Raw genomic sequence first — 111,684 nt, forward strand, 5'->3', positions numbered from 1 at the left:
GCCGCGGGCCGCCCTGCCCCACGTACTCCGCGATGTCGCCGTACGTCGCGACGCTGCCCTCCGGGATCGACTCCACGGCCTGCAGCACGGCCTCGACGTACTCCTCCCTGTCCACGCGCCCCAATCTAGGCGAGCGGGGCGAGCGCCTTCGCGAGCGGCTCCAGAACCGACGGCGGCGCGTCCAGCGGAAGGTTCATGACGACCAGGTCGACACCGGCCTCGCCGTACGCCGCGGCCTCGGCGACCGCCTTGTCGAGCGGGCTGTCGGGGTCGATCCGGACGTTCACCGAGCAGGTGATCTCGCCGACGTCGCGGCCGGCCTCCTCGCAGCGCTGCACCAGGACGTCCTTGAGCGCCTTCCACTCCTGCGGGTTCGGGACGATGACGTTCCACTGCTGGGCCCACTTGGCGACCGCGCGGAGCGTGCGGTTCGGGCCCTTGCCGCCGATGGTGATCGGCGGGTGCGGCGTCTGCACGGCCTTCGGGTTGCAGTACGCGTCGGTGAGCTTGACGTACTTGCCGTCGAAGTTCGCGACCTCTTCGGTGAGCAGCGCGATGATCGCCTGCGTGCCCTCGTCGAACCGGTCGAAGCGCTCCTTCAGCGGGTACAGGTCGATGCCGTACGCCGCGGTCTCCATCTCGTTCCACCCCGCGCCGATGCCGAGCTCGAGCCGTCCGTTGCTGATGATGTCGGTGGTCGCGGCCATGTTCGCGAGCACGGCCGGGTGCCGGTAGATCATCCCGGTCACCTGGCAGCCGAGCCGGATCCGCGACGTCGCCTGCGCGAGCGCGGCCAGCGTCGTCCAGGCCTCCAGGTTCGGCCCCTGCATGTCACCGGTCAGCGGGTAGAAGTGGTCCCAGTGCCAGGCGGACTCGAAGATCTCGAACTGGTCCGCCGCGACCCACACGTCCCGCATCTGCTGCCAGGTGGTGTGCTCCGGCCTGGTCTTGATCGCGAACCGCATTCCGCGCCTCCCTCAGGGGTAGCCGTTTCCCGGGCGAGACTACTCTGCTTTCGCCTCAGTCGAGACCGAGTCTGGCGCGGACCTCGGGGCGGCGCAGCGGAGGGACGGTCTGCGGCGGGGTGCGGCGGGCCGGCATCTCCTCGAGGAGCTGCTCGGTGATGCGGGCGACCTCGGTGGCCGCGCGCTCGATCGGGCCGCGAGTGGTCGCGCTCAGCGAGCCGACGCCCGTCACCTTGCGCACATATTGCAGCGCGGCCGCGTAGATCTCTTCGGAGGTCGCCGACGGCTCCAGTCCCCGGAGCACGGTGATGTTTCTGCACATGCTCCCGACAGTACGTGCCGCCGGGGACAACTACGAGGTATTGACAACCCTAATGGCATTAGGTTTTCCTCATGGCATGAGCACTACCGCGCCGGACCGCCGGACCCGCCGTCGTCAGCAGACGATCGAGGAGATCCTCGACGTCGCGATCGAACTGATGGCGTCCGAGGGCGTCGCGGCGCTCAGCCTGTCCGCGGTGGCCCGGCGGCTCGGCATGCAGCCGCCGTCGCTGTACCAGTACTTCCCGTCGAAGATGGCGATCTACGACGCGCTCTTCCAGCGCGGCAGCGAGCTGCAGCGGGACGCGTACCGGGCGGCGCTCACGACTGCCGCGACCGGGGATCCGCTGGAGCTCAACCTGATCGCGGCGACCGCGTTCAGCCGGTGGTGCCTGGAGAACCCCGTCTACACCCAGCTCATGTTCTGGCGGACGGTGCCCGGCTTCGAGCCGAGCGCGGAGGCGTACGCGCCGGCGCAGGAGACGCTGCGAGATCTCCGCGACCACCTGCAGGCGACGGCCGACGCGGGCTACCTGCACCCGGACGCCGCCGGCGACGAAGGCGTCGCGCTGTTCACGTCACTCACCGCCGGGCTGCTGTCCCAGCAGCTGGCGAACGAGCCGGACGCCTCGTTCGAGGACGGGCGGTTCATCCGGATGCTGCCGACCGTGCTCGAGATGTTCCATCAACGCTACGCACCAATCAGGGGGAGCAAATGACCGCAGTACTCGCGGAACAGATCGGGCGGGCCGACCGCGCGCGGTGCCGGGTCCACCGCGACGCCGAGCTCCACGCGTGGCACGAGCTGCTCGCGTCGATCGAGGGGGACGAGTGGCAGCGCCGTACGGTCTGCGACGAGTGGGACGTCGCCGACATCGCCGGTCACCTGATCGGCCAGGCCGAGGACGTGAACAAGGCGTTCTCGTTCCCGCGCCGGTACCGGAAGGCGAAGCGGGTCTATCCCGACGTGCTGCGGATCGACGCACACATGATGGTGCAGGCCGACGAGCACCGCGGTACGCCGCCCGCCGGGCTGCGCACCGAGTTCGACCAGGTGTGGGCGAGGGCGACCCGGAAGATCTCCAAGAACCCCGAGCTGATCCGCCGGGTGTCGATGACGATCGACGGGTTCCACGTCGTGAAGTTCAGCCTCGGGTACATCCAGGACATCCTGCTGGCGCGCGACCTGTGGATGCACCGCGACGACGTCTGCCAGGCGCTGGGCCGCCCGTTCGACGCCGGGCCGTACGCCGGGGAACTGGTCGCGCAGGTGATGTGCGACCTGATGGACGGACCGTGGTGGGAGGACCGGCCGGCCGTCGAGGTCGAGCTGACCGGGCAGGGCGGCGGGACCTACCGACTCGGGAGAGGTGCGCCGGTGGGGCGGGCCACAGTGGACGCGGTCGGGTACATGCGGACCGTCTCCGGACGCGACGACGCCCCGGCGGTCACGGGTGATCCCGTGGCCACCGAGGCGGTCGAGTCCTGCCGGATGCCCTTCTAGTACGACGGCTGGCTCGGGTCGATCTGGTCGACCCAGGCGACGACCCCGCCGCCGACGTGGACGGCGTCGGAGAAGCCCGCGCCCTTGGCGATCGCGAGCACCTCCGCGGAGCGGACGCCGGACTTGCAGTGGAAGACCAACTGCCTGTCCTGCGGCAGCTTCTCCAGCGCCACGCCGGTCTGGAAGTCCGCCTTCGGGATCAGCACCGAGCCCGGGATCTTGTTGATCTCGTACTCGTTCGGCTCCCGCACGTCGATCAGGACGAAGTCCTTCTCGCCGTTGTCCTTGAGCTTGATCCACTCGCTGAGCTGCTTGACCGAGATCGTCGATCCGGCGGCCGCGTCGGCCGCCTCCTCGGTGATCGCACCGCAGAAGCTCTCGTAGTCGATCAGCTCGGTGACGGTCGGGTGCTCGCCGCAGATCGCGCAGTTCGGGTCCTTGCGGACCTTGAGGGTGCGCCAGTTCAGGTCGAGCGCCTCGTAGATGTTCAGCCGGCCGAGCGACGGGTCGCCGATCCCGGTGAGCAGCTTGATCGCCTCGGTGACCTGCGCGGCGCCGACCGACGCGCAGAGCACGCCGAGCACGCCGCCCTCGGCGCAGGACGGGACCATGCCGGGCGGCGGGGGCTCCGGGTAGAGGCACCGGTAGCACGGGCCGTTGTCGGCCCAGAACACGCTGACCTGGCCGTCGAAGCGGAAGATCGAGCCCCACACGTACGGCTTGTGCAGCAGCACCGCGGCGTCGTTCACCAGGTACCGGGTGGCGAAGTTGTCGGTGCCGTCGACGATCAGGTCGTACGGCTCGAAGATCTCGAACACGTTGTCGTTGTCCAGCCGGGTCTCGTGCAGGACGACGTTCGTGTACGGGTTGACCTCGAGGATGGACTCCTTGGCGGACTGCGCCTTGGACTTGCCCACGTCGGACTGGCCGTGGATGACCTGACGCTGCAGGTTGGACTCGTCGACGGTGTCGAACTCGACGATGCCGAGCGTGCCGACACCGGCGGCGGCCAGGTACAGCAGCGCCGGGCTGCCGAGACCGCCGGCGCCGATCACCAGCACCTTGGCGTTCTTCAGCCGCTTCTGCCCGGCCATCCCGACCTCGGGGATGATCAGGTGCCGCGAATACCGCCGCACCTCGTCAATCGTCAGCTCGTCGGCCGGTTCGACCAGCGGTGGCAGTGACACGTGTCGGCTCCTCAGGAAGACGTCGGACGGGATCTCCGGTTTTCAACCATCTGTCCCGCCTCCATGTTCCCGCACTATCCCAACCGCCCCTGACAGAGTCCACATCCCGGTACTGGCGTCTCAGTCGTTGTCGGTGATCGTGGCGGTCAGGGTCGCCGGGATCTTGAGGACGGCGCCGTCGACCTGCTGGATCACCGCGGTGAAGGTTTCGGGCGGTTCCTTGAGCTTGTCGTCGAGGATCCTGACCTGGAGGTCTCCGGTGGTCTTGCCGGGCTCGACGTACGCGTCGATCGTCCGGTCCGCGGGGCCGGTGCCGTCGTCGTTGACGCCGGTGTAGTCCTTGCGGATGACCGCCGTGCCGTCCTTCAGGACACCGGAGAAGCTGACGTACTTGTCGCTCGGCGCGGACAGCTTCACTCCGAAGCTCACCACGCCGGCCTTCTCGGGCGTCTTCAGGTTGGTCAGGGTCAGTGTCGGCGTCGGGTCGTCGTCCATGACCAGACCGTGACCGAAAGACTCGTCCAGCAGCGCGTCGTGCGGTGCCGACAGCACCAGATTGAACGGCAGGTCGTAGCTGTCTCTGGTGTTCGCTTTGATCGGCACAGTCACCTTTTGGCGCACCTGGCCGGGCTTGAAGACCAAGTGCTGCGCCAGGTCCCCGACCGATTCGCCGAGCTCGCCGTTGGTCTCGACGTACACGCTGACCGGCCGGATGCTCGGCCGCGACAGGCGGACCCAGAAGCCCACCGTGTGCGTGCCCTTGTCCCCTTCCTTCACGGTGACGCTTGAGGCGGACAGCTTCGGCAGCAGCACTGCCGGCGCCGAGAAGCCGAGTCCGGGCGACGAGAAGCCCAGGTCGCTCACGTACGCCGACCCGCTGGCGACCCTGTCCGTCCGCAGCTCCACAGCGCGTACGTCGCGCGGGTCCACGCCCTTCAGCGACGGCACGGGGATACGGACCGTCCGCAACAGGTTCTTCGGCAGGCCGACCTCGTTGTTGCCCGGCATCCGCACCAGCGCGTCACTGACCGCGGACACCGGTACCACGGCCGCCCGTCCGTGCCCGTCGACCACACGGACGCTCAGGTCGGTCTTGGGCGCACCGGACGGATCAGGCGCGGCACGGAACGTCAGGGCCGCAAACCGCCGTACGTCGCGGTGCCCAGCCGGTACGTCGACGCGCAGCACGCCGTTCGTACCTGTCCACTTCAGCTTGGTGACCGCGGTGGTCGGTGTCTTCGCGGCGAACCACGCTGTGTCCCAGTGCGGCGCGTTGCCCCAGTCCTCGGTGTCCATGCAGGTCGGAGTACTCGCTCGCAGGTTCTTAGCGGTCACACCGGCGCACACGGCCGCCGACAGCTTGCCGCTGACCGCTCCTGCCGGCAGTGGCTTGTCGAAGTGGTTCAGGTCCCGCCGCGACCTCAGCGGCGCCTGCGACACCACTCGCACGACGGCCTTCCCGGCAGACGCCGCCCGCGAGTCAGAGCCGTCGAACTGCGGCAGGAACTGCATCTCGCGCCCCAGCTGCAGACGGAAGAACCCCGCGACGTACGCCGTGCCGACGGCCTGCTGCTGCTTCGCGGTCAACCGGCCGGCGTACTTGGCTCCGCACGGCGACGCCTTCTCGTCACCGAACCAGTCGTCGTTCGACGGAGCGACCGACTGGCCAGGAGTCCACTCGGTGTTGAAGAAGTTGTGGTTGGCGCCCAGCACCGTCACGGTGGAGCGCGGTGCGGTGTCGCCGCCGACCGAGTACCGGGTGTCGTCGTAGAACTTCTGGCCCTGCAGGTCGGACACGTCGCCGTCGCAGTACGGCAGTACGACGCTCATCGCGACGCCCGGCACCGTGGCGCGCGCGAAGTCCGTGGGAGCCAACGGAAGGACCGCGCGGATCCCGTACTGACCACCGCGGTCCGCGTTCAGCACAGCAGCCCGTGCCACGCCCTCACCGCCGCGCGAGTGCCCCATCAAGCCAACGTTCTGGAGGTCGATCTTGCCGGCGAAGCGGGTACCGAACGGGCCGCCACCGACCGTGGACCACTTCCGCCACAGTGCGAGGTGGTCCAGGATCAGCTCGGCCCGCGCCTGCGCGCCCGCGTCGTACGCGTCGCTGTCCCAGCCGTTGATCGCGTTGGCGCTGATCGACACCACCTGGTACCCGTTGCTGGCCAGCGCGGTCGCCGGGCCGCCGTACCCCCGGAAGCTGGGGACGGGCTTCATCCCTGATGGACACGGCCACGGCTTCTCGTCGTCGGACGGGTGGGTGGGCTCGCCGTAACAGACCTCGTGCCGGCCATGCAGGAAGACCACCAGCGGCCGCGGTCCAGCCGCACCACGTGGTGAGTACACCTTCCCGCGCAGCTCCGCCCGGTGCTTGAGGCCCGGCAGATAGACGGCCTCGTCACCCAGGTCGTACTCCGCGGTGTCGACCTTGTACTTGCCGGGCGTGCCCGGGTCCGAAGGCAACAGCGGGCCGCGGCGCGCCTTCAGCCAGTCGGCATCGGTCGATCCGGCCGGGTTGACGGCCCGGCGCTTGCCGGACTCCTTCCCCAGGTCCCCGGACCAGACCAGGCGTACGTCGCGCGCCTTCAGTACGGCCGGGTCCGTGCTGACCAGGGTCAGCGTTCTGCGGTCCGGCGACTGCTTGGCGACACCGAGCGGTTTGCCGTCGACCTCCAGCAGCGGAAGGGACGCACGCATCGGCACAGGCTCGTCGAGACGAAGGGTCAGCTGGAATCCGTTGGCGAGCGGCCGCACGTCCCAGTGGTTGCTTTGAGCAACTACTGGCGGTGCGGCGGTCGCGGTCAGCGGCCCCACACCGAGCAGTACGGCGATTCCCAACGACAGATTTCGGGCGGTTCTGCCATTCACGCGCCCAAGTTGACCCGACCCGCCGCTCAGTCGTGTCTCAGCCGGGCGTCGGATTCGACTCGATCAGCCGATCAACTGACGGAACGCCCGCGCCACCTGGTCCGGATGTTCCATCTGCGCGACATGCCCGGACCGCGGCAGGTACAGCGTGCGGGCGTCCGGGAAGGTGCGCTGGGCCTTGGTCCGGATCCGCGCGTCGACCAGACGGTCCTTGCCGCCGTAGATCAGCAGCACCGGGCACTGCACAGCCGCGGCGTCCGCCCAGAGCGACCGCCGCGGTGGGGCCAGCGAGGACCGCAGGATGCTGCGCGCACCGTCGACTGTGGCCTGCTGGGCCCAAGGGTCGGTGTCGCGACGGCGCAGCTCCTCCTCGTACGCCGCCCGCACCTCTGGGTCCAGCCCTCGTGGATCACCGAACACCATCGCGAGCGACGCCTGGAAGCGCCGGTCGAACGGCATCCGCCTCGTCCGCTCCAGGACGGCCGGACCGAGCCGGGGAGTTGCCAGCGCCGTGAACCACAGGGCACTGGCCGACACTCGCGGATGCGGCAGGGCCGGCGACACAAGCGTCAGCGATGCGACCAGGTCCGGCCGTTGCGCCGCCAGGGCCACCGAGGCGGCCCCGCCCATCGAGTTCCCGAAGACATGCGCCGGGCCCGCGTACTCCCGCTCCAGGAGCTGGACGAGCAGGTCGGCCTGCTCGGAGATCCCGGTCACGCCGGACAGCGGCGTACGCCCATGACCGGGGAGATCGGGCGCGATGCCGCGGACCGAGTCGTTGAGAAGCAGGCCGAGGGCTGTCCAGTTCAGCGACGACCCGCCGAGGCCGTGCACGAACAGGGCCGGCGGCAGGTCCGTCGCCGCACCGGGCAGGTCCCTGACCGCCAGATCCACGCCGGAGACCGGGACCCGCCGCACCGGCCAGTCCCGGACCGCCAGCGGCGACCCATCTCCGGTTACTGGTCCGTAACTATCCACGGCACCCATGTTAGGCCGCTCCGCTGATGGAGACTGGGACGTATGGCGGGTGCGCAGCAGCAGCTGACGACCGAGGTGGACGGGCAGACGATGAAGCTCACCAACCTCGGCAAGGTCCTGTATCCACGGACCGGGTTCACCAAGGCCGAGGTGATCGACTACTACCACCAGGTGGCGACGCTGCTCCTCCCCCACCTGTCCGACCGGCCGCTGACCCGCAAGCGCTGGCCGGACGGCACCGAGGCGGCGTACTTCTTCGAGAAGAACGCTCCCCGCGGTACGCCGGCCTGGGTGCGGACCGAGACGCTGCCGACGCCCGGCAGCTCCACCGGACGCGACGAGATGAGCTTCGTGGTGTGCGACGACGTACAGACCGTGGTGTGGCTGGCCAATCTGGCCGCACTGGAGCTGCACGTGCCGCAGTGGCGGATCGGGCTGTCCGACCAGGGCAAGGACCCGCGGGCGGACCTGATCGTGTTCGACCTCGACCCCGGGCCGGGAGCGACGATCGTCGAGTGCTGCGACGTGGCTCTGGGGCTGCGGGAACTGCTCGGCCACTTCGGTCTGGAAGGCTGGCCGAAGACGTCCGGGAACAAGGGCATGCACCTGTACGTGCCGATCGAGCCCGCGCCGTCCAAGCAGACCAGTGCCTTCGCCAAGCAGCTCGCCGAGCAACTGGCGGAGGCGCTGCCGGAGAACGTCACCGCCAACATGACCAAGGCGCTACGGCCCAACAAGGTGTTCATCGACTGGAGTCAGAACGCCAGCGCCAAGACCACGCTGGCGCCGTACTCGCTGCGCGGCTCCGACGAGCCGCGGGTATCGACACCGATCGACTGGGACGAGGTGGCGTCCGCGACCTCCCCCGAGGACCTCCGGTTCCTGCCGCACGACGTACTCGCCCGGATCGAGGAGTACGGCGACGTACTCGAAGGGCTGTACGACGACCCCAAGCCGCTACCGGCCTAGATGAGAGGAGCGCGAGCCAGATGACCAGTGGACCCGATTACGAGGGCCCGGGCGACGACAACCTGCCGACCGAGGCCTCCGAGGCGGACGTGCTCGAGCAGCGCCTGGCCTCGACCGTGGTGGACGACCGGTCCGAGGAGTCCGGGCTCCCGAGCGAGGCGGACCCGGCGGACGTGGAGGAGCAGCGCCGCGAGGTGGGCGACGCCGACGAGGACGACTACCGCTGACCGCCGTACCTGCCGCGGACCGCAGTACCACGATGGAACGGTCCGTGGCGGGTTGGTCGGCGGGGAAGCTACTGACGGGAAGGACTGCTGGGTAGGATTCGTGGAACGACCCGGTGCCGGACGAAGCCGGCCGCCGGAGAGCACCACCGAAGGAGCCGACCGTGTCGACGACACCGGAGACCGCACCCAAGCGGGGCAGCCGCCTGCCCCGGCTGGCTCGCCGCGCCCAACTGCTCGAGGCGGCCCAGGAGGTCTTCGTCGCGAACGGGTACCACGCCGCCGCGATGGACGACATCGCCGACCGCGCGGGCGTGTCCAAGCCGGTGCTGTACCAGCACTTTCCCGGGAAGCTCGAGCTGTACCTGGCGCTGCTGGACACCTCCTGCGACGCGATCGTGGCGTCGGTGCAGGACGCGCTGAAGTCGACCGAGGACAACAAGCTCCGGGTCGCGGCCACGATGCACGCGTTCTACGACTACGTGGCGAACGCGCAGGGCGCCTTCCGGCTGGTGTTCGAGTCGGACCTGACCAACGAGCCGGCCGTCCGCGAGCGCGTCGACCGGGTCACGCACGCCTGCGCCGAGGCGGTTTCCGAGGTGATCAGCGCCGACGCCGGCCTCAGCCGTGAGCAGTCGATGGTGCTGGCCGTCAGCCTGGTCGGCATGGCCCAGGTCAGCGCCCGCTACTGGCTCGGCGCCGGCGACCCGTCGTTCCCGCAGCAGCAGGCCGCCGACCTGGTCGCCTCCCTCGCGTGGCGGGGTATCCGGGGCTTCCCGCGCACCGACGGCTGACGGTTCTGCTCTCGGCGGACGGGTGCGGGCCCGGCAGAACGACCGGATAGGCTCGAACTGTCATCGGCGAAGGTCGCCGGTCGAACGTGCCCGGAGGGTTTCGTGGAGGTCAAGATCGGCGTGCAGCACGCCAATCGGGAATTGGTTCTGGAGAGCGAGCAGACTCCGGAAGAGGTCCAGGCACTGGTCGCCGCGGCGCTCACCGGCAAGTCCGGTCTGCTCGAGCTGACCGACGAGAAGGGCCGCCGGGTGCTGATCCCGGCCGACCGGCTCGCCTACGTCGAGATCGGCGAGGTGTCGACCCGCAAGGTCGGGTTCGGCGCGATCTGATCGCGTTCCGGACACAGTCGCGCGTGTCCCGGTTGCGGAAAGCCACCGAGAGGGCACGATGACGGTGAGACCTGCGCTCAGGTGGTCTGGTTTGTCACGGGGCACCGGACCGGCGCAGGTTCACCATCCCTCACTAGGAGGACACCGTGTACTGGGTCTGGATGATCATCGTCAGTCTCATCGCGGGCATCATCTTCGGGCCGCTGGCCCGGCTGGTGCTCCCCGGCAAGCAGAACATCAGCCTCGGCTGGACCATCCTGGGCGGCGGCATCGGCGCCTTCCTCGGTGGCCTGATCGCGTACTTCCTCGGCGTCAAGGACACCTCCGGCCCGGACTGGATCCAGTACCTGATCCAGATCATCTGCGCCGCGATCGTCATCGCGATCATCTCCGCGCGTAACAGCAAGACCACAGCCGCCTGATCCAGGCACAACCAAACGGCCGCCACCCCGTACGCGGGGAAGGCGGCCGTTGCCATTTGCCTGGTAAACCAGCCAAGTGCCGGGTTCTTCACCCTGATTCAGGGTGCAGAACCCGGAATTTGGTGGGTCAACCAGGCAAATTGGGACTCAGGCCTGCAGGCCCAGGGCGGTCATGCGGGCGGTGTGGGCCTCGGTGAGCCGGGTGAACATCCGGCCGATCGCGGCCAGGTCCAGGCCCGGACGGTCCACGCTGCCGGCCAGCAGGGCGGCCAGCGAGTCCCGGTCGGCGGCGATGCGCTGCGCCTGACTGAGCGCCTCCCCCACCAGGCGGCGGCCCCACAGCGCCAGCCGCCCGCCGAGCTTCGGGTCCTCGTCGATCGCGGCCCGCACCCGGTCCACCACGAACTCGGCCTGACCGGAGTCGGCGAACACCTCCAGCACCAGCGCCCGCGTCTCCGCGTCCACGAACGACGCGATCTCCCGGTAGAAGTCGTTGGCCAGCCCGTCCCCGACGTACGCCTTGACCAGGCCCTCGAGCCAGTCGGACGGCGCGGTGTGGTCGTGGAACGCGTCCAGCGGCGTGACGAACGGCCGCATCGCGTCCATCGGGTCCACGCCGAGCTGGACGAGCCGGTCCCGGAGCCGCTGGAAATGCCCGAACTCGGTGGTCGCCAGCGCCGCCAGCTCCGCCTTGTCGTCCAGGGTCGGGGCCAGTTTGGCGTCCTCGGCCATCCGCTCGAACGCGGTCAGCTCGCCGTACGCGAGCACTCCCAGCAGGTCCACCGCCGCGGCCCGGTAGGCGGGGTCGTCAAAGGCCGTCTGCTCCATGCCCGGCACCCTATCGGGCCGCGCACGGGAGTGGCGCATGCCACACGAAGCGGCGTTGACAGCCGCTGCGGTTACACTGGTGGGCGATTCGCCGGTGACGCGCCCATACGGGCAAGCTGGTGCGAGGTGCTTGCACAGTGTCCCCGCGCCTCACGATCGGGGCTAGAAGGCCCCAGGCGCCCGGCCACTGAGCATCTGTCCGCACCAAGCATGTGAGAGGCGATCAGCCTGACCACCTTCCGAGAGCTCGGGGTGCTGCCCGAGATCTGTGACGCGCTCGAGCGCGTCGACATCGTCGAACCCTTCCCGATCCAGGAGATGACCCTGCCGGTGGCCCTGATGGGCACCGATCTGATCGGGCAGGCCCGTACCGGCACCGGCAAGACGCTCGGCTTCGGGATCCCGTTGCTGCAGCGCACGATCGCGCCGCACGAAGCCGACTACGCCGAGCTCGTCGCGCCCGGCAAGCCGCAGGCGCTCGTCGTCACCCCGACCCGGGAACTGACCATCCAGGTCGCCAAGGACCTCCAGACCGCCTCCACCGTCCGCACCGTGCGGATCCTGACCATCTACGGCGGCGTCGCCTACGAACCGCAGCTCGACGCGCTGAAGACCGGCGTCGACGTCGTCGTCGGTACGCCGGGACGCCTGCTGGACCTGGCGAACCGGGGCGTTCTCGACCTCGGCCACATCAAGGTCCTGGTCCTGGACGAGGCCGACGAGATGCTCGACCTCGGCTTCCTGCCCGACGTCGAGCGGATCCTGCGCAAGACGCCCGAGCTGCGCCAGACCATGTTGTTCTCGGCAACCATGCCGTCGGCCGTGATCGGCCTCGCCCGCACCCACATGCGGCACCCGCTGAACATCCGGGCCGAGTCGCACGAGGACACCCAGATGGTGCCGACCACGGCACAGTTCGTCTACCGGGCGCACGATCTGGACAAGCCCGAGGTGGTGGCCCGGATCCTGCAGGCCGAGGACCGCGGCCGGGTGATGATCTTCTGCCGGACCAAGCGCGAGGCGTCCCGGCTGACCGACGACCTGCAGGACCGCGGGTTCAAGGCGGCCGCGATCCACGGCGACCTGAACCAGCAGGCCCGCGAGCGGGCGCTGACCCGGTTCCGCGGCGACAAGATCGACGTCCTGGTCTGCACCGACGTCGCCGCCCGCGGTATCGACGTCGAGGGCGTCACGCACGTCATCAACAACACCTGCCCGGAGGACGAGAAGACCTACATCCACCGGATCGGGCGGACCGGGCGCGCGGGGGCCAGCGGCATCGCCGTGACCTTCGTGGACTGGCCGGACGTGACCCGGTGGAAGGTGATCAACAAGGCGCTCGACCTGCCGTACGACGAGCCCCAGGAGATCTACTCGACGTCGCCGGAGCTGTACCACGACCTCGGGATCCCGTCGGAGGCGAAGGGCCGGATCCGTCCGGTGCGCGCGCCGGAAGCCCGTGAAGCGCGGGAGGACAGGCCGCGCGGTCGCCGCGACGAAGGCCGTTCCGACGGCGAGCGGCCGGGCCGCAAGCGGAACCGGACCCGCAAGCGCACGCGGGCCGGCCAGCCGCTCGAGGAGCGCGCCGACGTCACCACGAAGACCGACGTACCGGTGTCGACCGAGACGGTCGCCGAGGAGGCGCCCGCCCGGAAGGCGCGCAAACGCACCCGCACCCGGAAGACCGCAGAGCCCGCCACGGCCGAGGCGGTCGTAGCCGAGGTCGAGGTCGCCGAGGCGAAGGCAGACGAGCCGGCAGCAGACGAGAAGCCGGCCAGGCGCACGCGCACCCGCAAGACCGCACAGACGCCGGAACCGGCCGCCGACGCACAGGCCGAAGTAGTCGCAGACGACAAGCCCGCCAAACGCACCCGCACCCGCAAGACCGCACAGACGCCCGAGCCGGCAGCCGAGGCACAGGCCGAGGTCGTCGCAGACGACAAGCCCGCCAAGCGCACGCGGACCCGGAAGGCGGCTGCGGCTGAGCCGGCTGCTGCGGAAGCGGCGGCGGACGAGAAGCCGGTGAAGAGGGCGCGGACGCGGAAGGCGGCCGAAGCGCCAGAGGCCGCTACCGAGGTGGCGGTGGCTGCGGAGGAGAAGCCGGTCAAGCGCACTCGCACCCGCAAGACCGCGCAGGCGCCGGCGGCCGAGCAGGCCGACGCCGGTTCGCAGGCCGAGCAGCCGGCGGGCGCCGGCGAGAAGCCGGTGAAGCGGGCGCGGACGCGTAAGACGGCTGACGCGCCGGAGGCCGCTGCCGAGGTGGCTGCGGCTGCGGAGGACAAGCCGGCCAAGCGCACTCGCACCCGCAAGACCGCACAGGCGCCGGCGGCCGAGGCGAAGGCAGAGCAGCCGGCGGGCACCGGCGAGAAGCCGGTGAAGCGGGCGCGGAAGGCGGCGACGACGCCGATCTTCAGTGCGCCGGAGTGACCGTTTCCTAATGGTGATCTGACGCTGCAACACCCAGCCCCGCGTGGGCCGTCCTGGGATCGGAAGACACACCCAAAGGACGGTAATCACGAGAGAGGGGCTGGGTGATGAGGCGGATCAGGGCGGTGACGGCCGTGATGGCTGTCGTGGGGGTCGTGGTGCTGGCCGGTTGTAGTGCCAGTGGCAACGACAGCAACTCGGCGGGCGACTCCGCGGCCGCGCCGAGGCAGAGCTCCGGCGAGGCGGCGGGCAACGCGAAACCGCAGGCGCCGGCCGCCGGCAAGTCCGACTCGTCGGAAGGCGGCGGCAAGGACGAGCCGACGATCACGCGGGCGATCATCAAGAGCGGCTCATTGGCCGTCGAAGGTGAAGATGTCTCCGCCCTGCGGCAGAAGGCGGTCGCCGCGATCAGCGGCCTCGGCGGTCAGGTGGCCGCCGAGGACACCATGAGCGACCCCGACGGCCGCATCAACCGGTCGAACCTGGTCCTGAAGGTGCCGACCAAGTCGTTCGAGACCGCGATCCAGCGGCTGTCCGACCTCGGGAAGCGCCTGCAGATCCACCAGGAGTCGACCGACGTCACCGAGCAGGTCGTCGACGTCGCCAGCCGGATCGAATCGCAACGCGCCAGCCTGGACCGGACCCGCGCGCTGATGACGAAGGCGAACACGATCGGCGAGATCGTCTCGGTCGAGAGTGAGCTGACCCGCCGCGAGTCGGACCTGGAGTCGCTGCTGGCCAAACAGAAGAACCTCGCCCTGCAGACCGACCTCGCGACGCTCACCCTGACGCTGACCGAGAAGGGCAAGCCGCCGGTGCAGACCGTCCAGGAGCCGGACAAAGGTTTCGTGGCGGGCCTGAAGGGCGGCTGGCACGCGTTCACCGCGGTGTTCTCCGCGATCGCGACCGCCGTCGGCGCGCTACTCCCGTTCCTGGTGCTGCTCGCGATCGTCCTCGTACCGCTGTGGCTCTTCCGGAACAAGCTGCGCCGCCAGCCGGCCCCGCTGCCCCCGCCGGCGCCGAACAGCGGTCAGTGAAGCAGTGCGCCGGCCAACGCCCGGTAGGCCTTCGCGCCGGGCGAGGCCGGCGCCGTACTGAGCACGGTGTCGCCGATCGCCGGCGCCTCCGCGAACCGGATCGACTTGGGGATCGCCGGCTGCAGCACGTCCAGCGAGTACGTGTCCGCGATCGTCTCGAGGACCGTCCGGGCATGCCTTGTACGGCCGTCGTACAGCGTCGGGAGCACACCGAGCACCCGCAGACCCGGGTTCGTCAGCCGCTGGACGTCGTTCACGGTGTCGAGTAGTTGCCCAACGCCACGATGCGCCAACGTCTCGCACTGCAAGGGGATCAGCACGTCGGACGCCGCGGACAGGCCGTTCACGGTGAGCAGCCCGAGGGTCGGCGGGCAGTCGACGATGATCCAGTCGTACGACGTACGCAGCGGGCGCAGCGCGGTCCGCAGGACCTGCTCCGGACCGCTCTCCCGGGCCAGTTGGACGTCCGCGGTGGCGAGCGCGATCGTGGCGGGCAGCAGGTCCGGGGCGTCGTCGGACTCGATCAGTACGTCGCGTGCGCGCACGCCGCCGAGCAGCACGTGGTGGATCGACTGGTCCAGGTCCTCGGGATCGATGCCGACCGAGAACGTCAGGCAGGCCTGGGGGTCGAGATCGACCAGCAGCACCCGTTGGCCGAGCTCGGCCAGGGCCGCGCCGAGGGTGGCGACCGTGGTCGTCTTGGCCACGCCGCCCTTCTGATTGGCGACCGCGAGAGTGCGAGGCACCCGGCCATTGTGCCGTACGGCGGACCGCCGGCCCACACCGACCGAGCTGTTGACTTCAAGGGCACTTGAGCTCCGAGCATGCTGGACATGACCGGAACGAGCATCTGCCCCGATCCCCCGACCCCCGACTGCGACGACCGGCCGGCGGTACCGGTCCGGGCCGGGCGGCGGGAGTGGCTGGGACTGGCCGTCCTGGCGCTGCCCACCGTGCTGATCGGCCTGGACGGAACGGCGCTGCACCTCGCGGCGCCGGCGCTGAGTGCCGACCTCGCCCCCAGCTCGTCGCAGCTGCTGTGGATCGTCGACGTGTACGGCTTCGTGGTGGCCGGGCTGCTCGTGACGATGGGGACGGTCGGCGACCGGATCGGGCGCCGCCGCCTGCTGATGATCGGTGCTGCGGGCTTCCTGGTCGCCTCGCTGCTGGCGGCGTTCGCGACCAGCGCGGAGCTGCTGATCACGGCACGGGCGCTGCTCGGCCTCGCCGGGGCGACCCTGATGCCGTCGACGTTGTCGCTGCTCAGCAACATGTTCCGCGATCCCGGCCAGCGCCGGCTGGCGATCGCGATCTGGATGACGAACTTCATGGTCGGCGGCATGGCCGGTCCGCTGATCGGCGGCGTGCTCCTCGACCGTTTCTGGTGGGGCTCGGTGTTCCTGATCGGCATCCCGCCGCTGGTGCTGCTGCTCGTCGTCGGGCCGCTGCTGCTCCCCGAGTACCGTAACGAGCGCGCGGGCCGGATCGACCTGCTCAGCGTCGTTCTGTCGGTCGCGGCGATCATCTCGGTGGTCTACGCCGTCAAGGAGACCGCGAAGGGCGGCCTGCACCCGGGCACTCTGGCTGTCGCGGTGGTCGGTGTGGGACTCGGCTGGTGGTTCGTCCGCCGCCAGCTCGGACTGTCCGAGCCGCTCCTCGATCTGCACTTGTTCCGCCGGTCCGCGTTCAGCGCCTCGCTCGGTGCGCAGACCTTCGGGTTGTACGTGCTGGCCGCGATGCAGTTCCTCGCCGTGCAGTACTTCCAGCTCGTGCTCGGGATGAGCCCGTTCGAGGCCGGTCTCTGGATGCTGCCCACGACGGTCGCGGGCATCGCAGGCACGCTCGCCGGGCCGTATGTGATCCGCGTGCTCCGGCCCGGCACCGCCATGACTGTCGGCTTCCTCGTCGCGGCGCCCGGGCTCGCACTGATGGCTGCCGCGACCGGGCGCTGGCCGGTCGTCATCGGGCTGAGTCTCGCCGGTCTGGGCATCCAGCTGGTGCTGGCGCTCACGTACGACGTCGTGATCAGCAGCGCGCCGCCGGAGCGGGCCGGTGTGGCGTCCGGGATGGGCGAGACCGGCACTGAGCTCGGGATCGCGCTCGGCATCGCCATCGCCGGCAGCATCGTCACAGCGGTCTACCGCGCCGGGGTGTCGGTGCCGGCCGGTGCACCGGACTCCGTACGCGACACTCTGGGCAGTGCGGTGGTCGAGGCTGAGCAGCTGCCCGCACCGCTCGCCCAGCAGCTGCTCACGACGGCGCGGGACGCGTACACCAACGGCGTACAGCTGGCGGCTGTGATGAGTGTCGTGATGGTTCTGATCCTTGCCGCGACCACGGCCAAGCTGGTTCGGACCAGGTGAGCGGTTAGTCTCTTTACTTGTGAGTACGCCGCGTACGCTGACGCTGCCCGACGGGGTGCACCCCGAGACACTCGAGACCGACCGTGGCTCGTTCGCCACGCTGACCGCCGTACCCGACATCGGTACGCCGCTCGGCACGGTCTTGCTGGTGCCGGGCTGGACCGGCAGCAAAGAGGACTTCACACCGCTCGTCGACCACCTGTGCCGGTACGGGTGGCGGGCGGTGGCCGTCGACCAGCGTGGTCAGTACGAGACCCCGGGTCCGGCCGACGCGTCGGCGTACTCGCTGGCGGAGCTGGGCGCGGACGTGGTGGCGATGAGCAAGGCGCTCGGCGGGTACAGCCAGCTGGTCGGGCACTCGTTCGGCGGGCTGGTCGCGCGTGAGGCCGTGCTGACCGACCCGTCGGTGTTCTCGACGCTCAGCCTGCTCTGCTCGGGACCGGCCGCGTTCACCGACGAGGCGACGCTGCAGAGCCTGCAGATGCTCGCGTTCGGGCTCGCGAACCTGCCGATCGAGCAGGTGTACGACCTCAAGCTCGAGCACGACCGCAAGGCACCCGGGTACGTCGTACCGGCCGACGACATCGTCGCGTTCCTGCGGAAGCGGTTCACCGGCAACGTACCGACCAGCCTGGCCGAGATCACCCGGCGGCTGACCGACGCCGAGGACAAGACCGATCAGCTCGCCAAGTCCGGCGTCCGCACGCAGGTGCTGCACGGCGAGACCGACGACGGCTGGCCGATCCCGGTCCAGGAGGCGATGGCCGAGCGCCTCGGTGTGCACGCTGAGGTCATCCCCGGCGCCGGCCACTCACCGGCCATCGACCAGCCGGCCGCGACCGCCCGCCTCCTGGTGGACTTCTTCCACGACTACCCGGACCTGACCGCTACCACTACCTGACCGGCCGGACCGCCGGCTGGACGTCGAGCAGGTCGAGACCGACCGGTGTCAGAGCGGCTCTCACCTGCTCGGTGTAGACGAGCAGTTGAACCGGCGCGGCTCCGCCGGTCATCCCGTCGGCGCCTCCGCTCATGTACACGCCGAGGTTCTGCTTGCTGAGGATGCCGTTCAGCGTCTCCCGGACCCGGTCGCTGTCGGCGTTGCTCATCAGGACCGGGGCCACGCACAGGTTGCCGCTGTACACCTTCTCGAACGCCGTACGGAACGCGGCGAGATCACCGTGCGCGACACCGACCATCATCACCACGGGGGCGTTGCGGGACGTGCCGTTCGGGTAGTAGGTGACCGGGCCGTAGGCCTGGGCGGCATGCGCGGCGAGGAACGTCTTCACCGCGGTCGACCAGATGTTGCTCGGCTTCGACGGCCAGCCGCCGGCCGGGGCCGCGCACGGCAGCTTCGGCAGACCGGCGTCGGCTGTGCGGATCGGCTCGGCCTGCTGCTGGACGTCGATCGAGCCGTCGCGCCAGATACCGGTGACGGACGCCTGGCCGGTCCGGACGCCCTTGATCGTGGTCACGCCCGGGATCCGGTCGACCTCCAGGCCGTTGAGCTCGACCGCGAAGTCGGCCGGGCAGCTCGGCGCCGGCTCTTTCCCCGGCAGGTAGCCGATCGCGGTCTTCGCCAGCGGCGCGCAGAAGACCGGGGCCTTGCCCGGTACGGCGATGATCTCGCCGCTCACCTGCACCTTGTCACCCGGCTTCACCAGCCACTTGTCGTTGCCCTGAGCAAACGCCTGCGGGGCGCCGGTTGCCGTCGCGGCGGGAGGTGCCGGGGTCTTCGGGTCCGGCAGTACGGAGAGGACGCCGGCCGCCACGACCGCGACACTGGCCGCCGCGAGCGCGGGCACCCAGCGCCGGTTCTTCCGGCCGCCGCTCAGCATGTACTCGAGATCGGGCTCCGGCGGCGCGTCCTGGTCAGCCCGCCAGCGAGCGCCGGCCCGGGTCAGCAGGTCGTCGACTTCATCGGTCTGGTTCATTCGGTCACCTCCAGTAGGGTGCGGAGCCGGTTGCGCGCGTCGGACAGCGTGGACTTCACGGTGCCTTCGGAGCAGCCCATGACGGCCGCGGTCTCGGCAACGGACAGGTCGGCGAAGTAGTAGCAGTCGACCGCGAGCCGCTGCCGCTCCGACAGCGACATGATCGCGTGGTCGACGTCCATCCGCGCATCGAGATCCGGCCGTGAAGCCACCGGCCCAGCGTCCTCGATCACGGTCAGCGAGGCTCCGGTGCGCATCCGGCGTACCGCTTTCCGGGCCTGGTCCGCGGTGATCGCGAGCAGCCAGGCGGACGGCGTACCGCGACTCGCGTCGTACTGCCCCCGCTTGGCCCAGGCCCGCGCGAGCGCCTCCTGCACGATGTCGTCCCGGTCCGCCCCCACCGCGAGCCGCCCCGCCAGCCGGGCCATCGCCACCAGATGCGGCCGCACCCACGCCACAAACCCAGGCCCATCCCCCGGCGGCTCATGCACGCCCACCACCGGCTCACCCGTCATCGTCGGCATACCTTCTCTACCCCCGATCAGCCCATCCGGTTGGCTCCTACCCGACTTTCAACGACCCCACCACCCCAACGTCACCACCCCACCCCATTCCGTAACCCACCCGAGTTATCCACAGATCCCGAAACCCACCCCACGGCCCCTTCCGGAGTCCGTACGGTCGATCGAAAGCCAAACCAAGCCTGGGGGACAGATGCAACCCGGTCTCGACAACCTTCCAGAACCGGCAGACGTGCACGCCTGGCTGTCCGAGCGGCGGCCGCTCGACTGGGGAGACCCGATCCCGACCAAGGCGGAGATCGCGGCCGAGTACGGCGAACGGACGGCCGAGATGAGTCTGCAGCTGGTGACGAAGGCCGCCTCCGTCGAGCCCCGCGTCACGGATGCCGTCGTCTCCGCGATCGGAGTGGAGGCAACGCCGGACCACCTGAAGAACCGGATGAAGTCGCCGCAGTCCCTGGCCCGGAAACTGGCCACCTACGAGGACTTCTACCGACGGTCCCAACAGGTTCCGGAGGACGTTCTTCGCTACACAGCTCTCGTCAAGCATCCGGACGAGCTCACCCAGGCTGCGATCAGAACGATCGATCGTCTCAACGACAACAACTGGCAGACCCAGGCCGCACATCACTCGTACGTCGACGGGAGCCGCTACAAAGGTCTGCATGCCTTCCTGCGTGCGCAAGGCGAGTCGGTCGAACTGCAGGTGCACTCGAACGAGTCGATCGAGGTCAAGGAGCGTACGACGGGGCTGTACGAGATCGAGCGCGATCGCCGACAGCCTGGTGCGGCTCGTGACGCTGCTCGGCGGGAGTGCATCGCGCTCTCCGATCAGATGACCCAACCGGCCGGCATCGAACAGCTCAAGGAGCTTGGCGGCGTGCCGGTGAACGCCATTAGCTACGGTAAGAAGCGTCAGCAGCACCGCCCCAAGTCAGGTCCGGCCCGCGCGAGCGAGCCGAACCGGGCACTGGAGCAGACCCGCCAACAGGCTCAGCATCGACAGAACGGAACATCACGATGACGCGGTTGTTCTTGGTCAAGGACGGCGACAAAGAGCTGTGGGTCGCGGCGTTGGTCGATGAGGACGTGTGGACGTATGTGGGAAACACCGGGAAGTTTCATCGCAATGAGGGTGCGCGGCACGACTACTACTTCCTCAACGAAATGCAGTACGTCGACATCGGGATCGCGGAGGCCAAGCGTCTGATCCAGGCCCGGGTCGGTGCTGTCGACGAGCAGGAGTTCCCCGACTCGGCTCGTCGCTGGCGTGAAGACACCGAGGGCATGGATCCTGAGGTGGTGTTCGCCTCGATGGTGGCGGATCTCGCCTGAGCGGCAGGTGACCCCGGGGCTTGTAGGTTTCGGGGTATGGGTGTGCGGATCACTGGGCGGAGTTTTCCTACGCCTGACTTGGTGAAGACGGTGAACAATCCGGCTGCTTGGGATCAGCTGGGTGGGTTTGCGGAGGTGCAGGCTGCTGAGGCTGCTGCGGCTCTGGGGGTGTTGGAGGAGCGGCTGGCGTCGGCTGGTTCACGGGATGAGCGGGTTGCGGGGTTCGAGGCGGCGTATCGGCATGTGGCTGAGTGGCGGTACCAGGTTGCTCTGCAGGGGCAGTGGACGCGGCCTCACGCGAGTGCGGAGGACGTCCGGGCCACGATCGGTGAGGGGCACATGCGGTACCGGCTGTCGCCGTCGGCGGGGAATCGCGAACCTGGAACGCCGGCGTGGAAGCTGCTGTCCGAGTTGGAGGCGGTTGCTCTCGAGCGGATGGGTCGCGACCACAGGATGCAGAACGTCGTGACGTTGCGCGGCGGCGAGACGGTGAACGGGAACCGGCTGGTCTTCCTGGCTGCGCCGCGGGATCCGGCGACCGGCGGTCCGTATCCGGGGTCCCCGGACCAGGTGGTCACGGAGACCGCGGACCAGGCGGACTGCGAGGTCCTACGGCGTGCGTCGTTCGACGCGCTGGCCGAGCTGGAGGAGGCGCGGGCCGCGGGTGCGGCAGATCCGCGCGACCCCGAGCAACGCAAGACGTTCACCGACGCGGCGTACTTCCTCGTGCAGGGCCCCGAGTTCAAGCGGGGCAGCGACGCGATCATGCGGACGTTCCTGGTCGCGGCGCACGCCCGGGTGTTCGACGCGGCGCCGGTGTTGCCGCAGGCAATCGACCTGGACGGGATGGTCCGCGGCCAGGACGGTTTCCACCGGGTGATGAACGAACAGCTGCGACTCGCCCCGGCGCCGGCCGAGCAAGCCGCCGCCACGACCACCGAGCGGGCATCCCAGCCCAGGACCGCCCACAGGCCGAACGGTCTCACCCGCTAGTCACCGGGGTGCGGGTGTGTAGAGCTGGGTGATGACGGATTCGATGGTGGGTTCGGAGACCGAGAGGTCCATCAGCGGATAGTTGGCGGCGATCTCGGTCAGTAAGGGCGCTGCGCTCGTGCTGGTCGGGAAGGTGAGGTGCTGGCGGGGGCCGTCGACCTTGACGACCGTGGCTCCGGTGACCTCGATGGGTGGCAGCGAGGTGGCGAGGTCGACGACCAGGGTGCGGGGCGCGGACTGGCTGGACTTGAGGCGGTCGAGGGTGCCGTCGAAGATCTGGTGCCCGTGGTCGATGACCATCACCCGGGTGCACAGCGCCTCGATGTCGTCGAGGTCGTGGGTGGTGAGGATGATCGTCGTCCGGCGCTCCGCGTTGACCTGGGCCAGGAACTCGCGCAGCCGCGCCTTGCTGATCACGTCCAGCCCGATCGTCGGCTCGTCCAGGTAGACGATCTCGGGGTCGTGCAGCAGGGCCGCCGCGATGTCGCCGCGCATCCGCTGCCCGAGGGACAGTTGGCGGACGGGGACGTCGAGCAGGTCGCCGAGGTCGAGCAGCTCGACGAACGTCGCCAGGTTCTCCCGGTGCCGGGCGAGCGGGACGTCGTACATCTTCTGCAGGACGGCGAACGAGTCCTTCAACGGCAGGTCCCACCACAAGGTGGTGCGCTGGCCGAAGACGACGCCGATGCGCCGGGCGAGTTTCAGCCGGTGCCGTGACGGGTCGACGCCGGCCACCCGGATCGACCCGCCGGACGGCACCAGGATCCCGGTCAGCATCTTGATGGTGGTGGACTTCCCGGCCCCGTTCGGCCCGATGTAGCCCACCACCTCGCCCGGCTCGACGGTGAAGGTCATCCCGTCCACCGCCCGGACCTCCCGCTTGGTCCGGCGCATCCCGGACCGCGAGGTGACCGTGAACGCCCGCGACACGTTGTCCAACTCGATGACAGCCACTTCAGCTCCCTGTACTGCGATAGCGACGAAGACCGGCACGCCACGCCAGCGATGCCAGCGCGACCATCAGCGCCGCGACCAGCGGCGACAGCAGCCCGATCCAGGACGGCAGGCCCAGCGGGGCCGGTTTCCCCAGCACGAACAGCACCGGGTAGTAGTTGACGCAGGCAAGCGGTACGACGAACGTCACGGCCCGCACGATCTCCTTGCCGAAGATCGTCAACGGGAACTGGGTCAGCGCCTGCCCGCCGTACGTGACCGAGTTGGCCAACTCGGCGGAGTCGACCGAGACGAACTGGAACGCGCCGCCGAGCACGAACAGGGCCCCGAAGATCACCGACCCGGCGACCAGCGAGACGCCCAGCATGAGGCCGCGGGCAACTGTCCAGTCGACCTCGAGGTGGATCAGCGCGAGCACCAGCACGGTCGCGGCCTGCAGCGGGCGGCCGAGCCGGCGCAGCGCGAACCCATCCGCCGCGGTCTGCAGGAACGCGGGCACCGGCCGGATCAGGTACGCGTCGAACGAGCCGGTCCGGATCCGGTCGCCGACCCGCTCGATCGACCCGGTGACCAGATCGGCCACCCCGAGCGCCATCGAGGCCGTTGCGTAGAGCAACGCCATCTCCGGCAGCGAGAACCCGCCGAACGACCTGATGTGACTGAACATGAACAGCACCGCGATGAAGTCCGTCACCGTGACCAGCATCGAGCTCACCAGCATCAGCACGAACGACGCCGGGTACGCCAGCGCGGACCGGATCCACAACACGATCAGCATCCAGTACTGCGCGGGCGCGCGCAGGACACGCTCAACCACCCTGGATCACCACCTTCCGGGTCGCCAGCGTGGTGGCGAACTGCCCGATCAGCAGCAGCACCAGGAGCCAGCCCACCTGGAACACCAGCGCCGCCCCGGTCCCACCGGGGTTCCGGCCGAGCCAGATGTCGATCGGCACCTGCATGGTCGCGGCCCACGGCGTCGCACGCGCGACCGTACCGATCCAGCCGGGGAACGCGACCAGCGGCAGGATCGTCCCGGCGAAGAACAGCGACAGCACCAGCGCGAGGTGCTCCATCCCGCGCGAGTCCGTGATCCAGAACCCGGACAACGCGACCAGGTACCGGATCGAGAAACTGACCAGGATCCCGAGCACCAGCCCGAGCGCGATCACCGGCCACAGGCTCACGCTCGTCGGGAACTTGAGGTCGAACACCAGCGCACCGACCAGCAACGGGGCGCCGCCGCGCACCAGCAGCTGGAACATCGCCCGCCCGAGATCGACGGACATCCACCACAGCAACAGCTGCGTCGGCCGGTACAGGTCGACGGCGATCTCGCCGCTGCGGACCCGCTCCCCCAGTTCGTTCGTGGTGGTCGCGCCGAAGATCCCGATCGGCATCAGCAACCCCTGCTGCAACCACACGAACGTGAGCGCGTCAGGGACGTCGTACCCGCCGAGCCCGGGGCGTTCGCGCCACAGGGTCAGATAGACGCCGCACAGGATGAACCCGAAGATCGTGTTGGTGAAGATCCCGGACACGCTGGCGATCCGGTACGTCGAGAACCGCCGGAAGGACCGGACGGCGATCGCCCAGTAGACACCCACTACTACCTCCTCTCGCACTCCTAGCGGTGTCCGAGAGGCACAGCGGCACGCGGAACTGCCCCGGATCCATCAGGACCCGGGGGTTCGGACACCACTGTGACGGCATGGTTGGACCACGCCGAATTGTCAAGGGCAGAAGAGGGACGGTACGCCGAGGCGTCAACAAAAATAACCGGTCCGGGCGCGGGACCCCTCAGACCCACGCCCGGACCGGTGCCCGGGGGAAGAACAGGAACCTACAGGGTGTCGGTCTTCAGCAGATGGGCGAGGTGGGTGGCGAACGGCGCCGGGTGACTCGCGTACCCGCCGTGCCCGCCCGGGAACATCACCACCGGCCAGCCGAGGTGGTCCGCGACGACCTCGATCGGCCGCCCGGGAAGGTGCGCGAACGACTCCAGCCCGGCGGCCGGGACGACGCGATCGGCGACCCGCCGCAACGCGTCCAGATCCGGCACGTACCGGGTGAACGGCAGCAGCTTGTGCTCGTAGAAGGTGGCCGCGTTCGCCTGCATCCGCTCCGCGAGCTCTCGGTACTCCGGCAGCAGGTCCTCCATCGGCGGCATCGCGTCATCGTCCATGCCGGTGCCCATCATGAACACCACGTCGGCCGCGGTCAGCCCGTCCTCGCGGTACGTCTCGTACACGTCCTCGAAGAACGCGCGCGCGTCGGCCGCGTCCGGCAGCACCTCGGTGCACGGCGGCTCGTGCGCGACGAGCATCCGCACCCGCTCGGGGTGCCGGGTGATCAGCTCGAGGCCGGTGATCGCGCCCGAGCTCGTGCCGAAGACGTACGCCGGCTCGTGACCGGCGACCGAGTCGAGCAGGGCCAGCGCGTCGGCGGCCGACTGCTCGACGGACTCGTCCGTCGCGTCACCGTCGGGCCGGCTGCGGGAGTTGCCGCGCGGGTCGTAGGTCACCACCGTGTACTCGGCGGCGAGCTGGCCGACCATCCCGGAGAACACGCCGGCGTCGGTCCCGCCGCCCGCGATCAGCAACAGTACCGGTCCCGATCCGGTGACCTCGTAGTGCAGCGTTGCCCCCGGCACCGCCAGCTTGTTCACAGTCTTCGCACCCATCAGGCGAGCCCCCGTTTCTCATTCGGTATGGCGTTCACCCTCAGAGTGCTCCGCTTCGCTGGCATCCCACGCACACGCCGCTGGCACGGCGGCAGCTCGACAGGAGGTGTCCGCCGAGCGACCCATCCCTCAGGCGTGCGCACCCGCCCGGGGAGCCGGCAGTGGACGTATACGTACTGTCGAGCTGCAGACCTCAGCCAACATCCTCGAGCGGGATCGGCGACGGTTCGTCCAGGCCGGCCCACGGGTCGCGGGGCGGGGACTCGCGGCGGCCCTGGGGGCAGATCTTGGCGAAGTCGCACCAGCCGCACAGCGGCGACGGCTCCGGCGGGAACACGGCGTCCGCCTCCGCCGGCGTCAGGCCTTCGGCCCAGCGGGCCTCGGCGGCGGCCGCGTCGTCGGCCATCGCCTCGGCGCGCTGCTGGTGCCGGGCGAGCGACGCGTCGTCGTGATCGGCGGCGGCGACCGTGTTCGTCGGGAGGTGGTGGAGCTCCACCCGCGTGCACGGCTTGTGCAGCACGCGCCGCGCACCGAGCACGTACAGCGCCATCGCCAGCGACGACCGGGCGTCGACCGGCGTCAGCGGCCGGCGTCCGGTCTTGTAGTCGACGATCGCCAACTCGGTCCCGCCGCTCCCGTCGCGGGCCGGGCGCTCGTCGATCCGGTCGACCCGCCCGCGCAGTGAGGCCCGGGCGGTGGTGAAGGCGACCGTCCGCTCGACGCCGCGCGGTTCGTAGTACGGATCGGAGTCCCGCAGGTAGCCGAGCACCATCTCGGTCGACCGGTCCCGCCAGTCCAGCGACTGCTGCTCGTCGCGGAACCCTTCGCTGCGCCAGCTCGACCGCATCTTCGCGACGACCTCGTCCGGCGTCCGGCGGGACGCGGGCCAGCGCCCGAAGAAGTCGGCGAGCACCTCGTGCACGATCGCGCCGACCGTGTTGTGCGCCCACGGCGGGCCCTTCGGGGGCCGCGGCGTCTCGAGGTAGGTGTAGCGGTACTTCCGTTTGCAGTCCGCGAACGTCAGCAGCTTCGTCGGCGTCGCCACGAACAGCCGCGTCGGCATCCCGGGAAGTATGTCGTTCATCTCAGCCGGCCTTGATGAAGTCGGTGACCGCGTCCGCGACCAGCTGGACGGCGATCGCGCTCAGCAGCAGACCGGCGATCCGGGTGACGAGCAGGACGCCGTTCTCGCCGAGGATCCGCATGATGACGCCGGAGAACCGCAGCGTCAGCCACATCACCAGGTGGATCGCGATGATGCCGACCGAGATCGCGACCACGTCCGGCAACGACCCGTTCGCCCGCTGCACGAACACCATCGTGGCGACGATCGCGCCCGGCCCGGCGAGCAGCGGCGTACCGAGCGGGACGAACGCGATGTTCACGTTCTTCGTCTGCACCGGGTCCTCGGCGGTGTCGGTCAGCAACTGCAACGCGATCAGCAGGAGCAGCAGGCCGCCGGCGCACTGCAGCGCGGGCAGCGTGATGCCGAGGTGGTGCAGGATCTGCTGGCCGAACGCCGCGAACACGACGATCACGCCGAACGCGACCAGCACCGCCTGCCAGGCCGCCTTCTTCCGCACCGCGCGGGACTGGCCGGCGGTCAGCGAGATGAAGACCGGCACGGTGCCCGGCGGGTCCATGATCACGAACAGCGTGACCACCACCTCACTGAGCAACCCCAGATTGATGACACTGTTCACGGAAGGTAGGCCTCGGGGACCTGCGCGTCGGAGGCGGCGGCGTTGCTCTTGGCGATCTCCAACAGGCGCTCGAACTGCTCGGGCTCGGTCGAGTTCACACCCAGGTCGTGGTCGATCTTGCCGGCGCCGTGGTGGTCGCTGGAGCCGGTGTACACGATGCCGAGGTTGCGGGCGATGGCGCGCAGCGCCTCCCGCGACTCCGGCGAGTGGTCCTGGTGGTCGACCTCGATGCCGGCCAGGCCGTGGTCGGCGACCAGAGCGGCCAGGTTCTCCTCGGTCATCACCTTGTAGCTCGACCGGCCCCACGGGTGCGCGATGACCGGCACCCCGCCGGCCTGGCGGACCAGGTCGATCGCGTAGCCCGGCTCGAGCGCGTAGTGCGGCACGTGGCCGGCGCGGCCGTCGGCGAGGAAGCGGTCGAACGCCTCGCTGCGGTTCGCGACCGTGCCGTTCGCGACCAGGGCGTCGGCGACGTGCGGGCGGCCGACCGACGGCGTCCCCGTCGCCTGGGCCAGCACCTCCTCGACGGTGAGCGGCACGCCGATGCTGTTCAGCCGGGCCACGATCGTCGGGATCCGGTCGGTGCGGCCCTCGCGGACCACCTGCAGGTCTTTCGCGAGCGGGGTGTAGGCCGGGTCGAGCAGGTAGCCGAGCAGGTGGACACTGATCCCGTTGAGCTTGCAGGAGATCTCCAGCCCCGGGACGAAGCCGATGCCGAGCTCCTCGGCGGCCCGGCGGCCGTCCACCCACCCGTCGGCGGTGTCGTGGTCGGTGAGCGCGATCACATCGAGCCCGGCCTGCTGCGCATGCCTCATCAGGACGTCCACCGGATCGGTGCCGTCCGAACGGTTCGAGTGGGTGTGCAGGTCGATGAGCACGAGCGGTCCTGGGTCCCTTCGCCGGGTGGCTGTCACCGCTGATGCTATCCGCGTTCACCGACGAGACCTGGCACTTGTGCACAGACGCTCTATTCTTCGGGGGCATGGAGCGCGTCGACTGTGTGGGTGCCCTGGTGTACGACGAGCAACACCGGCTGCTCGTGGTACGCCGTGCCAACGAGCCGGGACGCGGTCTGTGGTCGATCCCGGGCGGACGGGTCGAGCCCGGCGAGGACGATCCGGCGGCGGTCGCGCGGGAGGTCGCCGAGGAGACGGGCCTGACCGTCGAGGTCGGCAACCTGGTCGGCGAGGTCGAGCGCCCCGGCCCGCGGGGACAGCTCTACGTGATCCGCGACTACGAGGCGACAGCCGTCGGCGGCGAGCTCACACCGGGTGACGACGCGTCGGACGCACGCTTCGTGACGCGCTCCGAGATCGCCTCGCTGCCCACCGCCACGCTCCTGATCTCCACGCTGGAGCAATGGAACGCCCTGCCGGGGTAGTGACGACATCCGTTGGGGTCTGGGAACAAGCAATAACCTGTCCCCAGACACCGGCGCTTGTCGCGCGACCGTACAGACTGGGCAGGTGGACGTGGTGCGGGCGATCGAGGAGAACGCGGCCGAATTGCTGATGGCGATGGGCGCCGCGGGCGGCGGATCGCAGCGGTCGGACGAGCGGGCGGAGTGGACGATCGGCGGGTCGCCCATCGATTACCACAACGCGGTGGTGCGGGCCTCCGACGCGGCTGTGATCGCCGAATCCGTGGCGGAGTTGACGAACCACGGCGTCCCGGGGACCTGGCATGTCGGGCCGTCGATGCGGATCGCGGCCGCGGATCTGGTCGCGGCGGGGTTCGTTCCTGCCGGTGCGGAGCCGGGGATGGCGGTGCGGATCCCGGAGCTGGTCGAGCCCCGCGCCGTCCCCGGGTTGTCGTTGACCCGGGTCGGCGACGACGAGGCGCTGGCGGTGTGGGAAGCAACGCTCGGACAGGGCTTCGGCGAGGGCGAGCGGGAGGCCCGGTGGGTCGCGTCGGTCTACCGCAAGCTCGGGTACGACGACCCGTGGCGGCACTACATCGGGTGGTCGGACGGTACGCCGGTCGCGACCGCGACGGTGTTCCTCGGCGCGGGCGTGGCCGGGCTGTACTTCGTGATGACGGTGCCGCAGGCCCGGCGGCGTGGGATCGGGGCGGCGATCACGTACGGCGCCCTGCGTGACGTGGACGCGGAGTACGCCGTCCTGGGGTCGTCGCCGGCCGGGCGGCCCGTGTACGAGGCGCTCGGGTTCCGCGAGCACTGCTCCATCGAGCTCTACGAGTGGACCGGCTGAGCCGCCGGAGCCGCGGTGACGACGCGTTCGCGCAGCAGGAGCAATGCGTCGACGAGCATGACGGCGGCCGTGAGGCCGTGCACGCCCAGGGCCGTCGCGGCCGGGCCGCCGTGGCTGAAGACGACGATCATGTCCGTGATCGGGATGATCACGAGCACCGCCATGATCACGCCGGTGGTCCGGCGCTGCCGCAGCACGACGAACAGGGTGAGCAGCACGAGCCCGAGGGCGATGTCGCGGATGCCCTTCACCGGGAAGTACCCGGCGGCCGTGCCGGTCGGCCACGGGTCGATGCCGAAGCCGGCCGCGGCGCCGGCCCCGTCGAACAGGAACCGTGAACCGAAGGTCAGCGGGAAGATCCCGAGCAGAACGGTCAGGACGGTGGTGAAGCGGCGCATGGTGGAACTCCTCTGATCTAGCATTGCTAATCTTTCTAGCAATGCTAGACCTGTCGGCGCTAGATTGTCTAGCAGTGCTAGCATCCAGGTATGCCGACCCAGTCACGCCGCGAGCGGGCCCGCGCGGAACGCCACGACCTGATCCTGCGCACCGCCCGCGAGCTCGCCGAGTCCGTCGGCTGGGGCGCGGTCACCACCCGCCGCCTGGCCGAGGCCGTCGACTACAGCCAGCCGGTCCTCTACGGCCACTTCAAGAACATGGACGCGATCGCCGACGCGGTCGCCCTGCAGGGCGTCGAGGAACTGACCGCGGCGATGCGTACGGCGCGCGCTGCCGGCGGTCTGCGGGCGCTGGCCCAGGCGTATCTCGGCTACGCCGCAGACCATCCCGCCGTCTACGAGGCGATCTTCGTCCGCCCCACCGACCTGTCGTTCGGCACCCCGGACAGCCCCTCCCCGCTGAAGGACGCGTTCGAGGAGATCCGCGCCGGCGTGGAACCGTTCGCGGAGACCGACCCCGAGACCCTCACCGAGGTCTTCTGGAGCGCCTTGCACGGTCAAGCCACCCTCAACCACACCCACCGCTTGCGCCCGAGCCACACCCAGGCCCGCGTAGACCTCCTCATCACCCGCCTGACCGCCTAGGCGGTCAGGCGTTCCAGTGCAGGATCGCGGGTGAACCTCGCTCCCAGCCGAGGGTCGAGACGGTGGCGGTGTTCAGGACGAAGTGGCGGCCCTCGGTGACGTCGAGTTCCAGCCAGCGGGCGGTGAGACCGCGGAGGGCGTGGGAGTGGCCGAAGACCAGCACGTCACCGGGCACGGCGGCCAGGCGTGCGTTGACGCGGTCGAGGCGCGCGGCGACCTCGGCGGGGGTCTCGCCGTTCGGCACCGGATCGTCCCAGACGGTCCAGCCGGGGACGGTCTCGCGGATCTCCGCGGTGGTGATCCCCTCGTAGTCCCCGTAGTTCCACTCGACCAGGTCGTCGTCGACCTCCGCGCCGGGGAAGCCCGCGAGCTCCGCCGTACGCCGGGCGCGCTGCCGCGGTGACGTCAGCACCAGGTCGAAGGACTCCGCCGCCAGCCGGTCGCGCAGACTCGCGGCGACGCGCTCACCGTCAGCCGTCAGCGGCAGGTCGGTGACGGACGTGTGCCGGCCCGACTTGCTCCACTCGGTCTCTCCGTGCCGGACCAGGAAGACCCGGTCCTTCCGCTCGTCTGAGGTCACCCCCGCATCCTCTCAAACCGGCTCCGAGGTCTTGACCGTTTGAACGATCCACGGCAGGGTATCGAAACTGTAAGCGCTTCCACTGGCCCCCTGAGGAGCGAACCCCGATGCCTTCCGGTCCCACCGGCCGGCCGGCGACGATCTATGACGTCGCCGCTCGCGCGAAGCTGTCGATCGCGACGGTTTCCCGTGTCCTGCAAGGGACCGGCCCGGTTTCGGCCAAGGCGCGGGCGCGGGTGGACCAGGCGGCGCAGGAGCTGAACTACGTACCGCTGCGAGCGGCGCGGAGCCTCGCCGTCCAGCGGCACGAGGCGCACGGGCTGGTGCTGCCCGATCTGGCCGGTCCGTTCTACGGCGACCTCCTGATGGGCTACGAGCGATGGGCCGGCGAGCACGGCCAGAGCGTCGTCATCACGGTCACGCACGGCAACCCGGACCCGCGGCGCAGCGTGATGGACCTTGCCGGGCGCGTCGACGGGATAGTTGTCCACGGCAACGCTCTCGAGCTGCCGACGGTGCAGGGCCTGCGCAAGGCCGGCGTACCGGTGGTGCTGATCGCGCATCCACCCGTCACCGGCTGCGACTCGGTGCGGAGCGAGAGCGCCGCCAGCGCGGAGCAACTGACGACCCGGCTGCTCGAGCACGGCCGGGAGCAGCTGCAGTTCGTCGGTGATCCCGCCAGCTCGTACGACGTGTCCGAGCGGTACGCCGGCTTCGCGAAGGCGCACCAACTCCGCGGGCTGGCGGTGCCGAAGCCGCTGCGGGTCCCACTCACGGAGGAAGCCGGCCGGACCGTCGCCGAGAAGATGCTCCAGGCAACCACCCGGCCGGACGGGCTGGTGTGTGCCAACGACGAGCTCGCCCTGGCTGCGCTGGTGACGTTCGCCGCGCACGGGGTGCACGTGCCCGGCGACATCGTGGTGACCGGGTGGGACGACGTGATGGCGGCGCGGTACGTGTCGCCGGGGCTGACCACGGTGCGGCAGCCGATGGCCGAGCTGGGCCGGGTGGCCGCGGAGCGGTTGCACGAGCGGGTGACCGGGGTCCGGACCCGGGCCCGCAACGACGTACTGGCAACACAACTGGTGCTGCGGGACAGCTGCGGCACCAACCGCCTGACCGGGGCGGTGGGGTGGGCGACGAATGAGACAGCTGCGGAAGTAATCCAGTGAGGAGACACACATGTTCACCCACAGCATCCGCCGCCGGCTGGTGATCGGCAGCGCTGCACTCACCGCCACAGCGCTCGCGCTGGCCGGTTGTGGGCGGTCGGAGGACACGCCGAGCGGCGGATCCCAACCGGCCGCCACGATCAGCGACGGGCCCGCCACCGGCAACCTGACCGTCTGGGCGATGGGCACCGAGGGCGAGAACCTGCCGAAACTGATCGAGCAGTTCAAGCAGGCCAACCCCGGCGTCAACGTGACCGTCACCCCGATCCCGTGGGACGCCGCGCACAACAAGTTCACCACCGCGATCACCGCGAACACGCTGCCCGACGCCGCCATGGTCGGCACCACCTGGATGGGTGAGTTCGCCGACCTCGGCGCGCTCGACCCGACACCGCAGGGCATCGACAGCTCCGTCTTCTTCCCCGGCGCGCTCGACACCACGAAGGTCGGCGGCACGCAGTACGGCGTGCCGTGGTACGTCGAGACGCGTTCGGTCTACTACCGCAAGGATCTCGCCGCGAAGGCCGGGTTCAGCACGCCCCCGACGGACTGGGACGGGCTGAAGGCGATGGCCAAGGCGATGCAGGACAAGGCCGGCGCGAAGTACGGGATCAACCTGACGCCCGGCGGGACCGGCTCCTGGCAGACGGTGATGCCGTTCGCATGGTCCGCGGGTGCGAGCATCACCGGCGACGACCAGAAGGAGTTCACCTTCGACACGCCGCAGCTGCAGGAAGCCCTGACGTACTACCAGAGCTTCTTCACCGGCAAGCTCGCCGGGACCGACATCCCGCCGGACAACACCGAGGCGTACTTCGTCACCGGCAAGGCGCCGATCTTCATCTCCGGACCGTGGATGGCCGGGTCGGTCGCCAAGCTCGGCGGCGCCGCGATGAAGCCGAACATCGGGGTGTTCGAGCTGCCTGCCAACAAGACGTCGACGTCGTTCGTCGGCGGGTCGGACTTCGTGGTGTTCAAGTCGTCGAAGAACAAGGACAGTGCCTGGAAGCTGGTCAAGTTCCTGTCTGACCCGAAGACGCAGGCGGCGTGGTACAAGATGTCGTCCGACCTGCCCGCGGTGAAGAGCGCCTGGCAGGACCCGAGCATCGCGGGTGACCCGCTGCTCCCGGTCTTCGGAAAGCAGCTGGAGACCGCGAAGGCGCCGCCGAGCGTCCCCAACTGGGAGCAGGTCGCGACCGCGTTCGACGCCGAGGTGGAGAAGATGGTCAAGGCCGGTCAGTCCCCTGCCGACACCGCCAAGGCCATCCAGGCCAAGGCCTCCCAGATCGGTACCGGCGGCAGCTGATGAGCTCCCGGGAGACCACGGGCGGGGTTGCCGCCGCCGCGCCCGCAACAGTTCTGGGCAGGCGGCGGCGCGGGGCCTGGGACCGGCAGACCGTGGCCGCGTGGGTTCTCGTGCTGCCCTTCGTGCTGTTGTTCCTGGCGTTCACCGCAGGCCCGGTGCTCGGGTCGTTGGGGATGTCGTTCACCGACATCAGGCAGCGGGACCTGCGGACACCGTTCGCGGTGGACGGCGTCGGGTTCGGCAACTACGCCAAGGCTCTGTCGGACGAGACGTTCCGCAAGGCGGCGTTCAACACCGCGTACTTCGTGGTCGTCGGCGTACCGCTGACGCTGGCCGTCGCGCTGGCGGCGGCGGTGCTGCTGGACCGCGGCGTGCAGCGGTTCCGCAGCGTCTTCCGGGTCGGGTACTACCTGCCGGTGGTGACCTCGATCGTGGCGATCGCGGTGATCTGGCGGTTCGTCCTGGCCCCCGACTCCGGGCTGGTCAGCAGCGTGCTCGGCTGGTTCGGGATCGACGGGCCCAACTGGCTGGCCTCGAAGACCTGGGCGATGCCGTCCCTGATCGCGATGGCGGTCTGGCGCAACTTCGGGACCGCGATGCTGATCTTCCTGGCCGGTCTGCAGGGCATACCGCAGACGGTCGAGGAGGCCGGCCAGCTGGACGGCGCCGGGTCCTGGCAGCGCTTCCGGTACCTGATCCTGCCGCTGCTCCGGCCGACGGTTCTGTTCACCACGGTCACCACCGCCATCGGCTACCTGCAGTTCTTCGAAGAGCCGCTGGTGATGACCGACGGCGGGCCGTTGAACAGCACGCTGTCGGTGTCGATGTACACCTACAACCAGTTCGGGTTCGGGAACTACGGGCTGGCGACGGCGATGGCGTACATCCTGTTCGTCGTCATCGCGGTCGTCACGTTCATCCAGTTCCGGCTGCTGAGGGAGAAGTGATGCGCCGTACCTGGTGGATCTACCTGATCGGGGTCCTGGGGCTGGTCGCGGTCGCGGCGCCGTTCCTGTGGATGGTGCTCGGCAGCTTCAAGACCCAGGGCGAGCTGCTCCGGGTGCCGCCGACCTGGTGGCCGGACCGGCCGACGAACCAGAACTACACGGACCTGTTCAGCAAGGCGAACTTCCCGCGCTACTTCCTGAACTCCACGGTGGTCGCGCTGGCCGTCACGGCCGGCAACCTGACCTTCTGCTCGATGATCGGCTACGCGCTGGCCAAGCTGCGGTTCAAGGGCCGCAACGCGCTGTTCGTGGTGGTGATGGCCACGCTGATGATCCCCGGCATGGTCACGTTCGTCCCGCTGTTCGTCCTCGTCACCAACGCCGGGCTCGCGAACTCCTACCCCGGTCTGATCCTGCCGTTCCTGGTCTCGCCGTTCGGCGTGTTCCTGATGCGGCAGTTCTTCCAGGGGCTGCCCGACGACCTGATCGACGCCGGCCGCGTCGACGGCACCGGCGAACTGGGCATCTTCGCCCGGATCATGCTGCCGCTGACCCGGCCCGCGCTGGCCACGCTCGGCATCCTCACCTTCCTCGGATCCTGGAACAACTTCCTCTGGCCGCTGGTGGTCGCCCAGACCGAGGACAAGTACACGCTTCCTGTCGCCCTCGCCCTGTACTCGACCGGGCAGAACGCGCAGAACTTCGGCCTGCTGATGGCCGGCGCGGTCGTGGTCGTCGTTCCCGTGCTCGTCATCTTCCTGGCGTTCCAGCGGCACGTGACCAAGGGCATCGCCATCACCGGACTGAAATAGGAGACTTCAGATGACCGCCTTCATCAGTCGCCGCACCTTGCTCGCCTCCACCGGAGCGCTCGCCGTCGCCGGGGCGGCCGGATCATCCGCGTACGGCGGGACGCCCGCACCCGCCCAACTGCTGAAAGGCGGGTGGGTGCCGAGCCCGGGCGATCGCGCTCTGGCCGGGCGGTGGGCCCGCGACACCTGGCGCAGCCTGGTCGCCATGACGGACGAGCGCACCGGGCTGCCGGCCGACAACATCGGTGAGTCCGTGACGAACCCGGTGCGCAGCAAGTACACCTCTCCCACCAACATCGGCGGCTACCTGTGGAGCACGGTCGTCGCCAAGCACTTCGGCATCATCTCGCCGCAGGAGTCGCTGCGCCGCATCACGCAGACGCTGACGACGATGAAGAACGTCGTCCACCACGAGCCGAGCGGCATGTACTTCAACTGGTACGACGAGGCGACCGGCGAGGTCCTGCACACCGACCCGGACGGCACCAGGCCGATCACGCCGTTCGTGTCGAGCGTCGACAACGCCTGGTTCGCCTGCGCGCTGATGGTGGTCCGCAACGCCGAGCCGCGTGCCCAGGCGCTCGCGGATTCCCTGCTGAACAAGATGAACTTCGCCTTCTACTACAACCCCGCGGCCCGCCCGGGCGGCCTGATGCGCGGCGGATTCTTCGAGACCCCGCCGCCGGACGAGGAGACCGACCAGGGCAACCACGCCGGCGTCGGCCCGGACGTGTACTACCGCAAGTTCCACTACGACACCTGCAACACCGAGGCGCGGATCGCCGGATACGTCGGGTTCGCCCTCAACCAGGTCCCGCACACGCAGTACTTCGCGACGTACCGCACCTTCCCGGACAGTTGCGACTGGTCCTGGGTGGAGCAGAAGCCGAAGGGCGTGCACCGGACGTACCTCGGTCTCGACGTCTTCGAAGGGACCTACGAGTACCGCGGAATGCGGCTGGTCCCGTCCTGGGGCGGCGACATGTTCGAGTCGCTGATGCCCGACCTGTTCGTGCCCGAGGCGACGTGGGCGCCGCGCAGCTGGGGCCTCAACCACCCGCTGACCGTCCGCGCGCACATCGAGCACGGCCTGGACGACGCTCGCTACGGCTACTGGGGCTTCTCCCCCGCCTCGAACCCGAAGGGCGGGTACTCCGTCTACGGTGTCGAGGCGATCGGGATGGACCCGTCCGGCTACCCGTCCGACCTCGAGGGCACCAACTACGACGGCGGGTTCGAAGGCTGCCGCGAAGGCACCAACCCGAACCCGGCGTACGGCGACGGTGTGGTCACGCCGCACGCGGCGTTCCTCGCGATGGCCTACGCGCCGCGGCAGGCGATCGACAACCTGAGCAAGATCGAGAACACCCTGCACGCGTACGGCGGCGGCGGGTTCTACGACTCGGTCGCGGTGAAGTCGGGACTGATCGCGCGGCGGTACCTGTCGCTCGACCAGGCCATGGTGATGGGTGCCATCGGCAACGTGTTCGGCAACGACCTGATCCGGCGGAGCTTCGCGAGCCGGACGGTCGAGCAGCGGATCCGGCCGTTGATCGGGATGGAACAGTTCGAGTCCGGAGCCGCCTGAATGCAGGAGAACGCCAAGGCCGACTGGGACGAGCGGATCGCGCTGCGCAGCGACGAGGAGCGTGAGTTCACCTTCCCCGACCTCGATCCGCCGAAGGAGGTCACAGCGGCCGGCGGCGTCGGCCAGGTGACGATCGACTGGTCGCCGGTGGACGGCGCGGCGGGCTACCTGATCCTCCGCGGCGCCGGCGCGCACGGCCCGCTGCAGCCGGTCGATCATCACAGCGGCGACGTGCTGCCGGTCCCGTCGCCGCCGTACGTCGACACCACGTGCACCCCGGGCACGCCGTACCGCTACGCCGTGGCGAGCGTGCCCGAGGTGACGGCCCACGGGCGGCCGAGCTCCACCGTCGGCGCCGTGCCGCTGGTCGTCGGCACCGAGACTCCGACCGTCACGGTGACTGTCGATGTGGTTGCCGAGGGCATCGAGCTGGAGCGGCCGTGGGAACCGATGGTCGGCAGCGAGCGGCTCAGCCAGCTGCTCTGCAAGGAGCTCACCGGCGGGCACGAGATCGGCCGTGAGCTCGAGGACGCGCTGCGCCGGATGCACGACGAGCTCGGAGTCCGGACGGTGCGCGCGCACGCGATCTTCCACGACGACACCCACGTCGTCGACGGCCCGTCGTACGACTTCTCCGTGGTGGACGCGATCTACGACAAGCTGCTCGCGATCGGGCTGCGGCCGGTGGTCGAGCTCGGGTTCATGCCCCGGGAGCTGGCGAGCGATCCCGCCAAGACGGTCTTCGAGTACGCGGCGATCATCTCGCCGCCCGCGTCGTACCAGCGCTGGCACGACCTGGTCCGCGCGCTCGTCCAGCACCTGGTCGACCGGTACGGCCTCGACGAGGTGCTGACCTGGGACTTCGAGGTGTGGAACGAGGCGAACCTGGAGGTCTTCTGGTCCGGCACCAAGGCCGAGTGGCTCCAGCTGTACGACGTGTCCGCGGCGGCTGTGAAGTCGGTCGACCCGCGCCTCGCGGTCGGCGGGCCGTCGTCCGCCGCGGCCGGCTGGGTCGACGACCTGCTCGACCACACCAAGCGGTACGGCACGCCGGTCGACTTCGTGTCCACACACACCTACGGGTCCCCGCCGCTCGACGTGCGGGCGTCGCTGGAGCGGCACGGGTACGGCGATGCGCGGATCCTGTGGACCGAGTGGGGTGTCACGCCGAGGCACTTCAACCCGATCAACGACTCGGTGTTCTCCGGGGTGTTCCTGCTCCGCGGTATGCGCTCCGCGGCCGGCCGGATCGACGCACTCTCGTACTGGGTCGCCTCCGATCACTTCGAGGAACTCGGCCGGCCGCCCCGGTTCCTGCACGGCGGTTTCGGCCTGCAGACCGTCGGCGGGCTGGCGAAACCGCGCTACCACGCGATGACGATGCTCAGTCGCCTCGGCCCGGTCGAGCTGCCCGTCACGTACGACGGTGACGGCGCCGGCAGCCTGGTGGAAGCGTGGGCCTCGAGAGACCGCGACCGGATCGCCGTACTGCTGTGGAACCTCACCCTGGATCAGTCGAAGGCGGACGGCGCAGCCGAGCTGACGCGGAACATCCGCGTCCAACTGCCGGGGGTGGACTCGTGCTGGGAAGCAACCGCGACGACTCTCGCGATCGGCACTGCAGACCTGGCGACAGCCGCCGTGGGCCTGCCGGACTGGCCGACCGACGACGAGCTGGCCGAGTTGGCCGAACGCACACAGCTGGTCAGTACCCCACTCGAGTGGAATGGTTCAGCGGTCGAGGCGACGCTGCCGATGCCGGCCGCTGTGCTGCTGGAGCTCCGTCCACCTCGAGTTTGACCGCCTCGTTGAGCCAGCGTTCGACGCCCGCGATGTGCACGGTCGCCCAGGCCTGGGCGACCTCGGGCTCGCGGGCGGCGATCGCGTCCAGGATCGAGCGGTGCTCGGCGACCGAGCGGTTCACCGCGCCGGTCTGGGTCAGGCCGCGCCAGATCCGGGCCCGGTAGGTCGGCTGCCGCAGGCTCTCGATGATCGAGGCCAGCGTCCGGTTCCCGCTGCCGATCGCGAGCAGCCGGTGGAACTCGACGTCACAGGCGAGCTGGTCGTCGGCGGACGGGTCGTCGCCGAGGTCGTCCAGCAGTGCGCGCATCCCGGCGATCTCGTCGTCGGGCATCCGGAGCGCGGCCCGCGCCGCGGCGGCCGGCTCCAGGATCCGCCGTACCTCGAAGAACTCCAGCACCGAGGCGTCCTGGTGCAGGTCCAGGACGAAGCCGAGCGTCTCCATCAGCAGCGGCGGGTCGAGGCTGGTCACGTAGGTGCCGTCGCCCTGCCGGACCTCGAGCACCCGGATCAGAGCCAGTGCCTTGACCGCCTCGCGCAGCGAGTTGCGGGACAGTCCGAGCCGGGAGGCCAGGTCGGCCTCGCGCGGCAGCCGGTCGCCGGGTTGCAGCTCACCGGCCACGATCATCTGTTTGATCCGGTCGATCGCCGCGTCGGTCACCGCCATGCGCGCCCCTCCCATCGCCCTGAAACCTCCGATGTCTCTGGACCATACATCGGAGGTCTAGGTGCTGCGCTAGAGCGTGGCGAGTTGATTTTCTTCCTGAAATAAGACCTTGAACTGTTGACTCTCGTCAAGATCTCGACATATTGATCGGATGACTTACAGCTCTCCTTGGAGGTCAGGATGAGAGGAACACCAGCTCGGGCGCGCCGCTGGCTCACCGCCACCTGTGCGGTGCTGGCGCTGACGGCCGTTGCCGCCTGTGGCGGCGGCAACGACGGCAGCGGCGGCAGCGGGTCCGGGTCGGCCGACAAGGCCGACCTGACCTGGCAGTTCTGGGTCGGCGGGACCGAGGACCAGGCCGCCTGGCAGAAGGTCGCCGACCAGGCGCACACCGACCACTCCGGCATCACCGTCAAGCTGCAGGGCACCGACTGGAACAACTACTGGTCGAAGATCGGCACTCTGCTGGCCAGCGGCAAGGCCCCCTGCATCATCGGCATGCAGTCGCTGCGCCTGGCGTCGTACGCGAACGCGATGCTGCCGCTCGACGACCTGATCAAGAAGTACAACCTGAAGCCCGAGGACTTCGACAAGCCGATCATGGACGGCCTGAAGGTGGACGGGAAGCAGATCGCGATCCCGTACGACTCCGGCCCGATGGTGATCTTCTACAACAAGGACCTGTTCAAGGCGGCCGGCGTACCGGACCCGAAGCCGGGCTGGACGATCGACGAGTTCAAGGCGGCCGCGAAGAAGCTGACGAGTGCTGGACGGACCGGCCTGGTGACGACGCCGTCCGACCTCGGGACGGCTTCCTGGGTACGCACGATCAGCGGCGCCGAGCCGTTGGCGGACGGCAAGCTGAACCTCACCGACGCGAAGTTCGTCGACGGGTTCACGACCTGGGCGAACTTCGTCCGGACCGACAAGATCGCCCCGCAGGTGCCGTCCGGCAACAGCGACTTCGAGACCACGCAGTTCGTCTCCGGCAAGTCGGCGATGCAGCTGAACGGTCCGTGGTCGCTGATCGACACCCTCGGCAAGGTCAAGTTCAACCTCGGGATCGCGCCGATCCCGGCCGGTGCGGACGGTTCCAAGACCTACACCGCGGGCTCCGGCTTCGGCATCTCCCGGTCCTGCAAGACGCCGGACGCCGCGTTCCAGGCGATCATGTCGATGACCGGCGAGAAGCCGCTGACCACGCTGGCCGCCGCCGGCCGTGCCTACCCTGCCCGGACCGCGGCGCACCCGGCCTGGTTCACGGCCGCGAAGATCCCGGAGGCCAAGGAGGTCATCGAGTACGCGTCGGAGAACTCGGTCCCGCTGGTCACCTCGAAGAACTGGGTCCAGGTCAACGACCTGCTCACCCGGTTCGGCACCCAGGCGCTGAACGGTGAGATCCCGCCGGACCAGGCGCTGAAGACCATCCAGGACCAGGCGGGCGCTGGTTCCTGATGGTAACCCTCAACGACACCGTGGCCCCGACCGAGACTGTTCGGTCGGGGCGGCGGCCGGCGTTGCGGCGGGACGGGCGGTACGCGTCGGTCTTCCTGGCCCCGAGCCTGGCCGGACTGGCCCTGTTCACGTTGTTCCCGACCGCGATGGCGCTGGCGATCAGCCTGTTCGACTGGCCGGTGTTCGGCGAGCGCAAGTTCCTCGGGTTCGGGAACTACACGCACCTGTTCGGCGACCCGGTGTTCCGCCGGGTGGTGTTCAACACGGCGCTGTTCGTGGTGCTGTACGTGCCGCTCAACGTGGTCCTCTCGCTCGGGCTGGCGACCTGGCTCGGGCCGAAGATCAAGGGCCGGCAGGCGTTCCGGGTGCTGTTCTTCATCCCGGTGATGACGCCGATGGTCGCCAACGTGATGGTCTGGCGGCTGCTGTTCCAGCCCGGCGGCCTGCTCGACGCCGGTCTGAACAGCTGGTTCGGCATCGACGCGCCGAACTTCCTCGGCTCCTCGGGCTGGGCGATGCCGGCGATCGTGGCGATGTCGATCTGGCAGGGGTTCGGGTACAACTTCCTGGTCTTCTCGGCCGCCCTCGACCAGGTGCCGCAGTCGCAGCTGGAGTCGGCGCAGATCGACGGCGCCGGGCCGCTGCAGCGGTTCCGGTACGTGACCTGGCCGATGATCACGCCGTCGATCTTCTTCGCCACCACGATGACGCTGATCACCTCGTTCCAGGTGTTCGCGCAGCCGTTCATCCTGACCCAGGGCGGGCCGGGCGTGTCCACCCAGACGATCGTCATGTACGTCTACAACCAGGGCTGGCAGTTCCTCACCATGGGTCTGGCGTCGGCGGCCGGCTGGGTGCTGTTCGTGATCATCATGGGCATCACCGCGATCCAGTTCGTCGGCCAGCGGAAGTGGGTGAACTACGATGTCTGAGACTTCTGTGGCCGCGCGCCGCGTGCGTAGCGGCGTTTCGCATGTCCTGCTGATCATCGTCGCGATCGTCTTCCTCGGGCCGCTGGTGTACGCCGTCTCGACGTCGCTGAAGCCCGCGGACGAGGTGTTCACGCCGACGCCACACCTGTTCGGGTCCGAGATCCGCTGGCAGAACTACGCCGACGCGTTCGAGTTCGCGCCGTTCGGCCGGTACTTCCTGAACAGCCTGTTCGTCGCGATCGCCGGCACGCTCGTCGTGGTGATCGCGTCGAGCATGTCGGCGTACGCCTTCGCGCGGCTGAAATTCAAGGGCCGGGAGCAACTGTTCGTGCTGTTCCTCGGGACCTTGATGGTGCCGCAGGAGGTGCTGATCGTCCCGATGTACTGGCTGATGCAGTCGCTCGGCTGGGTGGACAGCTACTGGGCGCTGATCCTGCCGTGGGCGTTCACCGCGTTCGGCACCTTCCTGCTGCGGCAGTTCTTCCTGACCGTCCCGGCCGAGCTGGAGGAGGCGGCCCGGGTGGACGGGTGCGGGCCGTTCGGCTCGTTCCTGCGGATCATGCTGCCGCTCGCGCGGCCGGCCATCGCCGTCCTGACAGTCTTCACGTTCATCAGCTTCTGGGGCAGCTTCCTGTGGCCGCTGATCATCGTCAACAGCGTCGCCGACAAGGGCACCGTCCCGCTCGGCCTGGCCCAGTTCATCGGCCAGCAGGGCACCCAGTGGAACCTGATGATGGCCGCGTCGGTGATGGCGATGATCCCGACCGTCCTGCTCGTCGTCCTGTTGCAGAAACACCTCGTCCGCGGCCTGCTCGTCACCGGCCTCGGCGGCCGTTAATTCTAAGGAGAATCTGACATGACTGATACGCCTCCCGCGGCTTCGGTGGAGAAGTTCCGCGACTGGCGGTTCGGCCTGTTCGTCCACTGGGGCCTGTACTCGCTGCCGGCCCGGCACGAGTGGGTGAAGAACTACGAGCGGCTGACCGACGAGGACTACCAGCCGTACTTCGACCACTTCGAGCCGGACCTGTACGACCCCACCAAGTGGGCCCGGGCCGCCCGCGAGGCCGGTATGCGGTACGCCGTCCTCACGACCAAGCACCACGAAGGCTTCTGTCTGTGGGACTCCGAGGTGTCGGACTACACGGTCGCGCACACCGCCTGGGGCAAGGACGCCGAGGACAACGACCTGGTCAAGCGGTTCGTCGAGGCGTGCCGGGCCGAGGGTCTCGGGGTCGGCTTCTACCACTCGCTGATCGACTGGCACCACCCCGAGTTCCCGATCGATCTCGTGCACCCGCAGCGCGACGACGAGGAGGCGATCGCGAAGGCGGCCGGGCGGGACGTCCAGGTGTACGCCGACTACCTGCACGCCCAGACCCGTGAGCTGCTGACCAGCTACGGGCCGATCGACATCATGTGGTTCGACTTCTCCTACCCGGGCCGGACGTACCCGGACGGACGCTACGGCCACGGCAAGGGCCGCGACGACTGGCGCTCCGAGGAACTGATGGCGATGGTCCGGGAGTTGCAGCCGGACATCCTGATCAACGACCGGCTGGACATCCCGGGCGACTTCGTGACGCCCGAGCAGTACCAGCCGGACGGGCCGATGCAGCGCGACGGCGTACCGGTGGTCTGGGAGGCCTGCCAGACGCTGAACGGCAGCTGGGGCTACGACCGGGACAACCTGGACTGGAAGTCGCCGGAGACGCTGGTGAAGATGCTCGTCGACTCGGTCTCCAAGGACGGCAACCTGCTGCTGAACGTGGGGCCGACCGGTCGCGGCGAGTTCGACCCGCGGGCGCTCGCGACGCTGGCCTCGATCGGCGAGTGGATGCGGCTGCACGAGCGGTCGATCCGCGGCGCGCGGCCGGCGGCGGAGTACTCCGCTCCCGTCGACTGCCGCTTCACGCAGAAGGGCGACCGGCTCTACCTGCACCTGTTCTCGTGGCCGATGGGGCACATCCACCTGAACGGTCTGGCCGGCAAGGTCAAGTACGCGCAGCTGCTGAACGACGCGTCCGAGATCAAGCGGATCGTCAACGACCCGCACCAGCAGGCCCAGAACACCACGATGGGCGGAGTCTCGACCGAGACCCTGACGCTGAAGCTCCCCATCCAGAAGCCGAACGTGCTCGTCCCCGTGATCGAGCTGTTCCTCTAGACGATCGGTCCGCGGTCGACGCGCGGTCCGTCCGGTTTCCCCTCGCCGGACGGGCCGCTCGTCATGTCCCGGCTATTCGGCGGGGACCGGGCGGCCCGGCTGCTCGCCGCCGCGGGCGTCGAGGTAGTTGTTCTTCGGGACCATGACCTTGCGGCGGAACAGGCAGACCACGGTGCCGTCCTGCTTGTAGCCCTTGGTCTCGACGTAGACGACGCCGCGGTCGTCCTTGGACTTGGACTCCCACTTGTCGAGGACGACGGTCTCGCCGTAGATCGTGTCGCCGTGGAAGGTCGGCGCTACGTGCCGCAACGACTCGATCTCCAGGTTCGCGATCGCCTTGCCGCTCACGTCCGGGACCGACATCCCGAGCAGGATCGAGTAAATGTAGTTGCCGACCACAACGTTCTTGCCGAACTGCGTGGTCTGCTCGGCGTAGTTGGTGTCCAGGTGCAGCGGATGGTGGTTCATCGTGAGCAGGCAGAACAGGTGGTCGTCGTACTCGGTCACCGTCTTGCCCGGCCAGTGCTTGTAGACCGCACCGATCTCGAACTCCTCGTAACTGCGCCCGAACTGCATCGCGGTTCCTCCTCGGCTGCTGGAATCCCCATGCTGCCGGTCCGGGCGCATCCGGACCGTGGTCTGGCTCTCACCGGCGGGAGATTTAGGTCACCTCAGTCGGTGGGCCGCTGCGTCGTCTCCTGGACCGGCTGGTCCGCGTGGTTCGGCAGCAGCGGGTGCACCTCGCCCTTCAGCGCCAGCTTGGCCAGGTGGTTGCGGGCCTCCTCGGCGAACTTGAAGTCGCACAGCACGTCGTACGTCGTCGCCACCACCGCGGTCCGCGAGGTGAAGTCGCGGCGGCCGGCCGACTGCGCGTAGCTCAGGCCGCCGAACACCAACCCGAAGAAGGCGCCCAGCACCACGCCGGTGAGCAGCGCCGCGAGCCAGTTGCCGGTCGTGAACAACCCCAGCAGCAGACCGACGAACAGACCGAACCAGGCGCCACTGGCCAGTCCGGCGGTCAGCGCCCGGCCCCAGGTGAGCCGGCCGGTGATCTTCTCGACCTGACGGAGGTTGTTACCGACGATGGTCGTGTGCTCGACCGGGAACTTCTCGTCCGAGAGGTAGTCGACGGCTCGCTGTGCCTCCCGGTAGGTGTCGTACGTCCCGATCGTGAGGCCGGTCGGCCTGGGGTCCATCGAGGGCATGCCCTGCGTGGTCATCGTCGTTCCTCTCCACGTGCTTCCACCCCCCATCATTGCCGACGGCTGGTTACTGCGCCTTGATAGCCTCGCCGGTGATGACCGGGCGACGATGGGACATGGGCGCGACACGCCGTGTCGGACGAGTGTTCGCCCGGCGTGGCGGCGGCGCCGGCCGTCCCCCGGACGACGTGATGACCGGCAAGCTCGAGGGTGCGCTGGTGGACTGGGGACTGTACCGCGACGGTGTCCGCGACCGGCGGATCAACTCCTACACCGAGGCCCTGGACCGGGCACAGCGCGGACAGGGTTTCGTGTGGATCGGCCTGTTCCAGCCGACCGCCCATCAGCTCGCCATCATCGGCGTGGAGTTCGGCCTGCACCCGCTGGCGCTGGAAGACGCGTCCGAGGCGCATCAGCGCCCCAAGCTGGAGCGATACGGCGAGACGCTGTTCGCGGTGTTCAAGACGGTCACGTACGTCCCGCACGGCGACCTGACCGCGACCAGCGAGGTGGTCGCGACCGGTGAGGTCATGGTGTTCTGCGGACCAGGCTTCGTGGTCACGGTCCGCCACGGTGAGCACAGCGAGCTGACCGGGCTGCGTCAGGATCTGGAGCAGGAACCGCACCGGTTGGCCACCGGCCCCGGCGCCGTCCTGCACGCCATCGCGGACCACGTCGTGGACCGGTACCTGGAGGTCGCGGACGCCGTCCAGGCCGACATCGACCTGATCGAGACGTCGATGTTCACACCGCGAGGCTGGCGCAGCATCGACCGGGTGTACCAGCTGAAGCGCGAGGTGCTGGAGCTCAAACGGGCGGTGGCGCCGCTGACCGGCCCGATGCGCGCACTCGCCACCCTGCGGCACCCGCTGATCGCCGAGGAGACCCGGAACTACTTCCGCGACGTCGACGACCATCTGCAGCGCGTGAAGGAGCAGGTGATCTCGTTCGACGAGCTGCTCAGCTCGATCCTGCAGGCGGGGCTGGCCCAGGTCCAGGTCGCCGAGAACGAGGACATGCGGCGGATCTCGGCGTGGGTGGCGATCCTGGCGGTGCCGACGATGATCGCCGGGATCTACGGGATGAACTTCGACTACATGCCGGAGTTGCGGCTCAAGTACGCGTACTTCGTGGTGCTCGGCGTGATGCTGGGCGCGTGTTTCGTGCTGTACCGGTTGTTCAAGCGGAACCACTGGCTCTGACCCCCGAGTTCGCTCCGCCCCGGTCGGGTGAGTTGGCAACCTTTTGCCATGGCCGAAAGTCCTCCCGGATTGGAATGTTCAAACTGTTGTCCCGGGTTCTGCTGCCTTGATTCAATTCCCGAATCGCATTCGGTCAGGAATTGACTACTTTCCACGACCATTTGAGGTTGGGACGGGAGGGTATCGCGGTGCTCCGGATTCACTTCACGCCACGCGACCTGACCCGGGTCACGGTCGCGACCACACCGGCGCCGCTGTGGGAGGTGCTGCTGAGCCTGCACATGCTGCAGCACTCGGAGGGCCGGCTGATCTTCGAGGACTGGCGGCGGCACGTCCGGGCCACGGTCGCTCCGGACCAGATGCGGCTGCTGCTGGAGCTGACCCCGTCGAAGGGGTACTCCCCCGACTTCCTGACCCCGGCGGAGCCCGCACCGGACTTCGACGCCGCGCTGGCGCAGACGCTGGCGACGCCGCAGCAGCAGCTCCGCAGCCAGCTCGACCTGCTCGCGCAGTACCGGGCGCCGTCGCCCTGGACGCGTGAGCTGGCGCAGGGCGGCCGGGCGTCGCTGCAGAAGCTCGGCCGGGCCATCCGGACGTACCACGACGCGGCGATCAAGCCGTACTGGAAGTCGATCGGGACACACGTGTCCGCCGACCACGCCCATCGCGGGGAGGCGCTGGCCCGGCACGGTGTGGACCGATTGTTGTCGTCCTTGCATCCGCGGGTCCGGTGGGTACCACCGGTGCTGCAGGTGCTGGACATGAACGACCGAGATCTGTATCTCGATGGCAGGGGAATCGAGTTGCAGCCTTCGGCGTTCTGCTGGCAGGTACCGACCAAGCTGCGGGACCCGGATCTCAAACCGATCCTGGTCTACCCCATTCAGCATGCGCCCGGGATCCTGCGGCAGACGTCGATGGAGCAGCTGCCGTCGAGTGACCCGCTGGCCGCGTTGCTGGGCTCGACCCGGGCGGCCGCTCTGGAGGCGGCCGTGAGCGGCTGTACGACGACCGAGCTGGCCAAGCGCTGCCGCATCTCCCCTGCGGCCGCCAGCCACCAGGCGACGGTCCTGCGGGAGGCCGGCCTGATCACCACCCGCCGTGACGGCGCGTCCGTCCGCCACGAGATCACCCAGCTGGGCATCTGGCTGCTGTCCGGCTATGGCTCCGGCCGGCCGCGCCCGCGGTCCCGCACCCCCGCCTAGCCCCCGAACCCTGCCCCATCGCGCGCTGGGCCGACCGGCACCGCCCCGCCTGTCGACCCAGCGCGCCGGGTCAGAGTTTGTAGTCCTCCAGCAGACGGCGACCGATGATCATCCGCTGGATGTCGGCGGTGCCCTCGCCGATCAGCAGCATCGGGGCTTCGCGGTAGAGGCGCTCGATCTCGTACTCCTTGGAGAAGCCGTAGCCGCCGTGGATGCGGAACGAGTCCTCGACGACCTGCGCGCAGTACTCGCTGGCCAGGTACTTCGCGACGCCGGCCTCGAAGTCGTTGCGGGAGCCGCTGTCCTTCTTGCGCGCGGCCTTCACCATCAGCTCGTGCGCGGCCTCCACCTTGACGGCCATGTCGGCGAGCCGGAACAGCACCGCCTGGTGGTCGGCGATCTTCTTGCCGAACGTCTCGCGTTGCTGCGCGTACGCGATCCCGAGCTCGAACGCCCGCCGGGCCACACCGCAACCGCGCGCGGCCACGTTCACGCGGCCGACCTCGACGCCGTCCATCATCTGGTAGAAGCCCTTGCCGGGTACGCCGCCGAGGATCTGGGCGCCGTCGATCGCGTACCCGTCGAACACCAGCTCGGTGGTGTCGACGCCCTTGTAGCCCATCTTCTCGATCTTTCCCGGCACCGTCAGGCCCTTGTCGACCTCGCCGAAGCCGGGCTCCTTCTCGACCAGGAACGTGGTCATGTTCTTGTAGACCGAGTCCGCGCCCTCGTCGGTCTTCACCAGCACCGCGACCAGGTTCGACGAGCCGCCGTTGGTCAGCCACATCTTCTGCCCGTTGATCACGTAGCCGTCGCCCGCGCGGGTGGCCTTGGTCTTGATCGCGGACACGTCCGAGCCGCAGCCCGGCTCGGACATCGAGAACGCGCCGCGGACCTCGCCGGCGGCCATCCGCGGCAGGTAATTCCGCTTCTGCTCGTCGGTCCCGTGCTGGAGCAGCATGTACGCGACGATGAAGTGCGTGTTGATGATGCCGGACACGCTCATCCAGCCGCGGGCGATCTCCTCGACGCACAGCGCGTACGTCAGCAGGGACTCGCCGAGGCCGCCGTACTCCTCGGGGATCATCAGCCCGAACAGGCCGAGCTCCTTGAGGCCCTCGACGATCTCGGTCGGGTACTCGTCGCGGTGCTCGAGCTCGGTGGCGACCGGGAGGATCTCGGCCTCGACGAAGGCCCGGACCGTCTTCAGGATCTCCTCCTGGACGTCGGTCAGCCCGTCGGTCTGCTGCAACCTGCTCATCGTGCGTCTCCTTCGGCCGGCTTACCCGCGAGTATCGCGGTTACCAGCATCCAGGCACTACGGTGACACCCGCTGTGACACCGGCCACCCGGGGAAGGTCGCGTGGCTCACTCGCCGCCGCGGTCGGGACGCGGCAGTGCCTGACCGATGGTCTGGAACAGCGCGGCGATCTCCGGTGTCGCCTGCCAGCGGTGGCGTTGCTGCGCCTCGTACAGCGTGCGCCGCGCGGCGTAGAAGTGCTGCGCGGCGGACTCGGTGTCGCCCTGGTCGAGCGCCTGGGCTGCCTGGTCCAGGTCGTGCGCTGCCTCGCGCGGCGCCTTGCTGCGGCTGTTCTGCTGGGTCGCGCGCACCTGCGCGGCCAGCGTGCGCAGCCGCTGGATCAGGATCGCCTGCGGATTCTGCGTCTGCTTGGGCGTCGGCTTCTTGGTCGGCTTCGTCTTGGTGGGAGTGGGCGTCGTCGCCGTGGGCTTGGGCGTGGTCGTCGGAGCGGCCGTGGCCTTCTGGACCGGCGCGGACGGCGTACCGACGGCCTGTGCCTTCGGGGTGTCGTTGGTGACGCCCTCACGCAGCAAGAGCAGACCGCTGATGGCTGCGAGCACCACTGCGGCCCCGATCCCTACCTTGGCCAGCGGGAAGGCGCGCTTGGGCGCACGGTGCGTGGTGGGCTCGTCTTCCCAGTGCCCGATGTCGAGCGGCTCCTCAGCCGGAGCCCCCGGCGTGAAGGCGAGCACCTGTGTGTTGGCGCCGTTGCTGAGGAGTGCGGCCACGTCAGCTTCCGATGACGGGCGGTCGGCCGGGTTCTTGGCCAGCAGGTGCGTCACGAGGCCGGCCAGCTCGGCGGGCACGTCGGTGCGGGTGATCTGCGGCGGCGGTGCGTCGAGATGCTGCCGCATGACCGCATCCGCGGTCGGGCCGGTGAACGGCGGCCGACCGGTCAGCAGCTCGTGCAGCACGCAGCCGAACGCGTACCAGTCGCTCGCCGGGGTGGCCTGCTCGCCGCGGATCTGCTCCGGCGACACGTACGACGCCGTACCGAGCAGGACGCCCAGCGCGGTCGTCTCGTTGCCCGCCCTCTTGGCGATGCCGAAGTCGGTCATCTTGAGCGTGCCATCGGGGGCCAGCAGCAGGTTGGCGGGCTTCACGTCGCGGTGCACGATCCCGGCCGCGTGCGCGGCGTCCAGCGCGCGGGCGCCCTGCGTGGCGATGTTCGCGACCAGGCCGGCGGTCGGGAGTCCCGAAGTCCGCATCAGCTTGGCGAGGTCGGGGCCCTGGACGAGCTCCATCACCAGGAAGACGTGGTCGCCCTCGGTGCCGACGTCGTACGTCGCGACCACGTTCGGATGCGTCAATCGAGCGGCTGATTGAGCCTCGGCCCGGAACCGCTCGACCGCGTCCATCGGGTCGCCGTCGAGGCTGCGCAGCAGTTTCACCGCCACCTGGCGGGCGAGGATCGTGTCCTCGGCCTGCCACACCTCACCCGCACCGCCCCTGCCCAGCAGGGTCAGCAACCGGTACCGACCTGCCAGTACCTTGCCGTTCAACACATACACCTTCCGCAGCGGACCGGATCACCTTAGGCGGGAAGTGCCGCAATGTACGAGTCCGGGCCGGAAAGCTTCAGAAAGCCCCCAGAAAGCTCTGCGGAGCGCGATCGAGGTATTACGGTGTGTCGCATGAAGCGATCGATTCCCGCCCTGATCGCGGCCGTGCTGGTCGCGACGACGCTGACCACGACCACAACTGCTGCCGCCGCCGCGCCCCCGGCCCGACCGGTGGCGAAATGCGAGTTCACCCCGACCCCGGAGAACCCGGCCGCCAAGCCGGTCCGGGTACCGTCCCCGGTCGCCCGTGCGAGGGGCACGGTCGACGTGTACTTCGTGACGAACTACGGACCGTTCGTGGTCCGGATGGACCGCGCCAACGCGCCGTGCGGCGTACACAACTTCGTGCACCTGGTGCAGAGCCGGTTCTACGACGCGACCCAGTGCTTCCGGCTGACGAACTCCGCCCGGCTGGGCGTCCTGCAGTGCGGTGACATCTACCGCCAGGAGGAAGGCGGGCCGGGGTACAAGTTCCCCGACGAGGTGACCGGCCAGGAGACGTACGAGCGCGGCACCGTTGCCTATGGCAACCAGGGACCGGGCACGAACGGCTCGGAGTTCTTCGTCGTGCACTCCTTCGCGCACATCGCGCCCAACTACACGGTGCTCGGGCACGTGATCGCCGGCATGTCCACGTTCGACCGGATGGTGGCCGCCGGGATCGCCGACCCCGACCAGGACGGCCCGCCGGCCAAGCCGATCCGGATCTACAAGGTCTGGGTGCGCTGAGGGGGAGGGTAATTCCGCGCCCGCGGCGCTAGCTTGTCGTTGTGGGCAACCGCGGTCGGCCGAGACACCCGGACGTGCTGACCCCCGCCGAGTGGCGGGTGGTCGACATGGTGCGCCACGGCCTGTCGAACCGGCAGATCGCGCAGCGCCGCGGGATCAGCGTGGACGCGGTCAAGTTCCACGTCGCGAACGCACTGCAGAAGCTCGGCCTGGCTCGCCGGGCCGAGCTGCGGACCTGGCGCGGGGTGCCCTTCGACAGCGCGTTGCGAAGACAGGGAGGACCGGACATGGTGCAGCTCGGCGAGATCGGGCAGATCGCCCGCCCGTGCAGCGACATCGGCAAGGCGGTCGAGTTCTACCGCGACGTACTGCGACTCCCGCACCTGTACACCTTCGGCGACCTGGCGTTCTTCGACTGCGGCGGAACGCGGCTGTTCCTCAGCGTCGGCGAGGGCGAGGCGTCGACCCTGTACTTCCGGGTCGACGACATCAACGCGGCGTACGACGAACTCCGCGACCGCGGAGTGGTGTTCGAGAACGCCCCGCACCTGATCCACAAGCACGACAACGGGGTCGAGGAATGGATGGCGTTCTTCCCCGACCCCGACGGTCAGTTGCTGGCGATCATGGCGCAGGTCTAGTCGGCCGGCGGGTGCCAGATGTCGGTCCGGGTGAGACCGGCGGCGCGGCCCTTCGCGGAGATGACGAGGGCCATCTTGCGGCTGGCCTCGTCGATCATCTCGTCGCCGAGCATCACCGCGCCGCGGGCGCCGCCGGCGGCCGAGGTGTAGTGGTCGTAGGCGTCGAGGATGTTCTCGGCGTGGTCGTAGTCGTCCTGGCGCGGCGAGTAGACCTCGTTCGCGGCGGCGATCTGGTCCGGGTGCAGGACCCACTTGCCGTCGAAGCCGAGCGCGGCCGACCGGCCGGCCACCCGGCGGAAGCCGTCGACGTCCTTGATCTGCAGGTACGGCCCGTCGATCGCCTGCTTGCCGTGCGCGCGGGCGGCCATCAGGATCTGCATCAGGATGTAGTGGTACGCGTCACCGACGTCGTACCCGGGGGGCTGCTCGCCGACCACCAGCGACTTCATGTTGATCGACGCCATGAAGTCCGCCGGGCCGAAGATGATCGTCTCGACCCGCGGCGACGCGGTCGCGATCGCGTTCACGTTGGTGAGGCCGAGCGCGTTCTCGATCTGCGCCTCGATGCCGATCCGGCCCGGCTCGTACCCGTGCACCTTCTCCAGCTGGGTGAGCAGCAGGTCGAGCGCGACCACCTGCTCGGCGGTCTGCACCTTCGGCAGCATGATGCAGTCCAGGTTCGCGCCGGCGCCGCCGACCACCTCGATCACGTCGGCGTAGGTCCACTCGGTGGTCCAGTCGTTCACCCGGACGACGCGCAGCTTGGTGCCCCAGCCGCCCTCGTTCAGCGCGGCGACGATGTTCTTGCGGGCGTCCGGCTTGGCGAGCGGCGCGACCGAGTCCTCGAGGTCCAGGAACACCTGGTCGGCGTCCAGCCCCTTGGCCTTGGTCAGGAACCGCGGGTTCGACCCCGGCGTGGCCAGGCAGGACCGCCTGCTCCGTAAGACCTGCTCCGTCATCGCTCGACCTCCACTCGGTTACCCACCGGTCACCGGCAGCGTACGGCGTCGGCCGCCGCTGTCCCGGTGACCCGGCTCACTTCCCTTCCGAGTGTGTCCCGATTCACCGTGGGACACTCGGACCTGTGAGCATCGAGGAGGCTGTCAGCGAGATTGCCGGCGTCATGAAGAAGGCGGGGCTCGTCTGGCTGGCGTGGGACGGGCGGCGACCGGCGCCGGCGTGGTTCGCAGCGGTCGACGGGCAGTACGTCGTACTGGCGGACTCGGCCGACGGCGCGGAGCAGCCCCTGCCCGGACTGGCGACAGCGGGCTCGGTTGAGGTCGTCGTACCGGCGAAGCCCGCCACCAACCGGCTGGCCAGTTGGCAGGCCACGGTGCGACGGCTCGAACCAGGCACCGAGGAGTGGACCGCAGCGGCGCAGGTGCTGCGCACGGAGCGCCTCAACGCGGCCGACCTGGACACCCAGCTGGAACGCTGGCGCAGCCAGGCAGACATTCTCGTCCTCGACCCGACCGGTGAGATCAGCGAGTCGGCGGGACGGTACGACGCGACGCCGCGGGCCGAGGCCCCGGTACCAACCAGAGCCACGACCCGCGGCAAGCCACCGACGACGTTGCACCGTCCGGTGCGGCGCCGTCCCAAACTGAGTTAGCGGACCCCGACGGCGCGCTGCACGGTCTGGCTCACGCTGTTGCCTGCCGTGTCCCGCGCGGTCGCCCGCACGCTCACGTACTCGGCCGATGCAGGTGCATCCAGCCGCCCGCTCCAGCCCGACCCCGACCGCTGCAGCCGGACAGCTCGCCAGGTGGCGCCGTCGTCGTACGACACCTCCAGCGTCGCCGCACTGACCTTGCCGATGTCCACAGCACCGGGCAGGTGCGAGGCGGTCACCGCCAGGTCCGCGTGCCGCTTCGCCCGGCCGGACAGGTCTGTTGCGATCGAGTAGTCGAGCTGGAGCAGCGGCAGCGTCTCCAGGTTCGCGTAGTCGGCCTGGTCGGACGTGAAGCCCCACTCGGTGTGCGTGGTCGGCGAGTACGGCCGGTTCGGCAGGTCGCGCTTGGTGTCCACGACAAGCCGGTACGGCAGCGGCTCCGGGGCGACCTCGACCGTCAATATGTCAGCGCCCTCACCGAGCAGCGTGTCGCCCTGGTAGAACGCCGACGTGACCGGTGCGCCCACGTCGTACACGATGCCCTGGTGCGGACCTGAGTCGGCGTAGCCGGGCAGGGTGAAGACGCTCATGAGGTCGCCGACCCGTGACGGCGGCGTCGACAAGGCACTGTCGCTCAGCAGCCGTGGGCGCTGGATGCCGCTGAACCAGGTCTCCTTCGTCGTGCTGCCGGCGCGGTACGCCAACGACGAGCCCTGCTGGGACAGGTCCGGTACCGCGGCCATGCTGAGCCACTTCACCTTCGGCGACGCCGTGACCCAGGCAGTGTGATCACCTTGCGCAGGCACTGGTGTCGACGCCGCGCCTACTGCCCACGTCAGGTCGGCGGACAGGTCGAACCGGATGTCGAGTGCCTCGCCCGGCTTGGTGTCCCGGAAGGACTCGTCGATCCGCGCCAGCTCACGTGCGGTCGGCCGGTAGCCGGGGTCCTTCGGTACCGCCCCGTCATGGTGCTGGACGAGGTCGTAGAGGTACTCCGGGTACGGGTGTGACACGAGCTTCAGCAGCTTGGGTTGGTGTGCCAGCAACTGCCGGCCCTGGTCGGTGTCGAGCGAAGCGACCGGGAGTGCCGGGGCTTCCTCCTGCGGCAGACCGGCCCATGCGTCCAGCGGGCCGTATCCGTCGTTCAGGATCAGCAGGAGCTTGGCGCCACCCTTCGCGGCAGCCGCTGCCTGCGCCGTCGGCGGTACGGGATCGTTGCGCTGAGCAACGGCAATCTTGCCGCGGACGTTGTACTTCGCCGGGTCGGAGCCGACATACACGACCGGGTAGTTGCCGACCCCCTCCGGCAGCTTCGGCGACCAGCTCTGGACCATGCTGCTGAAGGAGCCGACTGTCAGAGCGGGTTGCACCTGGCGCCAGCGCGTAGCGAACGTGTAGGACCCCTGGGTCACCTTGCGGCTCGGCGTGGCCCACAAGGAGTCGTAGATCCACCACTCCAGCTGATACGTGTCGACAAAGCGATGCAAGTCGCCGTAGCTACGGTACTGGTCGAGCCGGACGTAGGAGTTGTCACTAGGCAACGGCGTGACCGCCGCGACCTTGCGCAGGCCGGCCGCGTCGAACGTCACCGTCGTGTCCTGGGCGACGTCGACCTCAGGCTGGCTGATGACGGCACGGCCGAGCGAGTGCGACCCGTCCAGGCCGCGGACGTCGGCGTACATCCATCCGGCGTACGTGCTCGGGCGGACGTCGACGTCGAGGCTTCCGTCCACCATGAACACCTGGGGTACGACGTCCCGCTTGATGTCCTTCAGTACGACGACACCGGACAGCGGCGCGCCGTGCGGGTCCTGTGCGCGGAGCGACAACTTCACGCGCTGGCTCTGCTTGCTGACGCCGATCGAAGTGTGGGCGCGGACTGCTCCGCCCGCATCCGTTGCGGTGAGCATTGAGCTGTAACCGGCGTCATCGGCCGCCATGTCGAGATGACTCACCACACCGGCAGTCGCCGTGCCGTGGGCCGGGACAGTGACCTGCGGAGTCGTCAGCGTGAACAGACCGGCGGGGATGCCCTGGTTCTTGAGAGACAGGTTCAGCGTGACGGGCTCCGCGCCGTTGTTGGTGTAGGTGACGTCTCGCTGCACCAGTCCGCTCGCCGGGTACGGCCACTTCACCGCGGCGAAGGCAGAGCCGGACGCGTACAGCGTGCTGCGCACAGCCGCGGCCACGTCCAGCCGGCCGGTGCCTGCAGCGAAGGGGCTGTACTGCACGGTGGTCTTGGTCGTACTGACCAGCGCGTCCTTCAACTGCTGCGCGGTCCAGTCAGGGTGTGCCTGCGCCAGCAACGCAGCCGCGCCGGCAACGTGCGGCGTGGCCATCGACGTACCGCTCATCGCGACGTATGACCCCTCACCTTCCGGCGAGTACTGCGATCGCGCAGCGAGTACGTCGACGCCCGGCGCGGTCAGGTCCGGCTTGAGGCCACTGTCGCCGAGTCGCGGACCGCGGCTGGAGAACGAGGCCAGCCGGTCGGAGCCGTCGACCGCACCAACGGTCAGGGCCGCGTCCGCGGCACCCGGTGCCGAGACGCTGAACGGGTCCGGTCCCGAGTTGCCCGCGGCAATCACGAACAAGGCACCGGTCTCGGCGCTCAACGTGTTGACCGCCTGGCTCATCGGGTCGGTGCCGTCGGTCGGCCCGGAGCCGAGGCTCATGCTGATCACCTTGGCGTGCTGGTCGCGCGCGGCCCACTCCATACCGGCGAGGATCCAGGAGTCCTGGCCGCCGCCGTCATCGTCCAGGACCTTGCCGATGTGCAGCCCGGCGCCGGGCGCGACGCCCTGCTCCTTGCCGCCGGACGCCGCACCCGTTCCGGCGATCGTCGAGGCGACATGGGTCCCGTGACCGTTCCGGTCGGTGACGTCCTTGCCGGGCACGAAGCTCTGCGAGGCGACGATCCGCCCGCCGAAGTCCGGGTGCGCGGCGTCGATACCGGTGTCGAGGACGGCGACGTCCACGCCCTGCCCGGTGTTGCCGCCCTGCCACACCTCCGGCGCACCGATCTGCGCGGTCGTGTCGGACAGGGTCGCCCTGGACTTGCCGTCCAGCCAGACCTTCGCGAACCCGGTCCGCGCCGTCGCGCTCCCGCCGGTGAACGACGACCAGAACGACGCGGCCTGGTCGTGGTCGGCGGTGATGGCGGCGCCCTTGATGCTGGTCAGCGCACGGGTCTGGCGCGCACCTGCCGGCGGGACCTGCTTGCGTCCCGGGGCGTAGGACACGATCAGCGGCGTGCCGTCGCTGTGCGCGTCGTCGTACCCGTCGGCGAGGAGCTCGGTGACATTGAAGAGGCGCTCGTCGAGGACACCGGACGCGAGATACGGCAGGGCGGCGTCCGGGTAGACGTACAGGTCGTTGCCTACGGCCATGATGTGCGCACCGGCGGGGCCGCCGTTCGGCTTGCGCACGGTCGCGGTCGGACGGCCGGCGACGGTGGTCACACTGACCTTGTCGCCGGTGATCAGCGTGACGGTGCGCCGCGGCGTACTGCCCGGTTGCGAACCGGTTGCAGGCTGCGCTGCCGGCTGAGCTGCCGGTTGGGCTGCACCGGCCTGCGGCGTCGTGACGGCGGTCAGCGCCAGCACGGCCGCGCCGAGGGCGGTCAACCCACGGCGGAAGGACGTTGGGAGGGACACAGAAACTCCAAGCTCAGGGGATTCTCCGCATTACATGCGGCGCCCCAGCCCTGCTGCTACGGATCTGCCTGGCGCAAAGCGGTCACGACCAATCCGGCCAGGACCCTAGAGCCACCCGCGATCGCGTGCATGCCAGCCCAGCTGCAACCGGGAGCGGGAGTGGGTCTGCTCCATCAGCTGCTGGACCCGTCGGGCAACAGTGCGGCGACTGATGCCGAGGCGCGCACCGGCCGCGTCGTCGGTCAGGCCGGCGACCAGCAGCGACAGCAGATGCCGGTCCTCGGCCGACATCGCCTCCTCGGCCTCCAGCTTGTCCGACTCCGTCACCGACAACGGACTGGCCCGATTCCACACGGTCTCGAACAGCGCGACCAACGCGTCCAAGAGGCTGCACGGATGCACCAGCAGCGCCGCGTCCTGAGCCGGTGTCGCCCAGTCCAGCGGCAGCAGTGCCAGGTCCCGGTCCGCGATCGCCAGCTTGGTCGGCAGCTCGTCCGCGATCCGGGCCTGCTCCCCCGCCCTCACGTGGCTGACCGCGCTGGCCGCCAGCACCGCGTCGCCCAGCGCCGAGCTGTCGTAGACCACCCGGTAGGTCACACCGGCGCCCTGCCGCGCCAGCTGCGTACTGTTCACCTCCGCCGAGGCGACGTACGGCGGGGCGACGAGCTCACGCATCTCGTTCCGCGCGGTCCGCTGCACCCGGTCGAACGCCAGACCGACCGCCGTCTCGCCGCTGACGATCTCGATCAGCTCCTCGGTCCGCCGCGCGCCGCTCTGCCTGGTCGCCTCCGCCGCCAGCCGGTACGCCGCCTTGCGGATCCGGTCGAACTCCTCCTCCTGCCGCAGGATGAGCTGCTCCACGGCGAGCTCCGGAGGCACCGGCACGATCAGCTCGGCCGGCGGCGGCGTCCGGTGCACGAAACCCTCGCTGAGCAGTACGTCGACGGCGCGCTGGACCTCCTGCAGCGGCCGCCCGACACGTGCGGCCAGGTCCACCAAGGACGCCGCCCCCCGCCGGATCAGATCCAGGTACGTCGCCTCGTCATCGGAGCCGAGCCCGGTGGATCCCAGCATGCCGCCCCCACTTCGATTGTTTGCCCGAGAAACAAAGTCTACGAAGCGTCCTCAGCCGGGACCCGGCCTCTGCGGGTTAGCCTTCGGACATGAGCGGATCACCGTCGCGGGTCTACGTCGCTCGGCTGGCGGGGCTGCCGGTGTACGACCCGAACGGGGACCAGGTCGGCAAGGTCCGGGACATGGTGGCCATGATGCGTCAGGGCGACCAGCCGCCGCGCGTGCTCGGCCTGGTCGTCGAGGTGTTCACCCGGCGCCGGATCTTCCTGCCGATGACCCGGGTCACCTCGGTCGACGTCGGCCACGTGATCACCACCGGACTGCTCAACATGCGCCGCTTCGAGCAGCGCGCGACCGAGGTGCTCGTGCTCGGCGAGTTGCTCGACCGGACCGTGACCATCGCCGACACCGGCGCCACCGCCGTGGTGTTCGACATGGCCATGGAGCAGCGGCGGGCCCGGGACTGGATGCTGACCAAGGTGGCGGTCCGGGAGGGCTCCAAACGGTTCCGGCGCCGCGGGCAGACCCATGTGCTCGACTGGGGCGACGTCAGCGGGTTCACGCGCATCGAGGAGGGGCAGGGCGCGACGCACATCCTGGCCGCCTTCGAGTCGATGCGGCCCGCGGACCTGGCCGGCGTACTGCACGACCTGTCCCCCAAGCGGCGCAAGGAGATCGCGGTCGCGCTGGACGACGAGCGGCTGGCCGACGTACTCGAGGAGCTGCCCGAGGACATCCAGGTCGAGATCCTCGACGGCCTGGACACCGAACGGGCGGCCGACGTGCTGGAGGAGATGTCCCCGGACGACGCGGCCGACCTGATCGCCGAGCTGCCGACCGAGACGGCCGAGCGCCTGCTGACGCTGATGGAGCCGGACGAGGCCGAGGACGTCCGGCGGCTGCTGACCTACGAGGAGCACACCGCCGGCGGTCTGATGACGTCGGAGCCGGTCATCCTGCCCGTGGACGCCACCGTGGCCGATGCGCTCGCGCGGGTCCGTAACGCCGAGCTGAGCCCCGCACTCGCCGCGATGGTCTACGTCTGCCGGCCCCCGCTCGAGACGCCGACCGGGCGGTTCATCGGGATCGGCCACATCCAGCGGCTGCTGCGCGAGCCGCCGTCGGAGCTGGTGTCGGCCGTCCTGGACACCGACCTGGACGGGCTGCGGCCCGACGACAGCCTGAACACGGTCAGCAAGTACCTCGCGACGTACAACCTGGTCGCCGCGCCGGTGCTCGACGACGAGGGCCGGCTGCTCGGCGCGGTGACGGTCGACGACGTCCTCGACCACCTGCTGCCCGAGGACTGGCGTGAACACGACCATCCCGACGAGCCCGACCGGCCCGAGCCGCAGGAGGTGGACCACGATGCCCCGTGACGACCGCAGCATGGACGAGCGCCGGATGTTCCGCGGCAGCACCCGGCTCGACGTGCCCCGGGACTGGCGGCGCACCTTCGTCCCACGGCCGGTGTACGACGCCGACGCGTTCGGGCGGCTGTCCGAGCGGATCGCGCGGTTCCTCGGCACCGGGCAGTTCCTGGTCTACATGACCGCGACCATCCTGTTCTGGGTCGGCTGGAACATCTTCGCCCCGGCGAGCCTGCGCTTCGACGAGTACCCGTTCATCTTCCTGACGCTGGCGCTCAGCCTGCAGGCGTCGTACGCCGCCCCGCTGATCCTGCTCGCGCAGAACCGGCAGGAGGCCCGCGACCGGGTGCAGTACGAGCGGGACCGGGACGTGGACGCCCGGACCCGGGCGGACATGGAGTTCCTGGCCCGCGAGATGGCGTCGCTGCGGATGGCGGTCGGCGAGGTCGCCACCCGGGACTTCCTGCGCTCCGAGCTGCGCTCGCTGCTCGCCGATCTGGACACGCGCGAGGACGACCGGGTTTGACCCCGAGCTACGCTCGCTATCAGGTGAGAAGAAGAAGGACATGGGGATGAAGACTCGATTCGCTCCTGATCGTGGGCTGTCCAGCCGGATGCTGATCACGGCCTTCCTGCTCGGACTGCTGTACGTCGGCTTCGTGGGGCTGCTGATCGCGCTGACCAAGAGCGCGGTGCTGGCGGTGGTGATCGCGGGCGGCGCGCTGTTCGCGCAGTACTGGTTCTCCGACCGGGTCGCGCTGTACGCGATGCACGGCCGGATCGTGACGCCAGAGGAGGCGCCGCAGCTGCACGGTGCGATCGACCGGCTGTGCGCGCTCGCCGACATGCCGAAGCCGCGGGTGGCGATCGCCGACGTCGACCTGCCGAACGCGTTCGCCACCGGCCGCAACCCGAAGAACGCGGTGGTCTGCGTGACCACCGGCATCATGCGCCGGCTGGACGACGACGAGCTCGAGGGCGTGCTGTCGCACGAGCTCTCGCACGTCGCGCACCGTGACGTCGCGGTGATGACGATCGCGTCGTTCCTCGGCGTCCTGGCCGGCCTCATCACCCGCTTCGGCCTGTACGGCGGCCTCGGGCGGAACCGGGACCAGAACGCGGCCCTCGTCGTCCTGACGATCATCGCGGTGTCGGTCGTCGTCTACGCGATCTCGTTCCTGCTCACCCGGGCGCTGTCGCGATACCGCGAACTGGCCGCGGACCGGGCCGGGGCGATGCTCACCGGCAGACCGTCGACGCTGGCATCGGCGCTGACGAAGATCAGCGGGGACATCGCCCGGATCCCGTCCCGCGACCTGCGCCAGGCGCAGGCGTTCAACGCCTTCTTCTTCGCGCCGGCGCTGTCCGGCAAGAGCGTCTCGTCGCTGTTCTCGACGCACCCGCCGCTCGAGACACGCCTCGACCGCCTCGGTGCCCTCTCCCGCGAGCTGGGCGAGCAAGCTTAGACCTATGGGCCTTCTCGACATCCTGCTCGGGCGGAGCAAAGCCGTCCCGCCGAACCTCGACCAGCTGTTCTCGCTTCCGTCGGCCGCGATCACCCTGGAGACCGCGGCCGGCTACCGTCCGACGGGCAGCGGGTCGGTCTGCTTCAAGGCGGCCGAGGGCGGCGGGTTCACCGCGCTGCGCGAGGAGGTCGACAAGCTGCTCGCGCTGGACAACGCCAAGTTCTCCAGTACGACGGACTCGTACGGCTTCACCTGGCTGGTCCGGCAGACGGCTCCCGACGATCTGGAGACGCTGGTCACCGACCTGCACGCGGTCAACAGCTCTCTCGTCGACGCGGGCTTCGGCAACGCTCTGCTGTGCACGCTCGTCGCGTTCACCAACGGCAGCCAGTCGCTGGGCCTCGTCTACCTCTACAAACGCGGCTCCTGGTACCCGTTCGTCCCTGTCGGTGCAGACCGCCGCGACAACGCCCAGGAGCTCCAGATCAAGTCGGTCGTGGGCGCTGACCTCAACTTCGAGCAGGACCTCTCCCGCTGGTTCCCCATCTACGGCGCCCCCGGCCTGTAGCCCCACGCTCCACCCCCACCCCCACCGCCGCCACCACCCGCACCGCGCCCGCACCGCGCCCCCACGGGGCCCCACCGCGCCCCCACCGCGCCCGCGCCCGCCCGGCTGCCGCCTACCGCCGGGTTCGTTTGAGTGGTTCACCAGCCGCGTTGCCCCTTACCCCCACTGCATGCGGCCGGTGAAGGGGCGCTTCGCGAGGTTCACCACTTAAACGGCGGGGGAGGAGGTTAGGGGTGCCTTGCCGGGCCTACGTCACACGGGCTGCGGTCGGGGCGACCGGGCGGAGCACGTAGCCTTGGGGCATGGCTCCCACTGCTGATCAGGTGACCACGGCGCTCGGTGGTGTGCTGGACCCGGAGATCAAGAAACCGATCACGGATCTGGGCATGGTCGAGTCCGTCGTCGTGCGTGAAGACGGCGTGGTCGCGGTCCGCATCCTGCTGACCGTCGCCGGCTGTCCGATGAAGGACACGCTGCGCCGCGACGTGACCGCCGCGGTGAGCAAACTCGACGGCGTCACCGGCGTCGAGATCGACCTCGGCGTGATGTCGGCCGAGCAGCGTGCGGCCCTGCAGACCCAGTTGCGCGGCGGCGTGGCCGAGAAGGAGATCCCGTTCTCCCGGCCCGACTCGCTGACCAAGGTGTTCGCGATCGCGTCCGGCAAGGGCGGCGTGGGCAAGTCGTCGGTGACGGTGAACCTGGCGGTCGCGATGGCCCGGCAGGGCCTGTCGGTCGGTGTGCTAGACGCGGACATCTACGGCCACTCGGTGCCGGCCATGTTCGGCGTCGCCGACGAGCGGCCGACCGCTGTCGACGACATGATCATGCCGGTGCCCGCGCACGGCGTGAAGGTGATCTCGATCGGCATGCTGAAGCCGAAGCGCGACCAGGTGGTCGCCTGGCGCGGCCCGATCCTGGACCGCGCGCTGGTGCAGATGCTCGCGGACGTGTACTGGGGCGACCTCGACGTTCTGCTCCTCGACCTGCCGCCGGGCACCGGCGACATCGCGATCTCGGTCGGCCAGCGGCTCACCAGCGCCGAGGTGATCGTCGTGACGACCCCGCAGGAGGCCGCCGCGGAGGTGGCCGAGCGGGCCGGCACGATGGCGCAGATGGTGCACCAGCGGGTGGCCGGCGTGGTCGAGAACATGTCGTACCTGCCGTGCCCGCACTGCGGCCCGGAGCACCGTATCGAGATCTTCGGCACCGGCGGCGGTACGCGGGTCGCGGAGACCCTGTCCGCGCGTCTCGGCTACCAGATCCCGCTGCTCGGCGAGATCCCGCTGGACGAGCGGCTCCGCTCCGGCGGCGACCTCGGTCAGCCGCTCACGGCCGCGGACCCGGACACCCCTGCCGCGCAGGTGCTCGACAAGATCGCGCAGACGCTCGGCGGCAAACCACGCGGCCTCCTCGGCCGCCAACTCGGCCTCTCCCCCGCCGGCCGCTGACACCGCCGGACTGTTGACTGGGGCTGTGCCGATACCTGCCGAGCACCCGGTTCTGACCGACGGGGTGGTGACGCTTCGCGCGCCCAGGCTCGACGACATCGAGGGTCAGGCCGCACGCGGGCGTGAAGATCCCGGCCGCGGGTTCGACGACGAGGATGCCCGGCGCTGGATCAGCTTCGGCATCACCGAGGCTTGGGCCAAACACGAGCGGCTGGTGTTCGTGATCGAGCACGCTGGACGTTACGCAGGGACTGCGTCGCTGCAGCCAGATGTCAACTACGGCGCTTGGGTGCACTACGGCTTGTCGGAAGGGGCCCGCGGCGCGGGACTGGCGAGCCGGGCCGTGCGGCTACTCCTCGACTTCGGCTTCGAGACCTGTGGTTTCCACGTCGTGCACTGGTGGGCCCGAGTCGGGAACTGGCCGTCGCGCCGAGTCGCGTGGGCGACAGGGTTCCGGTTGGGTGAGACGATCCCGGACATGACGGAAGACGGCGGCCAGCGGGTCGACGCCTGGACAGGATGGATCGGGCCGAACGACTCACGGAAGCCGCGGCGGCCGTGGTTCGACCATCCGGTGCTGGAGACTCCGCGGTTGCGGTTGCGGACCTGGCGCGATGACGAGGTCGCCCGGATCGCGGCAGCTCGGACCAATCAGGCGACCGCATATTTTCTGCCGTTCATCCCGCAGCCGTTCACCGTGGAGGACGCGCGGTTCTGGCTCAAGGACCTGGCGGAGCAGGCGTCGGCCGGGACGCGGTTCAACTGGTGCGTGGCGGACGCCGGGACCGATCTGGGGCTGGGCAACCTCACGTTGTTCGGCATCCACACCCGCGGTGAGGTCCGGGACGCCGAGCTCGGTTACTGGATGCACCCCGAGGCGCAGGGACGCGGGGTGATGAGCGAGGCGATCAAGGCTGTCGCGAGCTGGTACTTCGCCGCGGCCGACGACGGCGGTTTCGGTGGCCGGCGGCTCTTCATCCGTACGGCGGCCGGCAACACCGCGGCTCGTCGTACCGCGGAGAAGGCCGGCTTCCGGCACGTCGGCACCGATCGCGCCGCGTTCCAGGTCGCCACCCATGTGGACGACAAAGTCACCTACGACCTACTGATCACCGACTGACCAGATCGCGCGCAGCGGGGCGAGACCTTCCTCGACGTACTCCGCGACCGGCCGCACCCCGCCGTCGAGGTACCACTGCTCCAACGCCGAGAAGTACCCGAAGACAAGGGCGTTCGCGGCCACCCGGGCCTGGGTCCCGGTCAGCCGGCCGCCGACCATCAGGGGCGCGATGCGCTGGCTCGCGCGGTCCAGTGACGCGCAGAACGCCGTCCGCACCGACGGCTCCTTGAAGAAGTAGCGGATCCGCCGCCACGGGGCCGGCTCGCCGCCGGCCGGGACCGCCTCGTAGTCGCGGACGATCCGGACCATCGTGCCGACCGGGTCCTCCAGGTCGAAGAGCTCCTCCAGCGCCTCCTGGCTCATCGTGTCGAACTCGTCGGCGACGATCAGGCCTTCCTTGGTGCCGAAGTAGCGGTAGACCGACGACGGCGAGACCTCGGCCGCGGCGGCGATCTCCTCGATCGTCACCGCGCCGAACCCGCGCTCGTCGAACAGGTCGAGCGCGCGTTCTTGGATCGTCCGCCGCGCCTTCTCGCGCCAGCGTTGCCGCAGACCGGTAGCCATATCCCGACCCTAAGAGGAAGCCACACGCTTCAGCAAGTCACTGTCTAAAACCCTTGACCATGAGGAACCGCTGTTCGTACAGTCACTTGCATGAGACAGTCACTTTCAGAAAAGCGCACAGCATTGCTCGCGGTCGGGCTTTCACTGGTGCTCGCGGTGGTCGCGATCGTCGATCAGTCGGGCGGTCGCAGTCTGTTCGACCACGCCACGTCCGTGTACGCGCCGTACGGCAAGACCGTCACGTCCCGCACGCTCTACGGCCTGGTGTACGGCGTCGCCGTCTTCAACGTCCTCGTCTGGCTGCTGGTGGTCGCTCTCGCGCGTACGCCGCGGCTGGTCGCGTCCGGAGTGGCCGTGCTCGCGGTTCTGCTCACCCTGACGGCAGGACTGACCCTGCTGTTCGTCACGGAGTACGGCGTGCACCCGTTCCCACCGCTGTGGGGGATCCTCGCCTTGCTTCCCGTTGTCGCCGGAGCGCTCGCCCTCGCCGGATTCGCCCGCCCGCGGCGATGAATCCTCTCTACGCCATCAAGCGGTGGCTGTACCGCGGCGGCCGCCCGGGACGGCTGGCACGAGGGATCAACTGGATCCAGCGCCTCCAGCACTCGAGCGGACTACTGGTGCCGCACTACGCGGTCACTCTGGAGGTCACCGGCCGCCGGAGCGGTCGCGCGGTGCGGCTGCCGGTGGCGGTCGTCGAGTATGACGGCGGCCGCTACCTGGTGTCGATGCTCGGTTCGCGCGCGAACTGGGTGCTGAACGTGCGCAACGCCCAGGGGAAAGCGGTGCTGCATCGGCGCGGAGCCGAGGCCGTCCGGCTCATCGACGTCGCGGTCACGGCTCGGCCCCCGATCCTGCGGCGTTATCTGGCCGTCGCTCCGGGAGCCCGTCCGCACTTCCCCGTGGACCGGCGCTCGTCCGAGGCCGCCTTCACGGCGGTCGCGGACCGGTACCCGGTGTTTCGCGTCGACGCCCGGTGAATCAGGTCGACTCGGGGTCGAACGGCGGCTTGGCCCCGGCCGGGAGGCGCGGCGGTGTGGTGTCGGTGAAGTCGGTGCTGACGGACTTCACCTCGTCCTCGATCGGGTCGAGGAGGTGCTTGCGGACGAAGTTCTTCGGGTTCAGGTCCTGCAGCTCGAGGTCGGCGTACTCCGGGCCGAGCTCGTTGCGCAGATCGTTCTGCGCGTTGGTGACCAGCTGACGGACCTGCCGCAGCAGCCGTCCCGCCGTCCGCGCGAACTCCGGCAGCCGATCCGGTCCGAAGACGAGCACGGCGACGATCGCGATCACGACCAGTTCGAGTGGCCCGATGCCGAACATGCCCGCACCTCACTTCTGTACATCGCTTCGGACGCCGACAAGGGTAACCCGACTCCGGCCACGGGACTTCAGCCGATCTGCTGGGCGAGAGTGAGCGTAACCGTCCGGGACCGTCCGCCGCGTTCGTACGCGAGCCGCACGGCCTCTCCCGGCTGGTGGGTACGGATGGCGACGATCAGCACCTCGGCGCTGTCCACCGGGTCGTTGTTGACCGCGGTGATCACGTCACCGACCCGCAGACCGGCGCGCGCGGCCGGCGAACTCGGGCTGACCGCGCTGACCCGGCCGCCGCCCTCGAACGTCATGTCCACGCTGGCCCCGATCACCGGGTACGACGCCTTGCCGGTCGCGATCAACTGCTGGGCCGTCCGCCGGGCCTGGTCGATCGGGATCGCGAACCCGAGCCCGATGCTCCCGCTCTGCCCCTCCTCGGAGCCGCGCACGGTGGCGATAGCGGAGTTCACCCCGATCACCCGCGCGTTCATGTCGACCAGCGGGCCGCCGGAGTTGCCCGGGTTGATCGCGGCGTCGGTCTGCAGCGCACTGATGTACGACGAGGCCTGTCCGGTGTCGTCGCCGGTGGTCACCGGGCGGTTCTTCGCCGAGATGATGCCGGACGTGACGGTGCCGGCCAGCCCGAGCGGCGAGCCGATCGCGACCACGTCCTGCCCGACGACCGCCTGGTCCGACCGGCCGAACTTCACCGACGGCGCGGTCAGGCCGGCCACCTGGACGACCGCCAGGTCGTACGCCGGGGAGCGGCCGACGAGCCGCGCGGTCGCGGTCTTGTTGTCGTTCGTGACGACCTGGATCGAGCCGCCGGTGGCCGCGGCCGCGACGACGTGGTTGTTGGTCAGGATGTGGCCGACGTTGTCGATCACGAACCCGGACCCGGTGGCGTCGGAGTTGTCCGAGCCCTCGACCTTCAGCTGCACGACGCTCGGCAGCAGGGTCGAGGCGACCGCGGACACCGAGCCGGTGCGGATCTTCGGGTCGGCCCCGGTGCCGACGGGCGGATCGGGCTGCTGCGCGATCGGGGTGCCGTTGCCGCTCAGAGCGACCACGGCCGTCGCGGCACCGGCTCCGGCGAGGACACCGATGACAAGAGCGACCAGGGCAGCGATCGTGACGACCCGGTTCACCTTCTGCGGCTCCGACGCGTACGAACGGGCCTGCTGCTGGTGCCAGTCGGCCGGTGGCGGCGGCACGTACGCCGGCCGGTACTGCGGCTGCTCGGTCGGCCAGGCCTGCCCCGGGTAGACCGGACGGAAGCTCTGCTGCGGCTCAGGACGCCCGAAGCTGCGCTGCGTGGTGGAGCGGCCACCGTTGGTCTGACGGTAGGCCGCGTCCGAACCCGGCGTGCGCAGCGGCATCGCGCCCGCGCCGGGCGCCGGCGGAGTCAGTGCGGTCAGCGGCGGACCAGCCGGCTGCCCGTTCCCGTTCGCGCTCGGCGCGGCCTCGGCGGGCCCGTTCGCGGCAGGCGCGGCGGGCAGCTCCGCGGTGGGATCCGCGGTCGCCGGGTTCGGAACTGTCGGCTCGGCGTCGTCGCTGGTCACGGTGCCCCGCCTCACATCGTCGTGGTCGTCGGTGGAGCCCCCCGGCGGTAACCGGAGGAGGTTCCACCTTCGATTATCCCAGCTTCGGCGAAAGTGCACCCATCGGAGTCAGCCAGGTCGCGATTTTGGCCAGCCCGCTGCCCAGCCGCTGGATCGCGCTCAGCCTGACCGGCAGCTCGTGCGGGAACGATCGGACGACCTGTCCGAGCTGGTCGGGCGGCAGGTCGCCGATCAGCGTGTAGACGATGCCGCCGGAGGACCAGACGACGTACGACGGCATGCCGTAGCGCACGTAGACACCCGGGCTGTCGGTGGCGCCGAAGCCCTCCACGGCCGCCGGGTCCAGTGCGCCGCGCTGCTCGAACAGTGAGACGTTGAACAGGCCGTCCGAGTACGAGAACTGCAGGGAGCCGTTGCTGGTGTCCTGGTGGACGTCGTAGAGCTTGAGGGCGGCAGGCAGCTCCGGCGCGCAGACCCAGCCCTCGGAGCGCAGGTGGCCGACCTTGCCCAGGCCGACCGCCTCGACGCCGCTGGGCACCGTCGGCGGCAGGTGGCTGAGGAACTCGGAGCTCTCGATCTCCAGCTCGGTGAAGACAGTGGCTCGCACCATCGCCTTGCCGTCCGCACTGAACAGCTGACGCTGCAGGAGCAGCCCGGAGGCCTTGTCGATCCAGAACTTCGCCGCCAGCGTCTCGTCACTCCGCAGCGCCTCGACGAGCACGGCACTGCGACCGATGAAGTCGGTGCAGCACTTGTCGACCAGCTGGTACGTCGCCTGCAGCAACGCCAGCGGTCCGCCGTCGACCGCCGCGTCCGTCGTGGTCGCGCGCTGCACGAACGCCTTGGCGCCCGGAGCGGAGGAGCCGAGCACACTGATCTCGGAGCCCTGCGACGCCGCGTGCACGACGTCCAGCATCGCGGAGCTCGAGCCCTGCGGTCCCCAGGACGTGATGATCTGCGTGCCGTGGTACGAGACGTGGTTCGGTGCTGCGGCCGCGCGCTGCAGCCAGCTGACCGCCGTCGGCGAGTCCGCCTTCGTCAGCGCCGGCACCGCGGCCGCGGAGGTGGGCAGGCCGAAGCCGATCAGGGCGGTGCTGACCAGCACAGCGAGCCGGGACAGGCTCACCGGTCAGCGTCCTGTCAGGGCCACCGGGCGCAGCGTCGGGTTCAGCCCGGCGAACCCCGCGCCGTTGTAGGAGTTCAGCAGCGCGACCGGGTCCGCGAACGGCGCACCGCTGCTGGTGCTCGCGTGGTCGGACGAGAAGCTCGCAACCGGGGGCTGCAGCGTCGGGGGCTGCTCCGAGCGGGCCGGGTCGCCGACGACGAACGCCGTACCGAGCAGGGATGCGACCGCGGCGGCCGAGCCGGCCGCACCGAGGACGCCGGCGCGGCGGCGGGACCGGGTGCCGCGGGCGGTCCCGGGCCGGGTGCCGCCGGTGCTGCGCCCGGCCGGGAACGCGGACCGCTGCGGGAACAGGCTGACCGGCGTGATCACCGGGCGGACCTCTTCGCGCGGCTCGGTCGAGAACGACGAGACACCCATCAGGCGCTGCAGCAGGTCGGTGGACGGATCCGGCGACTCCAGCGCGGCCATCCGTGCCTTGACCCGGCGCTGAGCGTCCACCTCGGCACGGCAGGTGTCGCAGCCGACAAGGTGGCTCAGGACCTTGTCACGGGAGTCGTGGTCGAGCTGGCCGTCGACCACGGCGCTCAGCTTGTCCAGCGGGTGCGTCATGCGAGGTCACCCCCGTCGCCGAACAGGCCGCCGTCGACGGGCGGGCCGCCGACCCGGGTCTGGCCGGAGCGCGGGGCGCGGTGCTCGAGGTGTTTGCGCAGCATCGACCGGCCGCGGTGGATGCGGCTGCGGACGGTGCCGAGCTTCACGTCCAGGACATCGGCGATCTCGTCGTACGTCATGCCCTCGATGTCGCACAGCACGACGGCGGCGCGGAAGTCCTCGGGCAGCGCGTCGAGCGCGTCCTGGACGTCGTGGTCGAACAGGTCGGAGTCCAGCTTCTCGGCCGGGCCCTCGCCCTTGGCCGGCAGCCGGTCGTGGGCGTCCTCGGGCAGGCCGTCGAACCGGATCCGCTGCTTGCGGCGGGCGCCGTCCAGGAACAGGTTCGTGGTGATGCGGTAGAGCCAACCCTCGAACGTGCCCGGCGTGTACGACGACAGCGAGCGGAAGACCCGGACGAACACTTCCTGGGTCAGGTCCTCGGCGTCGTGCTTGTTACCGGTCAGCCGGTACGCCAGGCGGTAGACGCGCGCCGAGTGGGTGCGGACGATCTCGTCCCACGACGGCAGCGCATCCGCTACCTCCGGCACCTGCTGGGGTGCGGGGACCGACCGCCCAGACGGCATGGTCGGGGTGTCGAACGGCTTCACCGCGACGCCTCCCTGGGTCCTCTCGGCAATGAGCGTGAAGGCCATGGTGCCGCGGTCACCGTCCTCTGCGCACGTCGGGAGAACCCGGGTCCGACCCTGAGTTCCGTGGGTTCGCTGTACGTCGGCTCAACGCGGCGCCCCGGCCGGAAGTTCCCGGCCGGTGCCCTCACTACCCAAGACGCCTGAGAGGTCATTTCGGTTGAACTATGTCTCCTCGATCACAGCGATCGGGTCGCCGTCGCGGACGACCTCGCCCTCGGCGACCTTCAGCTCGGAGATCGTGCCGGCCACCTCGGCCAGCACCGGGATCTCCATCTTCATCGACTCCAGGATGACCAGTGTGTCGGCCGGGCCCACCGTGTCCCCGGCCTTGGCGGTGACCTTCAGCACGTTGGCCACCAGCTCGGCCAGCACGGTGTGACTCAACTCGCACTCCTCGCGGTCCCGGAATCCCTGGCCCGATCCTAGGCGGACCGGGCCAGGGCGCCGGTCACGGGGCGGCAGCCGGGTCCAGCCGGACGGCGTTGAACAGCGCCGGGTTCTTGGTCTCGGCGACGCCCTTGCCCCAGGTCAGCCAGCCGCGCCGCCCGGTGCCGTCGTTCTCGTTGAGGACCACGGTGGCCGACAGCAGCCGGTCCTCGGCGGCGAACCCGAGCGTGCTCCACGGCACGGCGATCTCGTACGTCGTGGTATGCGCGGCCTCGTCTCGCATGACCTTGGCCTGGACCCCGGGCGGCGTACCGGTCCGGGAGGTCGGCGTCCAGCGCCAGGTGTCCACCGGACCGGCGTCTGTGAGCGCCACGCCGATCTCCTGGGTGCTCGTGGCCTCACCGGGCGCTCCAGCTGTCATACCGAGCTGGATCCCGTCTCCGCCCCAGATGTTGCCGGCACGGTTCGGCTGGGAGAACACGTCGTCGGTGACCTTGGCGGACAGGTACAGGTTCTGGTCGTCGTGTGTGAGCCACAACGACCCGGACAGGTCGCTCGGCCCGCCCCATCCCGTCACCGGCGGCGTGCCCGTGCCTTCCAGCGCGATGGCGGGCTGCCTGGCCACCGCTGGGTCGATGGCCCCGTCCAGCGTGACCGTATGGCGTTTCGCGACCGTCGGCGCAGCGACCGGTACGAGCTTGCCGGAGGCCTTGATGTCGGCCAGACCGGTGCGCCTGAGGTTCGCAGACCAGGTCGACGCGTCCGGGAGCGACACGTCGGCCTGCACAGTGGCGTGGGCGGCCACCGTGGTGTCGGCCAGCAACGTTCCCGACGCCGTACCGGACACCCAGTCCAGACCAGCGATCGGTAGGTCGTGTGACGAAGCGTTGGTGACACGGAAGCGGAGCAGGCCTTGCCCGCTGCCGTTGAGCACGTGTGAGCCCGTGACGGACAGCGGTGGGGTGGCCGTGCCCGCAGCGGAGATGACCGCGACCGCACGGCCGTCGACCGTCACCGTGGCCGAGTACGTCCGCGGCTCCGTGGACTCCTGTGCCGGGTAGGTCACCGGTGTCGTGGCCGTGGCGCCCGGCGCGACCGAGCCGCTGGTTTCGGCGCCGCCCGCGGAGACCGTGAACGCGTGGGTGACCGAGTCCGGGTTGGTGAACGTCAGCATGCCGGTGGCCGGGTCACCGGCGATCTCGGGGCCGACCGACATCGCGAAGCGGACGGACGGCAGCATCGGTCCGGTGATCGCGCCCTTCAGGTAGACCGGGTCCGGTCCGGCGGTCACCCAGACGTGTCCGCCCGCATCCCCTGTCAGTGTCGTCTCGACGCCGTACAAGTTGGTCACCTGGACGGTCGAGCCGGCAGGTGCCGTGGCGGCGACGACTCCTGGCGTGGTGGACCAGACTGCATGGACGCTCTGTCCACCGCCCGCGTTGAACGCCACGTCGTACCCGTTGGAGCCGAAACGGGTCTGGCCGATCAACGGGAGCTCGTCGATCTGACGGGCGAGGACGGCGGTCGCGACGTACGACGGCTTCGGTACCAGCGCACCACGCGCGTCGAGCCGGTTGCGCACCAGGCCGAACCGGTGCTCGACGTTGGACGGGTCGGTGCCCGAGTCCATGAAGTTGTAGGAGCTGTAGCGCGCCACACCGTTGCCGTACGCAAGCAGGTTGCCCCGGACCAGGTCACGTGCCTGGGCCGGCTCGGAGACCGCGCTGGGGTTGGTCCCCGTCGCCCAGCCCTGCTCGCTGATGTAGATCGGCTTGGTCGAGCCGTGCGCCGCCATGATGGAGCGGATCGTGTTGACGTAGGTGACCGAGGCCTCCGGGTCGAGCGGCTGCACGTACGGGTGGATGGTCACCGCGTCCACGTAGTCCAGCCCGCCGAGGTCCGCGAACTTGGTGAACCAGCCCTGCCAGTCGTTGATGACCGCCAGCGACGGACCGGCCAGCTTCACGTCCGGGTGCTTCGCCCGTACCGCGGCGCTCACCGTCTTCAGCAGTGCGACGTAGTTCTCCGGGCTGGCCTCGGCAGCGCCGTTCGGGTCCCGCAGGTTCCACTCGTTCCACAGCTCGTACGTCGTGTGCTCGGTCCCCCACTGGTCGACGGCCGCGACGGCGTACCGGGTGAACGCCGCACGCTGCTCGTCCGTGGCGGGCGCCTCGTCCGGGTAGTACAGCGTGTTCCCGTAGTCGAGGATGTTCAGGAAGTCGATGTTGTTGGCGTCCAGCGCCGCCTTGTAGTCCTTGTACCGCTGCGGGAACTGGATGACTCCCTTGGTGGTCTCCGCGGCCGACCAGAACGCCTCGTCGCGGTCGGTGGAGATCCCGCCCTTGGCCATCAATGGGACGGCTTCCAGCCCTGGGTTGGCCGCACCTCCGAACGCCAGCGCGCCGGCGACACCGATCCGGGTTTCGGTGGAGGTCGAGAAGTCGTGCGGCGTCAGTACGGCGAAGTCGGTGCCGCCGAGCGTCGTCGTACCGTCGGCCCCGACCGCTGTCAGGTCGGTCTGGTACCAGCCGGGCGTACTGATCTGCAGGGTGAGCTGTCCGTTGAGCGTGGCGGCCGGCGCGGAGCCCCTGGCCACTTCGGTGCCACCCGCGTCGCGGACCGTCCATCTGACGGTGGTGGCGTCGGTACTGAAGCCCAGTTGCACCTGCTGCCCAGTGGTGAACGTGTTGCCCACCGTGGTCGGCGTGATCGTCAGAGTCGGCGCGGCCGTCGTGGCCGCGCGGGCGGGTGACTGCAGTACGGCGGCCAGGAGCAGGCCGGCCGTGAGAAGACTGACTGCGCCGGAGCGGCGACGGGTCATGGAGTTTTCTCCTCCCAGGGGAAGCGAAAGCGGTTTCGCAAATCACACCCTGATGCCCCGGCCAGCCGGTGTCAACGGCTGGGAGCTGACTACGATGAGCACATGGCCGATCAGGTGATCACGCTGTCCGACGTCGCCGCCGCGGCCGGGGTGTCGCTGTCGACGGCCTCCAAGGCGCTGAACGGCACCGACCGGATCTCGGAAGCCACCCGGGAGCACGTCCGCACGACCGCGGACCGGCTCGGCTTCCGGCACAACGCCCTGGCCCGCTCGTTCGCCCGCGGCCGTAGCCAGACGATCGGTGTGCTCACCCATCGCGCCTCGAACCCGTTCACCCGCGTGGTGCTGGCCACCGCCGCGACCGAGCTCGGCGCCAAGGAGCAGGCCATCCTGCTGTACGACGCGCGGATCGGCGACCGCGACGTCACCGAGTCGATCCTGCAGCTGCGGGCCCGCCGGATCGACGGCGTGATCGTGATCGGCACCGGCACGTCGTTCCCGAGCCCGTCGCTGACCAGCCGCTTCGACGTCCCGGTGATCTACGCGTTCACCTTCACCGAGGACCCGGACGACGTCACGATCACCGCCGACGACGAGGAGATCGGCCGACTCGCCGTCCGGCACCTGTTGTCGAAGGGCCGCCGGCGGATCGCACACATCACCGCGGAGCCGCACGACAACGCCGCCCAGCGCCGCGCGGCCGGCGCCGAGGAGGTCCTGGCGGAGGCCGGCCTGCAGTGGGCGAGCCCGGTGCGCTTCGGGCGCTGGCGCGAGGACTGGGGCGAGGAGGCCGTCGCCGAACTGCTGGCCGAGGCGCCGGACGTGGACGCGATCTTCTGCGGCAGCGACGCGATCGGCCGGGGTGCCGAGCGTGCCGTCCGGGCGTCCGGCCGGGACGTGCCGGGCGACGTCGCGCTGATCGGCGTCGACAACTGGGAGCAGCTGATGCACGACCAGCGGGTCTCCCGGCACCTCACCACGATCGACGTCGGCCTCGAGGAGATCGGCCGGCAGGTGGCGGCCCATCTCCTCGACCCGGACCCGCAGCCCGGCGTCCGCTACGTCACCCCTCAGGTCGTGACCGCGAAGACCACCTGATCCTCGTCGTGGATCGAGTACTGCGGCACGAACCCGAGCAGCTCCCGGGCTCGCGTGGTGTCGACCAGGCCCGCACGCCCCCGCACCGGCCGTCGCAGCGGCACGTTCGGGGCGTACTCACGCAGCAGCTCGTCGGTCTGCCGGTCGATGAGGATGTCGTCCGCCGCCAGGCCGACCACATGGGCGCCGGCGGCCGACGACTCCAGCGCGGCGACTACCGCCCGGATGCCGTCCCGCAGGTCCAGGTACGCCCAGCCCTCCCGGGCCATTCCGGACGGATCGCGCTCGACCATCGTGCGAAACCTGAACAGCTCCTCGCGGCTCTTCACGAGCGGGAAGCGCAACGCGATCACGTTGGTCCCCCAGCGTCGCCACGCCATCCGGGCGCTCTGCTCGTCGACGCTCTTGGACAGCGAGTACGCGTCGGCGATGTCGGCCTCCACCTCCTCGTCGAGCGGGTAGTACGCCGGCTCCACGTCGTTCACGTTCATCGGTACGCCGAAGGCGTTGATGCTGCTCGCGATCACCACCCGGCCGACACCGGCCTGCCCCGCCTGCGCCAGGACGTTGAAGGTCGCGGCGACGTTGTTCTCGAACACCTCCTCCGGCGTACCCAGGCTGGGATGCGGGATCGCGGCCAGATGCAGTACGGCGTCCACACCGTCGAGCGCCGCGGCCACATCACTCGCCGACCGCGCGTCACCGACCAGTGCGCGGTCCGCCGTACTGGTGTGGTCGTAGCGCAGCGACAGGCCGGTGACGTCGTACCCGGCGGCGCGCAGGCCGTCCACCGCGGCACGGCCGATCGAGCCGTCCGCCCCGGTGACGAGAACGCGTTTCACGCCTTGATCCCCCCAGACAGGCCCACGCCACGCAGAAATGCTCGCTGGAAGACCAGGAACAGCAGCACGGGGATCAGCAGCGCCAGGAACAGGCCTGCCAACTGGATGTTGAGCTCCGTCACCTTGGCGATCTTCGGCAACGCCACCGAGACCGGCTGCAGATCCGGATTGGTCAGCACCAGCAGGGGCCACAGGTAGTCCTTCCAGGAAGAGATGATGCTGAGCAGCAGGACCACACCGAGGATCGGCCGGGACAGCGGGAGCACCAGCGAGGTGAACACGCGCACCGAACCGGCGCCGTCGATCCGGGCGGCTTCGAAGTACTCCCGGGGGATGCCGTCGAAGAACCGCTTCACGATCAGGACGTTGAACGCACTGGCCGCGGGCGGCAGCCAGACCGCCCAGAACGTGTTGGTCAGGTTGGTGTGCACCACAGGTACTTTCAGCACGGTCAGGTACAGCGGTACGAGCGAGACGATGTGGGGGACGAAGAGCGTGGCCAGGATCGCCGCCGAGAGCAGTGCGCCCCAGCGCGGCCGCAGCACGCTCAGCACGTAGCCGGCCGTCGTACAGACGATCAGCGACGCCAGCGCCGTACCCGCCGCGATCATGGCGGTGTTGCCGAGGTAGTAGCCGATGTGGCCCTGTTGCCAGGCGGTGGCGAGGTTCCCCCACTGCACCTGACCGGACGGGAACCACGCGAGCGGCGACCGGATGCTGTCCTGCGTCGGCGAGATCGCTGCCTTCAGCAACCACAGCAGCGGTCCGAGCCCGGCCACCAGCAGTCCGAGCAGGACGACCACCTGGCCGATGACGAACGGCACGCGGATCCGGGTCAGCTTGCGGTCCGAGTCCGACAGCACACTCATGCGGTACTCCAGCCACGCGTGGCCAGCTGGAAGACCGCCGACAGGACGGCGAGAGCCAGCGCCAGGAGGACGCTCAGCGCAGTGGCTGCACCGTAGTCGCCGTTGACGAAGGCGTAGTTGTAGATGAGCAGCAGAATCGTCATCGTCGACCCCTGTGGTCCACCGCCGGTGAAGAGCAGTGGCTCGGTGAACAGTTGCATCGTTCCGATCACCTGCAGGAGCAGCATCAGCAACAGGACGCTGCGCAGGTGCGGCAGCATGACGTGCCACACCCGGCGTACCACTCCGGCACCGTCCAGCTCGGCCGCCTCGTACAGGTCGGCGCGCACAGAGGTCAGTGCTGCCAGGTAGATGATCACCGCGTTGCCGGCACCGGCCCAGGTCGCTTCCAGCACGATCGACGGCATCGCCGAGCCCGGGCTGTCCAGCCAAAGGAACGGTCCGAGTCCGACAGCACCGAGGATCGAGTTGAACATCCCGTTGGGCGACGGGTCGTAGAAGAACCGCCAAAGCAGGATGGCGACCACCGGCGGCGTGATCACCGGCAGGTAGGCCAGCGTCGTGTAGAGCCAGGACCGGCCGCGCAGTTCGGACAGAAACATCGCCAGCAGCACCGGGACCGGGAAGCCGAACAGCAACGCCAGCAGGGTGAACCAGAGCGTGTTGAGGGACGCCTGCCCGACCGCGGGGTCGGTCAGCACGTACCGGAAGTTCTCCAGCCCGACCCACTTCACCGGGTCGACGAGATTGGTCTGCTGGACGCTCATCACCAGGCCCTTGACGATCGGGCCCCAGGAGAACACCAGGAAGACCAGGAGCACCGGCAGCGCGAACAGCACTGCCGGCACCCCGTTGCGCAGGCGGCGGAGCAACTCAGCGCCCGAGCTTGGCGTTCACCGTGCCGGCCGCCTTGGTCAGCAGGGCCGGGATGTCGGCCTTCGCGTTCCCCAGGACGGTCTGCACGACCGGATCGAGCGCGGCGTACACCTCCTGAGCCTTCACCGGCGGCTCAGGGATGATCTTCTGATCGGCCGCCACCTTCGTGTACGGCGCGAAGTTCTCCAGCGGCACGTTGACGTACGGCTTGATCCAGGACTGGTACGTCGACCACTGGTCCGCGTTGACCACCGGAAGACCCGGAGTGCCGACCGGCAGCTTCGCCGCCACGCCGTTCTTGGCGCTCGTCACGGCCGCGTCCTGGTTCACGTACTTGTTCAGGTAGGCGAACTTGATCCACTTGATCGCCGCCGCCTTCTCGGCGTCCGTCGCGTTCGGGCTGACGATCTGGACGCTGCCGCCGCTGAGCGTGCCGTGGTCGCCGCCCTGCTGCGGCATCGGGCCGATGCCGAACGCCGACGCCTTCAGGCCGTTCGTCTGGACCAGCGTGCGGTAGGCGTCCGGCGCCGACATGAACATGCCGATCTTGCCGGCCGCGAACGCCTTGGAGATGCCGTCGATGTCGTAGAGCACGGCCTGGCCCATCGACTTGTCGGTCCACTTCATGTCGTGCAGCAACTGCAGCGCGGCCTTCGACGGCGCGTCGTCGAACGTCGCCTTGCTGCCGTCCTCGTTCTCGATCGAGCCGCCGAACGCGTACGTCTGGGTGGTGAACATCCAGCCGCCGGTGTTGTTCGTGGTCATCTGCGCGTAGCCGGCCTGCCCGGTCTTCTGTGCGATCTGCTTGGCGTCGGCCCGCAGCTCGTCCCAGGTGGCCGGCGGCTTGTTCGGGTCCAGCCCGGCCTTCGTGAACAGCTCGCGGTTGTAGACCAGACCGACCGAGTAGGCGGCGGTCGGCACGGCGTACACGTTGCCGGACTGGTCCTGGCCGATCTTGAGCACGTTCGGGTTCAGCTCGTCCAGCAGGCCGTCGTCCTTGAGCACCTTGGTCAGGTCGGCGACCTGCTTGCGGGCGATCAGGCCCTGCGGCTCGGTGAACGGCACGTTGAGCACGTCCGGCAGCTGTCCGCCGGCCGCCTGCGCCTGGAACGTGGTCGCGTCCCAGATGGTCTCCACCGGGTTCAGCTTGATGTCCGGGTTGGCCTGCTGGAAGTCGGCGACCTTCTTGTCGAAGGACGCCCGGTTGGCGGGATCGGAACTGCTCGGGCGGTCACCGACCGTGAGCGTCACCTGCCCCGGGGAACTGGAACCGCCGCCGGACGACGGCGCGCTGGAGCAGGCCACGAGCAGGAACGGCACGGAAAGCCCTGCAGCACAACGGATGGCAAACCTGTTCATCGGAACTCCTCTGCGGGGATGGCGATCGGCAAGCCGACCGTTCCGCAGAGTAGCGCAAGCGCTTTCGCAAACACCAGACCTCAAGCGAAACTGGTTTCGCTCAGCCGGAAACTCAGCTCTGGCGGGCCCGGTACGACGCCACGCGGGTGCGACTCGAGCACCGCGGCGTGCAGAACCGGCGCGGCCGCTTCTCCGCCGCATTGGCGAAGACCTGCTCACAGTCGGCCGCCGCGCAGACCGCGAGCGCCTTGAAACCGTGCCCGGCGACGAAGCTCGCCAGTCCGAGAGCGGTCGTCGCGGCCAGCCACTCCGCCCACGTGGCCCCGGGTTTGGCCACATGCAGGTGCCACGGCGATCCGTCGTGGTCGGACAGATACGGGCGTACGGCGTACTCCTCGAGCAACTCGTTGAGCACCCTCGCCGCCGTCGCGGGTTCGGCGTGGAACACCGGCCGGATCCGCTCCCGGACAGCCCGGACCGCCACCAGATCCGCGTCGTCGAGCGTGATCGGGTCGGACTCGCCGTGGTCGAGGAGGAACTCGCGCACCGCGGCCGGCGACGTCAGGCGCTCCGGCGACAGCGTGCGGGTGTTCACCAGGTCGACCGCGAGCCGCACCACGCGGTCGGGGGCCGGAATGTCCACGCCTTCTCCTCGTCGTAACGTATTTGCTAGCGTAACGCGTAACGCTGATCTTCACGTAACAGGAGGCGACCGCGGCGTGTTCAGCTATTACCTGGCCGCGACCCTCGCCCGGCTCGCCGACGAGATGGTCGCCTTCACGCTCGTCCTCCTCGTGCTGGACCGCACCGACAGTCCCGCACTCGCCGGCCTCACCGGCGCGGCGTACGCCCTCCCGGCGATCGTCACCGGCCCGTTGCTCGGCGCCTGGCTCGACCGGACGCCGCACCGCCGGAGCGCGCTCGCAGCCAACCAGGCAACACTGGCCGCCGTCATGATCGCGCTGTTGCTGGTCGTCGGGAACAGCCCGCAGTGGAGCGCTCCGGCCCTCGCGGCGGTCGCCGGCGCCACGCTGCCGATGGTGAGCGGCGGATTCACGAGCATGCTGCCCAGCCTGTTCCGTCCGGATCGCCTGGCCCGCGCCAACTCGTTCGAGTCGGTGAGCTTCAGCGCTGCCGCGATCGCGGGACCGGCCACCGCGGCCACGATCACCGCCGCGGTCTCGGTCGACGCGGCCGTCGTGGTGATCGTCGTCGCCGCCGGACTCAGCATCGTCGCGATCAGCCGGCTCCCCGCACTGCCACCGAGCGGGGCCGGTGGCGAGCCGTTCCTGGTGTCTGTCGTCGGCGGTCTGCGTCACCTCGCACACACCCCGCGCCTGCGTGCCTCGACGATCACGACGACCCTGCTCATGGGCTTCACCGGCATGCTGCTGATCGCACTGCCCCTGCACATGGTGGAGCTCGGCCGGCCGGAGTCCGCGGCCGGCTACCTGTGGACAGCGGTCGAGCTCGGCAGCGTCACCACAGCCCTCCTCCTCGGCCGGCTGCAGTCGCGCTGGCCACCGGAGTACGTCGTGATGCTGTCCGTCAGCGCTTACGGCCTGGCTCTCATCACGTGGCCGCTCGCGCCGACGCTCGCCGTACTGCTCGTGCTCGCGCTTCTTGCCGGGCTCCTCGAAGGTCCTACGTTGCCCGCGATGTTCGCCGCGCGGCAGCGGTACAGCCCAGAGTCCCTGCAGGGCCGGGTCAGCACCACGGCGGCCAGTCTGCGCGTCGGCGCCTCTGCGCTGGGCCAGGCCACCGCCGGCCTACTCGTACCGAGCCTCGGTGCCCGGACAACCCTGCTCGTCGTAGGCGGCGGGCTCCTGGTCGCCGCAGGCATCGGTCGTCTGTCCGCCCTCAACGCGAAGGTTCCTGCGCATGCTTGACGCCTGGGTCCATGGCTGGACCATCTCCCGCAACACCCCGGCGCCAGTGCGGCTGCCAAGTGGCTACCGCGTCGACGTAGGCCTCCCCGGCCACGCGGTCCGCTACGTGTTGCACGCGTACGACGCTGGGTTGGTCGACGGGCTGCGCAGTCCTGACACCTGGCTCAAGATCCGCGGCGAGGTCGCCCTGGAAGCTCGCTGGGAGGTGCAGCCGCGGGAGTACCTCATGACAACCCGGCTGAGCGCCACGCGGGCCGTGGTCCCGCCGTCGTACGAACTGACGCACACGCAGCGCGGCGCCATGCTCGATGTGACCATGACAGCTGCTGACGGCTCGGTCGCCGCGCGCGGAAAGGCGGCGCTCGCCGGAGACGCTGCCGTGTTCGACCAGATCGAGACGTCACCGGAGCATCGCCGGCGTGGACTTGGCCGCAGCGTCATGACCGCCTTGGCGAGCGCCGCGCAGTACGCCGGCGCGACGGCCGGCGTACTGGTGGCAACGGAGGACGGACGGGCGCTCTACACCGCCTTGGGATGGACGCTTGACGCGCCCATGACCGCTGCGGTCAGCCGAGGATGACCGAGCGGGACAGGCTGCGCGGCTGGTCCGGGTTGAGGCCGAGGGCGAGCGACTTGGCGACGGCGACGCGCTGAGCGACGACGAGGGACGCCATCGGGTCCAGGTCGCCGTGGTGCACGACCGTCGCGCCGGTGGCGGCGACGTCGTCCAGCAGACCAGCCGGCGCCTCGCCGAAGATCCAGACACCGCGGCCGGGCTGGGCGATGGCGATCGGACCGTGCCGGTAGTCCATTGCCGGGTAGGCCTCGGTCCACGCCGACGCGGCCTCACGCTGCTTGAGCGCGGCCTCGTGGGCCAGGCCGACGGTCCAGCGCGTGCCGACGTACGTGACCTGCTCGAGCTTGGCCAGGTCGTCGACATCGACGGTCAGTGCGGTCTGAGCGTCCGCAGCGGCCTTCGACAGGTCCTCACCGAGCGACGCGCGCAGCAGCGCCAGCGTCGTGGTCGCGAACCGGGTCTGTACGACGGACTGCTCGTCGGCGAAGTCCAGCAGGATGGTCTGGTCGGCCAGGTCGAAGATCGGCGAGCCCGCGGTCGCGGTGATCGCCACGGTCGGCAGGTCGGTGGCCCGGATCAGGTCGAGCACCTCGGTCGTCGTCCCGGAGCGGCTGATCACCAGGATCGCGTCGTACGACCGGCCGGCCGGGAACTCCGAGCCGGCGAACGCGTCGGTCTCACCCTGGCCGAGGTCCTCGCGGAGCGCGGCGTAGGCCATCGCCATGAACCAGGACGTGCCGCACCCGACGGCCGCGACACGCCGGCCGGCCTTCGGAAGCGCACCGCCGTACTGCGCGAAACCGTCCGAGACCTGTCGCCAGAGGTCTGGTTGACTGGCGATCTCAGTGCTCACAAAAGGCGTCTGGGTCATGTCGTCTCCGCACTTGTCATGGTCGAAACTGCTCGAACGTGATCGAATGGTGCCAACCAGCCGCCATCCGGCTGACCGATTGTGTGAAGGAGGAGCCCCGGGTGAAGCGTTATGAACGCCTCAACACCTTGCTCGAGTCGCTCGCCGAGAAGGGCGCCATCGACGTCGACGAGCTCGCCGAGCAGCTGCACGTGTCCGCGGCCACGATCAGGCGTGACCTGGACCATCTCGGCAAGCAGCAGCTCCTCACCCGGACCCGCGGCGGCGCGGTCGCCAACGCGGTGTCGTACGACCTGCCGCTGCGCTACAAGACTGCGCGTTTCGCGTCCGAGAAGCAGCGGATCGCGCAGGCCGCGGCCACGCTGGTGCGGCGCGGCATGGTGATCGGCATGAACGGCGGCACCACGATCTCCGAGGTGGCGCGGACGCTGGCCACCCGGCCGGAGCTGTCCGCGGAGCACGGCGAGCCGGCCTTCACGCTCGTCACGAACGCACTGAACATCGCCAACGAACTGATCGTCCGGCCGCACGTGAAGATGGTGCTGACCGGCGGCGTGGCGCGGCCGCAGTCCTACGAGATGATCGGTCCGCTGTCGCACCGGATCCTGTCCGACCTGTCGCTGGACATCGCCTTCATCGGCGTCGACGGGATCGACGAGACCGGCGCCACCGCCCATCACGAGGGCGAGGCGAACATCAACCAGCTGATCGTCAGCCGGGCCGCGAAGGTGGTCGTGGTCGCCGACTCCTCCAAGCTCGGGCAGCGCGCCTTCGCCCGGATCTGCGAGCTGAGCGAGATCGACACCCTCGTCACCGACGCCCAGGCCGACGAGACCCAGCTCGCCGTCTTCAAGGAAGCCGGTATCGACGTCATCCGCGCCTGATCTCACTCCACACCTCCCTCACCAGGTGAGTCGCGTCTCGTTGAGACGATCATATCTGATCAGGGCAAGGTTGTTATGAGCAAGACTGCGCAGCCTCCGCGCGTGCGTCACGGAAAGCGGACCTCCAACCGCTAGGCTTCGGTTCAGCATGGGTACCGCAGCCGCACATCACTTCGCTGACCACTGGGAGGACGCCATCGCCACCGGCATCGACCCGACGTCCTGGGCGTACGCCGAGGACTACACCGGTGAGGACGAGGTCGTCACCGGTGCGCGGGCGAGCGCCGCGGACAGCGGTGTCGCCCCGATCGGCCCCGGTGCGGCCGCCGCGCTGAGCCTGCTCGCCGCCGGCGTGGGCGCGAAGGCGGTCGTCGAGATCGGCACCGGGACCGGCGTCTCCGGGCTCGCGCTGCTGCGCGGGATGCGGTCCGACGGCACTCTCACCACGGTCGACATCGACGCGGAGAACCAGCGGCTGGCGCGCAAGACGTTCCTGGACGCGGGCGTCGCGTCGAACCGGTTCCGCCTGATCGCCGGCGCCGGGCTGGACGTCGTCACCCGGCTCACCGACGGTCACTACGACCTGGTCTTCTGCGACGCGGACCGGCGCGAGAACACGGCGTACCTGCACGAGGCGCTCCGGCTGCTCCGCCCCGGCGGCATCGTCGCCTTCGCCGGCATCCTCACCGGCGGCCGCGTCGCCGACCCCGCCCACCGCGACCCCGACACCATGGCCCTCCGAGACCTGATCCGCGCCGTCCGCGACGACGACAACCTGGTCTCCGCCCTCCTCCCCACCTCCGACGGCCTCCTCACTGCCGCCAAGCGCCTGAAGTAGCCGCTAGCTCGTCAGGCGGGTCAGTTCGGTGGTTACGTCGTGCCATGGGTCGGACTGGGGGTCTATCAGTTCGTAGTGGCCGCAGTGGGGGACGCGGTGGAAGTGGGCTGTGGGGTGGGCGGAGAAGTAGGACTCGGTGACGGCGATGGGGACGACGGTGTCGTTCACGCCGTGGATGAGGGTGACGGGGGCGATGGACGCTGGGAGGTGGACCGGGTCCAGGTCGTTGCGGACGCCGCCGCCGATGAAGGCCTGGACGGCACTGTCGCCGATCATGCGCTGGTCGGCCATCAACAGGTCAGCCACCGGGGCCAGGGCGAGGACAGCGCGTAGCCGGACCGGGTTGAGGGTGGAGGCGGCCCACAGCGCCAGTTGGCCGCCTGCGGAGTGGCCCATCAGCACGTAGCCCGCGTGGACGTCCACGAGGTCGGGTAGCGCGTCCAGCGCCGTACGGATGTCGGCGGTGGTGGTGTCCGGGTTACCGGGCTCGCGGCGGTACTCGACGGACAGGACCGGCCAGCCGAGGTCGGACAGTGCCGCGCCCAGTGAGCGGGCGTGCACCCGGTCGTACTCCGGCCGCCAGAAGCCGCCGTGCAGGAAGACGATCAGCGGCCGGTACTCCTTCGCGGGCCAGTAGTCGATCACCTGGTCCGCGTGGGCGCCGTACCGCAGTTCCTGGTCCGGTTCCGGCGCCTTGCGCGACAGTACCGATCGGTCCTCACTCATTCAGACCTCCCGAGATAACGCAGGGCGTTCGACGTCAGCAACTTGTGCTGCTGCTCCGCGGTCAGGAAGCCGGCCTTCCGTACCACCTCCCCGACCGGCCGCTCACCCAGTGGATAGGGATAGTCACTGCCGACCAGAACGCGGTCTTCCCCCAAGGTATCGACAAGGAGCCGCAAAGGCGCTGATTCGAACACGACCGTGTCGACCAGGATCCGGTCCAGGTACGCCGACGGTGGATGCTCGGAGCAACCACGGACGATGTCGCCGCGCCGGTGCCAGGCGTTCTCCAGCCGCCCCAGCCAGAACGCGAAACTCCCGCCGCCGTGGGCGAAACAGATCCGCAGCGACGGCGGCAACCGGTCGAACGCGCCGCCGAGGATCATCGCCAGCAACGACAGATGGGTCTCGGCGGGCATCCCGGTCAGCCAGCGCGCCATCCAGCGATCCAGCCGCGGGCCGCCCGGCATGTCCCACGGGTGCACCAGCACCGGCGTACCGGTCGCGGCGCAATGGTTGAGGAAGGCAACGATCCCGGCGTCGTCCAGGTCCTTGTCGCCGACGTGGTTGCCGATCTCCACCCCCAGATGGCCGGCCGCGCGGCACCGGTCCAGCTCGGCGCACGCCAGGTCCGGATCCTGCAGCGGCACCTGGCAGAACGGCACGAACCGGTCGTCGCCGGCCAGCGTCTCCAGGGTGAGGTCGTTGAAGATCTCGGCCAGCTTCACGGCCTGCGCCGCGGGACGCTCGTACCCGAAGAACACCGGGGTCGGCGACACCACCTGCAGATCGATGCCGTCGGCATCCATATCGGCGCGCCGGACGGCCGGATCCCAGGCCTGCGGGCCGATCGGGCGGAACTCCGTCGAGCCGATCATGATCATCGCGGCCCGCTCGGAGTCGATCCGCAGCCACGGCCACCCGTCCCCACCGCACGCCGCTGCGAGGTCCGGCCAGCCGTGGGGTACCAGGTGGGTGTGGACGTCGACGGTCATTTACCCGGGTGCACCGTGCCGCAGTTCGGGCAGGTGCGGGCTTCCTCGCTGTCGTAGAACGCTTTGAAGACCGGCGGCAGGTCGGCGACGATGTCACTGACCTGGAGCTCGACCTCGTGGACGATCCCGTTGCAGTTCGCGCAGTACCAGCGGAACTTCTCCAGCACGCCGGGCTCCCGGACGCGCTCGATCACCAGGCCGATCGAGTTCGGGCCGCGCTGCGGCGAGTGCGGCATGTTCCGCGGCAGCACCCACATCTCACCGGCGTTCACCGCGACGGTCGCCGGTCCGTCCTCGGTCATCACGTTGACCCGGAGCTCGCCGGAGATCTGGTAGAAGAACTCCTCGTACGGGTCGACGTGGAAGTCGGTGCGCTGGTTCGGGCCGCCGACCACCATCGTGATGAAGTCGTCCCCGGTCGGGAACATCTGCTTGTTGCCGACCGGCGGCTTCAGCAGGTGCTTGTTCTCCTCGATCCACTGCGGGAAGTTCGTCGACTCCAGGTTGACCATCTGTCACTCCTCCTCGTGCGGGATCGCCGCTACGGCCTGGATTTCGATCAGCAGCTGGGGATGCGGCAGCTGATGCACTGCGACGGTCGTCCGGGCCGGCCCGGACTCGTCGAAGAATTCGGCGTACACCTCGTTGTACCCCCCGAAGTCGTTCATCGACACCAGGTACGTCGTGACGCTGACGAGATCCTCGAGTCCCGCGCCCACCGCCGCCAGGATGTCACGGATGTTCTCCAGCACCGCCCGGGTCTGCTCGCGGATGTCCAGTGAGACCGTCCCGAGCGAGTCGACCGACGCACCGGCGATCGAGTTGTCCGGCCGCCGGCTCGACGTCCCCGACACGAAGGCGAAGCCGCCACTGACCTTGACGTGCGGGAACCGGCCGCGCGGCGTGGCCTTACCGGGCACGACGGTCATGACAGCTCCACGCAGACGTTCGTCGTTTCGGTGTAGAAGTCCACCGAATGCCGCCCGCCCTCGCGCCCGACGCCCGACAGCTTCACCCCGCCGAAGGGCGTGCGCAGGTCGCGGAGGAACCAGGTGTTGACCCAGCACAGGCCGACGTCGAGAGCGGCGCCGGCACGGTGGGCCCGGCCCACGTCCCGGGTCCAGACCGTTGCCGCGAGGCCGTAGTCGCTGTCGTTGGCCAGGGCGAACGCTTGCTCTTCGGTGTCGAACGGCGCGACATGACAGATCGGGCCGAAGATCTCTTCACGATTCGTCCGAGCGTCTTCAGGCAGACCGGTGACCACGGTCGGCTGTATGTAGCAGCCGCCGTCGCGGGCGTCCCCGAAGGTGGGTACGCCGCCGCCGGTCAACACCTCGGCGCCTTCGGCCCGAGCGAGGTCGTAGTACGACAGGACCTTGTCGCGGTGTTGTTTCGAGATCAGCGGCATGTTCGTGGTGGCCTCGTCGGCGGGCCAGCCGTACGTGAGCTCGGCGGCGCGCGCGGCCAGGCGCGTGCAGAACTCGTCGAACACCGGTCGCTGCACATAGAGGCGTTCGGTGCACAGGCAGACCTGGCCACCGTTGGTGAAGGTCGAGCGGACCGAGCCTTCGACGGCGTCGTCGAGCGAGGCGTCGGCGAAGACCAGGCCGGCGTTCTTGCCGCCGAGCTCGAACGACACCGCCTTGACCCGGTCCGCCGCGACCTTCGCGATCGCCGTCCCGGTCGCCGACTCGCCGGTGAACGTGATCGCGTCCACGCCCGGGTGCCGGGTCAGGTACTCCCCCGCCGACGACGGGCCGAAGCCGTGCACCAGGTTGAAGACACCGTCCGGTACGCCGGCCTCCGCCATCACCTCCGCGAGCACGGTCGCCGACGCGGGCGTCTCCTCGGACGGCTTCACCACGACGGCGTTGCCGCAGGCGAGAGCCGGGGCGACCTTCCAGGTGAGCAGCAGCAGCGGGAGATTCCACGGGACGACGACGGCGACCACACCGACCGGTTTACGGACGGCGTAGTTCAGCGCCCGTCGCCCGTCGGGCAGCGTCGTCGCGTACGACTCGGTCGGCAGCGTCGTCGCGAAGTCGGCGAACGCGCGGAAGTTCGCCGCGCCGCGCGGGACGTCCAGCGTGCGCGCCTGGCTGATCGACTTCCCGGTGTCGCCGACCTCGGCCGCCACCAGGTCCTCGAACCGCCGCTCGAGCCCGTCCGCGACCCGCCGCAGGACGCCGGCCCGCTCCTGCTCGCTCATCCGCCCCCACGGGCCTTTCAGCGCAGCACGAGCCGCCACCACGGCCGCATCGACAGTCGCCTCATCGGCCTCACAGACATCAAATATCTGCTCCCCCGTCACCGGCGAAACCTTTGCAAACCGCGAGGCACTCTCGACGAACGATCCGCCGACAAAGTGTCGCAACAACCCAACCGCCGCGGGCTGCCCAGTCAGCAACTCAGGCGACCACAAGCTCATCCGATCCCACCTCCCCGGGCGGTGACAGTCGCGGGGTTGTCCGCTGGTGTGAGGGGTTCTTCGTCGGCATACCAGCGAAGAACCCCCAACGCGCGGGGTTATCCCCTCGCGCGCGGAGCGGCGGGCGCGGCGCGGGGGTTCGCGCGCGGAGCGGAGGCGGCGCGGGTGTCGGCGCGGTCATCGGCGGAGCCTTCGGCGGGCGAGGGTGAGGAGGGCTCCGGCAACGGCGACCGCCGCCGCGCCCAGCACCTGCTGCTGGCGGCGGACGCGGCGTTGGACCTCGGCGTACGGCGTGGTGGAGAAGGAGACCAGCTCGTAGCGGGAGACGTAGCGGCCCGGGAGCAGGCGTTCGAGCGCGTGCTCCACCTGTTTCTGCAGCCGGAAGACCGGGCTGGCGACCTTGTCGCGCATCTCGACGAAGTTGGCCAGCGCCATCTCCGCGATCGCCTCGGTGTTCTCCCGCCGGCGCGTCTCGAACAGCGGCAGGGCCCGCGCCCACGAGCCGCCGGTGTCGTCGAGACAGCGGTCCAGCTCGACCACGTCCTCGAACGCGCAGTTCGCGCCCTGGCCGTAGAACGGGACGATCGCGTGCGCCGCGTCGCCGAGCAGCGCCGTCCGTCCGTGCGCCTGCCACGGCAGCGTGTGCACGGTCCCGAGCACGCCGACCGGGTTGTTCAGGTAGTCGTCGACCAGATCAGGGGCCAGCGGCAACAGATCGGGATAGTGCTCGCGGAAGTGTGCCGAGATCGCGTCCGCCGTGGTCAGCGCGTCGAACGACCCGGCCGGCCAGAACAGCGTGCAGGTGAACGAGCGGTCCGGGTTGGGCAGCGCGATCATCATCGACGTACCGCGCGGCCAGATGTGCAGGGCGCCGGGATCGAGCGCGAACTCGCCGTCGTCGGCCGGGATCGACAGCTCCTTGTACCCGTAGTCGAGGAAGTCCACGTCCTCCGCGACGATGCCCTCGGCAAGCAGTTGCTCGCGGACCGCGGACCCCGCGCCGTCGGCGCCGAGCACCACGTCGGCCGTCACCGACACCTTCCCGGACGGGGTCGCGAACACCAGCTGCCCGGCCGCCGAATCGAGCTCCACCAGCCGGTGCTCGAATTCGACCGTCACGCCGTCGGCGGCCGCCGCGGCCGACAGCAAGGCGTTGTTCAGCGCGCCGCGGCTGATCGAGTTGATCGCCCGGTCCCCCGACGCCGAGTACGCCTGGAAGTCCAGCGGCCCCGCGACCGGATGGATCATCCGGCCCTTCATCGGCAGCGCGTCCGCCATCACCTCGTCGACCAGGCCGATCCGCCGCAGCGCGTCCAGTCCGCGTTCGGAGATGGCCAGGTTGATCGACCGGCCCCGCTCGACCTGCGCGACCCGCGGATCCGGGCGGCGCTCGTACAGCGTCACGGACAACCCGCGCCGGGCCAGGAAACACGCGAGCAGCGAGCCGGTCAGGCCGGCGCCGACGATCGCGACCTTCATGCCATCACCCCGGCCAACGCCGACGCGGCCCGCCAGCAGTCGTGGTACGTCGAGTACAGCGGCACCGGCGCGAGCCGCAGTACGTCGGGCTCCCGGGAGTCCGCGATCACGCCGTACTCGAACCGCAACCGACGCGACAGCTCCCCCGCGCCGCCGCGGACCCGCACGGACAGCTGCGCCCCGCGCCGCGCCGGGTCGCTCGGGGTGATGACGTCGAAACCCGCGAGCAGCTCCGAGAGGTACGCCGTCAGCCGCACGCTCCGCTCCCGCAGGACGTCGATGCCGATCCGGTCGAAGATCTCCAGCGAGGTCCGCACCGGGCTCATCGAGAAGATCGGCGGGTTGGACACCTGCCACGCATCCGCGCTCGCCGGCGGCCGGGACTCGGGCGTCATCTCGAACCGCGTCTTCGCCTCCGTGCTCCACCAGCCCTCGAACCGCGGCAGGTCCCCGCCGAGATGCCTTTCGTGCACGAATGCACCGGCGATCGCGCCCGGACCGGAGTTCAGGTACTTGTACGAGCACCACGCCGCGAAGTCCACGTCCCAGTCGTGCAACGCCAGCGGGACGTTGCCGGCCGCGTGCGCGAGGTCCCACCCGACGACCGCGCCGGCCGCGTGACCGGCCTTGGTGATCGTCGGGATGTCCATCAGCTCGCCGGTCAGGTAGTTCACCCCGCCGAGGAGGACGAGCGCCACGTCGCCGCCGAGCTGCTCGACGACGTCCGCCGTCCGCAGGCTGTTCTCCCCCGGCCGCGGGCGCAACCGGACGACCGCGTCCTCCGGGTCGTACCCGTGGAAGCGGACCTGCGACCGGACGGCGTAGCTGTCCGACGGGAACGCCGAGTCCTCGATCACGATCCGGTGCCGCGACCGCGTCGGCCGGTAGAACGACACCATCAACAGATGCAGGTTGACGGTGAGCGTGTTCATCACGACCGTCTCGCTCGGCAACGCGCCGACCAGCCGCGCCGCGGGACCGGTCAGCAGCTCGTGGTACGGCAACCAGGGCCGCTCGGCGTCGAGATGGCCTTCGACGCCGAGCGCGGCCCACGAGTCCAGGTCCTGGAGCAGCTCGGCCCGGGTCGCCTTCGGCCGGAGCCCCAGCGAGTTGCCGGCGAAGTACGCCACCTCGGGGTGGTCGCCGCCCTGCGCCGGCGGTACGTCGAACAGCTCCCGGTGCCCGGGATCCGCGGCATCGAGCTGCAGCGCCTCGGCTTGCGTGCTCACGCCTCGGTGACCTCGTCGGCGCCGGCCTGATCGGACATCGCGGCCTTCGGCGGCTCGATCACCTGTCCCTTGCCGAGCACCGTGACGCCGCCCTTGGAGACGGTGAAGCCGCGTTCCCGGTCGTAGTCCTGGTCGACGCCGATCTCGGTGCCGTCCGGGACGACGACGTTCTTGTCCAGGATCACGTTCTTCAGCACGACGTTCTTGCCGATCCGGCAGTTGTCCATGATCACCGAGCGCTGGATGTCGGCGCCGGCGCTGACGATCACGTTCGACCCGAGCACCGAGTGGTCCACGTGCGCGCCGGACACGATCGAGCCCTGGCAGACGATCGACTCGCCGACCGTCGCGTCGTCGGTGAACTTCGCGCCCGGCAGTTGCGGGTGCGAGGTGAAGATCGGCCAGTCGTGGTTGTACAGGTTGAACACCGGCTGGATCGACACCAGGTCCATGTGCGCCTCGTGGTAGGAGTCCAGCGACCCCACGTCCCGCCAGTACGAGCGGTCCCGGTCCAGGGCACCCGGTACGTCGTTGTCCTTGAAGTCGTAGACGCCCGCCTTGCCCTCGGCAACGAGCATCGGGACGATGTCGCCGCCCATGTCGTGCCGCGACGCCGGGTTCGCGGCGTCCTTGCGCAGCGCCTCGACCAGCACGTCCCGGGTGAACACGTAGTTGCCCATCGACGCGAACGTCTCGTCCGGGGAGTCCGGCAGCCCCGGCGGGTCGGCCGGCTTCTCCAGGAACTCCTCGATCACCTGGCCGTCGGCGCCGGTCTTGATGACGCCGAACTCGGTCGCCTCGACGCGCGGCACCCGGATGCCGGCCACGGTCACGCCGTTGCCGCGCTCGATGTGCGCGGCGACCATCTGGGAGGCGTCCATCCGGTACACGTGGTCGGCGCCGAAGACCACGATGTACTCCGGGTCCGCGTCGTTGATCAGGTTCATCGACTGGTAGATCGCGTCCGCGCTGCCCTGGTACCACTGCGGGCCGAGCCGCTGCTGCGCCGGGACGCACGTCACGTAGTTGCCGAGGAACGTCGACATCCGCCAGGTGAGCGTGACGTGCCGGTCGAGCGAATGCGATTTGTACTGCGTCAGCACACAGAGATTTCGATAACCGGCGTTGACCAAATTCGACAGCACGAAGTCGATCAGGCGATAACTGCCGCCGAACGGCACGGCCGGTTTGGCCCGGTCCGCCGTCAGCGGCATCAACCGCTTCCCCTCGCCACCGGCCAGCACGATTCCGAGAACTCTGGGCGCCTTTGCCATGTCCGCACCTTAACGCCGGGAGCCCTCTTGCATAAGCGGTTGCTCGTGTCGCGACACTGTGAGGATGCCGATCCTCATCGTTCCGTCCGTCGCCGTTCACCGTTCGTTTCTCGCGGCCTGGGACGAGCTCGGTCCGGATCATGAGCGCTGGATGGGCACCCGGTCACTCGCCGACGACACCGAGTGGACCCGGGAGCAGGCCGCCGACCCGGGCGAGTTCCACCGGCTGGTCGAGGCGATCAGGAGCGAGGCCGAGCCGGCGACGGTGCTGCCCGCCGGGTTCGTGCACCAGACCGTGCTGTGGTTCGTCGACGGCGTCGAGTTCCTCGGCCGGCTCTCGATCCGGCACGAGCTGACGCCGGCACTGACCGAGGTCGGCGGGCACATCGGGTACTTCGTCCGCCCGTCGGCCCGCCGGAACGGGTACGCGACCCAGATGCTCGTCCAGTCGCTGCCGATCGCCGCCGGGCTCGGCATCGACCCGGCCCTGGTGACGTGCGACCTGGACAACACCGCGTCGCGCAAGGTGATCGAGGCAGCCGGCGGCGAACTGGAAGACGAACGACACGGAAAGCTGCGCTTCTGGGTGCCGACAGCCGTCGTCTGATGACCTATGGTCGGAGATTGTGAAGGTCGCCATTTTGACGCGTGAGTTTCCTCCGGACGTGTACGGCGGGGCGGGGGTGCATGTGGACTTCCTGGTCCGCGAGCTGCGCCGGCTGATCGACGTCGACGTGCACTGCATGGGCGAGCCCCGGCAGGGCGCGACCGCACACTCCGAGGACGACCCGCGGATCCCGAACGCGAACGCCGCGCTGCGGATCCTGTCCACCGACCTGACGATGACCGCCGCGGTCGGCGGCTCGCAGCTCGTGCACTCGCACACCTGGTACGCGAACATGGCGGGGCACTGGGCCAAGCTGCTGTACGACGTACCGCACGTGGTGACCGCGCACTCGCTGGAGCCGCGCCGGCCGTGGAAGGCCGAGCAACTGGGCGGCGGCTACCGGCTGTCGAGCTGGGCCGAGCGGACCGCGTACGAGGCGGCCGATGCCGTGGTCGCGGTGAGCCGCGGTATGCGGACCGACGTCCTCGACTGCTACCCGTCGATCGACCCGGCGCGCGTGCACGTGATCTCCAACGGCATCGACGCGGACTTCTACCGGCCGGATCCGTCGACGCACGTGCTCGAGCGGCTCGGCGTCGACCTGAGCCGTCCGTACGTGACGTTCGTCGGCCGGATCACCCGGCAGAAGGGCGTGCCGCACCTGCTCCGGGCGGGCCTGCGGCTGGACCCGTCGGTGCAGCTCGTGCTGCTCGCGGGCGCGGCCGACACGGCAGAGCTGAAAGCCGAGACCGACGCGCTGATCGACGACCTGCGGCTGGCCCGGGACGGCGTGTTCGTGGTCTCCGAGATGCTGCCGCGCGAAGAGGTCCGGCAGGTGCTGACGCACGCGCTGGCGTTCTGCTGCCCGTCGATCTACGAGCCGCTCGGCATCGTCAACCTGGAGGCGATGGCCTGCGAGACCGCGGTCGTCGCGAGCGCGGTCGGCGGCATCCCCGAGGTCGTCGACGACGGCGTGACCGGCATCCTGGTGCCGTACGACGAGCACGACACGGACACCTTCGAGCGCGGTCTGGCGGACGGGATCAACGCGCTCGTCGACGACCCGGCCAAGGCGTCGGCGATGGGCAAGGCAGGGCGCGAACGCGCGGTCTCGCAGTTCGGGTGGGACGCCGTCGCGCAACGCACCGTCGAGCTGTACACCAGCCTGCTCGGGTAGGCAAAACCCCACCTGCGTCCGGGAGTTCGCACCATTCTGCGCGAGGGCCCGCGGCGGTTGGGTTGAGGTATGACTTCTCGCCTGACCAAGACGGTCGCCGCCACGCTCGCCACTGCCGCCCTCCTCGCCTACCCGGCGGCCGCTTTCGCGGCAGCAAGCCAACCGGCAGCCTTCAACCCCGCCGCCGCCACAGTCCTGGGTCTGCGCGGTGCGGTCGTCTCGGCAACGCCGATCGCCCACCTGACAGCGGCTCAGCTCGACGCGGCGGCAGCCGACTTCCCCGATGCGCCGCGCTCGTCGTACGGCGTCACGGCGTACCGGCTGATCTACCGGACGGTCGACACCCACGGCCGTCCGACAACGGCCAGCGGCATCGTCGTACTCCCGGACGGCCGCCGCGGCGCGCTGACCGTGGTGGAGTACCTGCACGGCACCAGCGCCACCAAGAAGGACGCCGCCTCGGTCGACGACACGTCGACGGATCGCCTGGTCACGGCGCTGTTCGCGGGTCAAGGACTGGTCGGCGTGGCGCCCGACTACCTCGGGCTGGGCGCGGGGCCGGGCCTGCATCCGTACATCGACACGAAGACCGAGACCTCCGCGTCGGTGGACCTGCTGGCAGCCGCGCGGACGTTCGCGGCCCGGCACGGGGTGGCGCTGAAGCGGGACGTGCTCGTCACCGGGTTCTCGCAGGGCGGTCGCGCCTCGCTGGCGTTCGGGCGCGCGTTGAGCCGCGGCGAGGCCGGGCCGTTCCGGCTCGGCGCGATCCGCGCAGTCGCGGGACCTTACGACCTGCTCGGGCAGGAGTTCCCGGCCGCGTTCGACGGGCGCGTGATCCCGCCGACCGCGACGTTCTACCTCGGCTACTTCGTGACCGCGTGGAACCGGACCGTCGGGTTGTACGACGATCCGCGCGAGGCGTTCCAGGCGCCGTACGCGGCCACCGTCGAGGGACTGTTCGACGGCTCGCACACCTTCGAGGAGATCGTCGCCGGCCTGCCGGACTCGCCCGAGAAGCTGTTCACGCCGGAGTTCGCCGAGCGGCTGCAGCACCCCGCCGGCCGGTTCCTGCAGGCACTCCGGCAGGCCGACCGGATCTGCCAGGACTGGACGCCGCGCGTCCCGGTGCACCTCTACAACGGAACGAAGGACACCGACGTGGTCGCGTCCAACGCCGACTCGTGCGCGGCGTCCCTGCACTCCCGCGGAGCGAGCGTGACAGTGCATTCGATGGGGGCCGTCGACCATGTGGGAACGGCGTTCGCGGCGTTCCCGGAGATCATTCGGGCCTATGCTCGCTGGGCCTGACGCGGGGTGCGTCCTGAGGGGCGACCAGGCTGCCGAGCAGGGCGAGCGACTCCTCGTCGCGGGATCCCGGCACGGCATGGAAGACGACCAGCGTCACGTTGTCGGTGCCGCCGATCGTCAGCTTGTCCGACCGGAGGTCGAGGTCCCCGACCTCCGGATGGGTGAGCTTGCTCAGCCGGCCGCGCCGGGGCCGCACCTCGTGGCGCGCCCACAGCTGCCGGAACCGTTCGCTACGGACCGACAGATCGCCCACGAGGTCCTTCAGCCGCGCGTCGTCGACGTTCGGGCCGAGCTCGGAGCGCAGCACGGCGACGCCTTCCTCGGTGAGCTCGTCCCAGTCCCGGCGCAGGTCCTGCTCGCGGGGGTCGAGCAGGACGGCCGTGAGCAGGTTGACGCCGACGGCGTAGTTCGGTGAGAGCGCCGCGCAGAGCGCGTTGACCGCGAGGACGTCGGTGTACTTGTTCTGCACGTACGCCGGATTGTTCGGCCACCCGGCGATCAGCTCGACGATGCTCTCCGGAGCCTGCTCGCCCCGCGGCTGCTGTCTCGGGACGGAGCGTTCCTGCGCGAGCCCGAGCAGGTACGCCGTGGCGTCGGCATCCAGCCGCAGCACGCCGGCGAGCGCCTCGAGCACCTGGACCGACGGGTTGCGGTCCCGGCCTTGCTCCAGGCGGAGGTAGTAGTCGGAGCTGATGCCCGCGAGCAGTGCGACCTCCTCGCGCCGCAGCCCGGGGACGCGGCGCAGGCCGATACTCCGGATGCCGACGTCCTCGGGCCGCACCTGCTCACGCCGGGCCCGGAGGTAGTCGCCCAAGGCGTTCGTACCGTCCATGCGATCTACGGTAACCAACCCTCCAGTTCGCGTTGGAGCATCTCGATCAGGGCCTCGACATCCGCCTCGACCATCGGTTCACCGGTCATGCCCATGCGGTGCAGCAGCGTGCCGATGACGACGTCGATGAAGAACAGAACGCGCTGCTCGGACAACCCGAGCGACTCGATGAGCACCTTCCGGTACGGGTCCTGCAGTTGCGTGGACAGGATCTCGCGCAGCTCCGGATCACCGATCGCGTCCGTGAACACGCCGGCGAACGCGGCCGCGACCCCGGGCTCGGCAATCCGGCGCGCCCCGAAGCGGATCGCCGCGGCCAGGTCCTGCGCACGGTCGCGGCCGGCCGGGGGCAGCGGGCCGAAGGTGTCGACCAGGCACGCGGTCACGAGCGCGCCCTTGGACGGCCACCGCCGGTAGATCGTCGTCTTCGCGATCCCGGTCGCCGCCGCGATCCGGTCGACCGTGGCCCGGGTGTAGCCGAGCTCGTGGATCGTCGCCAGCGTCGCCGCGAACACCTCCGCGTCGACACTCGAACGGGGCCGGCCGGGCGGCCGTGTGCTGGGAGTCATGAGCCCACCCTACCGAGTTATGCTACCTTCGGTATCGATACCAGTTGTAGCGAAACCGCAAGGACGGTGCTCGATGAACAGATCCGCCACCCTGGCCCCGCCCGCACAGCGGGCCCCCCTGGGCGTCCGCCTGGTCTACTCCGTGCGCAAGGAGCCCGACTACCGGTCGATGACGCCGGCCGATCTCGCCGCCTTCGGCGAAGTCGCGAACCGGATCGTCAACTCCCGCTTCGCCCGCCTGCTCACCGGCATCCCGCACAGCGGCGTGACCATCAGCTGGCAGCAGGTCCGGCTCGCCGATCGCACGATCCGGGTCCGGGTGCACCGCCCGAAGAACTCGGGCACACTGCCGCTGGTCCTGCATGTGCACGGCGGCGGCTACGTGGGCACTGCGGTTCAGTGCGACTGGATCAACAGCCACGTCGCCGCGCGGGTGTCGGCGGTCGTCGTTTCCGTCGAGCATCGGCTGATGGACCACCAGACTCCGCTCGCGGCGATGGTCGACGACGGCTGGGACGTCCTGCGGCACGTGTTCCAGCACGCGTCCGAGTGGGGCATCGACCCGACCCGGGTCGCTGTGGCCGGCGAGAGCGCAGGCTCGATGGTGGCCGCACTCTCCGCACTGAGGGCCCGCGAGGCGGGACTGTCCTTGCGGGCGCAGGTGCTGGTCAATGCCTGCGTCGACGTGACCTCGACCGCGCTCGACTACGACTCGGTGCGGCAGTATCCGGACACGCCGACGCTCACCCGCGAGTCACTCGAGTTCTTCCGCCGCCTCGCCGTACCGGAGGGGACGGATCCGCGCCCGGTGTCACCGCTGTACGCCGACCACCTCGGCGGGCTGCCGCCGACGCTGTTGGTGATCCCGGTGCTCGACCCGGTCGCAGACCACGGCCGCGTGTACGCCGAGCGGCTGCGGGAGGCGGGCACCACAGTCGCCGTCAGCGAGTACTCCAAGGCCGGACACGCGTTCATCAGCATGCCCGGCCTGGTACCGCAGGCCCGCCCGGCGCGCGACCGCATCGTCGATTTCCTCTGCGACCGCTTCAGGTAGTTGCCACGAGCCCCGATCAGCCGATGCCGGAGGTCGGCGTGTCGGAGGACAGCCAGGTGCTGAGCAGGCGGGCGCCGGCGCCGGTCGCGCCGACGGAGTACTCGAAGCGGTCGGCCGGGGACTCGGCGATCGACGACAGGTCGAGGTGGGCCCACGGCACGTCGCCGGCGAACGCCTTCAGGAACAGGGCCGCCGTGATCGAGCCGGGGCCCTTCGAGCTGTTCACCGAGTCGGCGATCGGCGTCGAGATCAGCTCCTCGTACTCGGCCGGCAGCGGCATCCGCCACAGCTCCTCACCGGACACCCGGCCGGCGTCCGCGAGGTTGTCCGCCAGCGCGTCGTCGGTCGCGAACATTCCGCCGTACAGCATCGCGCCGAGCGACACCTTGATCGCGCCGGTCAGCGTGGCGATGTCGACGAGCACGTCGGGCTTCAGCTCCTGCACGGCGTACGCGAGCCCGTCGGCGAGCACGAGGCGGCCCTCGGCGTCGGTGTTCTTCACCTCGGTGGTGCGGCCGCCGAAGTGCCGGATCACGTCGTCCGGGCGGTACGCCGAACCGGACGGCATGTTCTCCGCGGCGCAGACCAGGCCGGTCACCCGCACGTTCGCGCCGAGGTCGCGCAGCGCAGACATCGTGGCGATCACCGAGCCGCCGCCGGTCATGTCGCGCTTCATCGACACCATGCCCTCGCGCGGCTTCAGCGACAGGCCGCCGGTGTCGTAGGTGATGCCCTTGCCGACCAGCACGACGTACGGCGTTTTCTTGGTCGCGCCCGCGGGCGTGTAGTCGAGCCGGACGAACCGCGGCGGCCGGGTCGAGCCCTGGCCGACCGCGAGGATGCCCCCGAAGCCGTCCGCTGCGAGCTTCTTCTCGTCCCAGACCGTCACCTCGAGGCCGGTCGCGGCGGCGACCTCGGTCGCGCGCGCCGCGAGCCAGGCCGGGTCCTTCTCGTTCGACGGGGTGATCGCGAGTTGCCGGGCCAGCCAGCCGGTGCGCCCGATCACGACACCGCGGTCGATCACCGGCTGCCGCACGGCGGCCGACCCGTCGGTCACCGTCACCGTGCCGACCGCGGGCTTGCCCGGGTCGACCGTCTTCTGCGTGTACGAGAACGAGCCGAGCACCACGCCCTCGGCGAACGCCTGCAGCCTCGCGTCGTCGATGCCTTCGGCAACGACAGTGGTGAGCTCGTCCTTGCCGCGACCGAACCGCGCGACCGCCGCCCCGGCGTGTCGCAGGTCCTTGGCGCTCACGTCGCCGGCCCCGACGAGCAGGATCTCGGCGACGTCACCGGTCAGCAGCGGGTACGCCGCCGTGGCGCCGGCGGACGGGCTGAACCCGGTGCCGCACTGCGCCTCGTACAACCGGTCGAGGTCGACGCCGAGCCGCTCCCCCGCTTCCTTCGCGGCCGCCGGCAGACCGTCCTCGGCACCGACGACGATCACCCACGTCGACGATCCGTGCACCGGCAGACCGGGCTGCCAGGCAACGACCGGAAGACTGGGAAAAGGAGACGAGCTGCTGCGGCGAGCCACTGGGTCGAACCTCACTGGTTGATCAGACAGGGATCAGATAGGGCAAAGCAAACCGTAACGACCCCGGCCGGTGCCGAAAAGAGCGGCACCCACCGGGGTCGGTGAAAGGCAGGGGCGAAGGTCACCCCCGGAGGATGTGATCAGCCGACGACGGCCTTCAGTGCGTTCCCGAGCTCGGTCGCCTCTTCGGCGTTGAGCTCGACGACGAGCCGGCCGCCGCCCTCGAGCGGAACCCGCATCACGATCCCGCGGCCCTCCTTGGTGACCTCGAGCGGACCATCGCCCGTCCGCGGCTTCATCGCCGCCATGCGCGCACCCCTTCCCAGTGTCGGTGTTGAGCGACGACACCGCGCAGACATTCCGTCGCCGGCGCCGTTGCGGTGATGCGCCGTCGGCGCGTATCGCAGTGTGTATCTGTGTGTGTCAGGCCCCATTATTCCCGATCCCGGGCCAGAGGCGTGCACCATACGGCAGACTCGAGTCTTGTGCACGCCCGTTCAGCCCTCTTCGACCTGTACGGCGATCACCTGCGCGCGAGAGGTGCGCAGGCTCCGGTCGCTGCTCTCGTCCGGCTGCTGGCGCCGCTGGGCGTCCATCCGCCCGCGGTCCGGACAGCCGTCTCCCGGATGGTCCGGCAGGGCTGGCTGGAGCCGGTCCGGATCGACGGCCAGCCCGGATACGCGCTGACCGCCCGGGCGCGTCGCCGCCTCGACGACGCGGCCGTCCGGATCTACCGCACCGCGCCCGACGGCACACCGGTGGCGGCCGGTTCCGAGGGCCCGGGCGACTGGGACCGGCACTGGCACCTGGGCATCCTGCGCGAGGTCCCGAACGCCCGGCGCCGCGACCAGCTGGCGGGCCAACTTTCCTTCCTGGGTTGGGCTCCGCTGTCCGACGGCGCCTGGGTCGGACTGCGCAACGACGCCGAGGTCGACCAGATCCTCGCGGCGGAGGGCATCGCCGCGGACCGGTTCCGCGCCCCGGTCGACAGCGGCGCTCCGGCGTTCGCCCGGCGGGTCTGGAAACTCGACGAGCTCGGCGCGTCGTACGAGGCCTGGCTGATCGAGGCGAAGGCCGTGGTGGACGCCGCCGGCGCCGAGACGAGCGACGAGCAGGCGTTCGCGGTCCGGTCCGAGCTGGTGCACGAGTGGCGCAAGTTCCTGTTCAGCGATCCGGGGCTTCCGGACGAGCTGCTGCCGGCCGGCTGGGCCGGGACGAAGGCCGCCGCGTTCTTCGATTTCCACGCCGAACGACTGAGCCCCGCGGCCGGGCGTTTCGTCGACAACTGCCTGACCCAGCACTGAAAATCTCGCCTGAATCTCACTGACAGTCAAGGAGCTGACCACGATGAGTGATCTCGTCACGTACGCCGTCGCCGAAGGTGTCGCGACCGTCACCCTCAACCGGCCGGAGGCGATGAACGCACTCGACACGCCGACCAAGGTCCTGCTCCGCGACACGGTCCAGGCCGCCGCCGACGACCCGGCCGTACGGGTCGTCGTCCTGACCGGAACCGGACGGGCGTTCTGCGTCGGGCAGGACCTGAAGGAGCACATCGGGCTGCTGCAGGCCAACGACCAGGCCGCGCTGTGGAGCACCGTGCCGGACCACTACGCGCCGATCGCCCTGGCGCTCGCCGAGATGCCGAAGCCGGTGATCGCGGCGGTGAACGGCGTCGCGGCCGGGGCCGGCGCGTCGATGGCGTTCGCGTGCGACTTCCGGATCGTTGCCGACACCGCGGGCTTCAACGTCGCGTTCGCGGGGATCGCGCTGTCCTGCGACACCGGCATCTCCTGGACCCTCCCGCGCCTCATCGGCCAGGCGAAGGCGCTCGAGCTCCTGTACTTCCCGCGCACCATCCCGGCCGCCGAGGCGCTCGACCTCGGCCTGGCGAGTTCGGTCGTGCCGGCCGACGGCCTGGAGAGCGCCGTCGCCGAGCTGGCCGGGAAGCTCGCGGCCGGCCCGACCGTCGCGTACGGCGCCGTCCGGCAGTCCATCGGCTACTCGGCCAGCCACACACTCGCCGAGTCCATCGCGTTCGAGGCGACCAAGATGCAGCTCACCGGCGGCACCGAGGACCACCGCAACGCCGTCGACGCCTTCGTCGCCAAGCAGAAGCCCACCTTCCACGGCCGCTGAGCGGTCAGGTCTTGTAATCGTTTACGTAAGCGATTACAACCTGACCTGTGAGGAAACTGCTGCTGCCTGTTCTGACCACCGCCACGCTGGTCGGAAGCCTTGTCGTGCCCGGGTCCACCGCGGCGCCGGCCGCCCCGCCGGGCACCATCGCGCCGGCCGCCGTGCGGTCGGCGACGCTCGGCGAGAACATCAACTACAACGTCTACCTGCCGGCGGGGTACGACGCGTCGGCGCAGCGCTACCCGGTGCTCTACCTGCTGCACGGGCGCGGCGACTCGATGAGCGCCTGGACGCAGGTGAAGAGCCGGCTGGACGAGCTGATCGGCGGCGGTGAGATCCCGCCGACGATCGCGATCATGCCGGACGCGCCGTGGAGCAACCGGGCGAGCTGGTACGTCGACTCGGCCTACACCGGGACCGACCCGGGACGGCCGGTCGAGACCGCGTTCCTCGAGGACCTCGTGCCGCACGTCGACGCGACGTACCGCACGATCGCGGACCGCAGCGGGCGGGCGATCGCCGGGTACTCGATGGGCGGCGCCGGCGCGCTGCGGTACTCGCTCGCCCACCCGGACCTGTTCGGCGCCGCGATCGCGCTCAGCCCGGCGGTGTACTTCCCGCTGCCGCCGGGCGATTCGAGCACCCGTGAATTCGGTGCCTTCGGCAAGGGCAAGGACCCGTTCGTGGAGGCGACGTACCTGAAGCTGAACTGGCCGGCCGCGCTGAAGTCGTTCGCCGCCACCGGGCTGCGCTCGCACCTGTTCGTCGCGGTCGGCGACGACGAGTACAAGAACCCCCGAGCGGTCGACGCGACCCACGACCTCGACTTCGAGGCACATGTCGTGTTCAACCAGGCGTCCCGGGTGCCGACCCTGACCTCGGAGTTCCGCGTCGTCGACGGCGGCCACGACTGGGACGTGTGGGGCCCGACGTTCGCCGAAGGCGCGAAGTACGTCTTCCAGTACCTCGGGAAGCCGCCGGCAACGCCGATGCAGGCGGCGATCACCGGTACGCCGGGCGAGGACCGCGCCGGCGGGATCGCGACAGATGCCGCAGGCAACGTTTATCAGGCGGTCGGGGCGGCGGGCGCGCTGGACGGGCAGCCGTACGCCGGCGGGACGGACGTGGCGCTGGTCAAGTTCCGCCCCGACGGGTCGCGGGAGTGGACGCGATCGCTGGGCACCGGCGGGACGGAACGCGCGTACGGCGTCGCGGTGGACGCGGACGGACGCGTCGTGGTGACCGGGTACACGAACGGCGACCTGGACGGTGCGCATCCGGGGAACGCCACGGACGACGCCTTCGTGGCGCAGTACGACGCCGACGGGAACCGGCGGTGGCTGACGCAGTTCGGCGTACCGGGGGTGGCGGATCGGAGCTACTCGCTGGCGGTCGACGGGACCACGGTGTACGTCGGCGGCTACACGAAGGGCGCGCTCGGCGGCGCGAACCAGGGCGACAAGGACGTGTTCGTCGCGCGGCTCGACGCCGACGGGAAGCAGGTGTGGTTGCGGCAGACCGGCAGCGCGGGCGAGGACAAGGGGATGGCGGTCGCAGTGTCGGGCGGCACGGTCTATCTGGCGGGCATGACAGCCGGCGAGCTCGGCACGTCGGCCGGCGGGATCGACGGGTTCCTGGCGCGCTACTCGGCCGGGGGCGATGCGGTGTGGACGAAGCAGTTCGGCACGGCGGCGTCCGACGAGGTGTGGGGTATGGCGGCCGATCCGGCGGGTGGCGTTTATCTGGCGGGCTACACCGCGGGGGATTTCGCGGGAACGCTGAACGGCGACAAGGACATCCTGGTTGCTCGTGCCGACGCGGACGGCGTACTGACGTGGCGGGACCAGTTCGGAACCACCGGGAACGACAAGGCTGCCGCGATCGCTGTCGATCCGGGCGGCGCTGTCCACGTCGGCGGATTCACCGACGGATCGTTGGTCGCACCACTGGGCAAGTTCGACGGTGTGCTGGCGAAGTACGCGCCCGACCGGACGCGGACCTGGACGCGACAGTTCGGCACGGCGGACGACGATGCGGCAGACGCTTACGCCGAAGCGAATCTCTACCTCACCGCGACGTCCGCCGGCACCCAGTTGACCGGGCTGAGCGGAACCGACGTGTTCCGGACGGCCTTCACCGCGGACGGCACGAACAAGCTTCCGTAGAAGGGGGTCCGGGTCACAGCCCGGACCCCCTCTGAACGTTTGGTGGGCCCCACGACCGCGTTCCGGCCGGGCGAGTCACGGCCGGACAACCACCTGACAGCCGGGGAGCCCGCCGACACTTCATCACGTTCAGTGGCCGGAGCACAACTCGTTCAGCCGTTTGTCTTTCGATTTCCCCAAAGAGCCTTATGCAGCTGCCTTTTGCAGATGCACGTGCACGAGATTTACCGGGCTATACAGGTCGTCAAGTGGTCGTTGACGATGCCGGTCGCCTGCATCAACGCGTACGCCGTGGTGGGTCCGACGAACACGAAACCCTTCTTCTTCAGCGCCTTCGACATGGCCACGGATTCCGGCGTCGTGGCCGGCACGTCGGCGAGCGTCTTCGGCGCCTTGTGCTGCGCCGGACGGAACGACCAGAGCAGCTCGGTGAACTCGCCGTCGGCCAGGTCGAGCAGCGCGCGGGCGTTCGAGATCGTCGCGTTGATCTTCAGCCGGTTGCGGACGATGCCGGGGTCGGCCATCAGCCGCTCGAAGTCCGCGTCGTCGTACTTCGCGATCGTCTCCGGATCGAACCGCGCGAAGGCGGCCCGGAAGTTCTCCCGCTTGCGCAGGATCGTGATCCACGACAGCCCCGACTGAAACCCCTCGAGCGTCATCCGCTCGAACAGCCCGATGTCGTCGCGGATCTGCTTGCCCCACTCGGTGTCGTGATACTCGACGTACTCCGGCGCCGAAGTCGCCCACCCACACCGCGCCAGCCCGTCCGGCCCGACCACCGTCATACCCGCACCCCACAAACCTCGACCGACGCCAACGCGCCAAGGTGTCGCACCGTGCGCTCCCGATGTGTGAAGACCATGCCCCCAGTCAACCCGACGCCACCGACAGAACTACACACGGCTGCGTGACAGCTACCCGTCCTGCCGATCAGCTAGGCCGGTGATAAGCACCTTCGCCGGCCTGATCAGCCGGCGGCCAGAACCGCCACCCTTCCTCATCCCCAGCCGCACCGTTAGACCCCTCCACCTCACCCTGCTGCTGCGGGGTCTGCTGCTGCGCCTGCTCGGTCGCCTGGGTGTCGCGGGCCTGCTCCTGCTGCGGGGGCTGTGACGTCCAGTGCGTTGCGGTCCGGCTGTCGGGCTCCGGCTCGGCGGGTGCGGACTCGCTGGGTGCCGGCCGCTGGTTCTGCACCAGCTGGTCGTACCGTTGCGCGGGCGTCAACGAAGCCGACTCCCCAGCCGGCTGTTGCGGGGCTGGAGTGCGGCGGGGGCTGACGGGCTGGGACTGGGCCTCCAGTACGGCGCGGGCCTCGGCCTGCAGGCGCTCGTACTCATCGGCAGCCGCACGGCTCGCCCGCGGCAGCTCGCTCGTCTCCGGCTCGTCGGCGTCCCCTGCCTCCTCCGCGTACGCCGCCCCGCCGGGACCAGCCGTGCCCGCCGCGTACGGCGTGCCGCCGGTTCCACGCGGGCCGTCGGCTCCGGCCGCGGTGGACGCCGACCCGGCCGGTCCATCCTCACTGCCGCCCGCGCCCGCCGTACCGCCGGCTTCATCCGCGCCACCCGCCGCGTGCGCCGCATCGCCAGATCCACTCGCGCCGCCGGCACCGCCGTCCGCGGAGGCCGCACCGCCAGGTTCGTCCGCGCTACCAGCACCTCCTGCTGGGGGCGCCGACCCGCCAGATCCATCCGCATTCCCGGCCGCGCCTGCCGCGTGCGCCGTACCGCCAGGTCCATCCGCGCCGCCAGCTGCGCCTGCCGCCGACGACGGAGTACCACTGGCTTCGTCCGCGCCGCCGGTTTCACCCGGCGCGGGCGCCGCCCCGCCCGATCCAGCCGCGCCCGCCGGACCGCCGGCTTCATCGGCGTCGCCAGCGCTGTCCGCCTCGTGCGCCGTTCCATCCGGTCCATCCGTGCCTGCCGTGCCGCTGGTGCTGCCAGGGGCGTCCGCGCGGTCGCCGGCCGGGAAGTCGCCGCCGACGAGGATGGGGGGCTGGGTGCCGGTGTCTTCGAATTCGGTCGGGTCGTAGGGGCGGGACGTGAAGCCGTGGCCGTCGGGGGCCTCGACTATGGGGGCCACGGCGCGTTCGAGGTCGGCGATGCGGCGGTCGCGCTCGGCGACCTCCTTGGCGACGCGTTCGAGCAGGGTGTCGACCTCGTCCATCCGGTAGCCGCGGACGCCGACCGCGAAGCGGGCCGACTCGATGTCGGTGGACGTGAGTGCCTGCCGGGCAGGCACGGTCATGTCGGGCCGGTCGTCGTACGCCGTGTTCATGGCACCCCAACGACCCGAGGCGACTACCGCGACAGCCCCGATCAACAGCACCACGATCAGCCCGAAGAACCACATCACGGGACCGATCGTGCCATGCCGGGCGAGTCAACCGCGAAGTCGCCCAGGATTTCAGCTCCCGTCGGAGCCCAGGCGGTGGGCTCGGCGGGCCGGATCGTTGGCGGCGGCCACCTCGCGGGCGGCGGCTTCGGCGGCCTCCTCGGCGGCCTCGTCGGCCAGTTCGCCGGACTTGACGATGTAGCTGATCGCCTCGTCGACGTCGTCGGTGACGATGAACATGTCGAGGTCGGCGGCCGAGATCTTGCCGTCCTCGAGCATCGTGGTGCGCAGCCAGTCGACCAGGCCGCCCCAGTACGACGTGCCGAACAGCACGACGGGGAACGACGTGACCTTCCGGGTCTGCGCCAGCGTGAGCGCCTCGAACATCTCGTCGAGCGTGCCGAACCCGCCCGGCATCACCACGAACCCCTGGGCGTACTTGACGAACATCGTCTTCCGGGTGAAGAAATACCGGAAGTTCATGCCGATGTCGACCCACTCGTTGAGGCCGTTCTCGAAGGGCAGCTCGATGCCGAGCCCGACGGACACGCCGCCGGCCTCGGAGGCGCCCTTGTTCGCGGCCTCCATCACGCCCGGCCCGCCGCCGGTGATCACGGCGTACCCGGCACCGACCAGTTTCCGCCCGAACTCCTCGGCGGCGGCGTACATCGGGTCCTCGACCTTGGTGCGGGCCGAGCCGAACACGCTGATCGCGGCGCCGAGCTCGGCGAGCATGCCGAACCCCTCGATGAACTCCGACTGGATCCGCAGCACCCGCCAGGGATCGGTGTGCACCCAGTCCGACGGGCCGCGGCTGTCCAGCAGCCGCTGCTCGGAGGTGGAGTGCTGCACCTGCTTGCGCCGCATCACGATCGGCCCGCGCTGCTGCTGGCCGACCGGACGGTCGGGGTGGATCGATGGTTCTGACATGCCTCCAGGTTATTGCCTGGGCGGTAGCCCGGCCCGGCTACGCGCGGTCTGTCAACCAACTCCTCAGCCGCTGTTCACACAGCTCGATCTCCGCCTCGGGCACGAACTCGTCCTGCTTGTGCGCGTACAGCGGGTCGCCGGGGCCGTAGTTCACCGCCGGTACGCCGAGCAGCGTGAACCGCGCCACGTCCGTCCACCCGAACTTCGGCTGCGGCTCCCCGCCCACCACCTGCAGGAACGCCGCCGCGGCGGGCCGCTCGAGCCCTGGGAGTCCGCCCGGCGCGGAGTCCGTGACGACCACGTCGTACCCCTCGAACACCTCGCGCAGGTGTTCCTCGGCCTCCGCCTCGGACCGGTTCGGCGCGAACCGGTAGTTGATCGTGACCGTGCACAGGTCCGGTACGACGTTGCCCGCGACGCCGCCCGTGATCGCGACCGCGCTCAGCCCCTCGCGGTACTCCAGGCCGTCGATCGGCACCCGCCGCGGCTCGTACGCCGAGAGCCGGGCGAGCACCTCGCCCGCGGCATGGATCGCGTTCGACCCCATCCACGAGCGGGCCGAGTGCGCGCGCTCGCCGCGGGTGCTGACCTCGATCCGCATCGTGCCCTGGCAGCCGGCCTCGACGACCGCGTTGGACGGCTCCAGCACGACCGCGAACACGCCCTCGAGCAGTTCGGGGTTCGAGCGGGTCAGCTTGAACAGGCCGTTCCGCTCGGCCTCGATCTCCTCGCAGTCGTAGAACACGTAGGTGACGTCGCGGTTCGGCGCGTCGAGGGTCGCGGCGAGCCGGAGCGCGACCGCGACACCGCCCTTCATGTCGCAGGCGCCGAGGCCGTGGATCAGGCCGTCGGCGCGGCGCGCGGGCAGGTTGTCGTTGAGCGGCACGGTGTCGAGGTGGCCGGCCAGGACGACGCGCTCGGCGCGGCCGATGTCGGTGCGGGCGACGACGGTGTTGCCGTGCCGGAACACCTTCAGGTGCGGGTACGCCGAGAGCGCCTTCTCGACCTTGTCCGCGAGCTTCTCCTCGGTGCCGCTGACCGAGGAGATGTTGACCAGCGCCTCGGTCAGGTCGGACGCGGACGCGGACGCGGACAGATCCAGCTTGGTCATGAGGCCTCCGGGGGCAGGAACACGCAGAATTCGTTGCCCTCGGGGTCGGCGCAGACGTGCCAGCCGATCTCGTCGTCCTTGGGCCGCAGCAGTGTCGCACCCGCGTCGAGGACCGGCTGCAGGGCGGGGGCGGTGACGTCCCAGTGCACGCGGTTCTTCACCGTCTTCGGCTCCGGGACCGGCACGAAGACCCAGTACTTGAACGGCATCCCGGGCACGTTCTCGATCCAGTGGTACGGCCGGCCCGGGCGGGTCGAGAACTCGCCGCCGACCACGCCCGCCCACCACCGGGCCTGTGCCTCCGGATCGGCCGAGTCGACGATGAGTTCCATCAGCCGGTACGCCGGGACGGTCTCGCGCACGAACCCGCAGAACTCGCCGCCCTCCGGATCGGTCAGCACCGTCCACTGCTGCTGCTCGCTCGCCGGGGTCAGCACCGCCGCACCCGTCCGCTTCAGGTCCGCGACCGCGCCGGTGACGACGTCCAGGTGGACCCGGTTCTTGACGGTCTTCCTCTCCGGGACCGTGCACATCCAGACGGTCTTCTCCGGGGCGTCGCCGACCAGGACGTTCGGGTTGTCGGCGGGGGTCGTGAGGCCGATCACCCGGCCCCAGAACGCGGCCATCTCGCTCGGCGACGACACGTCGACGCAGAGGTCCTTGAAACGCGCGATGGTCATGACGACCAGGCTATCCGGCGGTGCGCCTGCGGTAGTGGCGATTGACGCGTTCCCGGTTTCCGCAGGCAGGCGAGCACCAGGTCTGCCGCGGATCGTCCTGCAGGAAGTACTTCACGCACCGCGCCGCCGGGCACGCCCGCAGCCGGTCCCGGTCCGGACCCGCCAGGAAGTCGATCGCCGACCGCCCGACGGCGCCGGTCACCAGCGCGACGGGATCCTCGGTGCGCGCGACCCGCCGTACGACGGGTTCGCCGCCCGCAGGCCACTCGAGCCGCTCGCTCCCCAACCGGTCTGCCGCCCGGTTCACCATCCGGACCGCCGCGTCCGCATCCATCAACCGGTCCGCGTCGGCCTTGCTCGGCGCTCCTGGCGCCACCGCTCGGGCGAACAGCGCCCGCACCGCCCGCCTGATCCCCACCAGCTCCGGCCAGGCCTCCACGGCGGCGGGCCCGGTCCGCCGCCCGAGCACCTCAGCGACGAGCTCCGCGTGGTCAGCCAGCCAGACGGCCGCCTCCTCCGGGGTGGACAACAGGTCGGCGATTCCGCCGTGCCCGTCGTGCTTGATCGTGGCGGCCAGGGCGAAGGCCAGGTTGTTCATCCGGGGATTCTAATGGGAAAGCCGCTTGCTGCCATGTGAATCCATCGCTTAGGGTCGCGGCTGTGGCCCTGAACGAAGTACGTGCGACCGCCCACCAACTGCTCGCAGTGACGGCACATCTCGACGACGCCGCCGCGCGCGGCGACTCGGTGCTGCCGGGGTGGTCCCGCGGGCACGTGATCACGCACATCGCGAACTTTTCCGAGGCGATGACGCGGCAGGTCGAGGAGGCACTCCAGGGCCGGCTCGTCGAGGTGTACGACGGCGGCCGCCCCGCGCGCGACGCCGCCATCGAGGCCGGCGCGGACCGCTCCGCGGCGGAGCTCGAAGCACACCTGAACCAGGCCGTGACCGCGTTGCTCGAGGCGTGGGACAAGGTCGGCCCGACCGACTGGCCGCTCCCGATCCTGCACCGCAACAGCAATCTCTCGGCCGGCCTGCAGGCGACCTGGCGGGAGCTCACCATCCACACCGCGGACCTCGACCTCGGCATCACGCCGGCCGCGTGGTCGGAAGATTTCTGCCTGCACCTGCTCGACTTCCTCCGCCCGCGCACCCCGGACGACGTCCACCTGGTCCTGAAGTCCCCCACCGTCACCTGGGACGACGGCGCCGGCGAGACCGTCACCCTCGAAGGCGCACTCACCGACCTCACCGCCTGGTACGCCGGCCGGCCGGCACCGGGCCCGATCACAGGCCCGGCACCGGAGCTCCTCCCCTGGCCTTAGCTGACCGTGAAGTCGTCCACCTGGATCCAGGTGTCCTTGTTCGGCGCGTTGAAACCTGCGTAGACGGTCAACTCGTGGACGTCGGCCGGAACCTTCACGGTGACCTCGTGGTGCACGTAACCGGTGCCGGCGCCGAAGGTCTTGCTCGCCAGGTCCTGTGTCCCGGCGCGGACGCCGAAGCGGCCCTGATCGGCGGGGAGGTTCGCCGACGCGTTGACCCAGGAGCCGAAGGTGTACGTCGCGCCCGGGACCACGGGGACGGTCTGGTAAAGCGCGCTCCAGCCCGTACACGTGCAGCGGATCCAGCCGTTGTTGGCGCCTGAGTGTGCGAAGCCGAGGCCGCGGTCGACGCCGTTGGCCGCCGTGCCTTCGAAGAGCCAGGCCGGCCTGCCGCCGCCGGTGCCCTCGAATCCGCCGTCGGCGAGCTGCGAGACGTAACGGACCGCCAGCTCGGAAACAGTCGAGTACGACCGCGTTCCGCCAGGCAGACCGATCACCCGGACCCCGTCCGTCTCCTGCACGGGGAAGGTGATCGTGTACGTCGTGTTCGCGCCCGCCGACGCGTCACCCGGGTACGCCGGGGACACGGTCTGCGACCCGACCTCGACCCACTGCCCGTTCTGGCGCACCTGCACCCGCGGCCGGCCGGTGAAGTAGCCGCCCTCCGCCGAGACCGCGCCGGATGTGAACTCGACGTTGTTCACCCTGTACTTCGCGGGCCATTCGTAGCCCCACCACGACGCGCCCTTGACCTCGTCGTCGAAGTCCGACTCGCTCCCGGTACGAGCGCCGTCGTTCATCAGCGCGAGACTCCCCGACTGCGTCGACTTGGAGATCGCCACGGCCCCGGTCGTCGCGAGGTTCTCAGGCCCGGGCAGGTTCGAGGCCGGCGTACCGGCGGACGGCGTCAGCACCAGCTTGCGCAGGTTGAAGTTGTAGACCGACGTACCGATCCCGCCACCGCCGCACGGGCAGACGTTCGCCTGGACGTACATCGTCTTGCCGTCGGGCTGCACGAATTTCGAGGGGATCGTGACGCCGTACCCGCCGTACTTCGAGGTCGACCACGGGTACCCGCCGAAGTCCTTGCTCAGGAAGTGCTTCCACGGTCCCCACGGGGTCGGCGACTCGTAGAACTCGAAGGTGTACTCCGTCCAGGACGTGTACACGTACCGCTTCTGCGCGGGCAGGTAGGTCACACCGCCCTGGCTGATCACGCTGAGGTTGGACGCGTTCGTCCCGTACGTCTGCGCGTACAACCGCCGCGTGTCGGTCAGCACCGGTTTGCGGTCCGCGATCTTCGAGGACCATCCGGCGCCGGTGGAGAACTTCCACGCGCCGCGGTCCTGGACGCTTCCACGAGGCACCCGCGCCAGGAACACCGACTGCGGATCGGCGACGGTGTCGTCGAACGAGTCCCGCCAGTTCCCGTCCAGTCCGTACGCGTAGACGTATCCGTCCGGCGCCAGCGCCCCGCCGCGCCCGAAGTCCGCGAACCAGATCGTGGTGAAAACGTGGTCCGCGAACATCGGCTTCGACTTGTCCCAGGTCCAGGTCCGGCCGTGGTCGGTCGACTTCAGGATCGTCGCCGCCGGTACGTCGTTGAAGTCCAGCGCGAGGTCCTGGACGGCGAGGTACATCGTGTCCCCGACGCACACCATCCCGGTGGGTTTGCGGTTGTATCCCGCGCCGCTCCAGATCGACCCGACCTGGTCGCCCTTCGAGATCGTTGCCCCGGACAAGTTTCCCGGCGTACCGGTGATCTCGCTGACCGCGATGTCGGCGAAGTCCCCGTCGAGGCTGAATCCCTTGCCGTCGCCGTTCGCGGCGTACAACTTGTCGTTGCCGGCCCAGCAGGACGGCCACAGGTCGCCGTCGCTCGGGCTGGGCGTGCCCTTCGACTCCACCTGAGCGGTGCCGATCCCGGCCGAGGCAGCGACCGGAGCCGGCGAGGAATCAGAGGATTGAGTGAACAGCACCGCCGATCCGAAGACCAGCGGGAGGACAGCAAGCAAGGCCCCACGCTTCATGAGCTATCCCTTCAGGGTCTGGTACCAGTACGCGACCGACGACCAGTCGTCGCTGCGCTTGTTGGCGTGACCGTGCTCGATGGTCACGCGAATGCTGCGGAAGAACGTGATCGGATCCTCGATGTGGAAGCGGTACAGCGAGATCTCCCCGCTCCAGTTGGGTCCGCCGGGCAATGTGATCCCGTGGTACGGCGCCGAGTACGCCTCGCTCGGGCACCACGCGGTGTTGAAGTAGTCCTCGGTGCCGGTGCCGTGCAGCGACGGCGGGAACGGTTCGCCGTCGATGAAGATCATGTCGTCGCCCTCGCCGTACCAGTTCCACTCGGCCGACTCACGCAGGTTCCGGATGCTCACCACGCAGCCGACGTAGTGCCCCTTGCCCTCGGTGTCGAGCACGACGTA

The 111,684-nt window shown here is 69.7% G+C and carries 114 protein-coding genes (2 of these 114 only partly in view); 53 read left to right on the forward strand and 61 right to left on the reverse strand.

The annotated features are described in order from the left end of the window. The 3 genes in view from AB0L64_RS34555 to AB0L64_RS34565 are tightly spaced (at most 55 nt apart) and all read right to left on the reverse strand, a layout consistent with a single transcriptional unit that may run on beyond the window. Positions 1 to 115 carry the start of an MGMT family protein gene (locus tag AB0L64_RS34555; protein ID WP_355700220.1) on the reverse strand. The gene continues 182 nt to the left of window position 1, outside the view, so 115 of the gene's 297 nt are visible here — the first part of the coding sequence; the start codon lies at positions 113 to 115; its stop codon lies beyond the left edge, outside the window. A gap of 10 nt (positions 116 to 125) precedes the next feature. Then, positions 126 to 965 carry a TIGR03560 family F420-dependent LLM class oxidoreductase gene (locus AB0L64_RS34560; protein WP_359925799.1) on the reverse strand — a complete coding sequence of 280 codons (840 nt, stop codon included), beginning with the start codon at positions 963 to 965 and terminating at the stop codon, positions 126 to 128. Positions 966 to 1,020: 55 nt separating this feature from the next. Then, positions 1,021 to 1,287 (reverse strand): DUF2277 domain-containing protein, encoded by a 267-nt coding sequence (locus tag AB0L64_RS34565; RefSeq protein ID WP_130439916.1) that lies wholly within the window; start codon positions 1,285 to 1,287, stop codon positions 1,021 to 1,023. 76 nt (positions 1,288 to 1,363) lie between these two features. Here AB0L64_RS34565 and AB0L64_RS34570 point away from each other — a divergent pair, with 76 nt between their 5' ends. Both AB0L64_RS34570 and AB0L64_RS34575 read left to right on the forward strand, forming a co-directional pair. Then, entirely contained in the window at positions 1,364 to 2,005 is a 642-nt protein-coding gene (locus tag AB0L64_RS34570) for a TetR/AcrR family transcriptional regulator (protein ID WP_363717147.1), read from the forward strand. Beyond that, a complete protein-coding gene (locus tag AB0L64_RS34575) occupies positions 2,002 to 2,790 on the forward strand; it encodes a maleylpyruvate isomerase family mycothiol-dependent enzyme (protein ID WP_363717149.1) in 789 nt (262 codons plus the stop codon). The genes AB0L64_RS34570 and AB0L64_RS34575 overlap by 4 nt, the downstream gene beginning before the upstream one ends. On the opposite strand, the gene moeZ is transcribed toward AB0L64_RS34575, so the two are convergent. The 3 genes from moeZ to AB0L64_RS34590 all read right to left on the reverse strand — a co-directional run bounded on the left by moeZ (position 2,787) and on the right by AB0L64_RS34590 (position 7,826). After that, positions 2,787 to 3,977: an adenylyltransferase/sulfurtransferase MoeZ gene (moeZ, locus tag AB0L64_RS34580; RefSeq protein WP_363717151.1), complete on the reverse strand. Its 1,191-nt coding sequence runs from the start codon at positions 3,975 to 3,977 to the stop codon at positions 2,787 to 2,789. The two genes, AB0L64_RS34575 and moeZ, sit on opposite strands and share 4 nt — an antisense overlap. A gap of 120 nt (positions 3,978 to 4,097) precedes the next feature. Further along, a complete protein-coding gene (locus AB0L64_RS34585; RefSeq protein WP_363717153.1) occupies positions 4,098 to 6,848 on the reverse strand; it encodes a Calx-beta domain-containing protein in 2,751 nt (916 codons plus the stop codon). Between the two features lie 63 nt (positions 6,849 to 6,911). Beyond that, a complete protein-coding gene (locus tag AB0L64_RS34590; protein ID WP_363717155.1) occupies positions 6,912 to 7,826 on the reverse strand; it encodes an alpha/beta fold hydrolase in 915 nt (304 codons plus the stop codon). Positions 7,827 to 7,868: 42 nt separating this feature from the next. Here AB0L64_RS34590 and ligD point away from each other — a divergent pair, with 42 nt between their 5' ends. From ligD to AB0L64_RS34615, 5 genes are all read left to right on the forward strand, one after another. Then, entirely contained in the window at positions 7,869 to 8,795 is a 927-nt protein-coding gene (gene ligD, locus AB0L64_RS34595; RefSeq protein WP_359925816.1) for a non-homologous end-joining DNA ligase, read from the forward strand. A gap of 20 nt (positions 8,796 to 8,815) precedes the next feature. Continuing rightward, the gene (locus AB0L64_RS34600; RefSeq protein WP_359925819.1) at positions 8,816 to 9,022 is read left to right on the forward strand and encodes a hypothetical protein; all 207 of its coding nucleotides are present in this window, start codon (positions 8,816 to 8,818) and stop codon (positions 9,020 to 9,022) included. 161 nt (positions 9,023 to 9,183) lie between these two features. Further along, a complete protein-coding gene (locus AB0L64_RS34605; protein WP_355476562.1) occupies positions 9,184 to 9,813 on the forward strand; it encodes a TetR/AcrR family transcriptional regulator in 630 nt (209 codons plus the stop codon). Between the two features lie 102 nt (positions 9,814 to 9,915). Continuing rightward, positions 9,916 to 10,143, forward strand: coding sequence for a DUF3107 domain-containing protein (locus AB0L64_RS34610; RefSeq protein ID WP_359925825.1), 228 nt, complete (start codon positions 9,916 to 9,918; stop codon positions 10,141 to 10,143). 146 nt (positions 10,144 to 10,289) lie between these two features. Further along, the gene (locus AB0L64_RS34615; RefSeq protein ID WP_363717159.1) at positions 10,290 to 10,565 is read left to right on the forward strand and encodes a GlsB/YeaQ/YmgE family stress response membrane protein; all 276 of its coding nucleotides are present in this window, start codon (positions 10,290 to 10,292) and stop codon (positions 10,563 to 10,565) included. A 147-nt stretch (positions 10,566 to 10,712) separates the two neighbouring features. Here AB0L64_RS34615 and AB0L64_RS34620 read toward each other — a convergent pair whose 3' ends face one another. Continuing rightward, complete coding sequence (locus tag AB0L64_RS34620) at positions 10,713 to 11,393, reverse strand: ferritin-like fold-containing protein (RefSeq protein WP_167207264.1); 681 nt, start codon at positions 11,391 to 11,393, stop codon at positions 10,713 to 10,715. A 252-nt stretch (positions 11,394 to 11,645) separates the two neighbouring features. On the opposite strand from AB0L64_RS34620, the gene AB0L64_RS34625 reads away from it, so the two are divergent. Both AB0L64_RS34625 and AB0L64_RS34630 read left to right on the forward strand, forming a co-directional pair. After that, positions 11,646 to 13,820: a DEAD/DEAH box helicase gene (locus AB0L64_RS34625; protein ID WP_363717162.1), complete on the forward strand. Its 2,175-nt coding sequence runs from the start codon at positions 11,646 to 11,648 to the stop codon at positions 13,818 to 13,820. A 107-nt stretch (positions 13,821 to 13,927) separates the two neighbouring features. Continuing rightward, a complete protein-coding gene (locus AB0L64_RS34630) occupies positions 13,928 to 14,857 on the forward strand; it encodes a DUF4349 domain-containing protein (RefSeq protein WP_363717164.1) in 930 nt (309 codons plus the stop codon). On the opposite strand, the gene AB0L64_RS34635 is transcribed toward AB0L64_RS34630, so the two are convergent. Further along, on the reverse strand, positions 14,851 to 15,603 hold the full coding sequence (locus tag AB0L64_RS34635) for an AAA family ATPase (protein ID WP_363717166.1): 753 nt from the start codon (positions 15,601 to 15,603) through the stop codon (positions 14,851 to 14,853). The genes AB0L64_RS34630 and AB0L64_RS34635 overlap by 7 nt on opposite strands. A gap of 87 nt (positions 15,604 to 15,690) precedes the next feature. Between AB0L64_RS34635 and AB0L64_RS34640 the strand changes: the two genes are divergently transcribed. Together AB0L64_RS34640 and AB0L64_RS34645 are read left to right on the forward strand one after the other, a co-directional pair. Next, the gene (locus AB0L64_RS34640; protein WP_363717168.1) at positions 15,691 to 17,220 is read left to right on the forward strand and encodes an MFS transporter; all 1,530 of its coding nucleotides are present in this window, start codon (positions 15,691 to 15,693) and stop codon (positions 17,218 to 17,220) included. Positions 17,221 to 17,239: 19 nt separating this feature from the next. Beyond that, complete coding sequence (locus AB0L64_RS34645) at positions 17,240 to 18,121, forward strand: alpha/beta hydrolase (protein ID WP_363717170.1); 882 nt, start codon at positions 17,240 to 17,242, stop codon at positions 18,119 to 18,121. Here the strand turns inward: AB0L64_RS34645 and AB0L64_RS34650 are convergent. Then, a complete protein-coding gene (locus tag AB0L64_RS34650) occupies positions 18,114 to 19,157 on the reverse strand; it encodes a hypothetical protein (RefSeq protein ID WP_363717172.1) in 1,044 nt (347 codons plus the stop codon). The genes AB0L64_RS34645 and AB0L64_RS34650 overlap by 8 nt on opposite strands. Beyond that, a complete protein-coding gene (locus tag AB0L64_RS34655; RefSeq protein WP_363717174.1) occupies positions 19,154 to 19,681 on the reverse strand; it encodes an RNA polymerase sigma factor in 528 nt (175 codons plus the stop codon). Before AB0L64_RS34655 ends, AB0L64_RS34650 begins: the two co-directional genes overlap by 4 nt. A 343-nt stretch (positions 19,682 to 20,024) precedes the next feature. On the opposite strand from AB0L64_RS34655, the gene AB0L64_RS34660 reads away from it, so the two are divergent. The 3 genes from AB0L64_RS34660 (at position 20,025) to AB0L64_RS34670 (ending at position 22,006) form a co-directional block, all read left to right on the forward strand. After that, positions 20,025 to 20,702: a hypothetical protein gene (locus AB0L64_RS34660; protein WP_363717176.1), complete on the forward strand. Its 678-nt coding sequence runs from the start codon at positions 20,025 to 20,027 to the stop codon at positions 20,700 to 20,702. Then, entirely contained in the window at positions 20,699 to 21,013 is a 315-nt protein-coding gene (locus AB0L64_RS34665; RefSeq protein WP_363717178.1) for a hypothetical protein, read from the forward strand. Before AB0L64_RS34660 ends, AB0L64_RS34665 begins: the two co-directional genes overlap by 4 nt. A gap of 243 nt (positions 21,014 to 21,256) precedes the next feature. Then, positions 21,257 to 22,006, forward strand: coding sequence for a hypothetical protein (locus AB0L64_RS34670; protein ID WP_363717180.1), 750 nt, complete (start codon positions 21,257 to 21,259; stop codon positions 22,004 to 22,006). Here the strand turns inward: AB0L64_RS34670 and AB0L64_RS34675 are convergent, their stop codons facing one another. The 7 genes from AB0L64_RS34675 to AB0L64_RS34705 form a co-directional block, all read right to left on the reverse strand. Beyond that, entirely contained in the window at positions 22,007 to 22,960 is a 954-nt protein-coding gene (locus AB0L64_RS34675; RefSeq protein ID WP_363717182.1) for an ATP-binding cassette domain-containing protein, read from the reverse strand. Between the two features lies 1 nt (position 22,961). Next, on the reverse strand, positions 22,962 to 23,777 hold the full coding sequence (locus AB0L64_RS34680; protein ID WP_363717184.1) for an ABC-2 family transporter protein: 816 nt from the start codon (positions 23,775 to 23,777) through the stop codon (positions 22,962 to 22,964). Then, positions 23,770 to 24,567, reverse strand: a complete 798-nt coding sequence (locus tag AB0L64_RS34685; RefSeq protein WP_363717186.1) for an ABC-2 family transporter protein — start codon at positions 24,565 to 24,567, stop codon at positions 23,770 to 23,772. Before AB0L64_RS34685 ends, AB0L64_RS34680 begins: the two co-directional genes overlap by 8 nt. A 236-nt stretch (positions 24,568 to 24,803) precedes the next feature. After that, the gene (locus tag AB0L64_RS34690) at positions 24,804 to 25,643 is read right to left on the reverse strand and encodes an alpha/beta fold hydrolase (protein WP_363717188.1); all 840 of its coding nucleotides are present in this window, start codon (positions 25,641 to 25,643) and stop codon (positions 24,804 to 24,806) included. A 193-nt stretch (positions 25,644 to 25,836) separates the two neighbouring features. Continuing rightward, positions 25,837 to 26,706: a PD-(D/E)XK nuclease family protein gene (locus AB0L64_RS34695; RefSeq protein WP_359925870.1), complete on the reverse strand. Its 870-nt coding sequence runs from the start codon at positions 26,704 to 26,706 to the stop codon at positions 25,837 to 25,839. Positions 26,707 to 26,728: 22 nt separating this feature from the next. After that, positions 26,729 to 27,346: a MarC family protein gene (locus tag AB0L64_RS34700; RefSeq protein ID WP_355476596.1), complete on the reverse strand. Its 618-nt coding sequence runs from the start codon at positions 27,344 to 27,346 to the stop codon at positions 26,729 to 26,731. Further along, entirely contained in the window at positions 27,343 to 28,224 is an 882-nt protein-coding gene (locus tag AB0L64_RS34705; protein ID WP_363717191.1) for a PHP domain-containing protein, read from the reverse strand. Before AB0L64_RS34705 ends, AB0L64_RS34700 begins: the two co-directional genes overlap by 4 nt. Positions 28,225 to 28,328: 104 nt before the next feature. Here AB0L64_RS34705 and AB0L64_RS34710 point away from each other — a divergent pair, with 104 nt between their 5' ends. Next, the gene (locus AB0L64_RS34710) at positions 28,329 to 28,727 is read left to right on the forward strand and encodes an NUDIX domain-containing protein (protein ID WP_363717193.1); all 399 of its coding nucleotides are present in this window, start codon (positions 28,329 to 28,331) and stop codon (positions 28,725 to 28,727) included. 85 nt (positions 28,728 to 28,812) lie between these two features. Then, positions 28,813 to 29,556, forward strand: coding sequence for a GNAT family N-acetyltransferase (locus AB0L64_RS34715; protein WP_363717195.1), 744 nt, complete (start codon positions 28,813 to 28,815; stop codon positions 29,554 to 29,556). Here the strand turns inward: AB0L64_RS34715 and AB0L64_RS34720 are convergent. Then, the gene (locus tag AB0L64_RS34720; RefSeq protein ID WP_363717197.1) at positions 29,538 to 29,954 is read right to left on the reverse strand and encodes a DUF4267 domain-containing protein; all 417 of its coding nucleotides are present in this window, start codon (positions 29,952 to 29,954) and stop codon (positions 29,538 to 29,540) included. The two genes, AB0L64_RS34715 and AB0L64_RS34720, sit on opposite strands and share 19 nt — an antisense overlap. A 90-nt stretch (positions 29,955 to 30,044) precedes the next feature. Between AB0L64_RS34720 and AB0L64_RS34725 the strand changes: the two genes are divergently transcribed. Then, a complete protein-coding gene (locus AB0L64_RS34725) occupies positions 30,045 to 30,599 on the forward strand; it encodes a TetR/AcrR family transcriptional regulator (RefSeq protein WP_363717199.1) in 555 nt (184 codons plus the stop codon). Positions 30,600 to 30,603: 4 nt separating this feature from the next. Here AB0L64_RS34725 and AB0L64_RS34730 read toward each other — a convergent pair whose 3' ends face one another. Then, the gene (locus AB0L64_RS34730; protein ID WP_359925892.1) at positions 30,604 to 31,179 is read right to left on the reverse strand and encodes a histidine phosphatase family protein; all 576 of its coding nucleotides are present in this window, start codon (positions 31,177 to 31,179) and stop codon (positions 30,604 to 30,606) included. 107 nt (positions 31,180 to 31,286) lie between these two features. Between AB0L64_RS34730 and AB0L64_RS34735 the strand changes: the two genes are divergently transcribed. From AB0L64_RS34735 to AB0L64_RS34760, 6 genes are read left to right on the forward strand one after another with little or no spacing between them, the layout of a single operon-like run. Further along, positions 31,287 to 32,351 (forward strand): LacI family DNA-binding transcriptional regulator, encoded by a 1,065-nt coding sequence (locus tag AB0L64_RS34735; protein WP_363717202.1) that lies wholly within the window; start codon positions 31,287 to 31,289, stop codon positions 32,349 to 32,351. A gap of 10 nt (positions 32,352 to 32,361) precedes the next feature. Beyond that, the gene (locus AB0L64_RS34740) at positions 32,362 to 33,657 is read left to right on the forward strand and encodes a sugar ABC transporter substrate-binding protein (RefSeq protein WP_363717204.1); all 1,296 of its coding nucleotides are present in this window, start codon (positions 32,362 to 32,364) and stop codon (positions 33,655 to 33,657) included. Then, positions 33,657 to 34,604, forward strand: coding sequence for a sugar ABC transporter permease (locus AB0L64_RS34745; RefSeq protein WP_363717206.1), 948 nt, complete (start codon positions 33,657 to 33,659; stop codon positions 34,602 to 34,604). The genes AB0L64_RS34740 and AB0L64_RS34745 overlap by 1 nt, the downstream gene beginning before the upstream one ends. Beyond that, positions 34,604 to 35,416, forward strand: a complete 813-nt coding sequence (locus AB0L64_RS34750; protein WP_363717208.1) for a carbohydrate ABC transporter permease — start codon at positions 34,604 to 34,606, stop codon at positions 35,414 to 35,416. Before AB0L64_RS34745 ends, AB0L64_RS34750 begins: the two co-directional genes overlap by 1 nt. Before the next feature lie 10 nt (positions 35,417 to 35,426). Then, positions 35,427 to 37,004 (forward strand): glucoamylase family protein, encoded by a 1,578-nt coding sequence (locus tag AB0L64_RS34755; protein WP_363717210.1) that lies wholly within the window; start codon positions 35,427 to 35,429, stop codon positions 37,002 to 37,004. Beyond that, positions 37,005 to 38,804, forward strand: a complete 1,800-nt coding sequence (locus AB0L64_RS34760; protein ID WP_363717212.1) for a xylan 1,4-beta-xylosidase — start codon at positions 37,005 to 37,007, stop codon at positions 38,802 to 38,804. Here the strand turns inward: AB0L64_RS34760 and AB0L64_RS34765 are convergent. Continuing rightward, positions 38,710 to 39,471 carry a FadR/GntR family transcriptional regulator gene (locus AB0L64_RS34765; protein WP_363717214.1) on the reverse strand — a complete coding sequence of 254 codons (762 nt, stop codon included), beginning with the start codon at positions 39,469 to 39,471 and terminating at the stop codon, positions 38,710 to 38,712. The two genes, AB0L64_RS34760 and AB0L64_RS34765, sit on opposite strands and share 95 nt — an antisense overlap. A 180-nt stretch (positions 39,472 to 39,651) precedes the next feature. On the opposite strand from AB0L64_RS34765, the gene AB0L64_RS34770 reads away from it, so the two are divergent. Genes AB0L64_RS34770 through AB0L64_RS34785 form a run of 4 tightly spaced genes read left to right on the forward strand, consistent with a single transcriptional unit; the run spans position 39,652 to position 44,025 of the window. Continuing rightward, positions 39,652 to 40,926 (forward strand): sugar ABC transporter substrate-binding protein, encoded by a 1,275-nt coding sequence (locus AB0L64_RS34770; RefSeq protein WP_363717216.1) that lies wholly within the window; start codon positions 39,652 to 39,654, stop codon positions 40,924 to 40,926. Continuing rightward, positions 40,926 to 41,858, forward strand: a complete 933-nt coding sequence (locus AB0L64_RS34775) for a sugar ABC transporter permease (protein ID WP_363717218.1) — start codon at positions 40,926 to 40,928, stop codon at positions 41,856 to 41,858. The genes AB0L64_RS34770 and AB0L64_RS34775 overlap by 1 nt, the downstream gene beginning before the upstream one ends. Beyond that, the gene (locus AB0L64_RS34780) at positions 41,851 to 42,696 is read left to right on the forward strand and encodes a carbohydrate ABC transporter permease (protein ID WP_359925919.1); all 846 of its coding nucleotides are present in this window, start codon (positions 41,851 to 41,853) and stop codon (positions 42,694 to 42,696) included. Before AB0L64_RS34775 ends, AB0L64_RS34780 begins: the two co-directional genes overlap by 8 nt. Before the next feature lie 18 nt (positions 42,697 to 42,714). Then, the gene (locus AB0L64_RS34785) at positions 42,715 to 44,025 is read left to right on the forward strand and encodes an alpha-L-fucosidase (protein ID WP_363717222.1); all 1,311 of its coding nucleotides are present in this window, start codon (positions 42,715 to 42,717) and stop codon (positions 44,023 to 44,025) included. Between the two features lie 72 nt (positions 44,026 to 44,097). On the opposite strand, the gene AB0L64_RS34790 is transcribed toward AB0L64_RS34785, so the two are convergent. After that, positions 44,098 to 44,601: a MaoC family dehydratase gene (locus AB0L64_RS34790; protein WP_363717224.1), complete on the reverse strand. Its 504-nt coding sequence runs from the start codon at positions 44,599 to 44,601 to the stop codon at positions 44,098 to 44,100. A gap of 95 nt (positions 44,602 to 44,696) precedes the next feature. Then, positions 44,697 to 45,245 (reverse strand): general stress protein, encoded by a 549-nt coding sequence (locus tag AB0L64_RS34795; protein ID WP_359925927.1) that lies wholly within the window; start codon positions 45,243 to 45,245, stop codon positions 44,697 to 44,699. A gap of 77 nt (positions 45,246 to 45,322) precedes the next feature. Here AB0L64_RS34795 and AB0L64_RS34800 point away from each other — a divergent pair, with 77 nt between their 5' ends. After that, positions 45,323 to 46,429 carry a magnesium and cobalt transport protein CorA gene (locus AB0L64_RS34800; RefSeq protein WP_363717227.1) on the forward strand — a complete coding sequence of 369 codons (1,107 nt, stop codon included), beginning with the start codon at positions 45,323 to 45,325 and terminating at the stop codon, positions 46,427 to 46,429. Positions 46,430 to 46,617: 188 nt separating this feature from the next. After that, complete coding sequence (locus AB0L64_RS34805) at positions 46,618 to 47,634, forward strand: winged helix-turn-helix domain-containing protein (RefSeq protein ID WP_363717229.1); 1,017 nt, start codon at positions 46,618 to 46,620, stop codon at positions 47,632 to 47,634. Between the two features lie 70 nt (positions 47,635 to 47,704). Here AB0L64_RS34805 and AB0L64_RS34810 read toward each other — a convergent pair whose 3' ends face one another. Then, complete coding sequence (locus AB0L64_RS34810; RefSeq protein WP_363717231.1) at positions 47,705 to 48,895, reverse strand: acyl-CoA dehydrogenase family protein; 1,191 nt, start codon at positions 48,893 to 48,895, stop codon at positions 47,705 to 47,707. Between the two features lie 107 nt (positions 48,896 to 49,002). Continuing rightward, entirely contained in the window at positions 49,003 to 50,436 is a 1,434-nt protein-coding gene (locus AB0L64_RS34815; protein ID WP_363717233.1) for a protein kinase, read from the reverse strand. 132 nt (positions 50,437 to 50,568) lie between these two features. Here AB0L64_RS34815 and AB0L64_RS34820 point away from each other — a divergent pair, with 132 nt between their 5' ends. Together AB0L64_RS34820 and AB0L64_RS34825 are read left to right on the forward strand one after the other, a co-directional pair. Continuing rightward, positions 50,569 to 51,225, forward strand: a complete 657-nt coding sequence (locus tag AB0L64_RS34820) for a peptidylprolyl isomerase (RefSeq protein WP_363717236.1) — start codon at positions 50,569 to 50,571, stop codon at positions 51,223 to 51,225. A gap of 41 nt (positions 51,226 to 51,266) precedes the next feature. Next, positions 51,267 to 51,866: a LuxR C-terminal-related transcriptional regulator gene (locus AB0L64_RS34825; RefSeq protein WP_359925944.1), complete on the forward strand. Its 600-nt coding sequence runs from the start codon at positions 51,267 to 51,269 to the stop codon at positions 51,864 to 51,866. On the opposite strand, the gene AB0L64_RS34830 is transcribed toward AB0L64_RS34825, so the two are convergent. After that, a complete protein-coding gene (locus tag AB0L64_RS34830) occupies positions 51,863 to 52,825 on the reverse strand; it encodes a CoA ester lyase (protein ID WP_359925947.1) in 963 nt (320 codons plus the stop codon). The two genes, AB0L64_RS34825 and AB0L64_RS34830, sit on opposite strands and share 4 nt — an antisense overlap. Positions 52,826 to 52,950: 125 nt before the next feature. On the opposite strand from AB0L64_RS34830, the gene AB0L64_RS34835 reads away from it, so the two are divergent. Next, positions 52,951 to 53,478, forward strand: coding sequence for a hypothetical protein (locus AB0L64_RS34835; protein WP_363717239.1), 528 nt, complete (start codon positions 52,951 to 52,953; stop codon positions 53,476 to 53,478). Here the strand turns inward: AB0L64_RS34835 and AB0L64_RS34840 are convergent. Together AB0L64_RS34840 and AB0L64_RS34845 are read right to left on the reverse strand one after the other, a co-directional pair. Continuing rightward, a complete protein-coding gene (locus AB0L64_RS34840) occupies positions 53,475 to 57,134 on the reverse strand; it encodes a S8 family serine peptidase (RefSeq protein ID WP_363717241.1) in 3,660 nt (1,219 codons plus the stop codon). The genes AB0L64_RS34835 and AB0L64_RS34840 overlap by 4 nt on opposite strands. Positions 57,135 to 57,239: 105 nt before the next feature. After that, a complete protein-coding gene (locus AB0L64_RS34845; RefSeq protein WP_363717243.1) occupies positions 57,240 to 58,208 on the reverse strand; it encodes a helix-turn-helix domain-containing protein in 969 nt (322 codons plus the stop codon). An 89-nt stretch (positions 58,209 to 58,297) separates the two neighbouring features. Between AB0L64_RS34845 and AB0L64_RS34850 the strand changes: the two genes are divergently transcribed. The 6 genes from AB0L64_RS34850 to AB0L64_RS34875 all read left to right on the forward strand — a co-directional run bounded on the left by AB0L64_RS34850 (position 58,298) and on the right by AB0L64_RS34875 (position 64,180). Continuing rightward, positions 58,298 to 59,587 carry a CBS domain-containing protein gene (locus AB0L64_RS34850; RefSeq protein WP_363717245.1) on the forward strand — a complete coding sequence of 430 codons (1,290 nt, stop codon included), beginning with the start codon at positions 58,298 to 58,300 and terminating at the stop codon, positions 59,585 to 59,587. Then, positions 59,577 to 60,104, forward strand: coding sequence for a DUF1003 domain-containing protein (locus AB0L64_RS34855; RefSeq protein ID WP_355700278.1), 528 nt, complete (start codon positions 59,577 to 59,579; stop codon positions 60,102 to 60,104). Before AB0L64_RS34850 ends, AB0L64_RS34855 begins: the two co-directional genes overlap by 11 nt. Positions 60,105 to 60,150: 46 nt before the next feature. Next, a complete protein-coding gene (htpX, locus tag AB0L64_RS34860; RefSeq protein WP_359925973.1) occupies positions 60,151 to 61,044 on the forward strand; it encodes a zinc metalloprotease HtpX in 894 nt (297 codons plus the stop codon). A 4-nt stretch (positions 61,045 to 61,048) separates the two neighbouring features. Continuing rightward, a complete protein-coding gene (locus AB0L64_RS34865; RefSeq protein ID WP_355700280.1) occupies positions 61,049 to 61,612 on the forward strand; it encodes a hypothetical protein in 564 nt (187 codons plus the stop codon). A 302-nt stretch (positions 61,613 to 61,914) separates the two neighbouring features. After that, positions 61,915 to 63,060: an Mrp/NBP35 family ATP-binding protein gene (locus tag AB0L64_RS34870; protein WP_363717249.1), complete on the forward strand. Its 1,146-nt coding sequence runs from the start codon at positions 61,915 to 61,917 to the stop codon at positions 63,058 to 63,060. Between the two features lie 25 nt (positions 63,061 to 63,085). Then, entirely contained in the window at positions 63,086 to 64,180 is a 1,095-nt protein-coding gene (locus AB0L64_RS34875) for a GNAT family N-acetyltransferase (RefSeq protein WP_363717251.1), read from the forward strand. Here the strand turns inward: AB0L64_RS34875 and AB0L64_RS34880 are convergent. Next, positions 64,163 to 64,744 (reverse strand): helix-turn-helix domain-containing protein, encoded by a 582-nt coding sequence (locus AB0L64_RS34880; RefSeq protein ID WP_363717253.1) that lies wholly within the window; start codon positions 64,742 to 64,744, stop codon positions 64,163 to 64,165. The genes AB0L64_RS34875 and AB0L64_RS34880 overlap by 18 nt on opposite strands. Before the next feature lie 90 nt (positions 64,745 to 64,834). Between AB0L64_RS34880 and AB0L64_RS34885 the strand changes: the two genes are divergently transcribed. Further along, positions 64,835 to 65,257: a hypothetical protein gene (locus tag AB0L64_RS34885; RefSeq protein ID WP_363717255.1), complete on the forward strand. Its 423-nt coding sequence runs from the start codon at positions 64,835 to 64,837 to the stop codon at positions 65,255 to 65,257. Continuing rightward, positions 65,254 to 65,724: a nitroreductase/quinone reductase family protein gene (locus AB0L64_RS34890; RefSeq protein ID WP_363717257.1), complete on the forward strand. Its 471-nt coding sequence runs from the start codon at positions 65,254 to 65,256 to the stop codon at positions 65,722 to 65,724. The genes AB0L64_RS34885 and AB0L64_RS34890 overlap by 4 nt, the downstream gene beginning before the upstream one ends. A gap of 1 nt (position 65,725) precedes the next feature. Here AB0L64_RS34890 and AB0L64_RS34895 read toward each other — a convergent pair whose 3' ends face one another. From AB0L64_RS34895 to AB0L64_RS34925, 7 genes are all read right to left on the reverse strand, one after another. After that, positions 65,726 to 66,064, reverse strand: coding sequence for a sec-independent translocase (locus AB0L64_RS34895; protein ID WP_355700286.1), 339 nt, complete (start codon positions 66,062 to 66,064; stop codon positions 65,726 to 65,728). Positions 66,065 to 66,132: 68 nt separating this feature from the next. Further along, entirely contained in the window at positions 66,133 to 67,620 is a 1,488-nt protein-coding gene (locus tag AB0L64_RS34900) for a trypsin-like peptidase domain-containing protein (protein WP_363717261.1), read from the reverse strand. Positions 67,621 to 67,693: 73 nt separating this feature from the next. Further along, the gene (locus AB0L64_RS34905) at positions 67,694 to 68,746 is read right to left on the reverse strand and encodes a transcriptional regulator (protein WP_363717263.1); all 1,053 of its coding nucleotides are present in this window, start codon (positions 68,744 to 68,746) and stop codon (positions 67,694 to 67,696) included. A gap of 3 nt (positions 68,747 to 68,749) precedes the next feature. Then, entirely contained in the window at positions 68,750 to 69,355 is a 606-nt protein-coding gene (locus tag AB0L64_RS34910; RefSeq protein ID WP_363717265.1) for a zf-HC2 domain-containing protein, read from the reverse strand. Then, positions 69,352 to 69,981 carry an RNA polymerase sigma factor SigE gene (gene sigE / locus AB0L64_RS34915; RefSeq protein ID WP_363717442.1) on the reverse strand — a complete coding sequence of 210 codons (630 nt, stop codon included), beginning with the start codon at positions 69,979 to 69,981 and terminating at the stop codon, positions 69,352 to 69,354. Before sigE ends, AB0L64_RS34910 begins: the two co-directional genes overlap by 4 nt. A 228-nt stretch (positions 69,982 to 70,209) precedes the next feature. Continuing rightward, positions 70,210 to 70,431, reverse strand: a complete 222-nt coding sequence (locus AB0L64_RS34920; protein ID WP_363717267.1) for a biotin/lipoyl-binding carrier protein — start codon at positions 70,429 to 70,431, stop codon at positions 70,210 to 70,212. A gap of 64 nt (positions 70,432 to 70,495) precedes the next feature. Further along, entirely contained in the window at positions 70,496 to 73,255 is a 2,760-nt protein-coding gene (locus tag AB0L64_RS34925; protein WP_363717269.1) for a sugar-binding protein, read from the reverse strand. 102 nt (positions 73,256 to 73,357) lie between these two features. Between AB0L64_RS34925 and AB0L64_RS34930 the strand changes: the two genes are divergently transcribed. After that, the gene (locus AB0L64_RS34930) at positions 73,358 to 74,353 is read left to right on the forward strand and encodes a LacI family DNA-binding transcriptional regulator (protein WP_363717271.1); all 996 of its coding nucleotides are present in this window, start codon (positions 73,358 to 73,360) and stop codon (positions 74,351 to 74,353) included. Here the strand turns inward: AB0L64_RS34930 and AB0L64_RS34935 are convergent. The 5 genes from AB0L64_RS34935 to AB0L64_RS34955 form a co-directional block, all read right to left on the reverse strand. Further along, complete coding sequence (locus tag AB0L64_RS34935) at positions 74,326 to 75,195, reverse strand: NAD(P)-dependent oxidoreductase (protein WP_363717273.1); 870 nt, start codon at positions 75,193 to 75,195, stop codon at positions 74,326 to 74,328. The genes AB0L64_RS34930 and AB0L64_RS34935 overlap by 28 nt on opposite strands. Then, entirely contained in the window at positions 75,192 to 76,064 is an 873-nt protein-coding gene (locus AB0L64_RS34940; RefSeq protein WP_363717275.1) for a carbohydrate ABC transporter permease, read from the reverse strand. The genes AB0L64_RS34935 and AB0L64_RS34940 overlap by 4 nt, the downstream gene beginning before the upstream one ends. After that, on the reverse strand, positions 76,061 to 76,903 hold the full coding sequence (locus tag AB0L64_RS34945) for a sugar ABC transporter permease (protein ID WP_363717277.1): 843 nt from the start codon (positions 76,901 to 76,903) through the stop codon (positions 76,061 to 76,063). Before AB0L64_RS34945 ends, AB0L64_RS34940 begins: the two co-directional genes overlap by 4 nt. Before the next feature lie 34 nt (positions 76,904 to 76,937). Beyond that, the gene (locus tag AB0L64_RS34950) at positions 76,938 to 78,299 is read right to left on the reverse strand and encodes an extracellular solute-binding protein (RefSeq protein ID WP_363717279.1); all 1,362 of its coding nucleotides are present in this window, start codon (positions 78,297 to 78,299) and stop codon (positions 76,938 to 76,940) included. Between the two features lie 112 nt (positions 78,300 to 78,411). Further along, entirely contained in the window at positions 78,412 to 78,942 is a 531-nt protein-coding gene (locus AB0L64_RS34955) for a CGNR zinc finger domain-containing protein (protein WP_363717281.1), read from the reverse strand. Between the two features lie 76 nt (positions 78,943 to 79,018). On the opposite strand from AB0L64_RS34955, the gene AB0L64_RS34960 reads away from it, so the two are divergent. Continuing rightward, positions 79,019 to 80,188, forward strand: coding sequence for an MFS transporter (locus tag AB0L64_RS34960; protein WP_363717283.1), 1,170 nt, complete (start codon positions 79,019 to 79,021; stop codon positions 80,186 to 80,188). Further along, complete coding sequence (locus tag AB0L64_RS34965; RefSeq protein ID WP_363717284.1) at positions 80,181 to 80,768, forward strand: GNAT family N-acetyltransferase; 588 nt, start codon at positions 80,181 to 80,183, stop codon at positions 80,766 to 80,768. The genes AB0L64_RS34960 and AB0L64_RS34965 overlap by 8 nt, the downstream gene beginning before the upstream one ends. Here AB0L64_RS34965 and AB0L64_RS34970 read toward each other — a convergent pair. Continuing rightward, entirely contained in the window at positions 80,755 to 81,618 is an 864-nt protein-coding gene (locus AB0L64_RS34970) for an SIS domain-containing protein (protein WP_363717285.1), read from the reverse strand. The two genes, AB0L64_RS34965 and AB0L64_RS34970, sit on opposite strands and share 14 nt — an antisense overlap. Positions 81,619 to 81,737: 119 nt before the next feature. Between AB0L64_RS34970 and AB0L64_RS34975 the strand changes: the two genes are divergently transcribed. After that, positions 81,738 to 82,520 carry a DeoR/GlpR family DNA-binding transcription regulator gene (locus AB0L64_RS34975; RefSeq protein ID WP_355700302.1) on the forward strand — a complete coding sequence of 261 codons (783 nt, stop codon included), beginning with the start codon at positions 81,738 to 81,740 and terminating at the stop codon, positions 82,518 to 82,520. Between the two features lie 148 nt (positions 82,521 to 82,668). Further along, on the forward strand, positions 82,669 to 83,358 hold the full coding sequence (locus AB0L64_RS34980) for an O-methyltransferase (RefSeq protein WP_355700303.1): 690 nt from the start codon (positions 82,669 to 82,671) through the stop codon (positions 83,356 to 83,358). A gap of 3 nt (positions 83,359 to 83,361) precedes the next feature. Here the strand turns inward: AB0L64_RS34980 and AB0L64_RS34985 are convergent, their stop codons facing one another. The 8 genes from AB0L64_RS34985 to glgC all read right to left on the reverse strand — a co-directional run bounded on the left by AB0L64_RS34985 (position 83,362) and on the right by glgC (position 91,486). Beyond that, the gene (locus AB0L64_RS34985; protein ID WP_363717286.1) at positions 83,362 to 84,084 is read right to left on the reverse strand and encodes an alpha/beta fold hydrolase; all 723 of its coding nucleotides are present in this window, start codon (positions 84,082 to 84,084) and stop codon (positions 83,362 to 83,364) included. Then, the gene (locus tag AB0L64_RS34990; RefSeq protein ID WP_363717287.1) at positions 84,081 to 85,076 is read right to left on the reverse strand and encodes an amidohydrolase family protein; all 996 of its coding nucleotides are present in this window, start codon (positions 85,074 to 85,076) and stop codon (positions 84,081 to 84,083) included. Before AB0L64_RS34990 ends, AB0L64_RS34985 begins: the two co-directional genes overlap by 4 nt. Continuing rightward, entirely contained in the window at positions 85,073 to 85,588 is a 516-nt protein-coding gene (locus tag AB0L64_RS34995; protein ID WP_363717288.1) for a 3-hydroxyanthranilate 3,4-dioxygenase, read from the reverse strand. Before AB0L64_RS34995 ends, AB0L64_RS34990 begins: the two co-directional genes overlap by 4 nt. 3 nt (positions 85,589 to 85,591) lie before the next feature. Further along, the gene (locus AB0L64_RS35000) at positions 85,592 to 86,005 is read right to left on the reverse strand and encodes a RidA family protein (RefSeq protein WP_363717289.1); all 414 of its coding nucleotides are present in this window, start codon (positions 86,003 to 86,005) and stop codon (positions 85,592 to 85,594) included. Further along, entirely contained in the window at positions 86,002 to 87,504 is a 1,503-nt protein-coding gene (locus AB0L64_RS35005) for a 2-hydroxymuconic semialdehyde dehydrogenase (protein ID WP_363717290.1), read from the reverse strand. The genes AB0L64_RS35000 and AB0L64_RS35005 overlap by 4 nt, the downstream gene beginning before the upstream one ends. 177 nt (positions 87,505 to 87,681) lie before the next feature. Then, on the reverse strand, positions 87,682 to 88,983 hold the full coding sequence (locus AB0L64_RS35010; protein WP_363717291.1) for an NAD(P)/FAD-dependent oxidoreductase: 1,302 nt from the start codon (positions 88,981 to 88,983) through the stop codon (positions 87,682 to 87,684). After that, positions 88,980 to 90,212: a kynureninase gene (gene kynU / locus AB0L64_RS35015; protein WP_363717292.1), complete on the reverse strand. Its 1,233-nt coding sequence runs from the start codon at positions 90,210 to 90,212 to the stop codon at positions 88,980 to 88,982. Before kynU ends, AB0L64_RS35010 begins: the two co-directional genes overlap by 4 nt. Beyond that, positions 90,209 to 91,486 carry a glucose-1-phosphate adenylyltransferase gene (glgC, locus tag AB0L64_RS35020; protein WP_359926049.1) on the reverse strand — a complete coding sequence of 426 codons (1,278 nt, stop codon included), beginning with the start codon at positions 91,484 to 91,486 and terminating at the stop codon, positions 90,209 to 90,211. The genes kynU and glgC overlap by 4 nt, the downstream gene beginning before the upstream one ends. Positions 91,487 to 91,550: 64 nt before the next feature. Between glgC and AB0L64_RS35025 the strand changes: the two genes are divergently transcribed. The 3 genes from AB0L64_RS35025 to AB0L64_RS35035 all read left to right on the forward strand — a co-directional run bounded on the left by AB0L64_RS35025 (position 91,551) and on the right by AB0L64_RS35035 (position 94,578). Then, positions 91,551 to 92,093 carry a GNAT family N-acetyltransferase gene (locus AB0L64_RS35025; protein ID WP_363717293.1) on the forward strand — a complete coding sequence of 181 codons (543 nt, stop codon included), beginning with the start codon at positions 91,551 to 91,553 and terminating at the stop codon, positions 92,091 to 92,093. Positions 92,094 to 92,112: 19 nt separating this feature from the next. Continuing rightward, complete coding sequence (glgA, locus tag AB0L64_RS35030; protein WP_363717294.1) at positions 92,113 to 93,270, forward strand: glycogen synthase; 1,158 nt, start codon at positions 92,113 to 92,115, stop codon at positions 93,268 to 93,270. A 69-nt stretch (positions 93,271 to 93,339) separates the two neighbouring features. Next, positions 93,340 to 94,578: a hypothetical protein gene (locus tag AB0L64_RS35035; RefSeq protein ID WP_363717295.1), complete on the forward strand. Its 1,239-nt coding sequence runs from the start codon at positions 93,340 to 93,342 to the stop codon at positions 94,576 to 94,578. On the opposite strand, the gene AB0L64_RS35040 is transcribed toward AB0L64_RS35035, so the two are convergent. Continuing rightward, positions 94,550 to 95,410 carry a helix-turn-helix transcriptional regulator gene (locus AB0L64_RS35040; RefSeq protein WP_363717296.1) on the reverse strand — a complete coding sequence of 287 codons (861 nt, stop codon included), beginning with the start codon at positions 95,408 to 95,410 and terminating at the stop codon, positions 94,550 to 94,552. The genes AB0L64_RS35035 and AB0L64_RS35040 overlap by 29 nt on opposite strands. A 5-nt stretch (positions 95,411 to 95,415) precedes the next feature. After that, the gene (locus AB0L64_RS35045) at positions 95,416 to 95,979 is read right to left on the reverse strand and encodes a TetR/AcrR family transcriptional regulator (protein ID WP_363717297.1); all 564 of its coding nucleotides are present in this window, start codon (positions 95,977 to 95,979) and stop codon (positions 95,416 to 95,418) included. 73 nt (positions 95,980 to 96,052) lie between these two features. Here AB0L64_RS35045 and AB0L64_RS35050 point away from each other — a divergent pair, with 73 nt between their 5' ends. After that, positions 96,053 to 97,033 (forward strand): alpha/beta hydrolase fold domain-containing protein, encoded by a 981-nt coding sequence (locus AB0L64_RS35050; protein ID WP_363717298.1) that lies wholly within the window; start codon positions 96,053 to 96,055, stop codon positions 97,031 to 97,033. A 16-nt stretch (positions 97,034 to 97,049) separates the two neighbouring features. On the opposite strand, the gene AB0L64_RS35055 is transcribed toward AB0L64_RS35050, so the two are convergent. Then, positions 97,050 to 98,570: a leucyl aminopeptidase family protein gene (locus tag AB0L64_RS35055; RefSeq protein ID WP_363717299.1), complete on the reverse strand. Its 1,521-nt coding sequence runs from the start codon at positions 98,568 to 98,570 to the stop codon at positions 97,050 to 97,052. A gap of 140 nt (positions 98,571 to 98,710) precedes the next feature. Then, positions 98,711 to 98,878, reverse strand: a complete 168-nt coding sequence (locus AB0L64_RS35060; RefSeq protein ID WP_355476735.1) for a DUF3117 domain-containing protein — start codon at positions 98,876 to 98,878, stop codon at positions 98,711 to 98,713. Positions 98,879 to 99,055: 177 nt separating this feature from the next. Between AB0L64_RS35060 and AB0L64_RS35065 the strand changes: the two genes are divergently transcribed. From AB0L64_RS35065 to AB0L64_RS35075, 3 genes are read left to right on the forward strand one after another with little or no spacing between them, the layout of a single operon-like run. Next, positions 99,056 to 99,874, forward strand: coding sequence for a PaaX family transcriptional regulator C-terminal domain-containing protein (locus AB0L64_RS35065; protein WP_363717300.1), 819 nt, complete (start codon positions 99,056 to 99,058; stop codon positions 99,872 to 99,874). Positions 99,875 to 99,917: 43 nt separating this feature from the next. Then, positions 99,918 to 100,709: an enoyl-CoA hydratase-related protein gene (locus AB0L64_RS35070; protein ID WP_363717301.1), complete on the forward strand. Its 792-nt coding sequence runs from the start codon at positions 99,918 to 99,920 to the stop codon at positions 100,707 to 100,709. 47 nt (positions 100,710 to 100,756) lie between these two features. Next, positions 100,757 to 102,874 (forward strand): alpha/beta hydrolase-fold protein, encoded by a 2,118-nt coding sequence (locus tag AB0L64_RS35075; RefSeq protein ID WP_363717302.1) that lies wholly within the window; start codon positions 100,757 to 100,759, stop codon positions 102,872 to 102,874. Between the two features lie 224 nt (positions 102,875 to 103,098). Here the strand turns inward: AB0L64_RS35075 and AB0L64_RS35080 are convergent, their stop codons facing one another. The 6 genes from AB0L64_RS35080 to AB0L64_RS35105 form a co-directional block, all read right to left on the reverse strand. Continuing rightward, a complete protein-coding gene (locus AB0L64_RS35080) occupies positions 103,099 to 103,659 on the reverse strand; it encodes a DNA-3-methyladenine glycosylase I (RefSeq protein WP_363717303.1) in 561 nt (186 codons plus the stop codon). Positions 103,660 to 103,804: 145 nt separating this feature from the next. Beyond that, positions 103,805 to 105,223: a DivIVA domain-containing protein gene (locus tag AB0L64_RS35085; RefSeq protein ID WP_363717443.1), complete on the reverse strand. Its 1,419-nt coding sequence runs from the start codon at positions 105,221 to 105,223 to the stop codon at positions 103,805 to 103,807. Between the two features lie 54 nt (positions 105,224 to 105,277). After that, the gene (locus AB0L64_RS35090) at positions 105,278 to 106,135 is read right to left on the reverse strand and encodes a TIGR00730 family Rossman fold protein (protein ID WP_363717304.1); all 858 of its coding nucleotides are present in this window, start codon (positions 106,133 to 106,135) and stop codon (positions 105,278 to 105,280) included. Between the two features lie 37 nt (positions 106,136 to 106,172). Then, positions 106,173 to 107,246 (reverse strand): succinyl-diaminopimelate desuccinylase, encoded by a 1,074-nt coding sequence (gene dapE / locus AB0L64_RS35095; protein ID WP_363717305.1) that lies wholly within the window; start codon positions 107,244 to 107,246, stop codon positions 106,173 to 106,175. Then, a complete protein-coding gene (locus AB0L64_RS35100; RefSeq protein WP_363717306.1) occupies positions 107,243 to 107,926 on the reverse strand; it encodes a VOC family protein in 684 nt (227 codons plus the stop codon). The genes dapE and AB0L64_RS35100 overlap by 4 nt, the downstream gene beginning before the upstream one ends. Before the next feature lie 10 nt (positions 107,927 to 107,936). Next, positions 107,937 to 108,524, reverse strand: a complete 588-nt coding sequence (locus AB0L64_RS35105) for an ABATE domain-containing protein (RefSeq protein ID WP_363717307.1) — start codon at positions 108,522 to 108,524, stop codon at positions 107,937 to 107,939. 62 nt (positions 108,525 to 108,586) lie between these two features. Here AB0L64_RS35105 and AB0L64_RS35110 point away from each other — a divergent pair, with 62 nt between their 5' ends. Continuing rightward, positions 108,587 to 109,252 carry a maleylpyruvate isomerase family mycothiol-dependent enzyme gene (locus tag AB0L64_RS35110; RefSeq protein WP_363717308.1) on the forward strand — a complete coding sequence of 222 codons (666 nt, stop codon included), beginning with the start codon at positions 108,587 to 108,589 and terminating at the stop codon, positions 109,250 to 109,252. Here AB0L64_RS35110 and AB0L64_RS35115 read toward each other — a convergent pair. After that, positions 109,249 to 111,282 (reverse strand): DUF4185 domain-containing protein, encoded by a 2,034-nt coding sequence (locus AB0L64_RS35115; protein WP_363717309.1) that lies wholly within the window; start codon positions 111,280 to 111,282, stop codon positions 109,249 to 109,251. The two genes, AB0L64_RS35110 and AB0L64_RS35115, sit on opposite strands and share 4 nt — an antisense overlap. 3 nt (positions 111,283 to 111,285) lie before the next feature. Beyond that, a protein-coding gene (locus tag AB0L64_RS35120) for a glycoside hydrolase family 172 protein (RefSeq protein WP_363717310.1) crosses the window boundary here: on the reverse strand, positions 111,286 to 111,684 show its 3' end. The gene runs 627 nt beyond the window's last position; 399 of the gene's 1,026 nt are visible here — the last part of the coding sequence; the start codon falls outside the window, past its right edge; it ends in the stop codon at positions 111,286 to 111,288.

This window comes from Kribbella sp. NPDC051936, from assembly GCF_040680955.1.
GTDB lineage: Bacteria > Actinomycetota > Actinomycetes > Propionibacteriales > Kribbellaceae > Kribbella.

Coding starts and splice junctions, on each gene's coding strand:
- AB0L64_RS34560 (WP_359925799.1), bottom strand. CDS start 965: ATGCGGTTCGCGATCAAGACCAGGCCGGAGCACACCACCTGGCAGCAG.
- AB0L64_RS34565 (WP_130439916.1), bottom strand. CDS start 1,287: ATGTGCAGAAACATCACCGTGCTCCGGGGACTGGAGCCGTCGGCGACC.
- AB0L64_RS34570 (WP_363717147.1), top strand. CDS start 1,364: ATGAGCACTACCGCGCCGGACCGCCGGACCCGCCGTCGTCAGCAGACG.
- AB0L64_RS34575 (WP_363717149.1), top strand. CDS start 2,002: ATGACCGCAGTACTCGCGGAACAGATCGGGCGGGCCGACCGCGCGCGG.
- ligD (WP_359925816.1), top strand. CDS start 7,869: ATGGCGGGTGCGCAGCAGCAGCTGACGACCGAGGTGGACGGGCAGACG.
- AB0L64_RS34600 (WP_359925819.1), top strand. CDS start 8,816: ATGACCAGTGGACCCGATTACGAGGGCCCGGGCGACGACAACCTGCCG.
- AB0L64_RS34620 (WP_167207264.1), bottom strand. CDS start 11,393: ATGGAGCAGACGGCCTTTGACGACCCCGCCTACCGGGCCGCGGCGGTG.
- AB0L64_RS34630 (WP_363717164.1), top strand. CDS start 13,928: ATGAGGCGGATCAGGGCGGTGACGGCCGTGATGGCTGTCGTGGGGGTC.
- AB0L64_RS34640 (WP_363717168.1), top strand. CDS start 15,691: ATGACCGGAACGAGCATCTGCCCCGATCCCCCGACCCCCGACTGCGAC.
- AB0L64_RS34650 (WP_363717172.1), bottom strand. CDS start 19,157: ATGAACCAGACCGATGAAGTCGACGACCTGCTGACCCGGGCCGGCGCT.
- AB0L64_RS34655 (WP_363717174.1), bottom strand. CDS start 19,681: ATGCCGACGATGACGGGTGAGCCGGTGGTGGGCGTGCATGAGCCGCCG.
- AB0L64_RS34665 (WP_363717178.1), top strand. CDS start 20,699: ATGACGCGGTTGTTCTTGGTCAAGGACGGCGACAAAGAGCTGTGGGTC.
- AB0L64_RS34690 (WP_363717188.1), bottom strand. CDS start 25,643: ATGGGTGCGAAGACTGTGAACAAGCTGGCGGTGCCGGGGGCAACGCTG.
- AB0L64_RS34695 (WP_359925870.1), bottom strand. CDS start 26,706: ATGCCGACGCGGCTGTTCGTGGCGACGCCGACGAAGCTGCTGACGTTC.
- AB0L64_RS34710 (WP_363717193.1), top strand. CDS start 28,329: ATGGAGCGCGTCGACTGTGTGGGTGCCCTGGTGTACGACGAGCAACAC.
- AB0L64_RS34720 (WP_363717197.1), bottom strand. CDS start 29,954: ATGCGCCGCTTCACCACCGTCCTGACCGTTCTGCTCGGGATCTTCCCG.
- AB0L64_RS34725 (WP_363717199.1), top strand. CDS start 30,045: ATGCCGACCCAGTCACGCCGCGAGCGGGCCCGCGCGGAACGCCACGAC.
- AB0L64_RS34735 (WP_363717202.1), top strand. CDS start 31,287: ATGCCTTCCGGTCCCACCGGCCGGCCGGCGACGATCTATGACGTCGCC.
- AB0L64_RS34740 (WP_363717204.1), top strand. CDS start 32,362: ATGTTCACCCACAGCATCCGCCGCCGGCTGGTGATCGGCAGCGCTGCA.
- AB0L64_RS34745 (WP_363717206.1), top strand. CDS start 33,657: ATGAGCTCCCGGGAGACCACGGGCGGGGTTGCCGCCGCCGCGCCCGCA.
- AB0L64_RS34750 (WP_363717208.1), top strand. CDS start 34,604: ATGCGCCGTACCTGGTGGATCTACCTGATCGGGGTCCTGGGGCTGGTC.
- AB0L64_RS34755 (WP_363717210.1), top strand. CDS start 35,427: ATGACCGCCTTCATCAGTCGCCGCACCTTGCTCGCCTCCACCGGAGCG.
- AB0L64_RS34760 (WP_363717212.1), top strand. CDS start 37,005: ATGCAGGAGAACGCCAAGGCCGACTGGGACGAGCGGATCGCGCTGCGC.
- AB0L64_RS34765 (WP_363717214.1), bottom strand. CDS start 39,471: ATGGCGGTGACCGACGCGGCGATCGACCGGATCAAACAGATGATCGTG.
- AB0L64_RS34770 (WP_363717216.1), top strand. CDS start 39,652: ATGAGAGGAACACCAGCTCGGGCGCGCCGCTGGCTCACCGCCACCTGT.
- AB0L64_RS34775 (WP_363717218.1), top strand. CDS start 40,926: ATGGTAACCCTCAACGACACCGTGGCCCCGACCGAGACTGTTCGGTCG.
- AB0L64_RS34780 (WP_359925919.1), top strand. CDS start 41,851: ATGTCTGAGACTTCTGTGGCCGCGCGCCGCGTGCGTAGCGGCGTTTCG.
- AB0L64_RS34785 (WP_363717222.1), top strand. CDS start 42,715: ATGACTGATACGCCTCCCGCGGCTTCGGTGGAGAAGTTCCGCGACTGG.
- AB0L64_RS34790 (WP_363717224.1), bottom strand. CDS start 44,601: ATGCAGTTCGGGCGCAGTTACGAGGAGTTCGAGATCGGTGCGGTCTAC.
- AB0L64_RS34795 (WP_359925927.1), bottom strand. CDS start 45,245: ATGACCACGCAGGGCATGCCCTCGATGGACCCCAGGCCGACCGGCCTC.
- AB0L64_RS34800 (WP_363717227.1), top strand. CDS start 45,323: ATGACCGGGCGACGATGGGACATGGGCGCGACACGCCGTGTCGGACGA.
- AB0L64_RS34810 (WP_363717231.1), bottom strand. CDS start 48,895: ATGAGCAGGTTGCAGCAGACCGACGGGCTGACCGACGTCCAGGAGGAG.
- AB0L64_RS34820 (WP_363717236.1), top strand. CDS start 50,569: ATGAAGCGATCGATTCCCGCCCTGATCGCGGCCGTGCTGGTCGCGACG.
- AB0L64_RS34830 (WP_359925947.1), bottom strand. CDS start 52,825: ATGACGGAGCAGGTCTTACGGAGCAGGCGGTCCTGCCTGGCCACGCCG.
- AB0L64_RS34845 (WP_363717243.1), bottom strand. CDS start 58,208: ATGCTGGGATCCACCGGGCTCGGCTCCGATGACGAGGCGACGTACCTG.
- AB0L64_RS34850 (WP_363717245.1), top strand. CDS start 58,298: ATGAGCGGATCACCGTCGCGGGTCTACGTCGCTCGGCTGGCGGGGCTG.
- AB0L64_RS34855 (WP_355700278.1), top strand. CDS start 59,577: ATGCCCCGTGACGACCGCAGCATGGACGAGCGCCGGATGTTCCGCGGC.
- htpX (WP_359925973.1), top strand. CDS start 60,151: ATGAAGACTCGATTCGCTCCTGATCGTGGGCTGTCCAGCCGGATGCTG.
- AB0L64_RS34865 (WP_355700280.1), top strand. CDS start 61,049: ATGGGCCTTCTCGACATCCTGCTCGGGCGGAGCAAAGCCGTCCCGCCG.
- AB0L64_RS34870 (WP_363717249.1), top strand. CDS start 61,915: ATGGCTCCCACTGCTGATCAGGTGACCACGGCGCTCGGTGGTGTGCTG.
- AB0L64_RS34880 (WP_363717253.1), bottom strand. CDS start 64,744: ATGGCTACCGGTCTGCGGCAACGCTGGCGCGAGAAGGCGCGGCGGACG.
- AB0L64_RS34885 (WP_363717255.1), top strand. CDS start 64,835: ATGAGACAGTCACTTTCAGAAAAGCGCACAGCATTGCTCGCGGTCGGG.
- AB0L64_RS34890 (WP_363717257.1), top strand. CDS start 65,254: ATGAATCCTCTCTACGCCATCAAGCGGTGGCTGTACCGCGGCGGCCGC.
- AB0L64_RS34895 (WP_355700286.1), bottom strand. CDS start 66,064: ATGTTCGGCATCGGGCCACTCGAACTGGTCGTGATCGCGATCGTCGCC.
- AB0L64_RS34910 (WP_363717265.1), bottom strand. CDS start 69,355: ATGACGCACCCGCTGGACAAGCTGAGCGCCGTGGTCGACGGCCAGCTC.
- sigE (WP_363717442.1), bottom strand. CDS start 69,981: ATGCCGTCTGGGCGGTCGGTCCCCGCACCCCAGCAGGTGCCGGAGGTA.
- AB0L64_RS34925 (WP_363717269.1), bottom strand. CDS start 73,255: ATGACCCGTCGCCGCTCCGGCGCAGTCAGTCTTCTCACGGCCGGCCTG.
- AB0L64_RS34930 (WP_363717271.1), top strand. CDS start 73,358: ATGGCCGATCAGGTGATCACGCTGTCCGACGTCGCCGCCGCGGCCGGG.
- AB0L64_RS34940 (WP_363717275.1), bottom strand. CDS start 76,064: ATGAGTGTGCTGTCGGACTCGGACCGCAAGCTGACCCGGATCCGCGTG.
- AB0L64_RS34950 (WP_363717279.1), bottom strand. CDS start 78,299: ATGAACAGGTTTGCCATCCGTTGTGCTGCAGGGCTTTCCGTGCCGTTC.
- AB0L64_RS34965 (WP_363717284.1), top strand. CDS start 80,181: ATGCTTGACGCCTGGGTCCATGGCTGGACCATCTCCCGCAACACCCCG.
- AB0L64_RS34980 (WP_355700303.1), top strand. CDS start 82,669: ATGGGTACCGCAGCCGCACATCACTTCGCTGACCACTGGGAGGACGCC.
- AB0L64_RS34985 (WP_363717286.1), bottom strand. CDS start 84,084: ATGAGTGAGGACCGATCGGTACTGTCGCGCAAGGCGCCGGAACCGGAC.
- AB0L64_RS34990 (WP_363717287.1), bottom strand. CDS start 85,076: ATGACCGTCGACGTCCACACCCACCTGGTACCCCACGGCTGGCCGGAC.
- AB0L64_RS34995 (WP_363717288.1), bottom strand. CDS start 85,588: ATGGTCAACCTGGAGTCGACGAACTTCCCGCAGTGGATCGAGGAGAAC.
- AB0L64_RS35000 (WP_363717289.1), bottom strand. CDS start 86,005: ATGACCGTCGTGCCCGGTAAGGCCACGCCGCGCGGCCGGTTCCCGCAC.
- AB0L64_RS35005 (WP_363717290.1), bottom strand. CDS start 87,504: ATGAGCTTGTGGTCGCCTGAGTTGCTGACTGGGCAGCCCGCGGCGGTT.
- AB0L64_RS35010 (WP_363717291.1), bottom strand. CDS start 88,983: ATGAAGGTCGCGATCGTCGGCGCCGGCCTGACCGGCTCGCTGCTCGCG.
- glgC (WP_359926049.1), bottom strand. CDS start 91,486: ATGGCAAAGGCGCCCAGAGTTCTCGGAATCGTGCTGGCCGGTGGCGAG.
- AB0L64_RS35025 (WP_363717293.1), top strand. CDS start 91,551: ATGCCGATCCTCATCGTTCCGTCCGTCGCCGTTCACCGTTCGTTTCTC.
- AB0L64_RS35035 (WP_363717295.1), top strand. CDS start 93,340: ATGACTTCTCGCCTGACCAAGACGGTCGCCGCCACGCTCGCCACTGCC.
- AB0L64_RS35040 (WP_363717296.1), bottom strand. CDS start 95,410: ATGGACGGTACGAACGCCTTGGGCGACTACCTCCGGGCCCGGCGTGAG.
- AB0L64_RS35045 (WP_363717297.1), bottom strand. CDS start 95,979: ATGACTCCCAGCACACGGCCGCCCGGCCGGCCCCGTTCGAGTGTCGAC.
- AB0L64_RS35050 (WP_363717298.1), top strand. CDS start 96,053: ATGAACAGATCCGCCACCCTGGCCCCGCCCGCACAGCGGGCCCCCCTG.
- AB0L64_RS35060 (WP_355476735.1), bottom strand. CDS start 98,878: ATGGCGGCGATGAAGCCGCGGACGGGCGATGGTCCGCTCGAGGTCACC.
- AB0L64_RS35070 (WP_363717301.1), top strand. CDS start 99,918: ATGAGTGATCTCGTCACGTACGCCGTCGCCGAAGGTGTCGCGACCGTC.
- AB0L64_RS35080 (WP_363717303.1), bottom strand. CDS start 103,659: ATGACGGTGGTCGGGCCGGACGGGCTGGCGCGGTGTGGGTGGGCGACT.
- AB0L64_RS35085 (WP_363717443.1), bottom strand. CDS start 105,223: ATGTGGTTCTTCGGGCTGATCGTGGTGCTGTTGATCGGGGCTGTCGCG.
- AB0L64_RS35090 (WP_363717304.1), bottom strand. CDS start 106,135: ATGTCAGAACCATCGATCCACCCCGACCGTCCGGTCGGCCAGCAGCAG.
- dapE (WP_363717305.1), bottom strand. CDS start 107,246: ATGACCAAGCTGGATCTGTCCGCGTCCGCGTCCGCGTCCGACCTGACC.
- AB0L64_RS35100 (WP_363717306.1), bottom strand. CDS start 107,926: ATGACCATCGCGCGTTTCAAGGACCTCTGCGTCGACGTGTCGTCGCCG.
- AB0L64_RS35105 (WP_363717307.1), bottom strand. CDS start 108,524: ATGAACAACCTGGCCTTCGCCCTGGCCGCCACGATCAAGCACGACGGG.
- AB0L64_RS35115 (WP_363717309.1), bottom strand. CDS start 111,282: ATGAAGCGTGGGGCCTTGCTTGCTGTCCTCCCGCTGGTCTTCGGATCG.